At 62.9% G+C, this 115343-nt stretch carries 100 protein-coding genes (2 of these 100 cut by a window edge); 32 read left to right on the forward strand and 68 right to left on the reverse strand.

The genetic code is table 11. The features are described from left to right. The 3 genes from U5A58_RS16295 to U5A58_RS16305 all read left to right on the forward strand — a co-directional run. A protein-coding gene (locus U5A58_RS16295; RefSeq protein ID WP_321962202.1) for a BON domain-containing protein crosses the window boundary here: on the forward strand, positions 1–172 show its 3' portion. Its footprint begins 209 nt before the window's first position; 172 of the gene's 381 nt are visible here — the last part of the coding sequence; its start codon lies beyond the left edge, outside the window; its stop codon occupies positions 170–172. A gap of 146 nt (positions 173–318) precedes the next feature. Further along, positions 319–735, forward strand: coding sequence for a hypothetical protein (locus U5A58_RS16300; protein ID WP_321962203.1), 417 nt, complete (start codon positions 319–321; stop codon positions 733–735). A gap of 171 nt (positions 736–906) precedes the next feature. Continuing rightward, entirely contained in the window at positions 907–2031 is a 1125-nt protein-coding gene (locus tag U5A58_RS16305) for a porin (protein ID WP_321962204.1), read from the forward strand. A gap of 396 nt (positions 2032–2427) precedes the next feature. Here U5A58_RS16305 and U5A58_RS16310 read toward each other — a convergent pair whose 3' ends face one another. Then, positions 2428–2823, reverse strand: a complete 396-nt coding sequence (locus tag U5A58_RS16310; protein WP_321962205.1) for a BON domain-containing protein — start codon at positions 2821–2823, stop codon at positions 2428–2430. A gap of 213 nt (positions 2824–3036) precedes the next feature. On the opposite strand from U5A58_RS16310, the gene U5A58_RS16315 reads away from it, so the two are divergent. Then, positions 3037–3552: an Rrf2 family transcriptional regulator gene (locus U5A58_RS16315; protein WP_321962206.1), complete on the forward strand. Its 516-nt coding sequence runs from the start codon at positions 3037–3039 to the stop codon at positions 3550–3552. A 99-nt stretch (positions 3553–3651) separates the two neighbouring features. On the opposite strand, the gene U5A58_RS16320 is transcribed toward U5A58_RS16315, so the two are convergent. Together U5A58_RS16320 and U5A58_RS16325 are read right to left on the reverse strand one after the other, a co-directional pair. Beyond that, complete coding sequence (locus U5A58_RS16320) at positions 3652–4857, reverse strand: NAD(P)/FAD-dependent oxidoreductase (protein WP_321962207.1); 1206 nt, start codon at positions 4855–4857, stop codon at positions 3652–3654. 190 nt (positions 4858–5047) lie between these two features. Further along, on the reverse strand, positions 5048–6175 hold the full coding sequence (locus U5A58_RS16325; RefSeq protein ID WP_321962208.1) for an NAD(P)/FAD-dependent oxidoreductase: 1128 nt from the start codon (positions 6173–6175) through the stop codon (positions 5048–5050). A gap of 66 nt (positions 6176–6241) precedes the next feature. Here U5A58_RS16325 and U5A58_RS16330 point away from each other — a divergent pair, with 66 nt between their 5' ends. Next, positions 6242–6922 (forward strand): TetR/AcrR family transcriptional regulator, encoded by a 681-nt coding sequence (locus tag U5A58_RS16330; RefSeq protein WP_321962209.1) that lies wholly within the window; start codon positions 6242–6244, stop codon positions 6920–6922. A gap of 3 nt (positions 6923–6925) precedes the next feature. Here the strand turns inward: U5A58_RS16330 and U5A58_RS16335 are convergent, their stop codons facing one another. The 10 genes from U5A58_RS16335 to rbsK all read right to left on the reverse strand — a co-directional run bounded on the left by U5A58_RS16335 (position 6926) and on the right by rbsK (position 20872). Next, positions 6926–8158, reverse strand: coding sequence for a TIGR03118 family protein (locus U5A58_RS16335; protein ID WP_321962210.1), 1233 nt, complete (start codon positions 8156–8158; stop codon positions 6926–6928). Between the two features lie 147 nt (positions 8159–8305). Continuing rightward, positions 8306–9622, reverse strand: a complete 1317-nt coding sequence (locus U5A58_RS16340; protein WP_321962211.1) for a tetratricopeptide repeat protein — start codon at positions 9620–9622, stop codon at positions 8306–8308. A 200-nt stretch (positions 9623–9822) separates the two neighbouring features. Continuing rightward, positions 9823–12552, reverse strand: a complete 2730-nt coding sequence (locus tag U5A58_RS16345) for an MGH1-like glycoside hydrolase domain-containing protein (protein WP_321962212.1) — start codon at positions 12550–12552, stop codon at positions 9823–9825. Between the two features lie 134 nt (positions 12553–12686). Next, on the reverse strand, positions 12687–14648 hold the full coding sequence (locus tag U5A58_RS16350; protein WP_321962213.1) for an amylo-alpha-1,6-glucosidase: 1962 nt from the start codon (positions 14646–14648) through the stop codon (positions 12687–12689). A gap of 69 nt (positions 14649–14717) precedes the next feature. Continuing rightward, positions 14718–15749 (reverse strand): substrate-binding domain-containing protein, encoded by a 1032-nt coding sequence (locus tag U5A58_RS16355; protein ID WP_321962214.1) that lies wholly within the window; start codon positions 15747–15749, stop codon positions 14718–14720. A gap of 195 nt (positions 15750–15944) precedes the next feature. Continuing rightward, entirely contained in the window at positions 15945–16916 is a 972-nt protein-coding gene (gene rbsB / locus U5A58_RS16360) for a ribose ABC transporter substrate-binding protein RbsB (RefSeq protein WP_321962215.1), read from the reverse strand. Positions 16917–17022: 106 nt separating this feature from the next. Then, positions 17023–17982 carry an ABC transporter permease subunit gene (locus U5A58_RS16365; protein ID WP_321962216.1) on the reverse strand — a complete coding sequence of 320 codons (960 nt, stop codon included), beginning with the start codon at positions 17980–17982 and terminating at the stop codon, positions 17023–17025. Positions 17983–18025: 43 nt separating this feature from the next. Further along, positions 18026–19534, reverse strand: coding sequence for a sugar ABC transporter ATP-binding protein (locus U5A58_RS16370; RefSeq protein ID WP_321962217.1), 1509 nt, complete (start codon positions 19532–19534; stop codon positions 18026–18028). A 10-nt stretch (positions 19535–19544) separates the two neighbouring features. Continuing rightward, complete coding sequence (rbsD, locus tag U5A58_RS16375; RefSeq protein WP_321962218.1) at positions 19545–19943, reverse strand: D-ribose pyranase; 399 nt, start codon at positions 19941–19943, stop codon at positions 19545–19547. Between the two features lie 8 nt (positions 19944–19951). After that, the gene (gene rbsK, locus U5A58_RS16380; protein WP_321962219.1) at positions 19952–20872 is read right to left on the reverse strand and encodes a ribokinase; all 921 of its coding nucleotides are present in this window, start codon (positions 20870–20872) and stop codon (positions 19952–19954) included. A gap of 311 nt (positions 20873–21183) precedes the next feature. On the opposite strand from rbsK, the gene U5A58_RS16385 reads away from it, so the two are divergent. After that, positions 21184–21672, forward strand: coding sequence for a cache domain-containing protein (locus U5A58_RS16385; RefSeq protein ID WP_321962220.1), 489 nt, complete (start codon positions 21184–21186; stop codon positions 21670–21672). A gap of 61 nt (positions 21673–21733) precedes the next feature. On the opposite strand, the gene U5A58_RS16390 is transcribed toward U5A58_RS16385, so the two are convergent. From U5A58_RS16390 to U5A58_RS16400, 3 genes are all read right to left on the reverse strand, one after another. Beyond that, positions 21734–22426 carry an MgtC/SapB family protein gene (locus U5A58_RS16390; RefSeq protein ID WP_321911251.1) on the reverse strand — a complete coding sequence of 231 codons (693 nt, stop codon included), beginning with the start codon at positions 22424–22426 and terminating at the stop codon, positions 21734–21736. Between the two features lie 297 nt (positions 22427–22723). Next, positions 22724–23173, reverse strand: a complete 450-nt coding sequence (locus U5A58_RS16395; protein WP_321962221.1) for a hypothetical protein — start codon at positions 23171–23173, stop codon at positions 22724–22726. 243 nt (positions 23174–23416) lie between these two features. Then, complete coding sequence (locus tag U5A58_RS16400; protein WP_321962222.1) at positions 23417–24886, reverse strand: sigma-54 interaction domain-containing protein; 1470 nt, start codon at positions 24884–24886, stop codon at positions 23417–23419. Positions 24887–25261: 375 nt separating this feature from the next. Between U5A58_RS16400 and U5A58_RS16405 the strand changes: the two genes are divergently transcribed. Together U5A58_RS16405 and U5A58_RS16410 are read left to right on the forward strand one after the other, a co-directional pair. Beyond that, positions 25262–26662 carry a GntP family permease gene (locus tag U5A58_RS16405; protein ID WP_321911255.1) on the forward strand — a complete coding sequence of 467 codons (1401 nt, stop codon included), beginning with the start codon at positions 25262–25264 and terminating at the stop codon, positions 26660–26662. 24 nt (positions 26663–26686) lie between these two features. Beyond that, on the forward strand, positions 26687–27478 hold the full coding sequence (locus U5A58_RS16410; RefSeq protein WP_321962223.1) for a 3-hydroxybutyrate dehydrogenase: 792 nt from the start codon (positions 26687–26689) through the stop codon (positions 27476–27478). A 21-nt stretch (positions 27479–27499) separates the two neighbouring features. On the opposite strand, the gene U5A58_RS16415 is transcribed toward U5A58_RS16410, so the two are convergent. From U5A58_RS16415 to U5A58_RS16455, 9 genes are all read right to left on the reverse strand, one after another. Beyond that, positions 27500–28279: a hypothetical protein gene (locus U5A58_RS16415; protein ID WP_321962224.1), complete on the reverse strand. Its 780-nt coding sequence runs from the start codon at positions 28277–28279 to the stop codon at positions 27500–27502. A gap of 196 nt (positions 28280–28475) precedes the next feature. Next, positions 28476–31436, reverse strand: coding sequence for an EAL domain-containing protein (locus tag U5A58_RS16420; protein ID WP_321962225.1), 2961 nt, complete (start codon positions 31434–31436; stop codon positions 28476–28478). After that, complete coding sequence (locus U5A58_RS16425) at positions 31433–32677, reverse strand: ABC transporter substrate-binding protein (protein WP_321962363.1); 1245 nt, start codon at positions 32675–32677, stop codon at positions 31433–31435. The genes U5A58_RS16420 and U5A58_RS16425 overlap by 4 nt, the downstream gene beginning before the upstream one ends. A gap of 365 nt (positions 32678–33042) precedes the next feature. Then, complete coding sequence (locus U5A58_RS16430; protein ID WP_321962226.1) at positions 33043–34278, reverse strand: MFS transporter; 1236 nt, start codon at positions 34276–34278, stop codon at positions 33043–33045. A 331-nt stretch (positions 34279–34609) separates the two neighbouring features. Further along, the gene (mhpT, locus tag U5A58_RS16435; RefSeq protein WP_321962227.1) at positions 34610–35839 is read right to left on the reverse strand and encodes a 3-(3-hydroxy-phenyl)propionate transporter MhpT; all 1230 of its coding nucleotides are present in this window, start codon (positions 35837–35839) and stop codon (positions 34610–34612) included. 87 nt (positions 35840–35926) lie between these two features. Then, positions 35927–37714, reverse strand: coding sequence for an acyl-CoA dehydrogenase family protein (locus U5A58_RS16440; RefSeq protein WP_321962228.1), 1788 nt, complete (start codon positions 37712–37714; stop codon positions 35927–35929). A gap of 12 nt (positions 37715–37726) precedes the next feature. After that, entirely contained in the window at positions 37727–39640 is a 1914-nt protein-coding gene (locus U5A58_RS16445; RefSeq protein ID WP_321962229.1) for a feruloyl-CoA synthase, read from the reverse strand. 82 nt (positions 39641–39722) lie between these two features. After that, positions 39723–41174, reverse strand: a complete 1452-nt coding sequence (locus U5A58_RS16450) for an aldehyde dehydrogenase (RefSeq protein ID WP_321962230.1) — start codon at positions 41172–41174, stop codon at positions 39723–39725. A gap of 36 nt (positions 41175–41210) precedes the next feature. After that, positions 41211–42038, reverse strand: a complete 828-nt coding sequence (locus U5A58_RS16455) for a p-hydroxycinnamoyl CoA hydratase/lyase (protein WP_321962231.1) — start codon at positions 42036–42038, stop codon at positions 41211–41213. Positions 42039–42149: 111 nt separating this feature from the next. Here U5A58_RS16455 and U5A58_RS16460 point away from each other — a divergent pair, with 111 nt between their 5' ends. Together U5A58_RS16460 and U5A58_RS16465 are read left to right on the forward strand one after the other, a co-directional pair. Then, positions 42150–42647 carry a MarR family transcriptional regulator gene (locus U5A58_RS16460; RefSeq protein ID WP_321962232.1) on the forward strand — a complete coding sequence of 166 codons (498 nt, stop codon included), beginning with the start codon at positions 42150–42152 and terminating at the stop codon, positions 42645–42647. Positions 42648–42686: 39 nt separating this feature from the next. After that, positions 42687–43571 (forward strand): amidohydrolase family protein, encoded by an 885-nt coding sequence (locus tag U5A58_RS16465; protein ID WP_321962233.1) that lies wholly within the window; start codon positions 42687–42689, stop codon positions 43569–43571. A 24-nt stretch (positions 43572–43595) separates the two neighbouring features. Here U5A58_RS16465 and U5A58_RS16470 read toward each other — a convergent pair whose 3' ends face one another. The 9 genes from U5A58_RS16470 to U5A58_RS16510 form a co-directional block, all read right to left on the reverse strand. Continuing rightward, positions 43596–44744 carry a GGDEF domain-containing protein gene (locus U5A58_RS16470; RefSeq protein WP_321962234.1) on the reverse strand — a complete coding sequence of 383 codons (1149 nt, stop codon included), beginning with the start codon at positions 44742–44744 and terminating at the stop codon, positions 43596–43598. Positions 44745–45258: 514 nt separating this feature from the next. Next, the gene (locus U5A58_RS16475) at positions 45259–45885 is read right to left on the reverse strand and encodes a hypothetical protein (protein ID WP_321962235.1); all 627 of its coding nucleotides are present in this window, start codon (positions 45883–45885) and stop codon (positions 45259–45261) included. A 165-nt stretch (positions 45886–46050) separates the two neighbouring features. Continuing rightward, on the reverse strand, positions 46051–46935 hold the full coding sequence (locus U5A58_RS16480) for an SMP-30/gluconolactonase/LRE family protein (RefSeq protein ID WP_321962236.1): 885 nt from the start codon (positions 46933–46935) through the stop codon (positions 46051–46053). Beyond that, positions 46932–47699, reverse strand: coding sequence for an SDR family oxidoreductase (locus tag U5A58_RS16485; protein ID WP_321962237.1), 768 nt, complete (start codon positions 47697–47699; stop codon positions 46932–46934). The genes U5A58_RS16480 and U5A58_RS16485 overlap by 4 nt, the downstream gene beginning before the upstream one ends. 88 nt (positions 47700–47787) lie before the next feature. Further along, a complete protein-coding gene (locus tag U5A58_RS16490) occupies positions 47788–50196 on the reverse strand; it encodes a glycoside hydrolase family 3 N-terminal domain-containing protein (RefSeq protein WP_321962238.1) in 2409 nt (802 codons plus the stop codon). Between the two features lie 107 nt (positions 50197–50303). After that, on the reverse strand, positions 50304–51434 hold the full coding sequence (locus U5A58_RS16495; protein ID WP_321911271.1) for a sn-glycerol-3-phosphate ABC transporter ATP-binding protein UgpC: 1131 nt from the start codon (positions 51432–51434) through the stop codon (positions 50304–50306). 34 nt (positions 51435–51468) lie between these two features. Further along, on the reverse strand, positions 51469–52299 hold the full coding sequence (locus tag U5A58_RS16500) for a carbohydrate ABC transporter permease (protein WP_321962239.1): 831 nt from the start codon (positions 52297–52299) through the stop codon (positions 51469–51471). A gap of 3 nt (positions 52300–52302) precedes the next feature. After that, complete coding sequence (locus U5A58_RS16505) at positions 52303–53220, reverse strand: sugar ABC transporter permease (protein ID WP_321911275.1); 918 nt, start codon at positions 53218–53220, stop codon at positions 52303–52305. Positions 53221–53309: 89 nt separating this feature from the next. After that, a complete protein-coding gene (locus U5A58_RS16510; protein WP_321911276.1) occupies positions 53310–54605 on the reverse strand; it encodes an extracellular solute-binding protein in 1296 nt (431 codons plus the stop codon). A 313-nt stretch (positions 54606–54918) separates the two neighbouring features. Between U5A58_RS16510 and U5A58_RS16515 the strand changes: the two genes are divergently transcribed. Beyond that, entirely contained in the window at positions 54919–55968 is a 1050-nt protein-coding gene (locus U5A58_RS16515) for a LacI family DNA-binding transcriptional regulator (RefSeq protein ID WP_321911278.1), read from the forward strand. Here U5A58_RS16515 and U5A58_RS16520 read toward each other — a convergent pair. The 10 genes from U5A58_RS16520 to U5A58_RS16565 form a co-directional block, all read right to left on the reverse strand. After that, positions 55947–56336 carry a type II toxin-antitoxin system VapC family toxin gene (locus tag U5A58_RS16520; RefSeq protein WP_042267575.1) on the reverse strand — a complete coding sequence of 130 codons (390 nt, stop codon included), beginning with the start codon at positions 56334–56336 and terminating at the stop codon, positions 55947–55949. The two genes, U5A58_RS16515 and U5A58_RS16520, sit on opposite strands and share 22 nt — an antisense overlap. Then, complete coding sequence (locus U5A58_RS16525) at positions 56336–56566, reverse strand: type II toxin-antitoxin system Phd/YefM family antitoxin (protein ID WP_069262207.1); 231 nt, start codon at positions 56564–56566, stop codon at positions 56336–56338. Before U5A58_RS16525 ends, U5A58_RS16520 begins: the two co-directional genes overlap by 1 nt. Positions 56567–57258: 692 nt before the next feature. After that, on the reverse strand, positions 57259–57489 hold the full coding sequence (locus tag U5A58_RS16530) for a hypothetical protein (RefSeq protein WP_321962240.1): 231 nt from the start codon (positions 57487–57489) through the stop codon (positions 57259–57261). 35 nt (positions 57490–57524) lie between these two features. Continuing rightward, positions 57525–58655 (reverse strand): sn-glycerol-3-phosphate ABC transporter ATP-binding protein UgpC, encoded by a 1131-nt coding sequence (locus U5A58_RS16535; protein WP_321962241.1) that lies wholly within the window; start codon positions 58653–58655, stop codon positions 57525–57527. A gap of 98 nt (positions 58656–58753) precedes the next feature. After that, positions 58754–60091 carry a GH1 family beta-glucosidase gene (locus tag U5A58_RS16540; protein ID WP_321962242.1) on the reverse strand — a complete coding sequence of 446 codons (1338 nt, stop codon included), beginning with the start codon at positions 60089–60091 and terminating at the stop codon, positions 58754–58756. Between the two features lie 67 nt (positions 60092–60158). Further along, on the reverse strand, positions 60159–60989 hold the full coding sequence (locus U5A58_RS16545; RefSeq protein WP_158762185.1) for a carbohydrate ABC transporter permease: 831 nt from the start codon (positions 60987–60989) through the stop codon (positions 60159–60161). Further along, a complete protein-coding gene (locus tag U5A58_RS16550; RefSeq protein WP_321936025.1) occupies positions 60986–62011 on the reverse strand; it encodes a sugar ABC transporter permease in 1026 nt (341 codons plus the stop codon). The genes U5A58_RS16545 and U5A58_RS16550 overlap by 4 nt, the downstream gene beginning before the upstream one ends. 104 nt (positions 62012–62115) lie before the next feature. Continuing rightward, complete coding sequence (locus U5A58_RS16555; RefSeq protein WP_321962243.1) at positions 62116–63363, reverse strand: ABC transporter substrate-binding protein; 1248 nt, start codon at positions 63361–63363, stop codon at positions 62116–62118. A gap of 186 nt (positions 63364–63549) precedes the next feature. Next, entirely contained in the window at positions 63550–64641 is a 1092-nt protein-coding gene (locus tag U5A58_RS16560; protein ID WP_321945663.1) for a LacI family DNA-binding transcriptional regulator, read from the reverse strand. Positions 64642–64856: 215 nt separating this feature from the next. After that, on the reverse strand, positions 64857–66008 hold the full coding sequence (locus U5A58_RS16565; protein ID WP_321911294.1) for a porin: 1152 nt from the start codon (positions 66006–66008) through the stop codon (positions 64857–64859). An 825-nt stretch (positions 66009–66833) separates the two neighbouring features. On the opposite strand from U5A58_RS16565, the gene U5A58_RS16570 reads away from it, so the two are divergent. Next, entirely contained in the window at positions 66834–67127 is a 294-nt protein-coding gene (locus tag U5A58_RS16570) for a BON domain-containing protein (RefSeq protein WP_321911295.1), read from the forward strand. 67 nt (positions 67128–67194) lie between these two features. On the opposite strand, the gene U5A58_RS16575 is transcribed toward U5A58_RS16570, so the two are convergent. The 9 genes from U5A58_RS16575 to U5A58_RS16615 all read right to left on the reverse strand — a co-directional run bounded on the left by U5A58_RS16575 (position 67195) and on the right by U5A58_RS16615 (position 76508). Then, on the reverse strand, positions 67195–68469 hold the full coding sequence (locus U5A58_RS16575; protein ID WP_321962244.1) for an ABC transporter permease: 1275 nt from the start codon (positions 68467–68469) through the stop codon (positions 67195–67197). A gap of 35 nt (positions 68470–68504) precedes the next feature. Further along, entirely contained in the window at positions 68505–70031 is a 1527-nt protein-coding gene (locus U5A58_RS16580) for a sugar ABC transporter ATP-binding protein (protein ID WP_321962245.1), read from the reverse strand. Next, positions 70032–71006: a substrate-binding domain-containing protein gene (locus U5A58_RS16585; protein ID WP_321962246.1), complete on the reverse strand. Its 975-nt coding sequence runs from the start codon at positions 71004–71006 to the stop codon at positions 70032–70034. It lies immediately after the preceding gene. 71 nt (positions 71007–71077) lie between these two features. After that, the gene (locus U5A58_RS16590) at positions 71078–72145 is read right to left on the reverse strand and encodes a LacI family DNA-binding transcriptional regulator (protein ID WP_321962247.1); all 1068 of its coding nucleotides are present in this window, start codon (positions 72143–72145) and stop codon (positions 71078–71080) included. Between the two features lie 127 nt (positions 72146–72272). Further along, the gene (locus U5A58_RS16595) at positions 72273–72506 is read right to left on the reverse strand and encodes a hypothetical protein (protein WP_321911304.1); all 234 of its coding nucleotides are present in this window, start codon (positions 72504–72506) and stop codon (positions 72273–72275) included. A 261-nt stretch (positions 72507–72767) separates the two neighbouring features. Further along, entirely contained in the window at positions 72768–73337 is a 570-nt protein-coding gene (locus tag U5A58_RS16600) for a hypothetical protein (RefSeq protein ID WP_321962248.1), read from the reverse strand. A 213-nt stretch (positions 73338–73550) separates the two neighbouring features. Next, positions 73551–74210, reverse strand: a complete 660-nt coding sequence (locus tag U5A58_RS16605) for a hypothetical protein (RefSeq protein ID WP_321962249.1) — start codon at positions 74208–74210, stop codon at positions 73551–73553. Further along, positions 74207–74566: a 2-oxoglutarate dehydrogenase gene (locus U5A58_RS16610; protein WP_415774238.1), complete on the reverse strand. Its 360-nt coding sequence runs from the start codon at positions 74564–74566 to the stop codon at positions 74207–74209. The genes U5A58_RS16605 and U5A58_RS16610 overlap by 4 nt, the downstream gene beginning before the upstream one ends. Positions 74567–74690: 124 nt before the next feature. After that, positions 74691–76508 (reverse strand): S10 family serine carboxypeptidase-like protein, encoded by a 1818-nt coding sequence (locus U5A58_RS16615; protein ID WP_415774234.1) that lies wholly within the window; start codon positions 76506–76508, stop codon positions 74691–74693. 858 nt (positions 76509–77366) lie between these two features. Here U5A58_RS16615 and U5A58_RS16620 point away from each other — a divergent pair. The 3 genes from U5A58_RS16620 to U5A58_RS16630 all read left to right on the forward strand — a co-directional run bounded on the left by U5A58_RS16620 (position 77367) and on the right by U5A58_RS16630 (position 82103). Next, a complete protein-coding gene (locus U5A58_RS16620) occupies positions 77367–78575 on the forward strand; it encodes a zinc ribbon domain-containing protein (protein WP_321962251.1) in 1209 nt (402 codons plus the stop codon). Between the two features lie 60 nt (positions 78576–78635). After that, positions 78636–79730, forward strand: a complete 1095-nt coding sequence (locus U5A58_RS16625) for a TAXI family TRAP transporter solute-binding subunit (RefSeq protein WP_321962252.1) — start codon at positions 78636–78638, stop codon at positions 79728–79730. Positions 79731–79976: 246 nt separating this feature from the next. Continuing rightward, positions 79977–82103 carry a D-(-)-3-hydroxybutyrate oligomer hydrolase gene (locus U5A58_RS16630; protein ID WP_321962253.1) on the forward strand — a complete coding sequence of 709 codons (2127 nt, stop codon included), beginning with the start codon at positions 79977–79979 and terminating at the stop codon, positions 82101–82103. Positions 82104–82133: 30 nt separating this feature from the next. Here the strand turns inward: U5A58_RS16630 and U5A58_RS16635 are convergent, their stop codons facing one another. After that, positions 82134–83012 carry a LysR family transcriptional regulator gene (locus tag U5A58_RS16635; protein WP_321962254.1) on the reverse strand — a complete coding sequence of 293 codons (879 nt, stop codon included), beginning with the start codon at positions 83010–83012 and terminating at the stop codon, positions 82134–82136. A 158-nt stretch (positions 83013–83170) separates the two neighbouring features. On the opposite strand from U5A58_RS16635, the gene U5A58_RS16640 reads away from it, so the two are divergent. After that, on the forward strand, positions 83171–84661 hold the full coding sequence (locus tag U5A58_RS16640; RefSeq protein ID WP_321962255.1) for an MFS transporter: 1491 nt from the start codon (positions 83171–83173) through the stop codon (positions 84659–84661). A 21-nt stretch (positions 84662–84682) separates the two neighbouring features. On the opposite strand, the gene U5A58_RS16645 is transcribed toward U5A58_RS16640, so the two are convergent. The 4 genes from U5A58_RS16645 to U5A58_RS16660 form a co-directional block, all read right to left on the reverse strand. After that, a complete protein-coding gene (locus U5A58_RS16645; RefSeq protein WP_321962256.1) occupies positions 84683–86923 on the reverse strand; it encodes a TonB-dependent siderophore receptor in 2241 nt (746 codons plus the stop codon). Positions 86924–87191: 268 nt separating this feature from the next. Continuing rightward, positions 87192–87551, reverse strand: coding sequence for a BON domain-containing protein (locus tag U5A58_RS16650; protein WP_321962257.1), 360 nt, complete (start codon positions 87549–87551; stop codon positions 87192–87194). 4 nt (positions 87552–87555) lie between these two features. After that, on the reverse strand, positions 87556–88764 hold the full coding sequence (locus U5A58_RS16655) for a porin (protein WP_321962258.1): 1209 nt from the start codon (positions 88762–88764) through the stop codon (positions 87556–87558). A gap of 168 nt (positions 88765–88932) precedes the next feature. Next, positions 88933–90036, reverse strand: a complete 1104-nt coding sequence (locus U5A58_RS16660) for a M14 family metallopeptidase (protein WP_321962259.1) — start codon at positions 90034–90036, stop codon at positions 88933–88935. A gap of 123 nt (positions 90037–90159) precedes the next feature. Here U5A58_RS16660 and U5A58_RS16665 point away from each other — a divergent pair, with 123 nt between their 5' ends. Next, positions 90160–91056, forward strand: a complete 897-nt coding sequence (locus U5A58_RS16665) for a LysR substrate-binding domain-containing protein (protein WP_321962260.1) — start codon at positions 90160–90162, stop codon at positions 91054–91056. Between the two features lie 42 nt (positions 91057–91098). Here U5A58_RS16665 and U5A58_RS16670 read toward each other — a convergent pair whose 3' ends face one another. Both U5A58_RS16670 and U5A58_RS16675 read right to left on the reverse strand, forming a co-directional pair. Next, positions 91099–91320, reverse strand: coding sequence for a hypothetical protein (locus U5A58_RS16670; RefSeq protein ID WP_321962261.1), 222 nt, complete (start codon positions 91318–91320; stop codon positions 91099–91101). 264 nt (positions 91321–91584) lie between these two features. Then, positions 91585–92859: an NRAMP family divalent metal transporter gene (locus tag U5A58_RS16675; protein WP_321962262.1), complete on the reverse strand. Its 1275-nt coding sequence runs from the start codon at positions 92857–92859 to the stop codon at positions 91585–91587. 100 nt (positions 92860–92959) lie between these two features. On the opposite strand from U5A58_RS16675, the gene U5A58_RS16680 reads away from it, so the two are divergent. Then, a complete protein-coding gene (locus U5A58_RS16680) occupies positions 92960–94858 on the forward strand; it encodes a potassium transporter Kup (RefSeq protein ID WP_321962263.1) in 1899 nt (632 codons plus the stop codon). Between the two features lie 146 nt (positions 94859–95004). Here the strand turns inward: U5A58_RS16680 and U5A58_RS16685 are convergent, their stop codons facing one another. After that, on the reverse strand, positions 95005–96798 hold the full coding sequence (locus U5A58_RS16685; protein WP_321911821.1) for a radical SAM protein: 1794 nt from the start codon (positions 96796–96798) through the stop codon (positions 95005–95007). Between the two features lie 657 nt (positions 96799–97455). Between U5A58_RS16685 and U5A58_RS16690 the strand changes: the two genes are divergently transcribed. After that, entirely contained in the window at positions 97456–98829 is a 1374-nt protein-coding gene (locus U5A58_RS16690; protein WP_321962264.1) for an LLM class flavin-dependent oxidoreductase, read from the forward strand. A gap of 83 nt (positions 98830–98912) precedes the next feature. On the opposite strand, the gene U5A58_RS16695 is transcribed toward U5A58_RS16690, so the two are convergent. Continuing rightward, positions 98913–99926, reverse strand: coding sequence for an alpha/beta fold hydrolase (locus U5A58_RS16695; RefSeq protein WP_321962265.1), 1014 nt, complete (start codon positions 99924–99926; stop codon positions 98913–98915). 95 nt (positions 99927–100021) lie between these two features. On the opposite strand from U5A58_RS16695, the gene U5A58_RS16700 reads away from it, so the two are divergent. Both U5A58_RS16700 and U5A58_RS16705 read left to right on the forward strand, forming a co-directional pair. Continuing rightward, a complete protein-coding gene (locus U5A58_RS16700) occupies positions 100022–100942 on the forward strand; it encodes a LysR substrate-binding domain-containing protein (protein ID WP_321962266.1) in 921 nt (306 codons plus the stop codon). A gap of 112 nt (positions 100943–101054) precedes the next feature. Beyond that, entirely contained in the window at positions 101055–102284 is a 1230-nt protein-coding gene (locus U5A58_RS16705; protein WP_321962267.1) for an MFS transporter, read from the forward strand. Positions 102285–102439: 155 nt separating this feature from the next. On the opposite strand, the gene U5A58_RS16710 is transcribed toward U5A58_RS16705, so the two are convergent. Continuing rightward, positions 102440–102970 (reverse strand): isochorismatase family protein, encoded by a 531-nt coding sequence (locus tag U5A58_RS16710; protein ID WP_321962268.1) that lies wholly within the window; start codon positions 102968–102970, stop codon positions 102440–102442. Positions 102971–103091: 121 nt separating this feature from the next. On the opposite strand from U5A58_RS16710, the gene U5A58_RS16715 reads away from it, so the two are divergent. Beyond that, complete coding sequence (locus tag U5A58_RS16715) at positions 103092–103358, forward strand: hypothetical protein (protein ID WP_321911831.1); 267 nt, start codon at positions 103092–103094, stop codon at positions 103356–103358. Positions 103359–103596: 238 nt separating this feature from the next. On the opposite strand, the gene U5A58_RS16720 is transcribed toward U5A58_RS16715, so the two are convergent. Both U5A58_RS16720 and U5A58_RS16725 read right to left on the reverse strand, forming a co-directional pair. Continuing rightward, the gene (locus U5A58_RS16720) at positions 103597–104220 is read right to left on the reverse strand and encodes an ABC transporter ATP-binding protein (protein WP_321962269.1); all 624 of its coding nucleotides are present in this window, start codon (positions 104218–104220) and stop codon (positions 103597–103599) included. A 7-nt stretch (positions 104221–104227) separates the two neighbouring features. Beyond that, complete coding sequence (locus tag U5A58_RS16725; RefSeq protein ID WP_415774235.1) at positions 104228–104593, reverse strand: hypothetical protein; 366 nt, start codon at positions 104591–104593, stop codon at positions 104228–104230. A gap of 321 nt (positions 104594–104914) precedes the next feature. Here U5A58_RS16725 and U5A58_RS16730 point away from each other — a divergent pair, with 321 nt between their 5' ends. The 6 genes from U5A58_RS16730 to U5A58_RS16750 all read left to right on the forward strand — a co-directional run bounded on the left by U5A58_RS16730 (position 104915) and on the right by U5A58_RS16750 (position 110189). Continuing rightward, positions 104915–105724 (forward strand): AraC family transcriptional regulator, encoded by an 810-nt coding sequence (locus U5A58_RS16730; RefSeq protein ID WP_321962270.1) that lies wholly within the window; start codon positions 104915–104917, stop codon positions 105722–105724. Between the two features lie 126 nt (positions 105725–105850). Then, a complete protein-coding gene (locus tag U5A58_RS16735; RefSeq protein WP_321962271.1) occupies positions 105851–106777 on the forward strand; it encodes a pyridoxal-phosphate dependent enzyme in 927 nt (308 codons plus the stop codon). Between the two features lie 185 nt (positions 106778–106962). After that, on the forward strand, positions 106963–107679 hold the full coding sequence (locus U5A58_RS16740) for a pentapeptide repeat-containing protein (protein WP_321962272.1): 717 nt from the start codon (positions 106963–106965) through the stop codon (positions 107677–107679). 515 nt (positions 107680–108194) lie between these two features. Further along, positions 108195–108692 carry a hypothetical protein gene (locus U5A58_RS16745; RefSeq protein ID WP_321962273.1) on the forward strand — a complete coding sequence of 166 codons (498 nt, stop codon included), beginning with the start codon at positions 108195–108197 and terminating at the stop codon, positions 108690–108692. Between the two features lie 147 nt (positions 108693–108839). Further along, positions 108840–109241, forward strand: coding sequence for a DUF1488 family protein (locus U5A58_RS40855; protein ID WP_415774236.1), 402 nt, complete (start codon positions 108840–108842; stop codon positions 109239–109241). 252 nt (positions 109242–109493) lie between these two features. Continuing rightward, the gene (locus tag U5A58_RS16750) at positions 109494–110189 is read left to right on the forward strand and encodes a phosphatase PAP2 family protein (protein WP_321962274.1); all 696 of its coding nucleotides are present in this window, start codon (positions 109494–109496) and stop codon (positions 110187–110189) included. Between the two features lie 72 nt (positions 110190–110261). Here the strand turns inward: U5A58_RS16750 and U5A58_RS16755 are convergent, their stop codons facing one another. Beyond that, complete coding sequence (locus U5A58_RS16755) at positions 110262–112373, reverse strand: serine/threonine protein kinase (RefSeq protein ID WP_321962275.1); 2112 nt, start codon at positions 112371–112373, stop codon at positions 110262–110264. Positions 112374–112903: 530 nt separating this feature from the next. Between U5A58_RS16755 and U5A58_RS16760 the strand changes: the two genes are divergently transcribed. From U5A58_RS16760 to U5A58_RS16770, 3 genes are all read left to right on the forward strand, one after another. Next, positions 112904–113179 carry a hypothetical protein gene (locus U5A58_RS16760; protein ID WP_233887843.1) on the forward strand — a complete coding sequence of 92 codons (276 nt, stop codon included), beginning with the start codon at positions 112904–112906 and terminating at the stop codon, positions 113177–113179. Between the two features lie 96 nt (positions 113180–113275). Beyond that, positions 113276–113548 carry a hypothetical protein gene (locus tag U5A58_RS16765; protein ID WP_321934781.1) on the forward strand — a complete coding sequence of 91 codons (273 nt, stop codon included), beginning with the start codon at positions 113276–113278 and terminating at the stop codon, positions 113546–113548. Between the two features lie 131 nt (positions 113549–113679). Then, complete coding sequence (locus tag U5A58_RS16770) at positions 113680–113895, forward strand: hypothetical protein (RefSeq protein WP_321962276.1); 216 nt, start codon at positions 113680–113682, stop codon at positions 113893–113895. Positions 113896–113897: 2 nt separating this feature from the next. Here the strand turns inward: U5A58_RS16770 and U5A58_RS16775 are convergent, their stop codons facing one another. Together U5A58_RS16775 and U5A58_RS16780 are read right to left on the reverse strand one after the other, a co-directional pair. Continuing rightward, on the reverse strand, positions 113898–114140 hold the full coding sequence (locus U5A58_RS16775; protein WP_321962277.1) for a hypothetical protein: 243 nt from the start codon (positions 114138–114140) through the stop codon (positions 113898–113900). Positions 114141–114198: 58 nt separating this feature from the next. Then, complete coding sequence (locus U5A58_RS16780; RefSeq protein WP_321962278.1) at positions 114199–114663, reverse strand: lecithin retinol acyltransferase family protein; 465 nt, start codon at positions 114661–114663, stop codon at positions 114199–114201. A gap of 477 nt (positions 114664–115140) precedes the next feature. On the opposite strand from U5A58_RS16780, the gene U5A58_RS16785 reads away from it, so the two are divergent. Continuing rightward, a protein-coding gene (locus U5A58_RS16785) for a hypothetical protein (RefSeq protein WP_321962279.1) crosses the window boundary here: on the forward strand, positions 115141–115343 show its 5' portion. Its footprint extends 91 nt past the window's final position; the window shows 203 of its 294 coding nt (coding positions 1–203); its start codon is at positions 115141–115143; the stop codon falls past the right edge of the window.

Below are 115343 nucleotides of genomic sequence, written 5' to 3' on the forward strand. Positions count from 1 at the left end.
GATCAGCGCCGGCGATATCAGCATCGTTGCAAGAGGCGGCGCGGTGACGCTGAGCGGCACAGTCGTGGACGCTTCGCAGGTCAATGAGGTTGCGCAGATCGCGAAGGGTGTTGCGGGGGTGACCTCCGTGACCAACAAGCTGACTGTGCAAAAACCGTTTGGCGGTGCGTAAAACGCTCGCACAACGGGGGAAGTATGCGAGAGGGTTCGCAAATAGCCGGAGGCGCCTGCTGCACAGGAACAGTGTTTTGGCCGACGCCATGCATTGGCGGCATGCACCAACCGCTGCGTACGCATGCACACCGTGAAGGATGGAACATGAATTTGCAGGTACTGCATGGCGTTGCCGTTGCCGCATGGCTTGTTGTTCTAGCGGCGCAAGCAGCTATCACGGCGCGAGCGCGAGCACCCCATTCGCGCCCCATCGTCGCCGCCATGCGTGGAAGGAACGGTCTCTTTGTGGAGGCGCCGCTGATCGCGACCACCACGGTCACTGGGGTGCTGCTGTTGATGCGCATGTGGCCGGCTCCAACGCTCGTTCTCGTCAAGGCTGCGTTGGGACTCGCCGCCGTTGCTGCCAACACGTTCCGCGTTTTTCTGGTCGCGACGCGCGATTGCGTAGACCACGACATGAAGCGTATTCAGCCGACACGCCGGATCACGTTAGCTCGAACGGCGATCCCGATTGGTGCCGTCGCCTGGATTATTGGGTACCTCTATTTGCACGGACAGTAGGCGCGGCAACTCTGCTTTTTATTGTTTTTTATTTTTTTAGTATGCCGAACCAATAAGAACGTAGCTAGAAAACATTCAACGCGCGCAGTCGGCATTGAAGCGAAGCATCCAACGTGTTCAGCACGTACAGCAGTCGCAAGACTGTTTTAAAGCAAAAAAACCGGAGACGCAATGAAAGTGAAATGGATAGCCGCGGCCGCTTTAGCGGCAACAGGTGGTGCGGCACACGCACAATCGTCAGTGACGCTGTACGGTGTCGTCGATGCCGGGATGTTGTATCAAAGCACTTCGGCGGCCACGTTGAGCCCGACGGCGACCAACCTCGGCAAGGTCTTTCGCTACAAGGATGGCGGCATCTATGCAAGCTACTGGGGACTCAAGGGATCCGAGGACATCGGCGGCGGGTATCGCGTCAATTTCAGATTGCAAGGTGAGTTCGACAGCGGCACTGGCAAGTTCAACCTGGGCGATACGCCGGGCGTGGCCGCACTGTTCAATCAGATCGCGACCGTAGGTGTATCGGGACCGTTCGGCACAGTGAACTTCGGTCGCCAGATCGTGCCGATTACCTATGCAATGGCCGAGACCGACGTACGGGGAGCTCAGTATTTCGGCAGCATTCTGACTGCATGGCTCGGCATGAACCAGGCTGCGGGCTGGCAGGGCATCAGCACCAACGGGCCAATCGGCGCGTTGTACGACAGCAATGCGATTGTCTACGAATCGCCAAAGTTCGCCGGCCTGTCCGCCGCGCTCGAGTATGCACCCGGAGGTGTACCGGGCAGTTTCCAGGGGAACACGCGGGAGTCCGCCGTATTGAAATACTCGAACTATGGCCTTCGCTTTGCGGTTGGCTACTACCTCGGCCACGATACGAATCCCGGCCCGACAACGGTGCCTACCGGACTCGCCAATAACCGCCTTTTCTACGTGGGAGCGCTATATACGTTCCACGCATTCTCGGTTTCCGCATCATATTCGAACGGCAGGAATCCAGCGCAGTCTGAGCAGGTCAATCTCGATCTGTATTCGGGCGGCCTCGGCTACCAGTTCTCACCTGCCTTCAAGGTTACCGGTGGCGTGTACTACCTGAAAGACCGCAACAACTCGGCCAACAAGTCGACCGCAGTGGCAGCCGGCGCGGAGTACAGCCTGTCGAAAGCTACGCTCGTCTACGGCCAGGTGGGGCACGTGAACAACCGGGGAACAATGACCCAGCCACTTACCTATGGCCAACCCGTGGCGCCTGGCCTGGCCACGACAGCGGTCATGCTGGGTATCCGTCACGTTTTCTAGCAGCTGCCTCATCGTCATGTTCGACGAATGGGTACCGAATTCGTCCGTCAGGCAAGGGAATCGGCCTCGCCTGACAACTTAACCAGGCGGGAAATCTCCACTTCCGACCGGGACCCGGTCTGGTTCAGGGTCACCGGAGCCACACCTTCAGAAGGAATCATCGCCCTATGCCTCATCCCATTTCCGCTTTGGGCGCGGGTCACACCATGGTCAGCCTGGGCCATTTCTCCTCGCATTCTTTCGCTCTGCTTACTCAAAACCGTCCTGAAGTACAAATTGCGCCATCACATCCCCGCGCAATCAATCGCCGAGGGCGCTTCACGGCAGTTTGTTAACTAACGTACCGATCAAAGAGCGTGATTTCCAGGTACAGTTGCCAGGAAGCACTGCGAGACGCTACTCGCTGGCCGCCCCCCCTTTCTGCGCCTTCAATTGGTTCCTCACGGCCGTTACGCCCAGTACCGGTCTTGCCGCATTGGCGGCTCGGGAGATTTGCCAGGTCTCCGGCACCGAGCCCGTGAGCGTGACGACGCCACGGCTAACCCGAATGTGAATGTCCGAATCGTCGAGATCCGGCACGCGCCTGAGGGCGCGGCGAACGTCACGCACGATCGAAGTATCGGGCCGGGTACCGGGTGTCGATGCCGAGACTCTTTGCACGGCCACACCTGGCGGGTCGTTCATGCCGGTTTGCGCGTTCGCACTGCCAGCACTGGCAGCGCAGCTTGCGATGGCAACGAACGCTATCGCGCCGAGGGTGCCCAATGGGCCGTTCGCACCGTTTCTGTTCATGCTGCCTCCTTCGGGTCGTGTCTACCGAGGAAAAGCGCCACTTGCACGCATATGTTCGCACAGGATTTTGCGCGTCGCGTCCACGGTGGCCTGGCACCGCCACAATGCCCGCGCACAACAACCGCGGATGAAGTAACGGACGACGCAGGAGATGACTTCGGCGCCACACTACGCTACCCTAACAACTCCGATACACAAAGTCGTCGTATAACCATGTCACATATCAGCACGGGCGTCGAATACGGACTGCATTGCCTGCTTTATCTTGCCGGCACTTCTGCCGGCGTGCGCGAGGCGAGCGTGCGCGACCTCGCGGAAATGCAGGGGGTGCCGGTCGACTACGCCGCCAAGCTCTTCACGCGCCTTGCCAAGGCCGGTATCGTCGAGTCGACCGAAGGCATACGCGGCGGCTTCAGGCTCGCGAAACCCGCACGAAACATTTCGGTGCTGGACGTGGTCGACGCCATCGACGGCGAGAAGGCGCTCTTCGACTGCCGCGAGGTGCGCGGCCAATGTGCGGTGTTCAACGACGAGCCGCCCGCGTGGGCCACGCGCGGCACCTGCTCGATACACGCCGTGATGCAGGGCGCCGAGCGCGCCATGCGCGCGGAACTCAAGCAACACTCGCTTGCCGATCTCGCCACCCGCGCGTATGCCAAGGCGCCTGCCAGCTATCACCATCACGTGGTGGACTGGTTCACGGAACGCGCCGCCAATCGTCGCGGATAGCCAGCGCCGCTTTGCGAACCCTTCTGGCGTGCAAGAAAAAACGCGGAAGCCTTCACCGAGGCTTCCGCGTTTGACCCAATCCGTCGCTTTCCTAACGGATCACGCAACCACGATGCGAAGCGGATCTGCGGCGGCGAGCGCCTGCTCACGGTCCGCACGCGGCGGATAGATCCACTCGGAGTTGATCTGGTGCTTGAGCTTCTTCGCCTCGGTGCCCTGCAACTTCACTTCGCGCTCCCACCCTTCCGTATAGACCGCGCCCCACGGGCCCAGATCCAGACACGTCACGTACTTCGGCTGACTATACGGAATTTGCTCGAGGCCGAGCAGATCGGCGGCGACGTTATGGCCTGCCGAGCGCCCCAGATTCATCGCGTGCTGACACGACATCATCGTGTGATTGCCTTCGTCGTCGGTGGCCGCGCGAGCGACGTCGCCCGTCGCGTAGACACCGGGCACGCCCTCCACCGCGAGGTTGCGATCGACGTGAAGACGCCCCACGGCGTCGAGCTGGCCCGGAATCTGTGCGGTCAACGCGCTTGCGCGCAGGCCGGCCGTCCAGATCACCGTGTTCGATTCGATGCGCTCGCCGTCCGTTGTCGTGACGCCGCCGGCATCCACTGAAGCGACGCCCGCGCCGAGCTTCCAGGTCACGCCGAGCGAGCCCAATGCCTCTTCGATAACGGGGCGCGGGCCTGCGCCCAGGTCCGGACCGATCTCATTGTTACGCTCGACGATGACCACCTTCACGTTTGCGTGCTCGCCCAGCGCCGCGCGAAGGCGTGCCGGCATTTCCGCTGCGGTCTCGATACCGGTGAATCCACCGCCCGCCACCACTACCGTATTGCGCGCAAGCGTTTCCGGCTGGCTGGACAGACTGCCGATGTGCGCTTCCAGTTCGACCGCTTCGTCGGTCTGGTCCACGCTGAAGCTGTGTTCGGCGAGGCCCGGAATCGACGGGCGAAACAGCCGGCTGCCGGTCGCCAGCACGAGGCGGTCGTAGCCGAGCGTAGTGTGCTGGCCGTCCGCGCCGGTCAGATCCACTGCGCGACGCTCCACGTGAATGCGCTCGACCGTGCCCTGGATGAACTTGACGCCAGTCGCTTCGAAGATCTCCGTGAGCGGCGCCCTGAAATTCGCAGGACCTTCTTCGTACAGACGCGGACGGACATGCAGATGCGGATCGGGTGCGACCAGCGTGATTTCCACGTCCGTGCGCCCTGCTTCATCGAGCAGCCGCGCCGCGCTGAGTGCGCTCCACATGCCGGCGAAGCCGGCCCCAATAACAAGAATACGCTTCGACATTTTTGCTTCTCCAATGCAGGGATACGTGAATTCGGGCGTGGCTCTCGCCGCAATCTCCGGTCGTGTGACCCGCGTCGCGCCTGCGCAACGCATAACTCGGATTCTATGAGTCGGAGTTTAAAGACGCAAGTGCCCTATTTGGGACACACTGTTGACGAATCAGGCAACGAAGCCGCGAAGCGGCATGCGACTACGGTTGATGGGACTTGAAGAAGTCGACCAGACTCCGCGGCGAATCGCCGCCGAGGCAAGCATCGAGCACCGCTTTTGCCGCCGCCGCTTCGCACGCACTGCGAGGGAAAAGCGCTGTCTCGTACGCAAGGAGCGCGGCTTCCACGTCGCCGGGATGCGCGGCAATGGCCTTTGCGAGTTCTGCACCGTCGAGCATGGCCAGGTTGGCCCCTTCGCCAGATGGGATCATCAGGTGCGCCGCATCGCCAAGTAATGTCGCGCCGGGCGTGCGCGGCCATTTGTGCGCCACGGGGAGCGCATGGATCGGGCGAAACACGGGGGCCGTTTCGCCATCGGTGATGAGTGCAGTCAGCGGCGGCGCCCAGCCATCGAACGCATTCGCAACCGTGGCCAGAACGGCTGCCCGGTCGGACCGGTCAATGCTGTCGATCCAGTCTTGAGACTGGTTCAGCTGTACGTACGTGTGCAGCACGCCGCCCGGCTCGCGGTGTGCGACGATGCCTTTGCCCGGCGCGAGCGCAAACATGGAACCTTCGCCAACCGCTTCGGCACTCGCCTTGTGATGCGTGTCGCAGTTGAACAGATACGTCTCGATGAATGCCGTGCCGACATAGGCCGGTTTCGCGTCCGATAAAAGCGGGCGGACTTTCGACCACGCGCCATCAGCCCCCACCAGGAGATCGGTTGTCACTGTCGAGCCGTTAGCAAAGGTCAGAACGTGTCGGCTGCCGTCGAAAGGAAACACTGTGTTGACTTTCTGTCCCCACCGCACTGTGCCGGCAGGCAGCGATTCGAGCAGAATCCGCCGCAGCTCTCCACGCGGGACTTCGGGTCGCCCGCCTGTTCCGTCGTCCGGCTGCTCATAAAGGACCCGGCCACGCTTGTCGAGAACCCGCGTCGCCTGCCCGCCGGGATGGATGATTTCGAGGAACCGGTCGAAGAGTCCGGCTGCCTTCAGCGCGAGCTGCCCGTTGTTCTCGTGAATGTCGAGCATGCCGCCCTGCGCTCGCGCATTCGCCGAGGCTTCCGCCTCAAAGATCGTCGAAGCAATACCGTGAACGTGGAGGACCCGAGCGAGCATGAGCCCGCCGAGTCCCGCGCCGATGATTGCAATCGATGTCTTCATCCTGCTCCTCTGGAACAATGTTCCAGAGTAATATGGAACATTGTTCCAGAGACGTCAAGAGGAAGCATGGTCAAGAAGGCGCGGAGCGTTCAGCGGCGTGAGGACTCGCTCTCACGCGAGCGGATCATCGAGGTGTCGATCGAGCTTCTGGATAGCAGCGGCGAAAGCGGCCTGACGTTTCGCGCGCTGGCCGAGCGGCTCGCCACCGGTCCCGGCGCGATTTACTGGCATGTCGAAAACAAGAGCGATCTTCTGAACGCCGCCTGCGACGCCATCGTGGCTCTCACAATGGACGCGCCATTGCCGGGCGCCACGCCACGAGAGGCAATTCGCGCCCTCGCGCTGGGTCTGTTCGACGCGATCGACGGCCACCCGTGGGTGGGTTCGGTGCTCGCGCGAAACCCGGCGCAATCGGCAATGGTTCGGATTCTTGAACGTTTGGGCCAGCAGATTCGCGCACTCGACGTGCCTGACGACGCGCAGTGGGCAACGGCGTCCGCATTGCTGAGCTATATCCTCGGCGTGAGCGGCCAGAACGCGGCGAATGCGCAGATCGCTCGCGCGCAAGATGCCGATCGAACCCACTTTCTGGACGAGGTCGCCTCGGTGTGGTCGCAGCTCGATCCCGAAGACTATCCGTTCACCCGCAGCGTGGCCAGACAGTTGCGCGAGCACGACGACCGCGCCGACTTTCTCGCTGGAATCGACCTCATCCTGCTTGGCATCGAGTCAGCGCACGGACGTTGAGCGCTACATGCCCATGCTGGTCCCTGCGCCCGTGCTCGTGCCGGTGCCCGTGCTCGTGCCGGTGCCCGTGCTCGTGCCGGTGCCCGTGCTCGTGCCGGTGCCCGTAGCCGTGCCTGTGCTCGGCGCTGCGTTCAGATCGATCCTTCCATACACACCATCGGCCTCGTCATTCGGCCCCGCCGCGAAAAACAGCGTATTGGAGGGCTGATTGCTCAGGTCGTTGCCGAACGCAATGCCCCACAGACCCGGCTCGACAATCGCGCTGCCGTTCGACGCAACGAGCGGCCCCATCGACTGGCCGCTCGCTGCATTGAACGCGTTGATCGTGCCATCGCCGAAATTGCCGATCAGTATCGCGCCACTCATCGTGCCGAAGTTCGAAGGCGCTTGCGCGATGCCCCATGGCGCATTCAACGCGCCGCCCGACGCGAAGCGTTGCTTCAGGTTGCCGGACGTGTCGTACACGTCGACCATGCCGAGCCCCGCGCCGGCGACATCGTCGTGTTTGGCCGCGTCCTGCTTCGCGTAGGTGACGAACAGATTCGAGCCAATCGCCCGAATGCCGAACGGCGCGAAGCCGGCCGGGATGAGCGGGTCCGTGAAGGCGCCGGGCGTCGTGACCTTGCTGAACGAGGTATTGAACACATCGATCTTGTTGTTGTGGAAGTCGGTCGCGTAGAGGAAGTTTGCGTTGTTCATCGTCGCGAGCGCGAGCCCCTTGTACACGGCGCCGCCCGTGCCATCGTCATACATGACGAACGCATTGGTGGGCCCGACCGCTGGCGCCCACGCGGTGATCGTGCCGCCTTCGCCCGCAAAGATGAACGCAGCGACACCAGACTTGCCGTTTTCCGTGACCGTGAAGCTCTGCGTGCCGTTGAAGACGATGCCCGTGGGCGAAGCCGAACCGTTGTTGCCGGCGGGAATCGCGACCACCAGCGATTGCGGCACCCCGTTGCCGTCATACAGCGTCGCGACATTGGTGCCGTTGTCCGCAACCCAGACAAAACCGTTCGGATTGAAGGCGACCCCCCAAGGGTTCTTCAAATTCGCGTCCGTGTGCGCGGCCGCCACTGCGCCATCCGAAACAAGGGCCGTCACTGCGAACGACGACTGGACCGGCGTGCTCGTACTGTTCGAGTTGCCGCTGGAACTGGAACCGCCGCCACACGACACGAGTGTCGCGATGGCCGCGCCGCAAGCTACGACGCCGAATACGGCGAGTAGAGGCTTCATGACCGCACTCCTATTTCAGTCCACGGGACTAACGGACAAAGAACGAGGAGGACGCGGCGTTTATTCCGGCAAAGAAAAAGGGATGATGTCGCGTGCGATCGCAATGACTGAACTAGCTAGCGAAAAGCGGGCGGCGGGCAACGCACGCTACGCGTGAGCGCCCGACACCAGCACATTCGCCGATGCCGGCGGCTTGTGCGGCGTGCCCAGCAGCGCCAGTTGCTTCTCGTGCGGCGAGAGCGCGCCACTGTCACGCTTGTCGGCCTCGGCATACTTCTGAGCCGCGTGAGACAGGTCACCTTCGTTTTCGAGCGCTTGCCCCCAAAGTTCATACGAGGGCGCGAGGTCCGGCCGCAGTTCGACCGCGCGGGACAGCCTGGCGATCGCCGCCTCGTTTTGTCCCGTGTCGACGAGCGCTTCACCCCAGTCATGGAGGATGTTCACATCGTCCTCGTGCATGGTGTTTGCGCGGCGGAATGCGCTGAGGGCTTCGTCATACCGGTGCGCGTGCAACAACACGTCGCCGAGCAAGCGCTGGTTCTCCGCCGTACTGAATTTTTCGCGGGCACCCAGCCGAAGCTCCCTGATCGCCGCGTCGATTCGCTTCTCCTGCTCGAGTGCAATGCCGAGGTTGGCCCGCAAGACGGCCGAGTGCGGGTACAGCAAGAGTGCGTCGCGTGTCAGTTGTTCCGCCTCCTCGGCGCGGTTTTGCCTGAGCAGCAGCCACCCTTTTCCCGCGAGTGCCCACAAGCGTTCCCGCGAGCCTGGCCTGCCGAGGACATCGTCATAGATCGCGTCGATCTCGCCATAGTCGCATTGGTCCAGCGAACACCGCGTCTTTTGCACCTTGGTGAAGAGATGGCTGGCGAGCGTATTCGGCTCGACGAGCCGCATGACCCTGGCCGCGATGTCCTGCATCGACTTGTCGAAGTCACTGGCGCTGAACGCGACGTCGTCGTGCATGGCGTTGAACGGGCCGTTTTCGATCTGAATATGGGCGACATAGGCATCCGCGCCGTCACCCGTATGCGTAATGCCGATATGGACGATCACGTCCGGCTTGTCGCGGAAAAACGTCGATTTCAGAAAACCGACAATCGAGGCATAGGACATGTCCTCGCCGGGAATCTTGATATCCGGACTGTCGCTATCGGCCAGCGAAGCGTCGTGCGGGACCGCGTCGCTTTCGCTGCTGATCCCACGCATTGCGGCAAGAATTCGTTGTGCCAGGAATTCCGGGGCATAGCCGGTATTGACGAATGCCGTTGGTGCTTCCACCGGCGGCACCAGGACGTGCTGTGTGCGCGCGCCGGAAATGACGAGCAAGCAAAATGGAGCGACCAGGATCAGGATGAACCAGGGGAGCACGAAAGGCCATAGCGCTCTTGGCGCGCGGGCGATCCACCCGATCAGAGACCACACCTGCGACAGGCCGCCTGGCCCGCGATCCACAACGCTCGACATGATGCACCTCGACCCGGCCGCAGTTGGTGGAGTCCAACTACCGGTCGGCGTTCATGCATCGAATGTGCCAGCACGCTCAAACGCTTCTCTGCAAGGCGTTTGCGCCATGTTTGCGAATGTTTGGCGTGCCGGTTGTCATCTCGCGACCAACGTCTACAGACGGCGAGTGCCGGGTAGAAGCGAACACATGCGAACGGAGATCACTTCACCGCCTCCATATCTTCGACCTCGCCCGCGACCGGCACGTTGCCCGACGGACTCATCATGCGCGGCTGCAACATCAGCGCGACGAGACCTGTCCAGCCGGTCTGGTGCGATGCGCCAACGCCGCGCCCGTTGTCGCCGTGGAAGTACTCGTGAAACAGCACGAGATCGCGGCAGCGCGGATCGGTCTGCAGCAGCGGGTACGCGCCCATCACCGGGCGCTCGTTGTTGCGGTCGAGCAGAAAGAGCGTCGTGACGCGGCGCGCGAGTTCGTCGGCGATCTGTGCAAGCGAAAGCTTCTTGCCCGAGCCGGTTGGATACTCGACGCGAAAATCGTCGCCATAGTAGCGGTGGAACTCGTACAGCGACTCGATCAGCAGATAGTTGACGGGCATCCACACCGGACCGCGCCAGTTCGAATTACCGCCGAACACGCGCGAGTCCGATTCGGCAGGCAAATATTTGACGCGGAAATCGCAGCCGTTGTGGCGGTAAACGAAAGGTTCCTCGAGATGGCTGCGAGAAAGCGCACGCACGCCATGGGCCGAGAGAAATTCGGCTTCGTCGAGCATACGCCGCAGCAGCGCCTTCATGCGGTGCCCGCGCAATAGCGAGAGCAGCAAGGAATTGCCCTTGCCCGGTTCGTTCCAGCGCGACACGAGGCTCGCAAGGTCGGGCCGGTGCTGGAGGAACCAGACCAGCCGGTCGCGCAGCCCTGGCAAGCCGCCGTGCACCCGCTCCTCCAGCACGCGCACGGCGAAGAACGGAATCAGTCCGACGATCGAGCGCATGCGCAGCGGCACGTTGGTGCCGTCCGGCAGCCTCAGCTTGTCGTAGAAGAACTCGTCGACGCTGTCCCACAAGCCCGTGTCGCAGCCGTCGTCGCAACTCACCGCGCCCGCGATATACAAAAAGTGCTCGAAGAATTTCACGCCGATATCGACGAACACGTGGTTCGCAAACGCGAGTTCGAGCGCGATGCGCATGAGGTCGAGCGCGTAAGCCGCCATCCACGCCGTGCCGTCCGCCTGATCGAGGTGGCCGCCCGTCGGCAGCGGCGACGACCGGTCGAAAATGCCAACGTTGTCGAGTCCGAGGAAGCCGCCCTGGAAGATGTTGTGGCCGTCCGCGTCCTTGCGGTTCACCCACCACGAAAAGTTCAGCAGCAGCTTGTGAAAGATGAGTTCGAGAAACTCCCGATCTGCCTTGCCGGTGATCGAACGATCGATCTCGTACACGCGCCACGCCGCCCACGCGTGTACGGGCGGGTTGGCGTCGCCGAACGCCCATTCGTATGCGGGTAATTGCCCGTTCGGATGCTGATAGCGGTCCTTCACGAGCAGCAGCATCTGCTTCTTTGCGAACATCGGATCGACCAGCGCGAACGCGACCGCCTGAAACGCGAGGTCCCACGATGCATACCACGGGTACTCCCACTTGTCGGGCATCGAGAGGATGTCCGCATTGCACAGATGCCGCCAGTCCGCATTGCGCCCGCGCAGGCGGCTTGCGGGCGGCGGCGGCTGCAGCGGGTCGCCTTCCATCCAGCGGTTCACGTCGTACTGGTAGTACTGCTTCGACCACAGCATGCCCGCCAGCGCCTGGCGCTGCACGAGCCTCGCGTCGGCGCTCTCGATGTCGCGCTGCAGCGCGCCGTAGAACGCGTCCGCTTCGGCGATGCGTTGCGCGAAGAGATGTTCGATGTCTAGCGCCACCTCTTCTTTCGCCTCGGACACGGGGCGCCAGCGCAACGTGACGACGGCACGGCCGTGCGCCGCAATCTCGAAATGCACGCGCGCAGCCGCTTTCGTGCCGGCGTCGCGCCGGATCGCGCCATTGTTGCCGTGCACGACATAGTCGTCGAAGCCGTCCTTGAACGGACCGGTGCCGTCCATGCCAAATAGCCGCTTGACGTTGGTCTCGTTCTCGCAAAACAGCCACTCCACGCGCGCGCCCTCTTGCGCGGCGGCCGTCACGATGAGCGGCTCGTGCGCGCCGCAGCGCGCGACAACATGCTCACCGTCCGGCGACGACACGAGCGTGAGTGAAGGCTTGTCTCCCGCAGCCTTCCACGACCACGTGTTGCGCGCCCAGATCTGCGGCAGCACGTCGATCGATGCGTGCTGGCCGCCGCGGTTCTCGACGCTCACGCGCATCACGATGTCTTCCGGCGTGTGCTTTGCATATTCGATCTGCACATCGAAATAGCACTCGTCGTCGAACGCACCCGTATCGAGGATTTCATACTCGGGCAATCCGGCGCCGCGCCGCGCATTTTCGTCGATCAGGTCCTGGTAGGGAAACGCCGCTTGCGGGTACTTGTAGAGCATGCGCATATACGAATGCGTCGGCGTGCCGTCGAGGTAGAAGTACAACTCCTTCACGTCCTCGCCGTGATTGCCCTCCTCGTTCGTGAGGCCGAACAGACGCTCCTTCAAGATCGGATCGTGGCCGTTCCACAGCGCGATCGAGCAGCACCAGTTCAGCCGCTCGTCGGCGAACCCGGCCAGGCCGTCCTCGCCCCAGCGATAGGCGCGCATGCGCGCGTGATCGTGCGGGAAGTAGTCCCACGCGGTGCCGTGCTCGCTGTAGTCCTCGCGCACCGTACCCCATTGGCGCTCACTGAGGTACGGCCCCCAGCGTTGCCAGCGAGCGTAATCGGCCGAGTACAGGCGTTGGCCTTCGACCGTGTGGATGAGGCCGGCGGCGCGCTGCAGCATGGGCATCTCCTTGAATTGGGGCCGCGAAGCTGGGGCCGCCAAGGTGGGGCTTGGGACAACGGGTGGCACTCAGGCGCCACGAGTCTCCCATGCTAGCGCGGTTTGCCCGCCCGGCGCGCGGAGCGGGCAATGTGTGCGGGCTAATCGGCGTCGCCGAGCCGCTTGAGAACGCGCAGCAGTTCGCCGAGCGACCATGCCTGGAACGGTGTGCCGCCGGGCCGGTGCGGCGCGTCGCCATCTGCGACTTCGGAAATATGGTCGAGCCCGGCGTGGTCGAGATGCGCGAGCAGCGGTGCGATGAAACGCTCGCGCGCGAACGCGCGTTGCGCCGCCGTATCGCCATTCACGCGCAACCAGGCGTCAACGAAAGGACCGAGCAACCAGGGCCAGACAGTGCCCTGATGATAGGCGCCGTCGCGCTCCAGCACGCCGCCACCGTATTGCCCGCGATACGCGCGGTCCGACGGCGCAAGCGTACGCAGCCCCATGGGCGTGAGCAAATGCGCTTGAACCTGCGCGACGACCGCGCGCGCCGCATCGCCTTCCAGCAGTGCGAACGGCAGACCGCCCGCCGCAAAGATCTGGTTCGGCCGAATCGAGCTGTCGGTCGTTCCCTCCACGTGATCGACGTCGACCACGTCGAACAGCGCGCCCGTAGACGGATCGACAAAGCGCGCGGCAAACGCGGCACTGGCGCGCGCATCGAGTTCGCGCCAGCGCGTGTCCCATGCCCCAGCGATGCGCAGCGCGTTGATCCACAGCGCCTGGATTTCGACCGGCTTGCCGATGCGCGGCGTGACCACCCAGTCGCCCGCCTTCGCATCCATCCAGGTGAGTTGCACGCCCGCCACGCCCGCTCGCAGCAGACCATCACGCGGGTCGGCTGCGATCTGGAAGCGCGTACCGCGCGCGTAGCCTTCGAGAATCGCGTTCACGGCGCCTTGCAGCACACGCCGCGCTTCGGGCGGCACGTTCTGCGCGGCGAAATAGTCGTGCACCGCCACGACGAACCACAGCGATGCATCGACTGAGTTGTACTCGGGCACGCCACCCGCGTCGGGAAAGCGGTTCGGCAGCATGCCTTCGGACACCGTCGCCGCCCATTCGAGCAGGATTGCGCCCGCCTCCTCAAAGCGCCCGTTCGCGAGCAGCAGACCGCGCATGGCAATGAACGTGTCGCGGCCCCAGTCGGTGAACCACGGATAGCCCGCGACGATCGTGCGGCCGTCACCGCGCGAAACGACATAGGCGCTGGCCGAACGCTGCAGACGCGAGCCGAGCGACGCCCGGCGCACTTCCTCGAAACCGGCGAGCAGTTGTGCGCGGCTTGCCGCGCTTTCGTTGTCTTCCTGTTGGGTATCGTCCGTGCTGGACAATGGTTGCGCGCGCAACAACATAACGGCGTCGCCTTTGGCGAGATCGAAGGCGAACACGCCTGGCGTCGCGAGATCCTCCATGTAGTCGAGACCACGCTCCCGTTCACGCGTGTAGCAGAAGTTGCGATACCAATCCGGCGCATGGGTATAGCGGCCGTTCGAGTGGGCGACAATGGCAGGCAAATCGCCATACGGTTGCCAGCGCACGTGCTCGCCGTCAATCCGGGCATCGAAATTGAATGCGGCATTCTCGTGGTGCAGCGCGTGGTAATCGCGGCCCGAGATCAGCGGGCGGACTTTCAGCACCTGGTCGCCTCTTCCGGACGGTGCTTCGAGCCGCCAGCGCAGCACCGTCTCGCGGCTCGCTTTCGCAACGAACACCTCGGTTGTGAGCACACCGCCGCTGTCCAGCCGGTAGCGCCACGTGGGCCACGGGGAAGTGTCGAAGCTTGCGATGCTTTTCGACGTATCCGGAGAAAGCAGATCCGGCGCGTAGCGCTGCATGGTCAGCGCCGTTTTGCGCTCCCCGTCCTCGAGCCAGGCTTCGACACCGTTCACGAGCACCACGCGGTCCGTGGGCGGGTGCCTCGCCGTGAGCAGCAGCGCATGATAGCGGCGCGTGCGCGCGGTCCCCACGGTGCCGGAGGCGAATCCGCCAGCGCCGTCTGCTTCGAGCCATTCGTCGTCGAAGCGGTCCGCATCGATGGGGCTGTCAAGACGCGTCATGAGGTGTCCTGCTCTCGTGGATCACCTGCGCAACGATACTCCCGTCGGCTTGCCCCTGCAGGAAAACGTCTACGTGCGAGCACGCTGCCCGCGCCGCTGCCGATAGTGAATCTGCGCGGGCACCTGAATGGACTCGGGCGCGCCATCGCCCTCGAGCAGCGAAAAGACGCAGCGCAGGCTATGTTCAGCGAGTTGGCCGCTGTCCTGCACGATAGCGTCGATGCGAAGCGGCAGACAGTCGAGCAGTTGATGATCGTCGAAGGTCATCACGCGGCCCGGCGCCTGTGCGAGCTGGTGCGCTTCGTTCACGAACTCCAGCAAGCCTTCGAGCAGCGTAATGGAGCCGGCGAAAAGCGCCTCGGGATAGCGCCCATGCGCCTCGAACCAGGCTTTCATCAGCGCATAGCCCGACTCCCGCTGATAGTCGCGTTGAAACACCCAGTCGTCCTGCTCCATCACGCCATGCCGCTCGAGCGCGAGCCGATAGCCCGCCAGGCGGTCGCGGCTCGGCGAGAGTTCCGGCTGGCCGCCGAAAAACACCACTTCACGCGCGCCTTGCTCGATCGTCTCACCGACCAGGGCGGCCACGGTTTCGGCGGCGTCGGTGATCACATAGGGAATGGCGCTTGTCGCCACGCGGCGATCGGCAAACACGATCGGCAGACGTTTGACCCATTTGTCGTAGCGCGGCGCGTCGGCCGTGCACGGCACGACCACCACGCCGTCCACCTGCTGCGCAACCAGATGCGCAATGCCCTCGGTTTCGCGCACCGGATCTTCGTCGCTCGTCACGATCACGAGTTGATACCGGTATCGCTCGCGGCATTGCCACTCCATGGCTTGCGCGAGCGCGGCGTGCGCCGAGTTGGTCAGGTCGGGAATCACGAGGCCGATCGTGTTGCTGCGCCGCGAGCGCAGCGCGCGTGCCGATTGCGACGGCGTGAAATGATGGTCCCGCGCCACCTGCAGCACGCGCTCGACCGTCGCCGCCGAAATGCGGTAGCGCTCGGCATTGCCGTTGAGCACCATGCTGGCCGTGGTGCGCGAGACCTCCGCGAGGCGGGCAATGTCGTCGATAGTCAGACGCTCGAACTGGGACACGCGGCGTTCCTGCTGGGTGTGGGTTGGGGATCGCGTGAACGCGAGAGCGAAGAGCCGGCGCTGCGGCCGTGAGGAAGGGGAACCCCAAACGAAGCGCCCCGTGTGGCACGGGGCGCCCGGTGCTTCCGAGGCGCGCGCAGACGCGAAACTCTTCGCGTCAGATGGTACTACGCTCGCGCGCGCCTGAAAATGCGCTTACTGCTTGTACAGATTCAACGGCACGGGGATGAACTTGTCGACCGGCTTGCCGTCGACGAGCTGCTTCGCGGTCTGCACGCCATACTGGCCGATCAGCTCGGGCTGCTGCTGCACGGTGGCGGCCATCTGGCCGGCCTTGACCGCGGCGATCGCGTCGTCGGTGGCGTCGAAGCCGACCACGGCCACGTCCTTCAAGCCCGCCGCCTGCAGCGCCTTCACCGCGCCCAGCGCCATTTCGTCGTTCTGCGCGAACACGCCCTGAATGTCCTTGTTGCTCTGAATGATGTTTTCCATCACCGAAAGGCCCTTGGCGCGATCGAAGTCGGCGGGCTGCTTCGTGGCGATCTTCACGCCGCCCTTCGCCGCGATTTCATCGTCGAAACCGGCGCCGCGTTCGTTGGCCGCCGACGAACCCGGAATGCCTTGCAGCTCGACGATGTTGCCCTTGCCGCCCAGCTTCCCGGCGAGGAAGTCGGCGGCCATCTTGCCGCCCGCCTTGTTGTCGGACGCAATATGCGAGCTGACTTCGGCGCCGTTCACGCTGCGGTCGAGCGAGATCACTTTGATGCCCTTGCTCGTCGCTTCCTTCACGACGTTGGCCACCGCCGAAGAATCGGTCGGGTTGATGAGGATGACGTTGACCTTCTTCTCGATCAGGTCTTCCACACTCGCCTGCTGCTTCGCGGGGTCGTTCTGCGCGTCGACGGTGATGAGCGTCACGCCATCCTTCTTCGCTTCGTCTTCGGCGCCCTTCTTGAGCGAGACGAAGAACGGATTATTGAGCGTCGAGATCGACAGGCCGACCGTGACCGCGCCGCCCGAAGCGGGTGCCGCCGCCGATGCGCCGCTTGCGCCCGCATCGGTGCTGCCCGGGCCTTCCTTCGAGCAGGCCGCGAGGCCCAGCGCGAGCGAACCGGCGACGAGCGCCGAAAGAAGCTTCGAGATCGACGGCGAGTTGTGCTTATGCATAGTCTTCCTCCTCGTTATATGTGGAGTGTGTGGAGTTAAAAATTAAGGATAGCTACTGATAAGACGTTGCCGCGTCGCGCAACCATTGCGCGACGCGGCCATTCAGTTACGACGACTTCTTGTTGCCGCGATCGATCAGCACGGCGAGCAGGATCACGATGCCCTTGATGACCTGCTGATAAAACGACGACACGTCGAGCAGGTTCAGGCCGTTGTTGAGCACGCCGATCAGGAGCGCGCCCACGAGCGTGCCGAAGATCCAGCCGCGGCCGCCCGTGAGGCTCGTGCCGCCCAGCACGACCGCCGCAATCGCGTCGAGCTCGTAGCCCGTGCCCGCGGTCGGCTGCGCGGAGTTCAGGCGCGAGGTCAACACCACGCCCGCGAGCGCCGACATGACACCCGCGATCGTGTAAACCCACAACTGGATACGATCGACCTTCACGCCGGAAAGCTTGGCCGATTCGGCATTGCCGCCGGTTGCATAGATATGGCGGCCGAACACGGTCTTGCGCAGCAGCACCCAGAACACGCCGAACATCACGAGCATGAGCACGACGGGAATCGGCACGAGGCGCGCGACATAGCCGCCGCCGAGCAGCGAGAAGAAGTCGCTGTTGAAGCTGCTGATCGGGCTGCCGTTCGAGACAACGAGCGCGAGGCCGCGCAGCACCGTCATCGAACCGAGCGTGGCGATGAACGGCGCGACCCGGCCCTTGCTGATGACGAGACCGTTCGCAAAGCCCATCACGCCGCCCGCCACGAGACCGGCGAGCGTCGCGACGATAGCGGGCGTGCCGGAACTGAGCAGCGTGGCGATGATCACGGAGGAAAGCGCGAGCACCGAGCCCGCCGAAAGATCGATGCCGCCAAGCAGGATCACGAGCGTCATGCCGAACGCGATCAGCGCGTTGATCGACGCCTGGCGCATCACGTTGAGCAGATTGTCGACCGTGAGGAAATCGCGGCTCACGATCGAGAGCGCCACGGCAATGATCAGCAGTGCTACGAAGGGTCCGAGCTTTTGCAGCGTCGCCCGGCTGCCGGGGGTGAGGGTCACTTGCGACATGTCATGTCTCTCGAGATTGCAATGAATGGGTAAGCGCCAGCGCTCAAGCGGCGACGGCGTGCGCCGCGCCCACCTGGCCGCCGGCCGCGGCCGTCATGATCAGTTCCTGGTTAGCCGTGGCCGCTTCGAAGATGCCGTTCTGGCGCCCCTGGTGCATGACGAGAATGCGGTCGCTCATGGCCAGCACTTCGGGCAGTTCGGACGACACCATGACAATGGCAACGCCCTGCTGCGCGAGCTGATTGATGATCGTGTAGATCTCGGCCTTGCCGCCCACGTCCACGCCGCGCGTGGGCTCGTCGAGCAGCAGCACTTTCGGCGGCTGCGCGAGCCACTTCGCGAACACGACCTTCTGCTGGTTGCCGCCCGAAAGCGCCTTGACGTCGAGTTCCGCGTCGCGCGTACGCACGCGCAACTGCTTGATGAGGCCGTCGACGGCGCTGCGTTCCGCGCGCTCGTTCACGAAGCCTAGCGTGGCGTACTGGTCCAGATGCACGAGCGTCGCGTTTTCCCGCACCGACATGCCGAGCACGAGCCCCTGACGCTTGCGGTCTTCCGTGACGAAACCGATACCCGCCGCGATCGCGCTGGACGCGTCGCGCACGTCGAGCGCCTTGCCGTCCAGCGTCACCGTGCCGGCGGTTTTTCGGTTCGCGCCGAACAGCGTGCGCAGAATCTCGCTGCGGCCCGCGCCCATGAGACCGGCGATACCGAGCACCTCGCCCGCGCGCACCTCGAACGTAATGCCTTCGATATGCCCTTCGTCGGCAAGACCGGCCACGCGCAAGCGCACCTCGCCCGGCACATGGCTGCGTTTCGGGAAACGCTCGCCGATCTCGCGGCCCACCATGAGCCGCACGATCTCGTCGAAATCCGTCTCACGAATCGGGCGCTCGCCGACGAAATGCCCGTCACGCAGCACGCTGATCTTGTCGCACACGCGGAAGATCTCCTCCATGCGGTGCGAGACGTATACGATCGCCACGCCGCTCGCCTTCAGCGACTGCATGATCTCGAACAGCGTTTCGATCTCGCGGTTCGTGAGCGCGGCGGTGGGCTCGTCCATCACGAGCACTTGTGCGTTCAGCGAAAGCGCCTTGGCAATCTCCACGAGTTGCTGCTGGCCGATGGAGAGGCGCCCCGCCTCCGTCTGCGGGTCGATACGCTGCGCGCCGACCTTGTCGAGCCACTTGCGCGCCTCTTTGCGCATCGTCGCGGTATCGACCATGCCGAAGCGGCTCGGCTCGCGGCCCAGGAACAGATTCTCCATCACCGTCAGTTGCGGGATGAGGTTCAATTCCTGGTGAATGATGGCAATGCCCGCGCGTTCGGCCTCGACCGTGCTGCGGATTTGCACCGCGCGTCCATCGACGAGGATCTCGCCCGCGTCAGCCTGGTGCACGCCGCTCAGGATCTTCATGAGCGTCGATTTGCCTGCGCCGTTCTCGCCCATCAGCGCGTGGATCTCGCCTGCCTCGATGCGGAAATCGACACCTTCGAGCACCCGAACCGGACCGAACGCCTTGCCGATCCCCTGCATCATCACTTGCATCCTGGACCTCTCAAAAGATCACGCCCGAATGCAGGATCACATTCGCATAGGGGCTGCACTCGCCGGTGCGGATCACCGCTTTCGCCTCGCGGCAGCGGCGCTTGAACTCTTCGTGCGGCACGTTTTCCACGGCGATACGCGCGGCCGCCATGTCGCGGCTGCGCGCCACCACGGCCGCGTTGTGCGTTTGCGCCTCGCTCGCGAACACGGCGCGCTCGGCCTTGAAGTCGGCGAGCACGCTGTCGAGCACGGCGAAGAAGTCGGGCACGCCAGGCGCGAGCGAGACGTCGATGCATTCCACGCCGTCGGGAACCGGCAGCCCGCAGTCGGCGATCACGAGGCTGTCCGTGTGACCCATGCGGGCCAGCACGCGTGCGATGTCACGATTCAGATGTCCGTGTTTTTTCACTGCGAATCTCAGGCTTGCGTGTTCAGGAAGGCTTCGAGCTCGGCGAGCGTGGGCATGCCGCCTTGCGCACCGGCGCGCGTCACGGAAAGCGCGCCCGCAGCGTTCGCGCGCCGCACGGCCTCGCCCATGCCGAGATGCCAGAACGCCGCCAGCGCGCCGTTGAAGGTGTCGCCCGCGCCAGTCGTATCGACAGCATCGACCGCGAAGCCCGGCTGATGCACGAGCGCGCCATTGGCGTCGGGGTTGGCGTCGGGGTTGGCGTCGGGGTTGGCGTAATACGCGCCATCTTTCCCGTGCGTCATGGCAATGCGCACGGGCGAGCGCGCGATGACCTCGGCCCACGCGCCTTCCGGCGTTTGCAGCGCGGTCGCGAGTTCATGCTCGTTTGGCGTGAGCAGCGTGGTCAACTCGAGCAGTTCGCTGCTCAGTTCGACTGCGGGTGCGGGATTGAGAAAGAAGGGCTTGCCGTGTTCGCGGGCGCACCGCGCGGCGTGCAGCACCGTTGCGTACGGCACTTCGAGTTGCGCGAGCACGACGTCGGCCTGTGCGATCGCCGCGCTTGCGCGGTCGATGTCTTCGGGCGAAAGCTCGTGGTTCGCGCCGGGCACGACGATGATCGCGTTGTCGCCGCCCGATAGCGTGATCGACGCAATGCCGGTCGCTTCGCGACCCGTGCTCACGTGGGCGATATCGACGCCTTCGCGCGCGAGCGTCGCTTTCATTTCGCCGCCGAAGGCGTCTGCGCCCACACAGCCGATCATCGTGACCTCGGCGCCCAGGCGCGCCGCCGCAACCGCCTGATTCGCGCCCTTGCCGCCCGGATGCGTCGAAAAATGCGTGCCGAACAGCGTTTCGCCGAGCCGGGGAAACGTGTCGGTCGTGACGACCATGTCCATGTTGATGCTGCCCACCACCACTACGCGCGCCATTGCACTCCCTTTCGACGGCTTCCCGCATCCGCGGTTTTTTGCCGTGCTAAAACGTAATCAGCTTGGGAGCGCAGTTATACCAGAGTCCTCCCGCGGGTGAAATAGACCCAGGGTATAACCGGATGCGCGGAAGACTATGTCCCTGATTATTAAGGGTCCAATGCCATAGGGAAAAGGATTCTCGGCGAGTGACCGCTGCCTGGACTAGTCTTTTGCATGCAGGTGGGTGCTTCTCGCCCACAGACACGCGCCGAGGCGGCACAGACCCAGCATTTCAGGGCGAGGAGAAAATGATGGTTAGAGATCGTGCGATGACCGGCAATGCCCGCTTCGCCAGCATCCTGCTACTGGCAGGATTGCTCTGCTCCACGTTACCTGCATATGCTCAGTCAGTTCCTCCGCCGTCCGAAGCAGCGAAACAAACTGAAGCGTTGGTCGACAAAGCCGCCGCGTTGATAGACCAAAAAGGCAAAGCCGCGTTTTCCGGGTTTAGAGTGAAAGGCAGTGAGTGGTTCCATGAGGATACCTATCTATTTGTCTACGATCTGAACGCGAATGTCTTGCTGAACCCCGCCTTCCCATCCCGTGAGGGGACGAACGTCCACGGCCAGAAAGACGCTAACGGCAAGCTGTTTCATGACGCCATGATCCGGACGGCTGAAACGACAGGGTCGGGCTGGGTCGACTACATGTTTCTACGGCCGGGGCAGACTCAGCCATCGCATAAGTGGACCTATGTGAAGGCAGTCAAGATTGACGGAGTGCCCGGTCTGGTGGGTTCGGGTTTCTATTCGGAGTAGGTTCTGGCGCGCCTGTGACCGACCGATGACCTGGGAGCGCGCCTCCAATGCGCGACTTTTATCATTGCGGCCCGTCGCTTACCGACCAGCTAACCGCCGAGACATAGGGCGCAAGCGCCAGCTCGCCGACCAGCACCTCCAGTTGGCTATCCTGTTGCCGGGACGCGAATACGACGGCGTTGACCTCGACCTGCCCGCCGGTCTTGAGTGCGTGGCTTTCCAGGCTCTGCAGCGAGAGTCCGTTGGCATCCAGACGCTGCAGCAACGTGGCCCGAATCAGGGCTTCCTGTTGCGACTGTGTGACCGCTTCGATGATGTAGTAGCGCTCGCTGCTGGGTTCAACAGGAGCATGACGGTAGATCAGGCGTGCGAGCGGTGGCAGCGCCAGGTTGCAGAGAATGATCAGCAAAGTGGCAATGAGAGCAGTGGCGAGAAATCCACTGCCGGCGATCACGCCCACTGCGCCCGTGCCCCAGACTGTCGCTGCCGTGCTTAATCCGCGCACGCTCAGACCGTCGCGTATGATGACGCCCCCTCCCAGGAAGCCGATGCCGGTCACGACCGGCGCGGCCATCCGCACCACTTGATCCTCGACGCCAAGGAGGAAAGGTAGCGTCGTGAACGTCGCTGCGCCCAGCGCCACAAGTGCGTGGGTGGCAATGCCTGTGAAACGTTGCCGCCACTGCCGCTCCAGGCCAATCAGCGCACCGAGGGCCAAGGCCGCAAGCAGATCAAGGGTGATTTCAACGTGCATGCCATTGCGCTCCATCTGACCTGAGCATTCACCTCGAAGGGCCGTATGCTCCATGAGAGACAGCGGTGTCATTGCGTGCAGGCCGTGTAGATGCCTCAAGGCGCACCGTCCACATGTCCCATCAATTCCACGGGTAGCGTAACACCTGATGAACGCAAGGCTGCGCTCGATGTCCGAGGGGATGCTCGCGTGCGCGCGCTGGTGCCATGTCGGCAAGTGCGGCGATTCGTTGCGGACTCTCTGTTCGCCGTTAATGGTCCTGCGTGCTCACGTCAGGAAGAAACTAGATGCCGTGACTCACTGTACCTTGTCTGGCTGTGCCCGAAGCTTGTCTTTAATGGCAGTCAGGCAGTTCGTGAACTGGGTGCGCAGCCCCACTGAATTGCTGCTCGGTTCGGCTAGGCCGTCGGTTGTCACGACCCATCCGTCGGGCGTGCGAGAAACATCGAGTTCGAAGTACTCTGCCGATCCGCCATCCAGGACCACCGACTCGCGATAAGCGCCCCGTGGCGAATGAATGACCGCTTCGCAGCCCTGCTGGAGCCGGGCTGGACCATGCGAGGACAAACCGTTTGAGCCGTCGCGAACGGGGACTGCGCCGTACATGCGAAACGCCTCGAACTGCGTTGGCATTGCGGCCGTGACGAACTGGACGTCTGAGTCGGAAATGGCATTTCCGCATCCCGCGAGGACGCCGATTAAAGCGGCGAGCGTGACGCGAGCGCAATTGCCCCAAGAAGTGGACACAGAAGCGCCGCCTACCCGTAGTGTGTGCGCAAACGTTAGCGTTCTCATCTCCAACGGGTCCGCCTCGATGTAAGAATCAAGTATTACGGCGTGCGCATTGCATAAATTGATCGGGGTAAACCCTGATGATAACGGGCCAAAGAAAGTTATTCAGGACACTTGATTATCTGGCACGCGAACCGGAAGGCCCCGCGCAGCACGCGTTGCGCAGCTTGATTTCCACGTAAGTTTCGACGAACAGCATCAAACTTCGATACCGAGCGCAACGATACGCCGATACAGCGTGGCGCGCGCCATACCGATTTGTGCGGCGGCTTTCGTCACTTGACCGCCTGCCGCACGCAACGCATCGGTCAGAAAGCGGCGCTCGAAATCGCGCATCGCGTCGTCGTACTGCTGGCACGCCTGCGCACTGGTGTGGTCGGGCCGATCGCGCAAATCCGCCGCCGCGTCGCGCGCCTCGTTCCCGTCGCGCTGCCCGCGCCCGTCGCCGATGAAGCGCGCGAGCGAGCGCGCATCGATACGCTCGCTCTCCGATAACAGCACCGCGCGCTCGAGCGTATTGCGCAATTCACGCACGTTGCCCGGCCAGCCATACGCACACAGCACCGCCAGCGCATCGCTGTCGAGTTCGAGATGACCCGCTCCGCTTTCCACCGCCAGCTTGTCGAGAATCGAGTAGGCCATTGCCTCGATGTCCGCCAGGCGCTCGCGCAGCGGCGGCACCCGAATCATCAGCACGTTGAGCCGGTAATAGAGGTCCGCGCGAAAGCGGCCCTGCGCCACGAGCGCGGGCAAATCCGCCGACGTCGCCGCAATGATGCGCACGTCGGTGCGCACGATGCGATTCGACCCGAGCGGTTCGAACTCCTGCTCCTGCAAAACCCGCAGCAATTTCCCCTGCAGCGCGAGCGGCATGTCGCCGATCTCGTCGAGAAAGAGCGTGCCGCCCTGGGCCAGTTCGAACTTGCCGATACGCCCCTTGCGCTCCGCCCCCGTGTACGCGCCCGCCTCCGCGCCGAAGAACTCCAGTTCCAGCAGCGTGTCGGGAATCGCCGCGACGTTCACCGTCACAAGCGGCGCGTCCGCGCGTCCGGACGCGCCGTGTATGGCGTGCGCAAGCAGTTCCTTGCCCGTGCCCGTTTCGCCGAGCAGGAGCACCGGTGAGGCGAGACGCGCGGCCCGGCGTGCCTGACGCTTCACTTCGAGGCTTGCGGCGCTGGTGCCGATCAGGCTTGAAAAGCTGTACTTCGCGCGACGCACCTGCGCAAGCGACTGGCGCGTGCTGATCAGTTCGGCGCGCAGCCGCGCGTACTGACTGAAAAGCGGCGACAGTCCCTTGAGTTCGTTGAACAGCACGAAGCCGACTGCGCCGATCGTTTCGCCGTTGTCGTCCTTGATCGGCAAACGCGTAACGACGATCGGATCTTTATCGGTTTCGAGAATGTCGAGCAGAATGGGCTCGCCCCCCTTCACGACGTCGCGCATCATGCTGTTCGGGATGACGCTTTCGCAATCGAGACCGATCACCGCCGCCGGATCGTCAAAGCCGAAGCGCGCCGCGTAGTGCCGGTTGATCCACACCACGCGCGCGTTGCGATCGACGATCACGGTGCCTTCGCTGAACTTGTCGAGCGATTGAAAGAGCGATTGCATCGCCAGTTTGCGCACGTGGTCGTAGTCGGCCAGCAGCGCGGTCGTTTCGATTTCCATTCGGTTCTTTTCTTCGGTCCTGGCCGCTGGTGGTCGCTGGTGGCCGCTGGTGGTCCCTTGCGGCCTGTGGATTCTCATTTTCGGGACGCATTATCTCAGAACTGAGATTCTCGCGCGCACTCCGACAATCCGGCGTTCTATGCGAGGGAGTGCGGGCGGCGGCGCGCTTGGCCGCCAAAGCCGTCTCAGTTTCGAGACACGTTGCCGTTGCAACCTTCGCCCCGCACATCCCGCACGTGCTCTGCCCTCAGGCGCCCCACTACGCGCACGGCTCCCCGGCCGCTGGCACATATCGTGCTAAATAGCGCGGTCGCGCCGGCTTCGGCGCGCGCAAACAACAAACAGACCTGCACGAATAAACGAACTGGAGACAAGATGTCCTTTGTGATTGTGATCGCCGCTTTGGCGTTCCTGATGCTGGTCGCCTACCGCGGCTACAGCGTCATTCTCTTTGCGCCCATCGCCGCGCTAGGCGCCGTCCTGCTGATCGATCCCGCCGCCGTCGCACCGGTTTTCTCGGGCATCTTCATGGAAAAGCTGGTCGGCTTCGTCAAGCTCTACTTCCCTGTGTTCCTGCTCGGCGCGGTCTTTGGTAAGGTCATCGAACTATCCGGCTTCTCCGAAGCCATCGTGGCCGCCGCGATCCGCTACATTGGCCGTTCGCGCGCCAATGCGGTAATCGTCGCGGTCTGCGCGCTGCTCACGTATGGCGGCGTCTCGCTCTTCGTCGTGGTGTTCGCCGTGTATCCGTTCGCGGCCGAACTCTATCGCCAGAGCAACATTCCCAAGCGCCTGATGCCCGGCGCCATCGCGCTCGGCGCATTCACGTTCACGATGGATTCACTGCCCGGTACGCCGCAGATCCAGAACATCATTCCCACCACGTTCTTCAAGACGACCGCGTGGGCCGCACCGTGGCTCGGCGTGATCGGCTCGGTCTTTATCATCGTGGTCGGTCTCACCTACCTCGAATGGCGCCGCCGCAGCGCCATGGCGAAGGGCGAAGGCTATGGCACGTCGCTCGTGAACGAACCGGAACGCGTCGAAACGGGCAATCTGCCGCATCCGGCGCTGGCCATTGCGCCGCTCGTGCTCGTTGGCGTCGCCAACTTCCTGCTGACGAAGTGGATTCCGCAGTGGTACGGCGACAGCTTCACCGTCGCGCCCGACGTGCTGCCCGGCATTCACGCACCCGTTACGGTGCCCGTTAAAAGCGTCGTGGCCATCTGGGCCGTTCAGGGTGCACTGCTGCTCGGCATTCTGCTCGTTATCGTCACGGCGTTTGGCCGCGTGAAGGAACGCTTCGCGAGCGGCACGAAAACCGCTGTGGGCGGCGCGCTGCTTGCCACGCTGAACACGGCGTCGGAGTACGGCTTCGGCGGCGTGATCTCGGCGTTGCCCGGTTTTATCGTGATCGGCAATGCGCTCAAAGCCATTCCGAATCCGCTCGTGAATGCGGCCGTGTCGGTTTCCGCGCTCGCGGGTATCACAGGCTCCGCCTCGGGCGGCATGAGCATTGCGCTCGCCGCCATGTCGGACACCTTCATCAAGACCGCTCAGGCCATGCATATTCCGATGGAAGTGCTCCACCGCGTGGTGGCCATGGCGAGCGGCGGCATGGATACGCTGCCGCACAACGGCGCGGTCATCACGCTGCTCGCGGTCACGGGCCTCACGCACCGCGAGTCGTATCGCGACATTTTCGCGGTGACCATCATCAAGACGCTCGCGGTCTTCTTCGTCATTGCCGTGTTCTATCTGACCGGCATCGTCTAACCGGCACTCATTCGAGGCTTCCTCATGCACCTCCCCGACACGCTCTCCCTCGCCGGAAAAACGGCCGTCGTCACCGGATCGACCAGCGGCATCGGTCTCGGCATTGCAACGGCGCTGGCCCGCGCTGGCGCCAATATCGTCCTGAACGGTTTCGGCGACCCCGCGCCGGCACTGGCGCAGATCGAAGCAACCGGCGTGCGCGCCGCGCATCACAACGCGGACATGAGCCGCCCTGCCGAAATCGAAGCCCTCGTGGCTTTTGCGGCGAGCACGTTCGGCGGCCTCGATATTCTTGTCAACAACGCGGGCATTCAGTACGTCGAAACGATCGAGAACTTCCCGGTTGAGCGCTGGGATCAGATCATCGCGATCAATTTGAGCGCGACATTTCACGCGACGCGTGCGGCGCTTCCCATCATGCGCGCGGCGGGTTGGGGACGCGTGATCAATATCGCTTCGGTTCACGGGCTGGTGGGCTCGGTCGGCAAGTCGGCCTACGTCGCGGCCAAGCACGGCGTGATCGGGCTCACCAAGGTGGCCGCACTGGAGACGGCGCGCAGCGGCGTGACCGTCAATGCAATCTGTCCGGGCTGGGTGCTCACGCCGCTCGTGCAGAAGCAGATCGACGATCTGGCCCACCGCGAGGCAATTTCCCTCGAAGACGCCACGCTGAAACTGCTCGGCGAAAAGCAACCGTCCGGCAGCTTTGCGACGGTCGAGCAGATTGGCGGCGTAGCGGCGTTTCTGTGCTCGGAGGCGGCGAACGAGATGCGCGGCGCCGAACTCAAGGTGGACGGCGGCTGGCTCGCGCAGTAAAAGTGGCAGTGGCGCGCGAGATCAATCGCGCGCCATGCGCCGCAGCCTCATGGCATGCAGCCGGTGGCTGAGCCCTTTGAATACACTGCTTTCGTGCGGGTCGCCGAAGTGAAACAGCACCGTGCACCGAATGCTGGAAGGCGCGCAGGCCTGATTCGCGTGCAACGAGCGCAAGCCCCAGATGAAGTAAAGATTACCCGGCTGCAACGTCACGACTTTCGCCGAAAGCCATTTCTGAACCTGCGGCAAGCGCCAGATCTTTCCAAGCAGCTTTTCCACGATTGCCTTCTCAACGATATTGACGATCGCAGAACGCCGCGCATTGCGTAGATTCGGGAACATCACGAGGTGGCCTGCCCGCTCGCCGGGGTCATTGGGAATCAGAACCGGCAACAAGATCGACACGGCATACGAGTCGTAGTGGAAATTGTTCGAGTGGCGGATTCCCTGCTCTCCCGAAAGCACTCGCATGACCGGGAGAATCGCGTCACTGGGCGGAGGTGTCCCCATCTTGCGCACATACAGCTGGCGCAATAACGCCTGCAGCCCCGCGTCTTCGAAAAGCGGGGCAAGACAGGTGCCGCTTATCCATTGCGCCCCGCTAAAGCCGAAGTATCGGGCGCCATTCTGCTCGACCAGCTCGGCTACGCCATTGCGAAGCTTTGCAAGCGTTGCGGGTGGCACGATGTCGTAGAGCACACCCACGCCGCCGTCGTCCATCGCCTTGGCAAGCGCTTGCGCACTCTGCACGTCTACCCGCGCAATTTCATCAAGCTGCCGTTCATCGTTCAGCGCGTTCATTGTGGTCCCTTGCGCAGCCTGATCGGTGAATACAGGCACACGTCAATGCAGACCGTAGACTGAGCGAAAAAACATTCGTGTTCCGTACGTCTTCGTACAGAACACCTGAACGCGTCGATTTATATGCCGGCTGGTTATTTCGGGTCGCCTTCTTTTTATCCCGACATGCCAGAAACGACGCTACCGCATACATTCGTTAGCTATCGCTTCGCGCCTGTTCGCCAGCCGCCCCTTCTGCGACCACCGGCCAGACCAGCTGTTCGAACTGCTCGGGCGCAACAGGCCTGGAATACAAATAGCCTTGCGCGAAATCGCAGCCCATGGTCTTGAGAAAATCCCGTTGCTCGACCGTTTCCACGCCTTCGGCGATGACCTGAATGCCCAGTTTGTGTGCAAGCACCACCATCGCCTCGCATAGCACCTGGTTGTTTTCGTCCACGCTCAGGTTCTGGACAAACGAGCGATCGATTTTCAGGTAATCGATATCGAAGCGCTTGAGATAGGCAAGCGAGGAATAGCCGGTGCCGAAGTCGTCGATCGAAAGGCCAATGCCCGCAAGACGGAAATCCAGCAGCCGCTCGTCGATATTCGACTCAGCCTGCAGCAACAGACCCTCGGTAATTTCCACCACCACGCTTTGTCCCGGCACGCCCTCACGATTGAGATACTCATGCCACCGCGCGCCAACCATGCTGTCCTGGCGGACCTGCACCGGCGACATGTTGACGCTGATCTGGAACGACGGATCATAGTGCTCGCGCCAGAGCCGCGCCTGTTGCACGGCTTGTCTGAACACCCAGTCGCCGATCGGAATGATGAGGCCGGTATCTTCCGCGAGCGGAATGAATTCCAGCGGGCTGATCATGCCCCGCTCGGGATGCAGCCAGCGAATCAGCGCCTCCGCTTTGCGCACCTGTCCCGTTGCCAGGTCGACAACCGGCTGATAAAGCAGCCGAAGCTGATCGCGAGGAAGCGCGGCACGCAGGTCGCTCGTCAGGCGCAAGCGCGTTTGCGCCTCCAGTTGCATGTCGGGCGTGAAGTAACTGAAGCGATTGCGTCCGGCATTCTTTGCCGCATACATGGCCTGGTCGGCGTTCTTGAACAGCGCGTCGAGTTCGACGGTGTCGTCGGGGAAGACGGTCACGCCAATGCTCGCCGAAATGTAGACCTCGTCCGCGCCGAGCTTGAATGGCTCGGTCAGTTTGCGATTGATGCTGCGCACGGTCTGCTCGACCGCCTCCAAGTCTTCCAGATCGGGCAGGATCACCGTGAACTCATCGCCGCCCAGTCGCGCGACGGTGTCCAGATTGCGCACGCACGCGCTAATGCGGCGCCCGGCCTCGATCAGCAGCACGTCGCCGCGGTCGTGGCCCAGCGAGTCGTTCACTTCCTTGAAGCGATCGAGGTCGATCAGCATCAGGGCCACGCGCCTTCCCGAACGGCTCGCGAGCGCCGCCTCCTCGGTCAGACGGTCGTGAAAGAGCTGCCGGTTTGGAAGCCCCGTCAGTGCATCGAAATTGGCCTGTTTCCAGATGGTGGCCTCGAACGCCATCCGGTCGGAGAGGTCGCGCCCCACCGCGAGCACGGAACTGACATGCCCGGAACGGTCGATCTCAGGCGTGATGCGAATATGGGTACATTGCTCCTGCCCGTCCTTGCCCGCCCACCTCAGTTCGAACTGCGCGCTTTTTCCCGTTGCGATGACGTCGGCAATCTTCCGTTCGTAGACCAGCGCATTCGCGCCGCCGGGAAGCTCCGAAGGCCGCTTGCCGAGCACGCTGGCGAGATCGCATCCCGCCGAGGTGCAAAAGGCCGGATTGGCAAACGTGCGGCGCAGCTCGCGGTCATATCGCGTGATCGTGTCGGGCGAGTTATCGATCAGCGTGCGCGCCTCGCGTTCGCGGGCGACGAGTTCCGCCGTTCGGTCGACGACCGTCTGCTCGAGCGTCGCATTGATTTCGTTGATCTTCTGAATCTTCTGCCTGATTGCCGCGCGCATGCGCTCAAAGCGCTGCGCCAGCCGGGCCAGTTCGTCCGGCCCTCCGGCCGAACCCGCCGCCTGCGCGCCTTCGTCCTCGACGGCGCCGGCATCCTCGCCCGTGTCGTGCATCCGGCGCACCAGGTCCTGCAACGGCGCCGAAATACTGATTGAAATAAACCAGGCAAGAAAAATGGAAAGCAGAAACCCAGAAATACCGACCACCACGATCTGGTTGCGTACGGCCTGCGCCTCCGCAGTGAGACTCTGTTCGGCAATCGTGCTGACCACGAACCAGCTCGTGCCGGGAATTCGGGCGTAAGCGGCAAGATAATGGCCGCCGTGTTGCGCGGCGAAATTGACGAACCGGCTCGATTCGCCCGATAGGCGATGGCGGACGATATCCGCGATCAGGCCGGGCTCGGGCGTGGCGCCCGGATTGGGCGACGCCGCATGATTCGGGACTACGATGATTTTGTTGTCGCTCGCGTCGAATACGTAGATCTCAGTCCCGCTGCCTGCCGCAACGTCGTTGAAGATCGTCGAGAAGTATTCGGGGCGAACGACCAGAACCAGACTACCGATCTTCGTGTTGTCGCTCTTGTTGTAGATGGCGCGCACCATCCCCAGGTTTTGCTGCCCCACCCCATCGTCGTAGCTGCCCCAGTAGGTGCGTTCCTGCGACTCTTGCGCGAGGCCGACGAGCGCCGTCACTCCCGTAGTCAACTGCGCAAAAGCCTGGGTATCCAGAATTTGGTCTTTCTGGTCGAGCAAATACTTTTGATTGATGAAATCGACCGACCCGTAGTGCTCCAGCAGCAAACGCGTCATGTCCTCGCGCGCCTCGCTCTGCTCTCTGGCGCCGCCGCTTGCCGCTCTCGCCAGTGCGCCCTGAACGCGATCCGAAAGCACGAGAAGATTGCTCTCTGATTCGATCTGCTGCATGCGCAGCTCGACATTTCTGGAAACCTGCCGCACCACCTCTTTCGAAAAGATCTCCGCGTTTTCCTTGATCGCCGCAACCGACTTCACATAGGAAATGCAGCCCGAAATGATAATGGGCAACAGCGCCAACAGAATGAAAGCGGCAATCAGCCGATAGCGAATCTCGACGCGTCGAAGCAAATCCTGGCAGAGGTAATCGAAAGCGCGTCGCAGCGACGCGGAGATCGAATTCATTTGTAGTGCATCTTCGCTTCAGTCTTGACCGAGAGGTCCAGGCGCTGCGCAGCCTGCCTGGGCGTGATTTTCCTGAGCAGCACATCCTGCATCAATTTATGCACCAGCTCAATCGTGTTGGAAGGAAGCGACGAATAATAGGGGCTCGCCGTGACCGGATAGCGGCTGACCGCATTCGTGTACTCGACGATCTCCACGTCGCTGACCACGGTGCCCATGCCTTGCTGAAACGGCGAAACGTTGTGGCGTTTCCTCTGTAGAATCGGAAATCCCTTGCCGGCGATGAATTCCAGAAAACGCATGGCCGCGGCCTTGTTGGGCGTTTCGCAAACGGCAAAACCCGTTTCGCTGCCGAACACCGGCACAACGCGTTCACCGCGCGCGTTCCATGGCGGCACGAACACGCCCACCGAGAAATCGTTTCCATTGAGCATGAGGCCGGCGGCCCAGCTGCCCTGAAACGCCATCGCCACCTTGCCTTCCTTGAACAGGCGAATGCCCTCGTCGTAGCCCGTCGTCATGAACGACGGCTGCGCGTAACCGCGCTCGGGAATCAGGGCGATCCTCGCGAAGATATCGGCCACCTGCGGCGTGTCGAGGTTCAGCGTGCCGTCCGCCATCTTCTCTTTCCAATGCGGCTCGTGCGCGACCACATTGTTGGCGAAGCCAGATGCGAATGGCCCGTTGCCGAGCATGTTCGGAAAGCCGCCGCTCCACATCACCGGAATCATTCCCGCCTGCTTGAGCTTGGCGCATACCGCCAGGAACTCATCGAAATTCGCCGGCAGCGTATCGATACCGGCCCTGGCGAACATGGCACGGTTGTAATAGATCATCGTCGTCGCCACACCGCCCGAAATGCCGAATCCTTTGCCGTCGCGGCTGGTCCAGTCGGACTTGAGCGGATCGAGCATGTGCTTCCATGCGGCGCTCTCGCGGACATCGGCGAGCACGCCCTGGTCGGCCAGCTCGGCCGCATAGGCGTTCGGATTGATGCTGACGAGGTCCGGCAGCGTGCCGGCCGCCACGCGTGGCTTGATGTTCTCCTCGACCGAATTGCCGACCATGAACTGCACGTTCACGTGCACGTCCGGATTGAGTTTGTCGAACTCGGCGGCGATCTGGAGCATTTCCTGCGGCCAGTCCGGCGCCCAGATCAATGCGGTGATGGTGGCCCGTGCCGGCGCGGCCTTGCTGCTCTGGGCGCTGTTCTGCTGATCGCAACCCAGGAGCAAGAGCATGCCGATCAAACCGGACAGCAGCCAGGCAAACTTGAATCCGTGCACGTAACGCTCGCTTTCAGTTCGGGAGTCGCAAACCAGGCACACAAACCCTTGACGCAGGGGAACCAGATTGCATATCGGCCAAAACCGGGCATCACTTGAGGAAACCTGTACTCGAGCGCGGCACGCGCTGACCGGCGAGCTGTGACGGACGAACGTTCACGCCCGTTCGCAAACGTTGGCGCAGCGCGCTGCGCCAACGTAGTCCAATAGCATTGAGTATTTTTGCGCAGACACAGAACGGGCGTGCGCGTTTGGCGCGCCATGGCACATCATGGCGCGGCGAGCGCAATGGCTCGCCGCCTTCGCTCACGCGACTTGTTTCAGTCGAGGGACGGGCTGCATTCGCAGTCGAGCGCCGCGACGCGCGCAGGCCGCTCCATTGCCGCAAGCCGCTGCAACGTCACGAGGCCGAACACAGCGAGTGCGCAACCGAGCACCAGATCGGCGCGAATGCCGGCACGGTCCACGATCGCGCCGCCCACCGACGAGCCAAGCGCAATCGCCACCTGGATCACGCTCACGAACATGGCCGACCCCGCTTCGGCCTGATCGGCCGTGCCACGCTGAATCCACACGGAAAAGCACAGCGGAATCGCGCCGAACGCCACGCCCCACATCAGCATCGCCGCGATTTCGCCAACGCGTACGTGGTCGAGCAGAATCATCGCCGAGAGCGCGCACAACAACAGCGCCGTCATCGTCGCCACGGCGAATTTCAAACGCGTGGCGACAAAAGCCGAAGTCAACGCGTTCGAGAAAAAGCCGATCACGCCGAAGGCGAGCAGCAGCAGCGTGATCGCGCTCATCGTAAAGTCTTGCTGAAGCAGCGGCGCAATGAACGTGTACGTCGAAAAATGCGCGCCGAACACGAGCGCGACCATCAGCATGCTCAGGCGCACATGCGGGCGGCGCAGCAGCGTGACGAAGTCGGCAAGACGCAATGCGGCAGCGGAAGGCAGCGACGGCACCAGCAATGCCTGAGCGATCAGCGCGAGCGCGACAAGACCGCCTGTCACGAAAAACGACATGCGCCACGAGGCAAGCCCGGCGATAAAGGTGCCGAGCGGCACGCCGATCACCGTTGCGCAGGTCACGCCAGTGAGGATGATGGCCGTTGCGCGCGCGGCGTCGCTCGTGTGCACGAGGCGCCCCGCTGCGGCCGTCGCAAGCGTCCAGAAGCCGCCGAGCGCCGCGCCGAGCATCGCGCGGCCCACCAGCATGAGCGCGAAATTCGTCGAAAGTGCGCAGACGATATCGGACGCGAGCAGCATGGCCGTGAGCAACAGAAAGACGTGGCGCCGATCCATGCGCCCCGCAAACATCATGAGGCCCGGCGCAAAAATCGCGGCCATCACGCCCGGCGTGGTCACCATGAGGCCAGCGGTGCCCGGCGTCACGCCAAGCTCGCGGGCGATTTCGGTGAGCAAACCAACCGGCAGGAACTCGGACGTCACGAACGCGAATGCGCTGATCGCCACGGCAAAGACGGACAACCACTGGCGCAGTGTCGTCTCTTGAAGCGGCGCGGGCGCAAGATTGGGAGAACGGTCGTTCATGTTTCGATGACTGTTTTGAGTGGGGCGAATAATAAAAGCCATTGTTCGGCAATTTCACACCAAAAAATGGGGAAAATCGCCGTTTAAATGGCCAATCGGGAATGGCGTTTAAATTAACATCAAAAAAAGAAACGCGTGCGGCCCGGCAATTGGCGGGGTCGGCAAAAGGGTTATGAACGGAATGTGACGCGGCCTGCCGCCCACAGGCTTGCGGGGCGGAGATGATGTCATTTCAGTCCCGGAAAAATAAACGATATTTTTCCGGGGAAAAGTTAGGCGTCGATTAGATGCTGATGCGTGCCGCCAGATAGCGGGCTGAAGACGCCGCGCGTCAACTCGCGCGCGAGCGCCGCACTGCGAGCAGCGCCGCGAGCGCCGCCACCACCGTGACCGGCACGCTCGCGCCAATCACCGTCGTGGCGCTCGCACCGCCCGCCAGCAGTTGCCCGGCCGCGAGCGGACCGACGATCGAACCCACGCGGCCCACTGCCACGGCCGCGCCCACGCCGGTGCCGCGCATGACGGTGGCGTAACTCGCGGCGGAAAGCGCATAGAGCATCGACTGCGCGCCCACCACGCCCATGCCCGCGAGCAGCACCGAAGCGCAGATCCAGAACAGGTTGCCCGCGCCCGCGAGCATGAAGAGCGATATTGCAATGCCCGCATAGACAGCCGCAACAACACGTCCAGGCTTCACGCGATCCATCAGCATGCCGATGCCGAGCACGCCGATTACGCTGCCTACGTTGAAGAAGATCTGCGTGACGCCGGCCTGGCTGCGCGTGAGGCCGCGGCTCACGATCAGGGAAGGCAGCCAGTTGAGCAGGAAGTACAGCACGATGAGCGTGCAGAAAAAGCTGATCCAGATCTGCGCGGTCACCGCGGCGCGGCCCTCGCCGAACAACACGCGCCACGTGGGCGGCGGGCCATCCTGCGCGGACTGCGCGCGGCTCGCAGCCGCTTCATAGGCGGCGGACTCCGGCAGGCAAGCGAGAATCAGCGGCGCAACCACGAGCGGCCCCACGCCGCCCGCATAGAAGATATGCCGCCATTGCGCATCGCCCGCACTGAGCACGCCGATCAGCGCCGCCAGCGCGCCGCCGAGCGGCATGCCGCAATACATGATGCTGACGGCCGTATTGCGCAGTCGCGGCGGCACGGCTTCGGCCGAAAGCGCGATCAGGTTCGGCATGGCGCCGCCAAGGCCGATGCCGGTCAAGACGCGCGCCACCAGCAGCGTGGTGAAACTCCCCACCTGGGCGGTGAAGATGGAGAACACGCCGAACGCCACCATCGAAAGCAGCAGCACGCGCTTGCGCCCGATGCGATCGGCGAGGCGTCCGCCGATCATCGCGCCGGGCAGGAGCCCGAGCATGCCCGCGCTGAACGCGAGCCCCATCTGGCTCACCGAAAGACCGAACTCGCGCGCCATACGCGGCGCGGCCACCCCTGTCGATTGCAGATCGACGCCCTCCAGCACCGCCACGATCAGACACAAACCCAGCACCCATGCGGTGCCCGCCGCCGTGCGCGCGCTCACCTGCGTAGTCGATGACGACACGTTGCCTCCTCGTTTTGTAACGGAATGTCGCGGCCTTTCACCGCGTCGGCACTAGTTAGCTACCCTAATCTAAGTGCTGAAAAATGATCAGACGTGCGGCAGCGGGGCGCGACAGCCCGCTTCGATGAGCTGCGACCGGTGATCGAATGCCGCGAGCGGATACGCGAAGAAGTAACGCGCCGTGGTGCACTTTTCCGCGTAAAACGGATCGCCCGCGGGTGCGTTCAGCGCAATACGCAGCGTTCGCGCCCAGGCAAACGCGAGCAGCAGCCAGCCGAGGAGCGCAAGATAATCGTCGGCTACGCGGTAGGGCAACTCGCGATCGTCTGCACTGCCCTGCCCGATTTCGCCTGTGATGCGTTGCACGTCAGCGACCAGCGCATCGAGCCGTGTACCCGCGCCACTGAGCGCCCGATCGTCGGATGCCGTACAGCGCGCGGCTTCCGCCGCGATATGCGCCAACAAGCCGCGCAACGCCTCGCCGCCGTCGCCCAGCACCTTGCGCACAAGCAGATCGACTGCCTGAATTTCGTTCGTGCCTTCGTAGAGCATGGCGACGCGACTGTCGCGCACGGTCTGCTCCACGCCGTACTCGTGAATGTAGCCGTAGCCGCCGAATACCTGCAGTGCGCTCGACGCCGCCGCAAAGCCATTGGCAGTAAAGAACGCCTTGGCAACGGGCGTGAGCAGCGAGGCGAGCTGCCCGGCCGCCTGGCGCTCATGCGCGTCGGGGTGGCGCGCGGCCACGTCTAGCCAGTAACCGATCCAGTAGCCGATGGCACGCTCGCCTTCCACGGTTGCGCGCAGATCGAGCAGAATGCGCCGCATGGCCGGATGAAACGCAATCGGTGCGGGCTTTCCCGGCTCCCCCTCATAATGCGCTGGCGCGCTTACGGCGCGCATCTGCGCGCGCTCTTGCGCATAGGCGTGGGCGCGCTGCCACGCAAGCTGCGCATGCCCTACGCCCTGCATCGCCACCTGCAGGCGCGCCGCGTTCATCATCACGAACATCGAAGCGAGGCCGCGGTGCGGCTCGCCGACCAGCCAGCCCAGCGCCTGCTCGAAACGCATCGAGCAGGTCGGGCTCGCCTTCAGGCCCATCTTCTTTTCGATGCCTTCGCAATGCACGCCGTTGCGCACGCGCGCGCCGTCCTCACCCACGGTCCATTTCGGCACCACGAAGAGCGAGAGGCCCTTCGTGCCCGGCGGCGCATCGGGCAAACGCGCGAGCACGAGGTGCACGATGTTCCCGGTTAGATCGTGATCGCCACCCGTGATGAAGATCTTGCTGCCGTCGATACGCCACGCTTCGTGCGCCGCATCGGGCGTCGCTCGCGCGCGCAGCAGCGCGAGATCGCTGCCCGCCTGCGGCTCGGTCAGGCACATCGTGGTGAGCCACTCGCCGCTTGCGATCCTGGGCAGCCAGTCGCGCTTGAGCGTATCGGAGCCGTGCGCCAGAAGGCACGCGGTCGCACCGTGCGTGAGGCCGGGCGACATCAGCCACGCATGGTTGGCCGCCGCGAGCATTTCCTGGAGTGCGACTTCGAGCAGTTGCGGCAAGCCCTGACCGCCCGCTTCGGCGTCGAGCGCGAGCGTGGGCCAGCCTGCCGTCACGAAGTCCGCATATGCCTCGCGAAAGCCCGCTGGCGTCGAGACCTCGCCGCCCTCGAAGCGGCAGCCTTCGAGGTCGCCAGCCGGGTTTAACGGCGCGATGCGTTCCGTTACGAAACGCGCGGCTTCTTCGAGCACCTGCTGCGCCATCGAACTGTCGAGGTCTTCCCAGGCGGGCACGCTACGCCACCATCCGGGCGCGTCGATCCATTCGTCGATCACGAAGCGCATGTCGCGCAGCGGAACCTGATAGTCGAGACTCATCGTGACCGTTCCTCAAACCTGCTGCAAATGACGCGCGAAGATCACGCGCGCGCTGGCAGCGTGCTCGCCACGCGCGGCATAGAGCGCGTTCACGAGCGCCGCGCGCTGGCTCAACACCACGCGCTGATTGATCGACCCCTTGTCGGTGATCTCGCCAAGATCGAGCGAAGGCGGCGCGTCCATCACGTGAAGCCGTGTGATGAGCGTCGCGCTGCCCGTTGCCTCGCGGTTCAGCCGCTCCATCAGGTCGGCAAAGAAGTCCCGCACGGCGGCCGAGTCCAGAACGTCGCGCACGGCCGCGCCGGCGTCGAGCCCCGCCAACCGGCGGCAATCGTCCAGGCGCGGGAAGATCAGCACGCCAATGTCGTCGCGGTCCATGCCCGCGATCACCGCGTCCTGCACATACGGCGCGCCACCCGAAACGATGCGCGCGCGCATCGGCCCCACGCTCACGAACGTGCCTGAGCTGAGCTTGAAGTCTTCGGCAATGCGCCCGTCGAACAGCAGGCCCAGTTCGGGCCGCGCGGCATCGACGAACCGCACGGCGTCGCCGGTGCGGTAGTAGCCCTCTTCGTCGAACACGCCGTGACGATCCGTCTCGTTCGCGCGCCAGTAGCCGCTCATCACGTTCGGTCCGCGAAAGCGTGCTTCGAGCTTGCCGTCCACCGGCACGAGACGCGTCTCGCAGCCCGGAGCAGGCAGGCCGATATAGCCCGCGCCCATCACCGGCCCGGTCGTGAAGAGGCACGACGGCGCGGTCTCGGTCATGCCAAGCCCCGCCATGATGCGGATGCGCTCGCCGCAATGGGCCTGCGTCACGCGTTCGAGCCGGTCCCACGCCGCCTGCGAGAGCCCCGCGCCCGCGAAGAAGTACATCTTCACGCGCGAGAAAAACGTCTCGCGCAGGCGCACGTCGGTTTCGAGCGCCACGGTCAGTTCTTCCCAACCCTTGGGCACATTGAAGTAGAGCGTCGGCGCGATTTCGCGCAGGTTGCGCAGCGTCTCTTCGAAGCGGCCCGCAACCGGTTTGCCGTCGTCGATATAGAGCGTGCCGCCGTTGTAGAGCGCAATGCCCACATTGTGGCTGCCGCCAAAGGTGTGATTCCAGGGCAGCCAGTCCACCAGCACAGGCGGCTCCATGCCGAACTGCGGAAAGGTTTGCAGCAGCATCTGCTGATTGCTGCACAGCATGCGGTGCGTGGTGGGCACGGCCTTGGGCAGACGCGTCGAGCCCGAAGTGAAGAGGAACTTCGCGATCGTGTCGCCATTCACGCGCGCTTGCGCGGCTTCAATGCTGCCCGGCTGCGTCTCGAGTAACGCCGCAAACGGCGTCTCGCGGCGCGCGCCGCCAGCCGGTGTCACCACCACGCGCTCGATAGCGTCAGGCACTGCGGCATCCAGCGCTGCCGCGAAAGCGGGGCCATCAGCGGCAAATACGAGGCCTGGGTTGAGCAACCCCAGCGTGTGCCGCAGCTTGCTGTAGTCGCTCGACACGAGCGAATACGCGGGCGATATGGGCGCATAGGGCACGCCGGCCCACAGCGCACCGAACGCCATTTGCAAATGTTCGAGATCGTTGCCCGAAAGCAGCGCGACCGGGCGCTGCGCGGACAAACCCCGCGCGATCAAGGCCTGCCCGATCGCGCGTGCGCGTTCGAGCATCTGCGCGTAGCTGATGCCCTGCCACTGCCCGTCGGCGCCGCGGCGCGCCACGAGCCAGCGGTCCGGATGCGCGCGCGCACCACTCACGAGGCGGTCGGTCACGCGCTCGGGGAACTCGCCTAGCGACTCGGTCGAGCGCAAATACCAGCACTCGCCACGCCGCTCGATCTGCGGCGCGGCCGAGCCGATCGCAACGGCGCGGTAGCCGGCGAAGTCCGGCTGCACGCGCGCGCGCGCATGCGTTTGGGTCGGCTCTGAATCCAAAGCCTGTCTCCTTTGCCTGGCCGGTGCCGGGCGGCGCCGTATGTCGACGCAGCCGGCCCGGTAGTTCATGTTGTGAGCGCGTTCAGATCGGATAGTGGCGCGGGCCGGTCTGCACGGTGATCCAGCGCAGGTCCGTGAATTCGGCGATCGAAGCCTTGCTGCCGAAGCGCCCATAGCCGCTCGCCTTCACGCCGCCGAACGGCATTTGCGCTTCGTCGTGCACCGTTGGCCCGTTGATATGGCAGATGCCCGATTCGACACGCTTCGCCACACTCATCGCGCGCGCGATATCGCGGCTGAACACGGCCGCCGAAAGACCGTATTCGCTGTCGTTTGCCACCTGCAGCGCTTCGTCGTCGCCATCCACGCGCTGCACCGTCACCACGGGGCCGAACGATTCGTCGGCATAGAGCTTCATCTCGCGCGTGACGTTTTCGACGATCACAGGCTGCATGATCGCGCCGTTCACTTCGCAACCGAGCGGCAGTTTCGCGCCCTTTTCGCGTGCGTCTTCCACGAGCGCGCGGATACGCCGCGCCGACGCTTCGCTCTCCAAAGTACCCAGCACCGAGCCCGGCTGCGTGGGGTCGCCAGCCTTCAGCGTGCGCGCCTTCTCAACGAGTTTTTCCATGAACGCATCGGCAATCTTGCGATCGACGATCACGCGCTCCGTCGACATGCAGATTTGCCCCTGGTTGAAGAACGCGCCGAATGCGATGCCTTCCACTGCCGCGTCGAGGTCGGCGTCGTCGAGCACGAGCACCGGGGCCTTGCCGCCCAGTTCGAGCAGTGCCGGTTTCAGATGCCGTGCGCAATGCTCGACGACGACGCGGCCCACGCGCGTCGAGCCCGTGAAGTTCACGCGCTTGACGGCGGGGTTGGCGATCAGACGCTCGACGATGGCCGGCGCATCTTCCGGTGCATGCGTGAGCACGTTCACAACGCCCTCGCCGAGACCTACCTCGTTGAGCACGGCGCCGATCAGCGCATGCACGCCGGGACACCCTTCCGAAGCCTTCAGCACCACCGTATTGCCGCACGCGAGGGGCATGGCGAGCGCGCGCGTGGCGAGAATCACCGGCGCGTTCCAGGGCGCCATGCCGAGCACGACGCCGCACGGCTGGCGCACGGCCATCGCGAGACTGCCGGGCACGTCGGAGGGGATCACTGCGCCGTCGATCTGCGTGGTCATGGCAGCCGCTTCGCGCAGCATGTTGGCCGCGAGCATCACGTTGAAGCCGTACCAGTTCGCCATCGCCCCCGTTTCCGCCGCGCCAATGGCGATGAAATCCGTTGTGCGCGCATCCATTTTGTCCGCGGCGGCTAGCAGGCGCTTGCGGCGCTCCGTGGGCGTGAGCGCGGCCCACGCGGGAAACGCGCGCGCGGCGGCGGCCACCGCCGCGTCGGCATCTTCCAGCGTGGCGGCTGCCGCGCGCGTGGCCACCGCGCCCGTTGCCGGATTGATGCGCTCGAAGGTCTTGCCACTCGATGCGGCGCGCGCCGCGCCGCCGATCAAGAGTCCGGTTTCATGCATGCTGTTGTCTCCTCTATCCTTGTGCGTTGCGAACGATTAGCGCTTGTATGCCTGCAGGCCCGGCTTGATGCTCTTCTCGTCGAGGAACTGCTTGAGACCCTGCTCACGGCCGCCTTCCTTGTCGCGATGGTTGGCCTGGTCGAGCTTCGCGTAGAGGTAGTCCTCGTTCTGCTCCCAGGTCAGTTCGCGCGAACGCTTGAAACCATGCTTCGCGTTGCGCAGCACGACCGGGTTCTTGTCGAGCAGCTTTGCGGCGAGCGCGATCGTTTCTTCGCGCAGTTGCGCGAGCGGCACGCTCTTGTTGACGAGACCCATTTTCGCGGCCTGCTGGCCCGTGAACGTATCGCCCGTCATGATGTAGTAAAGCGCCTCGCGGTGCCCCACCGTATCGGCCATTGCCTTGCTCACGAGGTTGCCCGGCGGAATGCCCCAGTTGATTTCCGAAAGGCCGAACGTCGCTTCGTCGGCGGCAATCGCGAGATCGCACGCCACGAGCGGCGAAAAGCCGCCACCAAAGCACCAGCCGTTCACCATCGCGATGGTCGGCTTCGAATACATGCGCAGCAGTTGCCATTGCCAGCGGCTCGCGTCGCGGCGAATGCGTTCCTGCAGCACGTCGGGGCCCGCATCGACTTCGCGGAAATATTCCTTCAGGTCCATGCCGGCCGTCCACGCCGAGCCTTCGCCGGTCAGCACGAGCACCTGCGCTTCGCCGTCGAGCTCGAGCGTTTCGAGCACGTCGATCATCTCCTTGTTCAGCGTCGGGCTCATGGCATTGCGCTTTTCCGGCCGGTTGAACGTGACCCAGGCGATGCCGCCCTCGACCGCGACCTTGACCGTTTTCCAGCGACCTTCGTAACCCATTCTCTATCTCCGTAGACACTGCCGCACTCGCGGCTTGAAATCAATTTACTATCAGGCTACCTGATATGTAAAGTAGAATATGATCTCGTCGGTACAAACCCGTAAAACGCGATGAACCCAAAAACTTCCCCCACCGTGCCGCGCGCCCGAACCGCGCAGCAGAGTGCCGAAGGCAGCCCGCACGCCGTGCCGCGCATGCGCCTGAGCTACCTGATCGGCCAGCTCGACCGCGTCGTCTCGCGCCGTTTGACGGAAGCGCTCGCGCGCCACGGTCTCACGCTGCCGCAATACACCGCGCTTTCCGTGCTGCGCGCGCGCGGGCGCTCCTCCAATGCGCAACTCGCCGAGCGCTCGTTCATCACGCCGCAGGCCGCCAACGAAGTCGTCAAGACGATGGAGGCAAACGGCTGGGTCATGCGCGAAGCCGACCCGATGAACCGACGCGTGGTGCTGCTCTCGCTCACCGAGGCAGGCAACGCGCTGCTGGGCGAATGCGACGCCGCCGCCGATCACGTGGAAGGCGCAATGCTCGACGATATGGACAACGAAACAGCTGAGAAGCTACACGCGCTGCTGCATGCCTGCGTGCGCAATCTGCGCGCCGCCTGAGGCGAGCATGCGGAGAATGACAAAAAGGAGGAGACACCCTTGAACATCGACCCGCTCGTTGCCATCGACACGCACGTTCACGCCGAAGTGTCGTGTTGCCAGCCGCCCGACCTCTTCGCGAAGGAATTCGACGAGGCCGCCGACAAATATTTCGGCACCGTGCTCAAGCAGGGCCGCCGCCCGACGATTCCGGAAACGATCGAGCACTATCGCGAACGCAAGATCGGCTTCGTGATGTTCACGGTGGATTGCGAAGCGAATATCGGGCGCCGCCGCATCGACAACGAAGAAATCGCCGACTTCGCGCAGCAAAACGCCGACATCATGATCGCGTTCGCCAGCATCGACCCGCACAAGGGCAAGTTCGGCGCACGCGAGGCGCGGCGGCTGATCGAGGAGCACGGCGTGCGCGGCTTCAAGTTTCACCCCACCATGCAGGGCTTTTTCGCCAACGACCGGCTGGCGTATCCGCTCTACGAGGTGATTGCCGAATTTGGCCTGCCCGCCGTGTTCCATAGCGGCCACTCGGGCATGGGCTCGGGCATGCGCGGCGGCGGCGGATTGCGCCTGAAGTATTCGGAGCCGATCTATCTCGACGATGTGGCCGCCGACTTCCCCGACATGAAGATCGTGATCGCGCACCCGTCGTGGCCGTGGCAGGAGCAGGCGCTTTCCATCGCGCTGCACAAGCCCAACGTCTATATCGACCTGTCGGGCTGGTCGCCGAAGTACTTCTCGCCGGAGCTGGTGAAGTACGCGAATACGCTGTTGCGCGAGCGGGTGCTGTTCGCTTCGGACTTTCCCTTGATCCGCCCCGACCGTTGGCTCGCCGATTTCGATACGCTCGACATCAAGCCGGAAGTGCGGCCCTTGATCCTCAAGGAGAATGCGGTGCGGCTGCTGGATCTCGCGGCAAAGCCCTGAAGAAAGCCGCGTGTGCCGCGAGCGTCATGCGGGTCTTTCAACCACCGGAACCGGTTCGCCCGGCGCCTTTTCGCGCTTGACGGCGTACATCGCGAGATCGGCGCGGCGCAGAACCAGATCGACGTCCAGCTCGTTCGCCGCGACCGTCGTGAAGCCGACGCTCGCCCCAACGCTCACCAGGAGCCCAGGCGCCAGTTCGAAGGGCCGCTCGATCGCTGCGGTCACGCGGCTCGCCCTTTCGCGCGGCGCCCGGTCCGCCTGAGGATCGACGATCACGAATTCGTCGCCGCCCATACGGGCCACCCATGCGCCCGCGCTGGCCAGCATGCGCAGGCGGCTCGCGACCTGCACGAGCAGCATGTCGCCGGCCTTGTGGCCATGCGCGTCGTTGACCAGCTTGAAGCCGTCGAGATCGACGAAGAACACCGTCATGCCCGCCTTGAGGGGCGTCGCGCTCGCCGGCCCCGCCGCGCTGAAGAGGCCGTCGCGGTTCAGCAGCCCCGTGAGGGCATCGTGGCGCGCGCGATGGCTGTTTTCCCGTTCGGCCTTCATCGTCGAGATGAGCATGGCGTTCAGGTGCCGCGCGGCGGCGCTCATGGCGAACAGATAGAAGGGAATTTGCAGGAGCGAGAGCAGGAGCACCGGCTCGCCGCCCAGCAACGCGCCGATGCAGCACGGGCCGAGCGAAAGGCAGATCATGACCGCCACGAGCCGCGGCGCCGCGAAATTGCGGAAGCAGATCCCGCCCACCATGGCGGCGGCGGAAAGGAAGGCGAGCGTGGCGGATACCCAGTCCCGGCTCATGGCGCTGACGAGCGCGCCGTAGCCCACGGTCGCGCCCCACAACGGCGCGAGGAGAATATAGATGTCGGTGGGCGTGCTCTTGCCCTCCCTCGCGCGGCGGCGCGAAAGGGTAAGAATGGCGAGCCGCACCATACAGACGACGATTTCGGCGATGAGCCAGAACTTGAACGGAAGCGTTCCATGGCGGCGCGCCAGGAGCCACGCCACGGCCACGGTATTGGACACGCCGCCGAAGAAGATCGGCAGGGTTCCGAACAAGGTGCCGACAAGGGCGACACGGATTTCGTGCGGCGTGTCCTGTCCGGGCTCGGTCAACCAACGGGCCAGCTTGCCACGCGGCAAAGAGTAGATTTCGTTGCGGGAGCTCACATGCGTCACCGTCGGTCGTACCGCGCGCCAGACGTTTTCGCCCCTCGCGCCCTGTCAAGTCCGCGTCGTACGGCCGTGCGAAAGCAACGGGCGCCGCCGCCCAAGTGCGATAACGGCAGGCTGTAAGGAAAACTTTAGGAATGCGGTGGGTGAGGGGCTTTGGTTGAGCTAGCAACCAATGGGGGAAATTGACGTGCACATCATACGATTTACATCAGACCAGGCACGATGCGTTGAAGCAACGCGCTGCCAGAATTTTAGGGTCGGACTAGACCGTTCGCAAGGGCGCCCGGTCCAGCACATAGCGCGCAAAAAGACGCCGCCACCATGGCAAGACCCAATCCCCGGCTTCCTCCGGTAATCAGCACCGTTTGACTCTGCATCGTCTCCATCGCGCCCTCCTGTTCTCGCCGAAGCCGGTGCACACTGCGACCGGCATGCTAAAGACGGATGGGCGAACGAAAACGGATCGGCCCACTCGAAAAAAAGTTATCGACTGCGCGCAACGATGCCGCTAACGGGCGACGGTGACGGTCATCTCGGATTCGTACGTGATCTTCACGTGGCTATGATGCTTGAGGGTCTGCATCACCTCGACGAGATCGGGGCGGCTCACCCGAATGGAGCGCGCAGTGCCCGACTTGTCCACGATGGTCAGGAGGTTGAGCTTGCGGTCGACGGCTGTGACTTGCGCCACGCCGCTGAAGACGCGGAGCACCTGGAAGTTTTCGTTGTCGGCGCCGGAGGAGTGCTGCGTAATTTTTGCCGTGTGGGTCAGGCGCGTGATCGCCACGCCGTTGGCGGGCGTCAAACCGGTGACATACGGCTCCAGATAGTGGGTTGTAAGCTTGTCGCCGACCTTGACGACATCGAGCACGTCCGGATGCTCTTTCACACTGAAGCTCAGGTCGTCGCGCCCAGGCACGGTCACGACGATCAGTGCATTCTTCCGATCGATCAGACTGATCGTGCCGCTTTCCGTGTCGACCGATGCCCCGGCTGGCATGGCTTCAGAAGCGGCCGAGGCGTCTGTATCGGCGGCCAGGCAGATGGGTGCCGAGGCGGCATAAACGCCAATGGCCGCGACGCAGAGCGCAAGGCTGCGCGCGAACGACATGCACGTATTCGATCGATAGAGCATGGTAGTCCCCTTGAAACGATCAGGTGCCACGCTTGTTGCGCCGGTCCGGGACCATGGCGTGTGCTCTCGGAGCCTAACACTGCAGCACGCCCCGGGCATCGGACTTTAGTCTTATAGGGTCGATGCGATCGATACGGTCAATACCGTCAATCCGGTCGATACGGCCTAGCGCGCGAAGGCCGCCGCGCAGCGTGCCTGAGCCTGCCCCGGCACCGGCGAGCGAAACGAGAACAAGCCGCCTGCCTGCGGTTGCTTTTCGCGCTCGGCGGCCGTGAGCCCCTTCCACGCAGTCGTGGCGTACACGGTGCGCAGATCGTCCCCGCCGAACGCGAGCTTCGTGATGTTCGCGCAAGGAAACGCCACCTGCTCGACCCGTTCGCCTTCGGGAGAATAGCGGTCGATGCGCCAGCCGCCGAATAGCGCGACCCACACGTAGCCCTCGGCGTCCACGGCCATGCCGTCCGGGTGGCCGTCGCCGGAAATCGCGGTGAATACACGCTTGCGCGACAGCGTGCCGTCAACGGCCACATCGAACGCATAGACGACGCGGCGCATCGTGTCGTTGTGATAGAGCGTGCGGCCGTCCGGACTCATGGCCGGGCCATTGGTGATCACATAGCCGCTGTCCTGTGCGCTCATCGTGCCGCCTTCGTCCACGCGGTACAGCGTGCCGGTCGGCGATTCTTCGGCGTCGTCCATCGAGCCGAACCACAAACGTCCTTGCGCGTCGGCGAAACCGTCGTTCAGACGATTGCCCGGCAAATGCGGCTCGACGTCCACCAGCTTGTCGAATTCCCCGCTCACCGCATCGAAGCGATACAGGCCGTCGGGCATGCCGCACACGAAAACCCGGTCCCCGAGCGGCGCGAGAAAGCCGACCTGGTCGGGCGCGTACCACGTCGTGCGCACCCCGGTCGTGACCACGAGGCGATGAATCTGGCGGCCCTTGATATCGACGAAATAGATCGCGTCTTCCGCGGCCTGCCACAGCGGCCCTTCGGCAAGCTCCGCGCCGATGGGCCATACGCACACAGGAACCGGCATCGTCATTCTCCGTACCATCCACAGTCGACAAAGTAATCGCGGCCCGAGCAGCGCGAGGCGTCGTCGGAAGCGAGGAACAACGCCATGCGCGCGACATGCTCGGGCTCGATGCGCAGGGGCAGACACTGCCCCGCCACCACCTTCGCCTCGCTCTCCGGCGTTTGCCACAGGTTCATCTGGCGCGGCGTTTTCACGGCGCCCGGGATGATGCAGTTCACGCGAATGCCCGCGCTGCCCAGATCGCGCGCAAGACCGCGCGTGAGACCCTCGATGCCGGCCTTCGCGGTCAGGTAAATCGGCAGGTTCGGCAATGCCACATGCCACGACACTGACCCGAAGTTCAGGATCACGCCGCGCCCCGCCGCGCGCATGCCCCGCGCGGCGGCCTGCGCGCAGAAGAACTGGTGGCGCAGGTTCACGGCGATACGCTCGTCCCAGTACTGCCCCGTGAGTTCGCCGATATCGTGGCGGTCGTCGTTTCCCGCATTGTTCACGAGCACGTCGATCGGGCCCGCTGCTTCGACAATCGAAGCGAACACGCTTTCGATCGCGTCGACGCTGCGCAGATCACAACGCTTGAACAGCGGCGGATGCTTCGCATGACGAAGCGTTTCCTGCAGGGCCAGCGAATCCTGTTCGGCCACGTCGAGGAAGAACACGCGAGCGCCCTGCTGCGCAAACGCCTCGACAACCGCAGCGCCAATACCGCTGCCGCCGCCGGTGATAACGACGGTTTTTTCCGCCAGGCTCGGATAGATTGCGTACGACATCAGATATTCCAGTTTTGACTTGTAGAACCCCAAACAGGGCGGCGAGCCATAAATAGCTCGCCACCCTGACCTGCTGCGTGTCCTGCCCTTACGATACGACTTCGACTGCGCTCAACATGCGCCAGTCGCGCGGGAGTGTTCGCGCCGCGTTGCCCGCAACCGTGACCGTGCCGCGCAGATGAATGTCGCGGCTCGAACTGCCCACCATCAAATCGAAAGCGCCCGGCTCGACAATACGCTCGCCGCGTGCGTCGGTGAAATTGAGCATGTCGACGGGCAGCGTCACGCGTACGCGCGCCGAGGCGCCCGCCGCGAGCGGCACGCGCGCAAACGCCTTCAGCTCGCGCACCGGCCGGGCCACCGACGCGTGCTGATCGCGCACGTAGATCTGCACGATCTCCGTGCCTTCGCGCTCGCCGATGTTTTCAACCGTGAAGCTCAGTTCGACCGTGCCGTCTTCAAGCGCGACTTCGCTCTGCGCCACCGCGAGATCGCTGTAGCGGAACGGCGCGTAACCCAGGCCGAAACCGAACGGATAACGGCTTCCGAAGTGGTAGGCGATCGGCGTGCCCGCGCTCTTGAGGCGATGGTTGTACACATACGGCACGGCGCCTGCGCTCTTCGGCACCGAGAGCGGCATGCGGCCGCTGAAATTGGCGCGGCCCACCAGCAGATCGGCCAGCGCCTCGGCACCGCGCTCGCCGGGTGCGAACGCCATGATCTGCGCGGCGATGCGATCTTCGAGACCACCGAGGTTGTACGGACGGCCACCCGTCATCACGACGACGGTTGGCGTGCCGCTCTCGACCACGGCCGTGAGCAATTGCAGCTGCACGCCCGGCAGTTCGAGGCTGTCCGTGTCGGACCCTTCGCCCACCGTGCCGGACTGGAACAACCCCGCCAGATCGCCGACGAATACGATGGCCACGCCCGCCGCGCGCGCGGCTTCGACGGCGCCTGCAATGCCATCGGTCTCCTGGCTGATCAATTCGTCGCGGTTGGCGCTGCCGCTCAGGTCGAGCGACACATCGCCCGGGAAAACCGGCGCGCCCGCGCGGCGCTCCTTGATGATGTCGCAGCCCTTGGCATGCAGCACGCGCGCCTCGCCGAGCAGCGCGCGCAATGCGCCGAGCGGCGTGGCAATCGAAGCAACCGACTGCTCGCCCGAGTTGATGAGGTGCACCGGGAAGCTATAGCCCGCGAGCAGCGCGAGCGGGTCGTCGGCAGTCGGGCCGATCACGGCGATTTTCTGGGCGCCATCGGCATGCAACGGCAGCACGCCGCCTTCGTTGCGCAACAGGACCGCCGATTCGAGCGCGACCTGGTAGGCCGTATCGCCCGCCGCCGCGCCCTTCACATCCACGCGCTCGGGGTCCACGTACGGGTTCTCGAACAGGCCAAGCTGGAATTTCGTGCGCAGCACGCGCGAAACCGCGGTGTCGATCGTCGCTTCCGTGATCTCGCCGCGCTCGAGCGCTTCCTTCAAATGGACAGCGCACTCGTGCCCAGGCAGTTCGACGTCGAGCCCTGAATTGAACGCGAGCGCCGCCGCCGATGCGCTGTCGTGCGCCACGGCATGGTGGCTGTAGAGCAGATCCACAGCAGCGTAGTCGGCAACGACGAGGCCTTCGAAGCCCCACTTTTCGCGCAGCGTATCGTGCAGCAGCGTGCGGTCGCCATGACAGGGCACGCCGTCGATATCGTGGTACGCCGGCATGATCGAGCCCGCGTGCGCCAGCTTGACCGCCATTTCGAACGGCAGCAGGAACACATCGTTCAGCTCGCGCGGGCCGACGTGCACGGGCGCGTGATTGCGCGCGCCTTCGCTCGCCGAGTGACCGACGAAGTGCTTGAGCGTGGCGAGCACATCGCGCCGCTCGCCTTGCAGACCGTTCACGTAGTGACACGCGAGCACGCCGACCAGATACGGATCTTCGCCGAGCGTTTCCTCGGTGCGGCCCCAGCGCGGATCGCGCGAGACGTCCAGCACGGGCGCGAGCCCCTGGTGGCAGCCGATCGAGCGCGCCTGCTCGCCGATAATGAGCCCCACTTCGCCCACGAGGCTCGGGTTCCACGTCGCCGCGTAGTTCAGCGGCGAGGGAAACAACGTAGCGTCCTTGATCATCAGGCCCACGAGGCATTCCTCGTGCGACATGACGGGAATGCCCAGGCGCGTGTCTTCGACCATCTTGCGCTGCAGCTCGTTGAGCGCGCGCACGCCTTCTTTCGGATCGACCGTGTGCGTGCCGAGCGGGCGCGTGATCTGGCCAAGACCATGCGCCAGAATCTGGTCCACAGTGAGGCTATTCGCGCTTTGCGCGAAATCGATCGAGCGCGCCTTGTGGTCGCCGTCGGCGGACAGCTTCAGCCACGCGGCGTGAAGCTGGGCGATTTTTTCGTCGAGCGTCATGCGCGCGAGCAGATCGGCCACGCGTTGCTCGGTCGGCGCATCGGCGCGGCGATAAACCGCAACCTCAGTGGTGTGTTCAAGCGACATCGATTGACTCCCTTGTATTGCACCAGACGGCTTTTTTCCTCACCGTCTGCTTAGTTGTGCTTTTGAAATTGGCGTTGCGCAGCCGCGCGGCAAAAGCCGCGCTCCGCTCAGATCAGACGTCGCAGCGCCATGTCGTGATCGTCGAAAACGTGGCAAGCCTCGGGGGGCAGCGCCAGGTTGACCGCTTCATCGTGCGTCAACGGGCTGTCACCGGGCACCTTGGCGATCAGCGTCACCGCAGCCGGGCCCGTTTGCGTCGCGTGGATATAGCTGTGCTCGCCCATGTGCTCAACCAGCTTCACACGGCTCGCCAATGTTTGTTCATTGCGCGGATCAACAGCCACGCGCAAGTGTTCCGGGCGCACGCCGAGCGTCACCTTCATGCCGGCGCGCGCCCGCGAGCCGTCCACGCGCGCACGAACGCGCTCGCCGCTTTCCAGGTCGATGACCACGCCGCCATCGTCGCCGCCCACCACGGTGCCGGCGAAGAAGTTCATCTTCGGCGAGCCGATGAAGCCCGCGACAAAGCGGCTCTTCGGATGGTGATACAGATCGAGCGGCGCGCCCACCTGTGCAACGCTGCCGTTGCGCTCCATATGCGTACCCGCCTGCATGAGCACGATACGATCGGCCAGCGCCATCGCTTCGACCTGGTCGTGCGTCACGTACACGGCGCTCGCTTCGCTGAACTCGCGGTGCAGACGCGCGATTTCGGTACGCGTTTGCACGCGCAGCGCGGCGTCGAGGTTCGACAGCGGTTCGTCGAACAGGAACACGCCCGGCTCGCGCACAATGGCACGCCCGATCGCCACGCGCTGGCGCTGGCCGCCGGATAGCGCTGCCGGGCGGCGTTCGAGATAGGTATCGAGTTGCAGCGCCGCTGCGGCGCTGCGCACCTTCTTGTCGATCACGGCCTTGTCGATTTTCGCCTGACGCAGACCGAATGCCATGTTCTCGTACACGCTCATATGGGGATAGAGCGCGTAGTTCTGGAATACCATCGCGACCTTGCGCTTCGCGGGTTCGACCTCGTTCATCCGTTGACCGTCGATACGCAACTCGCCGTCGGTGATCGATTCGAGCCCGGCGATCATGCGCAGCAGCGTGGACTTGCCGCAGCCCGACGGGCCGAGGAACACGCAGAACTCGTTCTTGCCGACCTCGAGGTTGGCGTCGCGAATCACCGCGTTGCCGCTCGCGTAGGCCTTCTGTACGTTATTGAGGGAAATGCTTGCCATATCGTTTTATGCGAAGTTCGGTGTGCGATGCAAATCAGCCCTTGAGCGAGCCGGCCATCATCCCCTTGATCACGCGCTCCTGACCGAATGCGTAGGCAACGATCAGCGGCAACGACGTGAGCACGAGAACAGACAGCATCGAGGGAATGTTCGAAGCGTATTGCCCCATGAAGTCCCAGATTGCGAGCGGCAGCGTGCGGTGCTCGGCCGTCGACGTGAGCATGTACGCGAAGATGAACTCGTTCCAGAGACCAATGCCGTTGAAGATCGCCACAGTGGCGAGCCCCGGCCCCGAAAGCGGGAAGAAAATACGCCAGAAAATGCGGAACGGGCTGCAGCCGTCGAGTTGCGCGGCCTCTTCCAGCTCGCGCGGTATCTGGCGCATGAACTCGGTCAGGATGAAGATCGACACCGGCAGACTGAGGGCCACATACGGACCGAGCAGCGCGAACGGCGTGTCGTAGAGACCGAGGTTACGCGTGAGCAGATAGATCGGCACGAGCGTGGCATGCAGCGGCACGATCATGCCCGCGACCACGAGACCGAAGAGCATCTTGTTCAGCTTGAAGCGCATGCGCGCGAACACATAGGCGGCCATTGCGCTGATGATGACGATCAGCGCCACCGAAACGCCCACCGTGAACACGCTGTTGCGGAAATACGTGAAGAACGGCCCCTGCAGCACTGCCGCGTAGTTGCCGAAATACACGTGACCCGGCGGCGCCCACACGTTCGTCGAAAAGGTCTCTTCCTGGCTCTTGAAGCTCGACACGACCATGAAGATGAACGGGATCGTCGTGACACCCAGCCAGATCAGCGCGAGCAGTGGAATTCCCACGCGCGGGAAGCGGAATTTCTTGTTCATGGTTCAGACCTCGGTTGCGTAACGACGGGTGAAGTACATCGACACCGCCGCCACCGCGATAACGATCAGGAACATCGCCGAGCCGATGGTGCTGCCGTAGCCGAGCTGGAACGAACTGAACACCGTGCGATACATGTAAGTGGCCATCACCTCGGACGAGCCTTCGGGGCCGCCGCCGGTCATGACGAAGACGAGATCGAAGTAACGCAGCGAGCCGAGCACGGAGAGAATCACCGCCGTGCGCACCGTGCCTTGCAGGTGCGGCAGCTTGATGCGCCAGAAAATGGTCCACTCGGAAGCGCCGTCGAGCAGCGCGGCTTCGTTGACTTCGGCCGGCATCGACGAGAGGCCGGCCAAGAACAGGATCATGTAGAACGGCGCGTTCTGCCAGATGATCACGGCGATCGTCGCACCCAGCGAGAAATGCGGGTCGCCCAGCCAGTCTTTCGCGAGACCATCCAGACCGAAGGCCTGCAGCGCGACGTTCAGCGGACCGAAATTCGGATCGTAGATCTGCTTGAACAGCACGCCGATCGCCACGCTCGACATGAGCAGCGGCAGGAAATAGAGCACCTTGAGCACGCGCGAGCCACGGCCGGCTTTTTCCAGCAGCACGGCGAGCGCGAGCGCCACAGGAAGCTGGATCACGATCGAGGCGGCCGCGAGAATCACGTTGTTCTTGAGCGATTGCCAGAACACCGTGTCGTGGGCAAGCCGCACCCAGTTCGCGAGCCCGGTATAGCGGGCGGTATTGCCAAGGCCATTCCAGTCGAGCAGCGACAGCCGCAGGCTGGAAACGAGCGGATAAAGCAGGAACACAGCCAGCAGCAGCAGCGACGGCGCGAGAAACACGACCGTGACGAGCGTTTGCGACGACAGCTTCAGCCGGCGTTCAGGTGTAGCGGAAAGTGCGATATTCACGAGCTTGTCTGCCAGCCGGCGCCTCGCGGAGCCAGCCGGACTTTTCTTGAGTGTTAGGGCCTGTTCACATTGATAACCGGCCCTAAAGATCAGCCGCCCTTCTTCGAAGCGGCTTCCATTTGCTGCGCAGCCGCCTCAGGCGTGACCGACAGACCGAACAGCGCCTGCGTCGTGTCCTTGTGCAGCTCGCCCAGCGCAGGCGGCAGTGCCTGGTCGTACCAGAGCTGCACGCTCGGCGCGGCGGCCAGCAGCTGCTGCAAACGCTGCGTGAACGGATCGTCGATCTTGACGTTGTTGACCGGCGGGAGCTTGTGGTCATCCGAGGCGCGTGCCTGCATTGCCTGGTCGTCGGTCAGCGCCTGGATCAGCTTGAAGGCGGCGTCCGGCGTCTTGCACTCGGCCGAGATGCTCAGGAAGCCGTCGCCCACCGTGCCGATCAGGTCGCGCGGATCGCCCTTGCCGCCCGGCACGCTCGGGAACGGGAAGAAGTCGAGATCCTTCGAGAACGCCGGATTCTCGTTCGCGATCGTCGAAGCTTCCCAGGCGCCCATCAGTTCCATCGCAGCCTTGCCCGTATACAGCAGACGGCGCGAAGCACCCGAGTCATAGTCGAGACCGTTGATGCCCGGCGCGAACGCGCCGGCCTTCACGAGCTCCTGAATACGCTTGCCGGCTTCGACGAACGCCGGATCTTCGAAGCCCTTGCCCTTGCCCGCAATCGCGTCGCTCACGACTTGCGGACCGCCGATACGGTCGACGAGGTACATGTAGTACATCGAGCCGGTCCACTTGTTCTTGTTCGCAAGCGAGAACGCGGCCACGTTGTGCTGCTTCAGCACATCGACGACGTGCATCAGCTCATCCCACGTCTTCGGCGGCGTGATGCCGTACTTCTTGAACACTTCCTTGTTGTAGAAGATCACGGCGGCCGCCGCGTTTTCGGCTGCCACACCGTAGGTCTTGCCGCCGAACGTCGTGACGTTCCACGACGACTGCATGAAGCGGCTGCGGAACGCCGGGTCCTTGTTCAGGTACGGCGTGAGATCGACGATCTGGCCGGACTTCACATACTCCTGCAGGCCGCCGCCACCCCAGTTCTCGAACACGCACGGCGGCTGGTTCGCGCCGAATGCGACCTTCAGCTTCGTCTTGTAGGCCTCGTTCAGGACGTGCGAATTTTCGACCTTGTAGCCCGGGTCCGACTTTTCGAAGCGGTCCGACGCGTCACGAATGATCTTGCTCGACGACGCATTGGTCTGCTGATCCCATACCGTGATGGTTTTGGAATCCGCCGCAACGGCGTTCGAAACGACTGCAGACAACGAGAACAGCAGTGCCGTGGCGCCGGCTACCGCCCGCGCCTTGGAGAAACCTGGGTACGCCATGTTTGTGTCCCCTCTTATGGAATTTTGAGAGCTACCTGTGTTACCTGAGGATTTAACGTTAGCCTTAACGTTAGTGGATGTTAAGCCGAGACCTGAACTACGGCTATGCGGGATTTTCCTGGTGAGCCCCCGCCCTGAGCTTGCGCCCCGCGCAAGGTTTGCGTACACGTGGACATTTGAAAAACTGCGCATCTGATAGAATAGCCAGCACATAAACGGTATCGCTAACGTGACCAGCGCCTAACCCGCGGAGTAACCAGCGAGTCACGAGCGAGTCTTCGCAGACATGACCTCTCGTAAGCCCACACCACGCATGGCAAGGCAAACTCCCACGCTTGAGCACGTCGCCAAGCTCGCCGGGGTGTCGCAGATGACCGCGTCGCGCGCGCTCAACGGACGCCCGGGCGTGTCGCGCGAAACGCGCGACGAAGTGCTGAGAATCGCTTCCGATATCGGCTATGTCGTGAACCGTACCGCGCAGAAACTCTCCGGCGGGCGCAACGGCATCATCGGCATCATCACACCCACGCTCGACACGCAGTTCTCGAGCGAACTGGTGCTCGGCGCGGGCCGCGCGGCACGCGGCGCGGGCATGGAAATGCTCGTGTACACCGTGTTCGACGAAGACCGCCATACGCATCACGACCTGCTTGGGTTGATTCAACAATTCTCGGACGGCATTCTCGCCATCCTGCCGCGCGAGTCGCTCTGTCTCGAAGCGCTCGCCACGGCCAAAGTGCCAGTGGTGGTGGTCGATCAGCGCGGCACGCTCACGGGCTTTCCTTCGGTATCCGTCGACAACTACGGCGGCGCCTGTCTCGCGGTCGAACATCTCGCGGAACTCGGTCACAAGCGCATTGCCTTCCTCGCCGGCGACGAAACCATCGAAGGGGTGCGCGACCGTCAACGCGGCTATCGCGACACGCTCGCCAAGCTCGGCTTGCCGCGCGAAGACGCGCTGGTTGCCGCAGGCGATCTCTCGCAAATGATGGCGTTCGACGTCACCTTCGACCTGCTCAATCTTTCCGATCCGCCCACCGCGATCTTCACGGCCAACGACCAGAGCGCGTTCGGCGTGATCGCCGCGGTCAGGGAAGCGGGCCTGCGCGTGCCCGACGACATTTCCGTGATCGGCTTCGACGACATTCCCATGTCCGAGCAGTTTCATCCCGCACTCACTACGATTCGCCAGCCGTTCCAGCAAATGGCGCGCTCGGCGGTCAATACGCTGCTCGCGCAGATCGCCGGCATCGACGCCGCTTCGCAGCGCATCACGCTGCCCGCGGAGCTGGTGGTGCGCGACTCGACCGGCCCGGCCAGGACGCGGCACCGCCGCTCGCGTCACCAGATCGTTTCGACGTAAGTCGACGCACGCACCTTCGCATCGGAGGTCACGAGCGCGCCGCCATGCGTGCGCGCGGTCGCGACGATCAGCCTCTGATGCGAAGTCAGCGCGGGCGGCAGCGTCGCCGCGCGGAACGCAATTTCGGAATCGACCGGAATCAGGCGCACGCCATCCAGCTTCAGAAACGTGGAGAGCCAACTCCGGGCGTCCATCGTGAGCCCAAGGCTGCCGGCCTTCACGAACTCCGCAATTTCGAGCGCGCTGATTGCCGAGATGAGAATCTCGCCGCCAGCGAGTTCACGGTCGATCGCATCGTGCGCGGCCTGGCTCAACGCTTTCTGCCTGCCGAGCCAGCACACGAGCGCAAGCGTGTCGAGCGTGATCATTACTCTTCCTGCTCGGCGGGAACCGGTGCAAGCGCATGCTTGAGGTTGAAATGCGTGATCGACGCACGCAGCAGTTCGAGCGGATTCTCCGTCTTGCTGCGATAGGGCCGGATTTCAATGGTAGGTTGTCCCCGGTCCGTCACGACGACGGTTTCGCCCAGCGTTTCGACCTGGCGGAACAGCTCGCAGGCCCGGGACTTGAAAATGGCTTTCGATACTCGCTTTTCCATGACGTTCTCCACCCATCAAAATTCAATCGGATTGTTATTGCATCGGGTTGTTGCGTGCGCAATCGACTACCTGCGCTTCGTTCCCCAATGGCTCTTTATCGGCCTTGCACTTCAGTTGACTGCCTGAACTACGCCCTGGCGCCGGCGCACCCCGCACGCACGAACTGCGGGTTTTTACCGGTAACATCTTTTGCACGAATACACCCCGGCGGCCCTTGCGCTTTCATATAATCGATATGTCTGTGAGTACCCGTCAGGCAGCCCGAGTTGTGATCGAGCGACCCGCGAGGCAAGACAACACGGTGTGTTGCTTGCCGGCGGCCAGGTGCGAATGGCGGTGTACGCCTCGCCTGGCCGTACGGACGCTGCCGCAGGGAAGCGGAGCGTTGGGGGAGAGGATTGCCCTTGTTGCAGACCGTCGATTAAGCAGAAACATAATAACGTTACCCTTAACGTTAATTGATGTTAAATCCACCGTTCTGGCACCGCCATGCGTGGTTTACCTGGGCTCGGTGAAATACGGCAGCGTGCGCGTAAACCCCGCCAGATCCCGGCCCAGCAAGGGACGAGCGCCTGGCGAGTTCGCCAAAGCGTACTGCAAAAAAGTACCGTTCCGGCTAACGTTAAACGGGCGGTAATAAAAGTCGTAACGCCCATTCGCGACACTCGTAATCATCCCTGTCCCGATATCGTCATGTTGGCTGGTCCGGAGAATCCGGCCGCGGCGGCTTCGACGAAGGCTCCGCATCGAAATGGACGATGAACGCATGCAGCGGTTCGCGCCTTTTCTCGGGGCGCGCCGGCGCGTCCGGGCGCTCGCGCTCCCGGTCCGTCGCCTCGGGCGCATCAGCAGGCGGCGCAACTGGCCCGGCCGGCGCTCTCGCAACCGACTCGAAATCGCCCTTCGACCCTTTGTTCGCCATCGCACTCGTCTCCATCGCGTTCGCCATCGCGCACATCAAACGACGGCTTGAACGTTCTCTCCCACTTCGGGGCGCTCGAACGCCACCGCCGCGCCGCTCGCGTCGAACAGCGTGACCGCGGACGACGCCACCTTGATGCCCACGCGTGCGCCCGGCTCGTACTGCGCGTCCTTCTTGTCGAGCTTGAGCGCAATGGCGTGCGCCATGCCGTCCAGACGCGCGTGCAGGATCGACACGTCGCCCAGATGCTCGACCAGTTCCACGCGAGCGGCGATGCCTTCGTCCGCGAGGCCGATGCTCAGGTGTTCGGCACGCACGCCCAAGGTCAATTCGCCATTGAGCGCACGGTCCGGCCGACCCGACAGCGCGATGCGATGGCTCGCGCCCGCGAGCGCCAGGACGGTTTGCACGCCGTTTTGCGACACCACCGTCGCGTTCAGCATGTTCATTTGCGGCGAGCCGATAAAGCCGCCGACGAAGCGGTTCGCGGGCCGGTCATACAGATCGAGCGGCGCGCCCGTCTGTTCGATGTTGCCCTTGTTGAACACCACGATCTGCTCGCCGAGCGTCATCGCCTCGACCTGATCGTGCGTCACGTAAATCATCGTCGTGCCCAGCTCACGGTGCAGCTTCGCCAGTTCGATGCGCATCTGCACGCGCAGCGCCGCATCGAGATTCGACAGCGGTTCGTCGAACAGAAACACGCGCGGCTTGCGCACGATCGCGCGGCCAATTGCAACGCGCTGCCGCTGGCCGCCCGAGAGCGCCTTGGGCTTGCGTTCAAGCAGGTGCGTGATCTGCAGGATTTCCGCGGCACGGCCCACGACTTCGCGCACTTCGCGCTTCGATTTGCCCGAGAGCTTGAGCGAAAAGCCCATGTTCTCCGCCACCGTCATATGCGGATAGAGCGCATAGCTCTGAAACACCATCGACACGCCGCGGTCCACCGGCTGCAGATCGTTCACGCGCACGCCGTCGATCAGAATGTCGCCGCCGCTCACTTCCTCGAGCCCGGCGATCATGCGCAGCATGGTCGACTTCCCGCAACCCGAAGGTCCGACGAATACCGTGAACTGCCCGTCCGGAATATGCAGATCGATGCCCTGAATGATCTGCGGACCTTCACCGTACGTCTTCACGACGTTGCGCAATACGAGTTCGCCCATTGTTACGTCCTCCTTAGTGCTCTTGCCTTGCCGTCCCGCGCGATTTCGGCGTCTCGTCCTCTGTCGCGCGGGTTACGGTGCTGTTCTCTGGGCCCGCGTTAGCGGGCTGCCTCGGCGGCCGCATGCTCCGCGATGGCCTCGCTATACCAGTGCGCGCTGTCCTTCAGCGTGCGCTTCTGGGTCTCGTAGTCGACATACACCATGCCGAATCGCTTGTCGTAGCCGCACGCCCATTCGAAGTTGTCCAGCATGCTCCATGCGAAATAGCCGGCTACGTCCACGCCTTGTTGCGCGGCATCGGACAGCGCAGCCAGGTGCAGATCGAGGAAACGGATGCGGTCGGTGTCCTGAACACGTCCGTTTTCGAGCACGTCTTTCGCCGCGCAGCCGTTCTCAGTGATGAAAATCGGCGGCAGCTTGTACTCGGCATTGAGCTTCGTGAGGAGCTCGGTCAGGCCTTCCGGATAGACTTCCCAGTCCATGTCCGTGAAACCGTGGACGCCCGGCGGACGCTTGTCGCCCGAAGCGCTCGCGAAAATACGCGTGTAATAGTTGATGCCGAGGAAGTCGAGCGGCGCGCCGATGATGTCGAAGTCGCCTTCGCGAATGACTTCCTGCGGGCCGTTTGCGCCATACCAGCTCAACGCTTCGGCCGGATATTCGCCCTTGAAGATCGGGTCCATGTACCAGCGCACGAACTTCGCGTATTCGAGCGAGGCGGCGGCGATATCTTCAGGCGCGTCGGTCGCGCCGTGTGCCGGCGACTGGTTGAGCACGATGCCAAGCGGCGCCTTCACGCCGTCGGCACGCATGGCCTGAACCGCGAGGCCGTGCGAGAGCAGCAGATGATGCGCCACGTGAGCGGCTTTCTTCAGGTCGGCGTTGCCCGGTGCGAAGTAGCCCGTTGCATTGCCGAGCCATGCGGTACACCACGGCTCGTTGTGCGTGGCGATTGAAGCAACCCGGTCGCCCAGCACGCTGCCGATCTTGCGTGCGTAGTCGGCAAAACGATACGCCGTGTCGCGGCTTTCCCAGCCGTTCTGCGCCGTCTGCAGCGCTTGCGGCAAGTCCCAATGATAGAGCGTGGCGAACGGTTGAATTCCGCGCTCGAGCAAACCGTCGACCAGACGCTCGTAGAACGCGAGGCCCTTGTCGTTGTACGCGCCCCGGCCGTCCGGCTGCACGCGCGGCCATGCGATCGAAAAACGGTAAGCATTGACGCCCATTTGCGCCATCAGATCGAGGTCTTCTTCGAAACGATGGTAGTGATCGCAGGCCACGTCGCCGCTTTCGCCTTTCACGACCTTGCCGGGCACGCGGCAGAACGTGTCCCAGATCGACTCGCCACGGCCGTCTTCACGCGCTGCGCCTTCGATCTGATACGAGCTGGTGGCCACGCCCCAAACGAAGTCTTCCTTGAATCGAAACGTCGACATAACGATAGGTATCCTGATTAGTCGTGTTCGCTTTTCGGCGAACGTGCTTGAAATGAAAGTGTGAAACTCAGGCTTTGACCGCGCCGGTCGTCAAACCGTCGATCAAACGCCGCGAGGTGAAGGCGAACAGCACGAGCAACGGCACCACCGCCACCGCGGACCCCGCCATGACCGCGCCCCAGTCCGAGTTGGTCGGGCTTTGCAGAATGCGCAGCGCGAGGGGCAGCGTGTACATCGAAGGCGAACGCAGCACAACCAGTGCCGAGAGAAAGTTATTCCAGGCCTGAATGAAGCTGATGAGCCCGAGCGTGCCCAGTGCCGGCCCGAGCAGCGGCAGCACGATGCTCCAGTAAATGCGGAACTCGCCGCAGCCGTCGATGCGCGCCGCCTCGATCAGGTCGGACGGAATCGCCGACGCGATGTACTGGCGCATGAGGAACACGCCGAGCGCGGCGGCAGCGCCTGGCACATACAGCGCGCGCGGCTGATTGATCCAGCCGAGCAGGTTCATCGTCATGAAGGTCGGAATCATGCTGAGAAACGGCGGCACCAGCATGGCCGTGAGCGCAACGGCAAAGAGCGTCTTCTTGAAGCGGAACTCGTACATCGCGAACGCGTAACCGGCCATCGACGTGACGAGCAGCGTCAGCACGGTCTGAATCGTGGCCGTGTAGAAGCTCCAGCCCAGATTGCGCCAGAACGGAATGTGCCGCATGAGCGAGGCCATGTTGTCGAGAAACGCGTTGCCGAACCAGAGCGGCGGCGGCATCGAGAAAATCTCGGAACTCGTGTGCGTGGCGAAGACGAACATGAACCAGAACGGCGAGAACATCAGCACCGCGCCCGCCAGCACGACGGCATAACCCGTATAACGTGCCTTGTTGTTGGACAGTTTCATCGCTGTGCCTCCTCTTTCATGCCGCTGCGGTGGAAAATGCGCGTGTTGAGCCACATCAGCGCGGAGATCGTGATAAAGAGCAGCCACGCAATCGAACTGGCCGTGCCGAAGTCGCCGTCGTGGAATGCCGTGCGATACATGTAGACCGCCGTGGTCAGGCCAGACTGGCTCGTCCCCATGCCGTCGTTCGGGAGCAGGATGAACGGCTCTTCGAACAGTTGCAGCCCGCCGATGATCGAAAGCGTGACCGCGAAGAAAATCATCGGCTTCAGAAGCGGGATCGTGATGCGCGTGAACTGTTGCCAGCCGTTTGCACCGTCAATGCGCGCCGCTTCGTAAATGTCCTTCGGAATGGTCTGCAGTGCAGACAGATACAGCACCGTATTCCAGCCCACATAGCGCCAGAACACGACAACGGAGACCGCCGGTTTCACATTGGCCGGGTTGTACAGCCACTCGATCGGTTTCGAAGGCACGATCCAGTGCAGCCCCGGAATCTTGCCGATTTCGGCAATGGCGAGGTTGATCATGCCGAAGTCGGTCGAATACAGCGACGAGAAAATCAGCGCGATCGCCACGCTCGACGTGATGAAGGGCAGAAAGTACAGCCCAACCACGAAATTGCGCCAGCGGCGGAACGCGGTTTGCAGAAAGAACGCCAGCGGCAGCGCAATGAGGTGCTGCGGCGCACCGGACATGACCGCCATCGAGGCCGTGTTGTAGAGCGATTTCCAGTACCACGGGTCAGTCAGCGTGAACGTGAAGTTCGACAGGCCCACCCACTTCATGCTCGCCAGTCCCGCCGTCGCGTCCCAGCTCTGGAACGAGAGATACAGCGAAAACAGCAGCGGAAAGGCCAGGAACACCGCAAACAGCACAAAAAACGGCGCGAGAAACAGGTACGGCGCAATCTTGACCGGATTGAGCCGCAGCTTTCCGCGAGCGTGGGTGAGCGGCGCGAGCGTGTCGCGCGCGAGCCCTTCGCGGGAAACCTGTTCAGTTGTGGGCAGAGGAGAGTTCATCAATAGTTCCGTCCATTCGGGCGTGGCCGGCCCAGGTGGGCGGCCACGCTGTTGCAGCGGGCTTCAGAGCGCGGCGTAGCGCCGCGCCATTTCATCAAAACCGCTTAACGGCGGACACGATGCGTGATATCAGCCTGCGCTTCCTGCAGTGCCTGGTGGATGTCCTCGTTGCTGTCGACCACCTTGTCGAGCGCCGAGTGGACCGCCTCTTCGGCAACCTGGTCATACTTGCTGCGCTGGATCGCCGGGATATGCGCGGCGGCATCACGCCAGATCAGGCGAGCTTTTTCGTCGCCGAGGAACGCCACGGGCTGCGCGAAGAAGTCGTCGTGCTGGGCGGAAAGCAGCGCCGGGAACGCGTCGATCGAGCGGAACGAAGCGAGCTGCTCGTCCGTGCGCGTCGTCAGGAACTTGATGAATTCCCACGACAGTTGCTTTTGCGTGGCCTTCACCGGGATCGACCAGAACGTGCCGCCAAATGATGCATAAGCGCCGCCAGGCAGATTCGTTGCGCGCCAGAGGCCCTTCGTGTCCGGTGCGATCCACGACGAGAGGTGGCCGCCAAGCCACGCGCCCATCATTTGCGTTGCCACCGTGCCGCGCTTGAAGCTTTCGGCCCATTCGTTCGACCACGGCGTGATCTTCGCGTCGAGGCCGAGATCACGCGCCTTCTTCGCAAGCTCGAACGCCTTCACGAAGCGCGGCGACGTCACGACCGGATTGCCGGCCTTGTCGAAGTACACGCCGTCGCCTTCCTTCAGGTCGGCGCGAATATAGATGTCTTCGATATCGCGCGACGACGCCATCAGGTACGCGCCCGTCGCCTTCTTGATCTTCTGGCCGGCCGCGAGATACGAGTCCCACGACTTCGTCAGGTCGGCTTCGGTCACACCCGCCTTGTCGAGAATGTCCTTGCGGTAGAACAGCGTGCCCGGGCCGATATCGCCCGGCATGCCGACAATCTGGCCGTCCTGCGTGGTGGCCTGCGCGAACGTGTAGTTGATGAACTGGTTCTTGTACTGACCCGCGCTATAAGGCGGCTTGGCCAGATCTTCGAGACCGCCACCCGCAGCGAACCGGCCGATGAAGCCGACTTCCACGGCCATCACGTCGGGCAGGTCCGAGCTGGTCGCAAGCGCGGTGGTCATGGCGTTGTGGTGGTCGCCGATCGCGAGCGACGACACCTTGATGTCGACGTCCGGATGCAGTTTCTTCCACGCGGGAATCGCGTCCTTGATTTCCTGGTCGAGCTTCGGAAACACCGCGACAGTCAGCGTGGTGTTGGCATGCGCGGCCACGGTAGCGAGGCTCAGCAAAACGGCGGCGGCAGTGCCTGAAAAACGGAAATTCATTACATGTCTCCTGATGAAACGTTTGTGAGTGACGTTCAAATGCTCCCCTGCTGCTACGAACTACTTCCCCTGTTGTATTGATTCGTCATGCTTAACGACATGCTTGCCGCGCTCTGATGTCTGAAAGCGCTTTCACGGCAAAACTAAAAAAACGGCCCACCAAGGACACACACGTGGGCACGACCTTCACGCACGTGCATCTCCCCCGCTCAACGAAGGTCCGATCCGACGCGTCGTTTCGCGCGTGACCAGCGTGAGCGGAATCGGGCTCAGTGCCACCGGCTGCTTGCGGATCATCTGCACGATGCCTTGCGCCGCGAGCCGGCCGATTTCATAGGTCGGCTGCCTGACCGTCGTCAAAGGCGGGGTCATATACGAAGAGGTCGGCAGATCGTCGAAGCCGACCAGCGATACATCCTCGGGCACGCGCACGCCGCGGCGAAACATCGTCAGACGCGCGCCGTACGCAGTCTGGTCGTTCGCACAGAACACCGCACTCAGCGAAGGCCGGCGCGTCAGCAGCCGCTCCATCGCCGCGACACCGCCGGTTTCGAGGTAATCGCCCTGCTCGACCAGATCGGCGTCGAAGCCGATGCCCGCTTCTTCCAGCGCGCTGCGGTAGCCGTCGAGACGCTCGATCGCGTCCTCGTGATTGCTCGGGCCGGCAATGAATGCGATTTCGCGGTGGCCCTGCTCGATCAAATGGCGCGTCGCGTCGCGCGCGCCCTGCAGGTTGTCGATCGGCAGGCCTGCCAGCGCCAGGCCGTTTTGCACCGAGCGCCCCAGCACGAGCATGGGTGCGTAGCGCGAATATTCGGTGAGCGTTGGCTCGTCGAGTTGTGCGTGCAGCAGAATGATGCCGTCCACGCGGCGCGCGATGAATTCTTCGAGGCGCGCCTTTTCGTCGACGACATTCCAGCGGCTGCTCACGAAAATCGGCGTGAAGCCCGGCTCGGCAAGCGCCTCTTCAATCCCGCGCAGCCACTCGGCGTAAAACGGACTCGACACGGCCTGCGTCAATACGCCAATGGTTTCGGTCCGGCCGCTCGCAAGACTGCGCGCCAGCACGTTTGGCCGATAGTTGAACCGCGCGATGGCCTCTTCCACGGCTCGCTGCTTTTCGGGAAGCACGCGTGCGGTGCCGTTCAGGATGCGCGACACCGTGCTGGGAGACACGCCGGCTGCGCGCGCAATTTCTTCCAGCGTCACGTTCGGGCCCGAAGTTGGACCACCAGGGACACTGGGCGCGCCGGGTGTTTCGTTGGTGCCGTCGGTCATGAGCTCCGCCTGAACATTTCCATGAAAGCGCTTTCAAATACTGAAAAAGCGATTCCCGATACGAATTCGAATTGACTAAGTGAAACAACAAACCACAGAAAAAGCAGCCGGTGCGACCAGGGTGGAGGAGAGATCGCACCGGCCTCTCTAGAGAGAGAATTAAGCAATACCTGACACAAAGAGATCACAACAACTACAGGTCAAACAAACTCAAATCAGAACATGTGCATGATGCCCGCGAACACACCGGTCTGGCTGTGGCCATAGTTCGGGTTGTCGTTCGACGACGTGCCCGTCGCCGCGTCGAAGTTGTTGTTGCCGTACGGACCGTTGCCGAGGTTGATGTTCGACGTCGAGCTGTTGTGCACGTAGCCAGCTTCCGCGTACAGGAACGTGCGCTTCGACAGGTTGTACGTCGTGCCGAGCGTGAACAGCGTGGCGTTGCCGTTGCCGTTGTTCGCGTTCGCGTGGAACACGGCAGCCGTGATCGCCGAAGCGTCGTTCACCTGCCAGCCAGCGCCGATCCACTCGTGATTCACCGCCGTCGGTGCGCTCACGCCAGCCGGCTGCGTGCCGGTCACGCCCATGCTTGCGTCGGTGGCGTCCGGTGCGCTCAAGTGCTGGTAGCCTGCATACAGCTTGACAGGACCGAGCACGTACGTGCCACCAACGAGAATCGAGCGCGAAGCCGAATACACGTTGTTGAACGAGCCGTTTGCACCGCGGACTTCGTCATAGATCACGCGGAAGTCGCCGCTGCCCCACGTGTAGATACCTTCAACCGCGTTCGTACGGCCCTGGCCGGTCGGCACACCTTGCGCGTTGACAGGCGCCGAGTTCCAGCTCGTGTTGTTGGTCAGCGAATACTGGCCCTTGAACACGAGGCCGCCGAACAGCGTAGGCGAGTCATATTCCGCGCCGTTGCTCGTGCTCGCCCAGTTACGGCCGCGCACCAGCGTCGAGATGGCGTAACGCTGCATCAGCTGCGGGTCAGCGCCCCAGCTGTCCTGCGAGAGTTCACCGGCGCCGAGGTTACCGATCTTGAACAGACCGAAGCGGTCGTTGGTCAAGCCCACCGTGGCATGACGGCCGAACAGGTTGCCCGCCGAAGCGCCCGTCATCGTATTGAGCTGGCCTTCCAGCTGGAAGACCGTCTTCGTGCCGCCGCCGAGATCTTCCGAACCGAGCAGGCCGAACCAGGAGCAACCCCAGTCGCCGCTCTGCGCCGAGAACTTGTTACCGCCCGGCAGGCCGGTCTCATACTGCACGCCGTTGTCGATACGACCATACAGGGTGACGCTGCTCTGCGCGTGCGCCATCGTCGTTGCAGCTGCCATCACCGACAAAGCAATAAGCTTCTTTTTCATTAGGTATCCTATATATATTTTGGCGTCTCCAAACCGCGCAGGTCGCGTGCGCTCTACACGTTACCTACCAGGCTGCCTCACTGAAATGTCCCGAATCACATTTCGAGGCGATTATAGGGACGCCCCTGCTCCGTGTATCGAACCGGCAGGTTAGGGAAAACGCTGTTACCGATAACAGTTGCACGCCGCCAGGTCCCGGAGTAGGCCCCTGCTTTATGACCATTCTGTTATGGTCACAAGCCTCCCAAATCCGTTTGTGGTCGTGAGGGAAAATATGCGCGGCGTGGGAAATGTTCCGAACACCCGTGCTACAGCGGCCAAATTGCGCTTGACAGCGCTTTCAAACGCCGCGCTTCGATGTTGTGAAGTTGCAACGACGAAACGAAAATTCTTGCCCGTTGCATCTTCAGCTTTCCGGTTGGGGGTTGACAGCGCTGTCACCAGCACGCGTGGGCGATAGCGACTATGATCAAGGTATACCCTGCCGGGCAATGAGTTGAGATTTGCCGGTAAGCACGCTCAGCGCGGGACGATGCATGAATCCCGCGGGCTTTCCGGTTTCACATGATCGCGCCACGCAACACCCCGCGCCTCGACTCCCGCTGTTCCCCGCCACGTCGCGCGCGCGACGTCCCGTCCGAACGCAATGCACCAGCACGCACCAGCGTCACTTTCGCCGGGCAAAGCCCTCGACGCGCCGTTGCGGCTTCCACCGTGCTGCGCGAGGCGGCTTGCCCTCTGACTTCCGCGGCCCTGCGTTGAAGCGGGCCGGAAGGCTTGCTGCCGGAATTGACCGGCACTTCTGCCACACTGCAAGGAGGTATCGTGAAAGCCATCATCACTTCCACGCTCGCATTACTGATTTCCAGCGCCATCGTGCCGGCCGTTCAGGCTCAAACCGATTCCGGAGCAAGCAACCCGCAACTCGCACACGACGTCCGGGTCAGTCTCGCGCGCAACGGCGTGAGCAATTCTCATGTATTTGTTTTTGCCAGGGGCAATACGGTCACGCTGCTCGGATTCGTGCCGGAACACGAACAGGTCGCGCTGGCCGAACGCACTGCGGCGGCCGTGCCCGGTGTGCAATCGGTGGACAGTTGGCTTGCTCGCGGACGCTGAAGCCGGTGAGAGTGAATGGAACGCCGCGCGCGGACGCGACCCGTATCGTCCGCGCACGGCGTTTTATTTATTGATCGTGCCGCGTAACACCGCGTTTGATCCGCTTTAACCAGCCGCCGCGCCCACAGTCGGTCTGCTGCAGAAACACGGCAATCACGATGATCAGGCCTTTGAGGACCAGCTGGGTATTGCTGTCGATATCGTTGAGCAACAGAATATTGCCAAGAAAGCCGAATATGAGCACGCCGGCCACCGTGCCCGATATGCGTCCAACGCCGCCGGAAAGACTCGTCCCGCCAATCACCACGGCCGCAATCGCATCGAGTTCCCAGCCGGTCCCGGCATCGGCCTTCCCCTGGCGGTACTGCGCCGCATAGAGCACGCCAACCAGCGCCGAGAGCAGGCCGGAAATGGCGTAGGCCATCATCTTGTAGCGCTTGACATCGAGCCCTGAAACCACGGCGCATTTTTCGTTTCCGCCGATTGCGTACAGATATTTTCCGAACACGGTGCGATTCATCACGAAACCGAAAACCAACGCGATCACGAGAAAGAAAAGCGCGGGTACCGGAATCAGATTAAACAGCAGCGCTCGCAGGTTCTCGATATCCGCCGTGGCATTCGTTCCGCTGTAAATCGAATAAACGGCAGTGTCCTGTCCGGCGATCAGCCGCGCGGCCCCAAGTACGCCGACCATGGCCGCCAGCGTGACGATGAACGGCTGCATGCGCCCGCGCGTGATGATCCATCCGTTGATGCTGCCCACCGTGAAGCCCGCAAGCGGCACGATCCAGAGCACGCCTGCAAGCGGCATGCGGTGCGCCGCGTGCAACGCGATATACAGGCACGCCAGCGCCGCGCACAGCAGCGCAACGCCGCCGCGCACCGCGCGTGCGGCTCCGGTATGCGCGCCTGCTACGCGTTGCCGCCTGCGCCATGCACCCAGCACGATCCATACGATCGAAAACACGGCAATGGCGTTGAGCACGAGCGACGCGTAAGTCGCGCGGCTCCAACCTTCCGTGGTAAGGAGCATCGCGGTCAGCACGCTGCCGAGGCCCATGATCGCCCCGACGGAAAGGTCGATGCCCGCAGTGATGATCACGAGCGTCATGCCGATCGACATCACGCCGACGTTCGCGACCTCGCGAAACACATCGGAGATATTTGCGCTGGAAAGAAAGATGTTGCTGCCATCGGTCGAGTGAGGCGAGGTGAATGCGCCCACCACGAGCAGCAAAATCAGCCCCAGGTAGTACTTCAGGTGCGTCATGAGTGTGCTCAGTTGACGCCTGCGCGTTGGCGCATCCGGCTCGGCGACATGGTCCTGCACGTGCTGCATGGTCAGCCTCCAGTCAGGAGCAATTCAGGCGCAATTCAGGGCGAAGCGAGATCGATCAGCAGGTCGCCGGAAAAATCGCTGCGCGGCACGATCTGTTTGGCACGCCCTTCGCACAGCACGAGAATGCGGTCGCACAGCAAGGTCAATTCGTCGATCTCCGAACTCGCGATTAGCACCGTCACGCCCGAGCGCGCCGCGTCGAGTATCTGCCGGTAAATCTCCGCTTTGGCGGCGACGTCCACGCCGCGCGTCGGCTCGTCGAGCAGCAGGATGCGCGGCTTCGTCATCAGCCATTTGCCGATGATGAGCTTTTGCTGATTGCCGCCCGAAAGGCTATTGGCGCTCTGCGCAAGGCTGCGATGCTTGACCCGCGAGGCGCGCGCCTGTTCGGCGGCCCAGTTGCACAACCTGCGCCGCCTGTAGAACGGAAAGCCGGGCACACGCGGCAACGACGGCAGCACGAAATTTGCTTCGAGCGACTGGTCGAGCACGAGTCCATCCTTCTTGCGGTCTTCGGTCACGAACGCAAGACCCGATTGTGCAGCTTCGTCTGGAGACCTGAATGACTGGCGCCGCCCCGCGATGGCAATGGCGCCCTCCTGCCGGTAGGCCGAGATCCCGTAGATGGCTTCGAGCACTTCGGTCTTGCCCGCGCCGAGCAAACCCGAGAGGCCGAACACTTCGCCCTCGCGCACCGAAAACGAAACATCGCGCACCATCGCGCGCGCGGGCCCCCACAGCGAAAGATCGCGCACCTCCACACTCGTGGCGCGAGCGCGCGGCGCCTCGTCCGCGCCGCGCTCGGGCGGCGCGAAGTCCTTGCCGATCATCATCGAGACGAGCGCCGTCGAGGACTCCACCTGCGCGACCGGCAGCGTCGAGATGCGCCGGCCGTCGCGCAGCACGGTCACGCGGTCGGCCACGGCGAAGACTTCGCCCAGCCGGTGGCTGATCAGCACGATGCCCATACCGCGCTCGCGCAGTTGCCGCGTGAGTGTGAGGAGCGCGTGTGTCTCCGCGTCGGAGAGCGCCGAGGTCGGCTCGTCCATGATCAGCACCCGCGCTTCGGCCAGAAGCGACTTGGCGATTTCCACCAGTTGCTTCTCGCCCACCCGCAGCGCGCCGACCAGCGTGTCGGGGCTCGCGCGAAAGCCCAGTTGACCCAGTACGTCGCGCGCAGCCGTGCGCATGGCGCGCCGGTCCGGAAAGCCCCAGCGCGTGCGCGGTTCCTTGCCAAGAAAAATATTGTCGACAGCCGAAAGCGTATCGACGAGATTCAGCTCCTGATGAATGATCGCGATTCCGGCATCGATCGCGTCGTTCACGCTCGCAAGGCGTGTGGGCACGCCTTGCACGCGTATGGTTCCGCTGTCCGGCGTATAGAGCCCGCCCAGCATCTTCATGAGGCTCGACTTGCCCGCGCCGTTCTCGCCGACGAGCGCATGCACCTCGCCCGCCACGACATCGAAGTCGACGCTCGACAACACAGCGCTGCCGTTGAACGATATCGAAAGGCCTATCGCTTCGATCAGCGCAGCGTTGGCAGTGGCAGTGGCATTCATTCAGGAGTGGCTAGCAATATACGCCTTCGCGTTGTCGGCAAAAATGCCCTGCGTCGGCAAGGTGACCTTCTTCGGGATCTTTTCGCCACCAAGCAGCTTGAGCGCCTGGCGTATACCTTCGGCGCCGGGCGTGGGGTACATGAACGTGCCGGCAAGCAGCCCTTGCGCCACCCAGGTGGCGCCCTCCTGCGGCAAGCCGTCGATGCCCACGAACTTGATGCTCTTGTCGCGCCCGGCATCCTTGGCCGCAAGATAGGCACCGTAGGCCATGGGGTCGTTGTGCCCGTAGACAACATCGATCTTCGGATTTACGCGCAACACCGTCTTCATGTACTCGTAGGCCTTGTCCTGCTTCCAGTCGCAGTCCACGCGCTCGCCCACGAGCTTGATGCCGGGCTCTTTGCCGGTCACGCTCACCGCGCCGTCGTGGCGATCGTGCGCGGGTTGCGCGCCGAAGCCGCCCCACACTTCCACGAGATTGCCCTGTGCGTGTCCCGGCCCGCCCATCAGCTTGACGATGAATGCGCCGGCTTCGCGGCCGATCTGCACGTTGTCGCCGCCAATGAACTGCGTAAAGGATTCGCCGTTCACCTCGCGATCGAGCACAAACACGGGAATGCCTGCTTTATAGGCTTTTTCCACCACGCCGGTCAGCCCCGCCGACTCCTTGGGCGAAATGAAGATCGCATCCATCTTCTGGGCGATGAAATTCTCCATGTCGGCATTCTGCTTGTCGGTGCGATCGCCTGCATCCGCAATGATCAAATCGACCTGTGGATGCTTCGCGGCCTCGGCTTTCATGTCCTTGTTGAACTGCACACGCCAGGGCTCGACCGTGGTCACCTGCGAGAAGCCGAAGCGATACTTCTTCTGCTGCCCGAACGCGGGAGCGCTGAGCGTCCCGAGAAGACCCGCTGCACCGGCAAGCGGTACGGCGACCAGACCCGCAATCAGAATGCGTCGTTGACTGTCCATTGCCCTGTCTCCTTTGTTGTCTGAACCGGGCGGCGCGTACGGCCTGCCTCGGGTGCTACGAAAATAAAACGTTATAGCGGCGGCGCGGCGGACACGCTCGCCGCTTCGCCCCATTCGTCATACCGCATCGGGCCCGTGCTCTCGCGCACGCGCAGGTCGGCGCGCATGCGCAAGTGCACGATCTCCGGGTTCTCGCCCTGCAGCTGTTTGTGCAGGAGGTGCCAGATGCCGCGGGCGATCGCCTCGGCGGGTTGGCGAATGGAACTGATGCCAGGACGCAGCACCGACATCCACGGCGCGTCGTCGAAAGAAAGCAGCGAGATGTCGTCGGGCACGCGCAACCCCGCGTCGCGTATCGCCCGCAGCGCGCCGAGCGTCGCGACGTTGGCGCCAGTGAAAAGCGCTGTGGGACGCGCGCGCGCGGCGATCACGCCGAGCGTCGTCGCATGGCTTTCGGTATCGCTCATGCCGCACACCACGACGTTGGCGTATTGTGCAAGCCCGGCGCGCTGCATCGCGTCCTGATAGCCCTGGGCGCGCTCGCGGCTGTTCACGAGGTCGAGCGCATTGACGATGAACGTAATGCGGCGGTGACCGAGCGCGATGAGATGCCCTGTGCCGTCCATGGCCGCGCGATGGCTGTCGGTCGTAACGGTATTGGCGGGAAAGCTGTTGTCCACGCGATCGGCCATCACGAGCGGCACGTCGCATTCGCGCAGTTCGCTGATCGCGTGCTCGTAACCGTGGCACGGAATGATGATCATGCCCGCCACCTGGCGCGACAGAACGAAGCGAATGCGCTCCGCCTCGCGTTCCGGGTCCTCCTGGGCGTGCGCGAGGATCAACCGGTAACCGGATTCGAGTGCGTGATCTTCGAGTGCGCAGACCAGCTCGATGAAGAACGAATTGGTCAGGTCGGGCACGACAAACCCAATAGACGTAGAGCGGCAACTGCGCAATTCGGCGGCCAGGCTGTTGCGGCGGTAGCCGAGCTTGCGGGCCGCTTCCCAGACCTGCCGCTGCCGCGCTTCGCTCACATTCGCGGCCCCGGCAAGCACCTTCGATGCCGTGCCCAGCGAGACACCCGCCGCGGTCGCAACGTCCTTGAGTGTACTGGCACTTTTCTTGCGGTCGTCCATGCTGGTCTGTCCGCCCGAAGTGGTCCGCCTGTTGCTATCCGTCTGAACTGAAACGTTTCATAGAGTAGGAAATGGATTTTCAGGCTTCAAGGGAGGGTTTACCGGGGCGCGGAAGAAAGAGCAAAAACTAGCGGTAGTTCACGAAGTTGATGATGTCGTTGAGGAACCACGGAAGAATCAGTTGCGTGTCGGGGTCGCTTACGCCCACGGTGAGCCTCGGCGGCTTCGAGCCGGGCGCGCCGGGCTTCGCGGAATCGGGCGTGTGCAGCATGTAGGTGTCCGTGTCGGCAGCGGGCGGCGGCGATGAAGCACAACCGGCAAGCAGGAACGCGATGAACGCTGCGCAGCACAAACGCTTCATGATCGGCAATCTCCTGCCACGTGACACTGAGAAGCCCAAGCGTACCATCGGCCCCACCGCGGCCGTGCGCAGATGTGCATGCGCCGGAAATGCAGAGCTAATTCGGCGCGAACACTTTGGCGCTTATTCAGCACGCAATTCCACGTCTGAAATTCGCCATCTATACAGGATTGGGAAAACCGAATAATCGCGATTTTGGAAGGCACACGTTGCACAACGCCAATACGTGCAACGTGGCCTTTTCGAAAACGTGTGATGCACTTAGCGGAATCCGTAAACGAGAACTTTCTTCCCCTCGAATTGTTCTTGCACGCCTTGATCGCAATTCGGCGGACACGTCGTGCCGTCGGCGGCGGGACCGGACGACGGCGAGTACGCTTTATTGACAACGGATTCGATGAGCGTGCCGTCGGCGGAAATCACGATTTGCAGGTCGGTTTCCACGCCTGCCGGTACCGGGCCGCCACTGCCATAAACCACTTTCATCGTGCCTGTGCAATCGGAATTCACCGTGTAGGTGCCGCTCTGGTACGGATTGAACGTAGTCTGCCCGCCTTTGGGCAGCCCATTGATCATGCCGAAGTCGGTGCGCGTGAATTTACCTGAACCGTCGAACGTCACGATGGCGACGTCATCGAGCGTCGACGGTGAGGCAAATGGGTGCAGCTTGTCATTGCCGTCCAGCAAGCCGAGAATTTCGCCGTGACCGTGAAATCCATAAGGTCCACTTAGCGTTGCGCGCGAGCATAGGCCTCCGGCCTGTGCGACGCTGCTGAGCGAGAGAAGTGCGAAGGCTGCTACCGGCATGATTCGTGAATGCTTGATCTTCATGGTCATCTCCTTGTCACCGTGTCAGGCGCCGGGCTCCATAACGCGCAGCGGGCCAACCCACTCGTTAGCAAAGGCCCCGGCAAGTGCCGGTGCGCGCTGCGCTTCCTAAGCCTATGGAACCGTGCACGCTCGCGCCTCCATCATTTGATGGAGAGATCGAGCCAGAGGGAGATTTCGTGCGCGGACAAATGCCAGGAGAACGGTGCAAAGGTATTAGGGCTTCACCGCGTATTGCACCAGTTCGATCTCGTTCGTCGCGGGCGCGCCCCTGCCGGCCAAACGGCCTTGAAACGCTTCACGCACCACGCGCTTGACGCTCGGGGCATACCAGAGCGTTTCCTCCATCGGGCCGCCGCCCGGACCATACTGCGGCTGCCAGACACCGCTCATCGTGATCTTCACTGCGGAGAAAGTGCCCGCCTTCGTCTTGACCGTCTCCACACCGTCCACTTCACATTGGGCCCGGCGCTGCACCCTCATGCCTGAAGGGGCAGTGGCCGTGCAGTCCGCCTCGTAGCGCTCGCCGACCCGCAGCGGAAAATGCAGGACGATCCCGCAAGCACGCGTGTCGGCGCCATTGGGAACGACGTTGGCTTCGGAGGTGAGTTCCAGACGTCCCCCGCCGGGGCCGATCAGCAGCGATGCGCTGCCGTCCGCGTGGACGGACGTCACGGTTTGCGTAAAGGTTCGACTCTTGCCGGACAATGCGTCGGACCGCTCGAAGGTCCAGTTGTCCCCCACTTTGTAGTGGGGCGCATCTTGCGGCAGCGCAACGGCAGCGGTGTCGAGCGCGAAACTGGACGGGGCGAGCGGCCCCGCCGCCAGCACGCACACGACGCCGATCGCCGCGGCGCGACGCGCATATGACCTCATTGGCCCTGCTTCTGCAGATATTGCTGCACGTCGCTCATCGACACACGGCCCGTATGCGCCGTATCGATCTGATCGAAATGCTGCGCGATATACCCGAGCCCACTGCTTTGCGCCTGAGCTTTCGTGATCGATGCACCGTTGCTCAACGCGGAATTCGCGCCCAGTCGCGCCGCCACGCGCTGTTGCGCCTGCTGCTGCAATTGCGTACCCGTGGAGGGCGTGAGCGGCACTGGCCGGTTCGACGGGAAAAATGGGCCATCCACACCGTGGCCGCCCTTCGGGAGTTCAACGGGCGCCACGGCCTGCGTTGCGGCCTGAGCGTTGGCCAGTGTGACCGCGCCAACCGCGCACGCCATGAGCGGCGTAATGCACCACAGCTTGTTGAATATAGACATGATCGCTCGCCTTCAATGAGTAAGGAGCGGGGCCCGCAATCGAATCACGAATATCGATGCGCGACGCAAGCCCCGGCCTGTAACGTTATTGACCCGCTGCCGCGACTGCCGTTGAAGTCGGCGTGCCCGCCGGACTCTCGTCGGGCCACGGCTGCGGAAGCGTCCAGAGCGAAAGCGCCAATGGTATGGGTTGACCACCATAGTAGCTCACGAGGTCGGCCTTCATTTTCGGGCGCGCAACGTCGTCCAGATAAATCATATGACCGCCCTGGAAGAAGTTCACCTGCAGATTCGGGTTCAAACCGGCCACCGTTTGCAGGCGCGCGAGCTGCTTCTCCGTGTTGAAGAACGGCGTGGCGAGATCGTGATAGCCGTTCTCCGCCAGCACCTTGAGTTTCGGATTGAGCTGGATTGCGCCGAGCAGGTCGGGCAGCGTATCGGGCAGTGGCTGGCCGTCGTGCGAGAAGTCCCAGACCTCGATGATATTGTCGTTCAGCGGCATATATGTCGCACGCGGCGCCTTGTAGCCGAGATAATCCGGCATCTGCGTGGCCAGCGCCGTCGTGAACGGCTGCGAGATGAGGATGTCCGATGGGTCGCCGTCGCTCTGCAGGCGCGGGTCCGAATTGGGCAACGACACGCGCCCGTCGTAACGCCCGATCGTGGTGCCCGGGATCAGTTCGTTACTGAAGGGATTCACGTTGAAGTAGCCGTTAAGCGCCTGCAAGGTGAGACTCGAAGGCCAGCGCCACGAATCCAGCGTTTTCTCGGGTGGAAAGACCGGCTTGCCTAGCGCGTCGGGAATGCCGAGTTGACTCAGCACCCACGATTGCGCGTATTTCCGGAAATGTTGGTACTGGCCTGTGGCGAAGATCTCCGACTGCAGCGCAAAGAGCCCTTGATCGATCATCGGCGGCGAAACCAGATTGAAGTAGGCGGCCACCTCGGCATAGCCCGGGTAATAGCCCGCGAGCGTATCGGTGTCGAGCTGCAAGCCTGCGGTTGATTCCGTGATCGCCGTCGCCTCGATCGCATCGGCAAAGTAGTTGAGGATAGACGACTGCAGCACGATGCCGGTCAGTTGCACACCCGCCGCTTCGAGCGCGAGCGCAAGCATGTCGGTGCGCGGCGTGCCATACGATTCGCCGTACAGATAAATCGGCGAGCTGCCGCGATTGTTCACGGCCAGATAGCGCTTGATGAAATCGCGCATCACGTCCACGTCTGAATCGCAGCCCCAGAACTTCTGGTTCGTGTTCGGCAGGATGGCCTCAGAAAGCCCCGTGCCCGGCGGGTCGATGAACACCATGTCCGTGGTGTCGATCAGGCTCTCTGCATTGTTGACGAGCGGAAAGTTCGGCCAGTTGGTGAGCAGCGGATCGGGAGTGGCGACACGCGTTGGCGCAAACGAGCCGAGACGCAGCCAGATCGACGACGAACCCGGGCCGCCGTTATAGATGAACGTGACCGGCCGCGGCGAACCGTTCGTGCTCGGCGCGGTATAGGCGACATACGACATCGTCGCTTCCGGATTGCCGCTTGAATCGGAAGCGGTCAAATGGCCGGTTGTCGTCGTGTAGTTGATGGTCGTTTTGCCGGAGGTCCACTGGTAATGCATGATCGCGGCCTTTTCTGCGACCTGCGACGCGGCAAGACCATCGGTGGCGTTCGGCGAATAGGCAATCGGGTCCGTGTAAGGCTGGTTTGATGAGTTTGGCGTTTGCGCAGCGGCCTTCGCGCTTGCCGCAACCTGGTTCATCGCAGTTGCCGCAGACGAAGACGGACTGCCGTCGCCACCGCCGCAACCCGCAAGCATCAGCACGCCAATCGCGATTGCGGCTGTATGGCGCAACGGGTTCCGACTACGGCTACAACCCACGCTGGATGTACTCTCCGGATGCATTGTTATACCCCTTCGAATGATGACGTCACACTACGCGGGGGCCGCACTCGCCGGAAATGAGGCCTTGAAAAAGGCATCGAAATTCAAATGCAATTGCCGGCATACGGCGGCTGACATTTCACTTTCCATTCCTGACAAAGTCGATTCATTTCAGGCGTTATCTATTTATTCTGGATAACTAAATAATCCATAGCGCATCGAGCGAAAGCATTGAGTTTCGCTGACGTGATTTCGCTGGAAATATTTGGTAATGGAGGGTGGCAGAGGAAAAATAGGAGTCGCCACAGCACTTTGTCAAGGGATAGTTTTGGAACCTATGCGTGCTGATTCGTTGCGCACGCAGCAATTCCATCAAGCAGGAAACGGCCACCTGCAGACGTGTCGGCACTGCGAGATTTCATTGCAACGCGACCTTGAGCAAGCGTCGAATGGCAGGCTCGACAATGCCCACGAGGGGGTATCGAAATGATTGCAATCCGTGGGTTGAGATCGAAGGCGAGCGTGTCCCCAATTGGGGACATACTTCCCGATCGATGCGGGATGCTAAAGAAGCACGTTCGGTCGTTTAGCTATTTTGATAAATAAAAGCCGCTGGTACGCGAAACACGCATAGACGGTAAAAAATTCCGCAACTCAATCTTCACCAGAATAAAGTCAAGACGCATATGTGCGCCAGGTAACAACGGAGATTGACGCGCTGTGGGAAATCAACCATATTTTCCTCACGCGGCTGTGCTCGGTCCGGCCACGCCGCTTTCCTGTGCATGCAGATCGTGAGTTCCGCGGGGCGTCGTGCTTCGCTTCAACGACGATTCTGAGCATGCCGAAATGGCATCGCCATAACGGTGGGACGACATCATGTCCGCTCAGATTGGTCGCGACCATAACTTCCCCTCGGCGTGCAAGCGCTGCGGCGGGCTGCTGTACGAGAACTTCGAATTCTGCCCTTACTGCGGCACGGATCTCCCGCTCGACAAAGTTTCACTCGGCACCCATCCGAAAGCCACGCTGACACCGCTCGGAGCGACGGCGGCGACGCCCCCTGCCCCCGCGGCCGCGAAAATGGCGCCGGCGGGCATGCCCGCGACCGATGTGCCATCGCTGAACCCAGACTACCCGCACGCCGCGCAGAGCGGCATGCAGCATGCCGCGCAGCACGCCATACAACTTGCACACAGCGTGCGGTTTTCACAGATGAGGCAGTGGATCTTTCCCAGGGGCCTGTTCGTCGTCGCATTGATTCTTGTGTTCGCGTACGGCACGTATTTGCTGCTCGGTACGAGCCACCAGCGGGAGAGCACGGCCAGCGAAGAGACGCTGCATTCTTCGGGCGGCTCGGTTTCGACCAATGCGCCTCGGCAACAGTCGGACGAAACGCCCGCTGCTGCGGGAACGGGGACCCACGCCGCGCCTCAATCGCCCCCGCCGGATGCACACGCCGCGACGCAATTCGCGGATGTGGCCGACGGCCTGCGCGTCGCGCGTAACAGCCTTGCGCAGAACAACCTGTTCGACGCGAGGGCCGCGGCCAACGCCGTGCTCGCACGCGACACGGACAACGAGGAGGCGCACGCGCTACAGAGCGAGATCTCGGCGCGCGAGCAACGGCGCGACAGCGCGTTGCAAAACGCCGACCGCTGCGCCGCGCAGGGTGCCTGGGCCTGCGTGCAACAACAGGCTTCAGAGGCGCTGGCGATCGACTCGAGCAGTCAGGCCGCGCAAGCGCTGATGCAGCGCGCCATCGTATCGACCGCCTGGAAACCGCTGAACTCATCCAATGGCGCCGCGCAAGCGAACACGGCGGCACCCATGCCGCACGCCGCGAACACCGTGCGGCTGCCGTCGTCGCAGGATTGGAACACGAGCGCTTCGCCGCCGCCACTGCCCGCTGCAACGAACGCAACGAATGCAACAACCGCGACCAATGCGACAAGCACGACGACAAACACGACGAACGCGGCGACAGCCTCCAGTCCCGCCAGCAACGACAACAGCGTCGAAGCACGGGAGCGCGCAATCGTGCAAAACGGCTGGACGCGCACCGCGCCGCCAGGTGCTTCGCATTGAGAAGGAATACAGAACATATCGAAGTCAGCCGTACATCTCAAACAGGGCGGGAGAGAGACCATGTTGAAAACGACTCTAGCGGGAGTGGCGACGCTGATCGCCCTGCTTTTCTCGGCGCTCGCCGTCGCCGCAGACGCGAACTACAAGATCGTGACCGGCCCCGAGCGCGGCACGTACATTCAGATCGGCCAGGATCTGTCGAAATGGGTGGCGCCGCCGGCCGGCATCGACCTCGAGGTGATTCCATCGAAAGGCTCGGCGGAAAACGTGCAGCGCATGCGTTTCGAGCCCGGTGTGAAGCTCGCACTCGTGCAGTCCGACGTCTATCAGGCCTACGTCGATATGGCCAACTCCGGCAACGAAGAGGCCGGCACACTGATACGGCCGCTGCGCCTCATCATGCCGCTCTATGACGAGGAGATTTACTTCGTCGTGCGTAACGACTCGCCGATGAAGAACATCAACGAGATCAAGGACAAGGTGATGAGCGTGGGCCTGATCGGCAGCGGCACCGCGCAGTCGGCAACGACGCTCTACCGCCTCATGTTCGGCCAGCCCATTCCCGAACAGAACGCGCAGCACCTGAGCAATGAAGACGCGCTTGCGGCGCTCATCGTCAAGAAGATCGATGTGGCGATCATCGTCGCCGGGCAACCCGCCAAGCTCTTTACCGACATGAACCCCGAACTGCTGCAGCAGATCCGCTTCCTGCGCGTCGATCCCAACGCCCCGGAAACGGCGCGCGCGAAGCAAACCTACTATCCGGCAACCATTCACGTGTCGAGCTACCCGAACTGGCTGAAGGAGGACGTGCCGACCTGGACAGTCAAGGCCTTTCTCGTCACCTACGACTACAACCTGCGCGATACGGTCGGCAACCTGAAGCGCTTTGCCGATTCGCTCTGCACGAACTTCGACAACCTGCAGGAGCACGGCCATCCGAAGTGGAAGCAGGTGAAGCTCGAACTGCCCAGCCTCGGCAAAGGCTGGCAATACTATCAGCCCGTCGAGCGGCGCCTGAAGGCGTGCTTCGCGCATCGCGCCGCAATGCAGACCTCAAAAGGCCCGGCCACGGCACAAGGCGGCACACCCGCGCCAAGAGCCGACGGGCGGCCATGCTCGGATCAGGAGCGCTTGCTCCTGCTTTGCAAGTAAGCCCGCGAGTCAGCCGCCAGGCCATCCGGCTCGGGAACGCGATCCCCAAAGCGCGTAATCGGCGCGCCAGTCCGGCCTTCCAACGCCAGTACGGCGTGGAGGCCGGTCCCCTTGTGCGCGCATGCAATCTCTCCTGGTATCTGCTTTCAGGATGTCCTAATGTCGATGGGTGCCGCGATGCCGGCACGTCGAAACGGCCGTCCCGATGCAGTGCGTCCTACCCTAACAACAAACAAGGAACCACCCATGAGAGATACCCCGTTCGCAATCCGGCGTAAAGCGGCGCGGCTCAGTGCCGCGATCGCCTTGGCAGGCGCGGCGCTTGTGCCGGGCGCACACGCTAGCGGAAACAACACCGGTCACACAGCATTCAACAGACTGCCGCCGTTCGTCGTGGCGAGCAGTCTGCAAACCACCACCTACGACGGCGTCAGCGACGATCTGCTCACCGCCGGCCTCGGCAAAAGCGGGCTTGCCGGCGCGCAACCGGCCATCGCGAATCCCGCGGCTCCGACGGCAGCGGAATTGCGCAGGCTCGCGATCTGGGCGAACTATCGCGCGCTCGTCGACATCAGTGCGAACGGCGGCTATGGCCGCTTCTGGGGGCCCAACGTCGATCTCTACGGCAACGACACGCTGGGCGAAGGCAAGATCGCCGGCACCGAATACCTCGCGTTTGCCGACGACGGCAGCGGCCGCCAGAACGTCAGCCTGCTCGTGCAGGTGCCAACCAGTTTCGATCCGGCGAACCCATGCATCGTGACAGCCACGTCGTCGGGTTCGCGCGGCGTGTACGGCGCGATCTCGGCGGCCGGCGAGTGGGGACTCAAGCGCGGCTGCGCGGTGGCCTATACCGACAAAGGCACGGGCAACGGCGCGGAGGAACTGATGAGCGGCCTCGTTACGCTGATCGATGGCCGCACGGCCGACGCCGCAGCGGCGGGACGCACGAGCATTTTCACCGCGAACGTGGCTGCGGGAGCGCTCGCCGCATACAACCAGAAGTTTCCGAACCGCTATGCGTTCAAGCATGCGCATTCCCAATTGAATCCCGAAGCGGACTGGGGCAAGGACACCCTCGAGGCCGTCCAGTTCGCATACTGGGTGCTCAACCAGCAGTTCGCGCCGCGCGTCGACGCATCGAATCACGGCGTGCGCTACGCACCCGGCGACATCACGACGATCGCGGCTTCCGTGAGCAACGGCGGCGGCGCGTCGCTCGCGGCAGCCGAAGAGGACACGGGCAAGTGGATCACGGCGGTCGTCGTCGGGGAACCGCAGATCAACGTGCGCATGCCCGGCGACGCGCAAGTCAGGGAAGGCGGTCAGCGTATTGCCGCAGCCGGCAAACCGCTCGCCGACTACATGACGCTCGCAAACCTGCTGCAACCGTGCGCCGCACTCGCCGACGCCGCCGCTGGCGCGCCTTATCTCACGGCGCTGCCCGTGGCGACCACCACCGCGATTCGCGAGGCGCGCTGCACGTCGCTCGCGGCGGCAGGCTACATACACGGCGGCGATACGCAGGCGCAGGCAAACGATGCGCTCGCCCGCCTGCACGAAGCCGGCTACGAAGCGGACTCCGATCTGCTGCACGCGCCGATGTGGGATTCGCAGGCCGTGCCGGCCGTCGCGGTGACCTACGCCGATGCCTACACGCGCTCGAGCGTGCTGGACAACCTGTGCGGCTTCAACTTCGGCACGACGAACGCCGCGACGGGCGCGGCCGGCGTTGCACCGGCCGTCTCGCCCTTGCTCACGATCTTCGGCGTGGGTAACGGCGTGCCGCCGACCAATGGCGTCAATCTCGTCTACAACGTCACGCCGCCGGGCGGCGCCGACCATCGGCTCGCCACGCCGGACGCGAGCTTCGCGGGCGCGGCCTGCGTGCGTGCGTTGTGGACGAAGGGCGATCCGCGCATGCGCCAAAGCGTTCAGGCGATCAGCGTCAATGCGAACCTGCACGGCAAGCCTGCGATCATCGTGCAAGGCCGCAGCGACGCGCTCGTGCCGATCAACCATGCTTCGCGCGCGTATCTCGCGGCAAACAGCGAACGAGAAGGCTCGCGCAGCCACTTGTCGCTCTACGAAGTGATGAACGGGCAGCACTTCGATGCCTTCCTCGCCGTGCCGGGCTTCGATACGCACTTCGTGCCGGTCCACTACTACAACATCGCCGCGCTCAATCTGATGTGGAGTCACCTGAAGAACGGCACGCCGCTGCCGCCGTCGCAGGTCATCCGCACGATTGCGCGCGGCGGCACTCCGGGCGCCGCACCGCCGCTGGGACTCGCTAACCTGCCGGCCATCGTGGAGAACCCGGGCAGCAATGCGATTCGCGCGAACGATGGCGTCGTGAACGTGCCGCATTGAGGCACGAGGAAGGTTGGCGCGGCGCTCGCATCACACCAGCAGTTGCCGCGCCAGCACTTCCCTCGCCTGGGTCACCGTGTCCCCTTCGCCGGGATGAGGCGGCATGAGCGAGAACACGGCGTCGGGCAAAGTGGGCAACCGGTGCTTCGGGCCGAGACGCACGAGGCCCTCGCCGATCGCGGACGCGCACAGGCACCCTACACCGAGGCCGGCTGCGAGCATGGACTGCAGCCCCGCCACGCCCGACGCGCTGTGGACGAGCACGTACGGCAGGTCGTTTTCTTCGAGAGAGCGCACCGCGACCTGGTGCATCATGCAGTCGCCCGGCAGCAGCACGAGCGGCAGCGCTTGCGGCAACTGCTCGGCGAGCATGGGCGACGCGACCCAGTGCAGCGGCTCGCGCATCAACTCCCAGCGCGTGTCCGCGTCGTCGGCGGCGGGCCGGAACGGGCCGCTCGACAGGTGCATGACCACGCCGAGATCGATCTGCCGCTTTGCGTAGGCAACCTCGATGTCGGCGCTCTTCATCGCGCTCACGTGCAAGCTCAGTTGCGGATAGCAGTCGCGCAGCCGCACGAGCAAACCCGCCACCTCGTTGGTGCGGAAGTACTCGGTAATCGCAACGCGCAGCTCGCCCTTGATCGCCTGGCCGCGCACCTCGTCGAACGCGGCTTCGTTGAGCGCCACGAGGCGCCGCGCGTGCTCGAGCAGCCGCGTGCCCGCGGGCGTAAGCTCGACGCCGCGCTTGCTGCGCACGAACAGCGGCACGCCCGCGCGCACCTCGAGCTTGCGCACCTGCTCGCTGATCGTCGATTGCGAGAGATGCAGCAGCGGCACCGCCGCCGAAAGGCTGCCCGCGTTCGCCACCGCCGCGAACGTCTTCAACTGGTCGAATTCGAAACCGCGCATGACATTCCACATCCATCGAATAGCTCGATGGATGGTACCACTTATTCCCGCTTTTCCGTTTCTTCGAGTGTCGTCAGAATGTCGATTAGATAGCCAGGCGGCGCGCCCATAGCGCAGCAGCCTGAGCGCAATCCAGCCCTTTATTGCTGAGCACACTCATGTCTGACAATACGTACGCGGCCTGCGCCGTGGCGCCCCGCGCGGCGGCCGAAGCCGGCCACAGCCATCACGGCTGGGCGCTGGTCGTTTTGCTGGTGGGCGCGATCCTGCCGCCGCTCGACTACTTCATCGTCAACCTGGCGCTGCCCGCGATCCGCGACGGACTCGGGGCGAACGCGTCCGAACTCCAGCTGGTCGTCTCGGCCTACGCGTGCGCGAACGCCGTCATGCTGATCACCGGCGGGCGGCTCGGCGACCTGTACGGCCGCAAGCGCATCTTCATGATCGGCATGGCGGGCTTCGTCGTCGCCTCCACGTTCTGCGGCCTCGCCACCAGCGGCGCGGCGCTCGTGGCCAGCCGCATCCTGCAAGGCCTGTTTGCGGCGACCCTCGCGCCGCAGGTGCTCGCCACCATCCGCAGCGTCTTCACGCCACAGGAGCAGGTGCGCGTGATGAGCCTCTATGCATTCGTGTTCGGCGTGGCGGCGGTGATCGGCCAGCTTGGCGGCGGCGCGCTCATCAGCCTGCACCCGTTCGGTCTGGGCTGGCGCGCGATCTTTCTCGTCAACCTGCCTATCGGCGTGTTCGCGCTCCTCGGCAGCTGGCGCTTCATTCCGGAAAGCCGGCCGCCGCGCGGCAAGCGCATCGACGTGCCGGGCACCGTGCTGCTTTCGCTGTTTCTGCTGATGCTCGTTTATCCGCTCACGCGCGGGCGCGAGTCCGGCTGGCCGTTGTGGATGCTCGCCTGCCTCATCGGTTCGCTGCCCATGCTGGGCCTGCTGCTGCGCGTCGAGTGGCGCAGCCTCGCGGGCGGCCGGGATCCCCTGCTCGACGTGCGGCTCTTCCGCAATCCGGTCATTGCGCTCGGCCTCGTGCTGGGGTTCCTCTTCTATACGATGAGCGCGTTTTTCCTGACCTATGGCATCTATCTGCAAGGCGGCCTGCACTGGACGCCGCTCGCATCGGGACTCGCGATCCTGCCGTTCGGCCTCGGGTTTCTTTCGAGCCCGTTGCTGATGCCGCGCCTCGTGCACCGGTTCGGCGGATATCGCGTGCTGACGCTCGGCTTCGTGCTGCTTGCGCTTGGGCTCGCCATAGCGGCGGCGCTCGCGGGCGCGGCGGCGCCCGGCATGGGGTTCTATCTGGGACTGGCGGCCATTGGCATTGGCCAGGGGCTCGTTCTGCCCTCGGTCGTACGCATCGTGCTTGCCGAAGTGGCGCCCGAGCACGCGGGCATTGCCTCGGGCATGGTCACGGCAACGCTGCAGATTGGCGCCGCCGTTGGCGCGGCCACGCTAGGCGGCCTGTTCTTCTCGAAGCTCGGCGCGGCGCCCGGCATGCTCGACTACGCGCATGCGTTCAGGACGACGATGTTTTCGCTCGTCGCAATTCTGCTGCCTTGCGCGCTGCTTTCTACCGCGCTTGGACCGTTGCATCGGCGCATGCATGTCACGCATGTCACCGAGGCAAGCGGTCCGGTCACACGGTAATGTGCTCCGGAGTCCTCTCGATCAGAAGTCGATCTGCGCGGAGAGCAGCACGGTGCGCGGCGCGGACGTCGTGAGGTAGGAGCCCTGCTGGATCCAGTAGCGGCTGCCGAACAGGTTCTCCAGGTTCGCCCGGAACACCACGCTCTTTTGGGCGATTCGCGTGCTGTATCGAGCGCCGATGTCGTAGCGCGTCCACGACGGCAGGCGCAGTGTGTTGGCGGCGTCGTAGTACTGCGCGCCCGTGTGGATGATGCGGCCGTTGACGCTCAAGCCCTGCACCCACGGCAAGTCATAATCCGCACCAAGGTTGAACGCGAAGTTCGGCACGCCCACCGGCTCGTTGCCGTCGGTCGCTCCGCCAGCGGTGTTGCGCAACTTCGCGTCGTAGAACGTCGCGCTCGCCATCAACCGCAGATGGCGAAACGCCTCGCCGTACGCGGCCAGTTCGAGGCCGCGCACGCGCGTTGTGCCATCGTAGCCATAGACGTTCGTCACCGGGTTCGTCACGCCATTGGGCTGCGAAAGCTGGAACACCGAGACCGTGGTCATCACGCGGCCCCAGTCGGCTTTTACGCCTGCCTCGTACTGGTTCGACTTGTACGGCGCGAACGCCTGGCCCGCGTTCGCGGTGCCGATCGGCGCCGTGCTGCCGTTCGTGAGGCCCGACGTGAAGTTGCCGTACACGGAAATGTTCGACCACGGCTTGAAGACGATGCCCGCGAGCGGCGAAATCGCCTGCTTCACATACGTATCCGTGCGCTCGCCCGTCGTCGTGTCGTAGTCATCCACGCCGATGACCTGACGCCGGAAGCCGCCCGTCAGCAGCAGGCGGTCGTTCCAGAACGACATCGTGTCGATCAGCTGCTGGCTGTCGAGGCGCGTGTGGTTCGAGCGCTGGGCGTCGCCGCGCGCGGTCGTCATGGCCGGAAGCGGCGTGGGATTGTAGAGATTCGAGGCCACCGACGAATCGGAGAGCGCATAGAAATAGCCTTGCTCCTCGTTTAACGACGTTGCGCCCGCAACCAGTGTGTGCTTCACGCCGAACGTGTCGAAGTGCAGACGCACGCCCGCATCGACGGTGCGCGTGCGGTTGTACGCGTCGTAGTACCCGTTCATCACATTGAAGTCGCCCGCGGCGGTCATGCCGCTCGCCCACGGGAAATTCTGCTGCGACGTGCCGTAATGCTCGCCCGCCGCGCCATACACGGTCAGGTATTGGTTGACGTCGTACTCGAGCCGCGTGGTGACCGCCGAATCACGCAGCCTGAGCTTCGAGCCGGGATAAAAGTTGGTCCACGACGAAGGCGCCGCCGGCACCGCCGTGGCCGTGCCAAGGCCGATCTGCGGGCGGAATTCGTCAGTATTCTCGGAGATGTTGTACGCATCGAGCGACCAGCGCAGCTTCTCGCCGCGGTAGTCGAGCGCGACGGCGCCATTGCCCTGGCTCTGGTTGCCGTGCGCGATGCCCGTCTGCCCGTCCTTGTACTGGCCGTTCACGCGGATGCCCCACTGGCCATCGCTGCCGAAGCGGCGGCCCACGTCCGCCTGCACGCCGAACTGCCCCTTCGACTGGTACAGCGCCGTGAGGCGCGTGAGCGGCTCGTCGTCGGCGCGCGTGGTGACGATATTGATCGCGCCGCCAATGCTTCCCGAAGGCCCCATGCCGTACATGAGCGAGCCCGGACCCTGAAGCACTTCGACGCGCTCCATGAGGTTGACCGGCATGCGGCTCGCCGAGACCATGCCGTAAAGCCCATTGAGCGCCACGTCCGTTGCCTGAACGTCGAAGCCGCGAATCTGGAACACGTCGCCAAAGCCGCCGCTGCTCTGCTCGGCGCGCACCGAGGCGTTGTTCACCACGACGTCGGCGAGCGTGCGCGCCTGCGTGTCCAGCATCATCTGCTCGGTGTAGTTCGTGGTGCTGAACGGCTGATCCATCACGTTCGCCGTACCGAGCACGCCGATGCTGCCGCCCCGCGCCACCTGCCCGCCCGCGTAAGCGGCCGGCAGCTCGCCCGGCATGGCCGTGGCCTTGACGGACACCGCAGGCAGAACGCTGCCTAGCTGCTTCGTGTCGGCTGCCTTCGTGTCGGTCGTCGTATTGGCGGCCTGGCTGGCGTCGGCTGGGGTGGCCGGCGCACTCTGTGCGCACGCAACCGATGGCGCGATGGCGGTGGCCAGCAATCCCATCAGCAGTCGTTCGACCGTCCAGGAGATGGCGGTGCGCCGGAATGGCCTTGGTGTGTTTTCCCGTTCAAGCATATGGCTGTCGTTGTTGTTCGAAGAGGTGCTGCCTGCGGCGGCATTGATAATGATATTGCGAATCATTATCAATTGTAATGTAAACCTTTGCTTAAACAAAACGAAATCGCGGATTTTTCTGGGGACGTTGCGTGGACAACGGCTAACGGGGTTGCCAGCCGCTTTTCAGGACGTGGGCCACAAAGCATCAAGGCCGCTTCCCTGCGGAAGCGGCCTTGATGTACGGGGAGAACGGGAACGCCGGCGACGAGGCCGCTACTCCGCCGTCCTAATGGGCGACGGCCTTTACGGTCAGCGCGTTGTTCACCGACAACACACCGGCCTCGCCTTGTGCGGCCTGCGCGGCGGCGTCCACCTGGCCCTGCTCGGGCACCGAGCCAAGCAACGTCACCACGCCGTTGCGCGCGCGGACGGTCAGGTTGGTCACGTCCACAGCCTTGTCCTTGCCGAGCGCCTTGCGCACAGCCTTTTCAAGCATGTGGTCCGCCTTGCGGGCGGCTTTGGCCGATGATGCGGCGGCCACTGGAACCGAGGAATCGGCGGGCTGGGCCTGCGCATTGAACGCGGCCAACGCCGTCATCGTGACGACAATGATGGCGAATTTTTTAAATGCCATGGTTGCGTTCATCCGATCAGAAGGTCGTTCGAATGCCGACGTTCGCGCCGACCGTCGTGCCTGGCGGCAGGCCGAGGCCTTCGGCGGCCAATCCGAGACCTTGCAGGCCCCCCACTCCGCTGCCGCCGCTCTCCACCGTCAGCCCCGAACCGAGGCAAACACCGTTGTGCGCGCAAGTGTTGTTCACGAGGCCGACCTGCGCATACAGCGACGTGCGCTTCGAGAGGAAGAATTGCGAACCGATCGCGCCCATCACCGAATGACCGCCGGCGTTCACGCGGTCCTGCTGGTAGTACACGCCGGCGTTCAGATCGAGATACGGCAGCGGGAAATAATCGAAGCCGCCGCTATAGATGTTCACACTGGTATTGGTCGAATACATCAGCGACGGATTCACCGAAACCGGCACGTTATTCGCCTTGAAGTTGGCGAACGCAGCCTTGGCAATCAGCCCGCCGAATTTGTAGCTCATCCCCGCGGTATAGGCGCGGACGTTGATGGGATAGAGTTCGCCAACGCTCGCGAGCGCACTGTCGGCCGCGTTGTTGGTGCTGATGTACGCCGCCGCGGCGAGGAATGTGCCGTTCGTGTAGCGCGCGCTGACCGACCATGCGCGGCCGGTCTGGAAGGAACCGGCAACGCCGCCGAGCGCGAACAGGCCGGCTGCCTGGAACCCGCCGATGTCGGGCGACGTATACGACACCGCATTCGGCATGAAGACCGCGGCGATCAGACTGTTGTCGCTGACGGGGGTGAGAATGCTGCCGAATTCACCGGCGCCGCGCGGATCGAGCGCGTAAATGATGTTGAAGAATGGCGAGATCTGCAGGCCGGCCTTGACCGTACCGAAACCGCCCGACAATCCGACCTCGGCGATACGATTGAACAACCCGTTGTTGCCGCCCGGGTTATCGAAGCCCCCATTGGCAAGATTGATACCGCTTTCGAGCTTGAATTCCGCCTTGAGGCCGCCGCCCAGATCTTCCTTGCCGGCCAAACCCCACAATGAAGGCGAATAGCCCGCGTTCGTGAGCTGGAACACGTGGCCCGTGCCCGTGCTGCTGCCGTTGAATTCCGGTGTCGAATGACTTAGATACATCACGCCGACATCGGCGATACCGTACAGCGTCACGCTCCCGTCCGCGTTCGCCGCGCTCGCCTCACAGAGCGCCGCGGCGGCCGCACATGTCTTGAGCAGCCATTTCCGTTGTTTCGCCATCTTCATGAGTCTCCTGTCTTTAGAGATGGTTTTTAAAATAGTTATGCGTTGTCTTGCTGACGATTCTTCCGTTCAATTCATTTCGGATTACAAAGTATTTGGCATTCAAGTCGCGATGAAACCTCGGCGCTTTCCATCCCCGCTACGGCGCCTGAATGAAAGCGTGCTTCGTCTCTAGCCGGTCACGTCCGAATTGCTTTCGCAAAGCCCGGCAACGGCCTGCGAGGCAACCACGCGCATCTGCCCGAAAGTCAGCCCCTTCCATTCGTCGTTGTCGCAGTAGAACGCGTCCTTCAGGCTTTGCCGGATTTGCGCGGCGGTGGCGGCCCCGCAGTCCGGATGACGATGCAGCCAGTGATCGGCGCGCAGCGCCTGCAATACGTGCAGGGGTTCGTAAGTGCCGAATTCGAGACCCAGGGTCGTCTTTTCGACGCCCGGGAATTCGTCGCACGAAAACGTGATGATCGGGCCTTGCACATCGGCCGAAATGGAACCGGGTTCATGGATCGGCTTCACGTCGTTGCCCCACCAGCGGCGCGCTCTTTCCAGTTCGGCGCGATCCGTGCTCATGAAGATCTTTTCGCCGTGGCCATACGGGCCCAGCCCCGTGTGAAGATCGATCCATGCGAGGCGACGATAGCCGCTCGCGTGCGCGCGCAGGATCGAGTGGACGGCCCGCGTGCTCCAGCTCGTTTGCGCTCCGCCGTAGAACATCCCGTCTGGTACCGCGTACTGTCCCTTCGACACCGTTTCGCGCAACGCCGCTTCGCCGTTCGTCTGGATGTAGGCCCCGAGAGCGGCCTGATTGGCCGCGTCAGGCGGCCAAACCTCAGGCAGCAGCAAGGGATCGAGCGTGACGTACCCGGGATTCGAACCGGCCAGCGCTGCATGGTCCGCGCTATTGCGATTCAGATCGACGTTGTCTTCGTTCACCCGGCGCAGATGCGCGAAACCATACGGGTTGACGCCGTGAATCATCAACAGCGCGACGCCGCGCCGTTTCGCTTCGGCAAGGAAGGCCGCGTCGTCGAGCAGTCCGACCTGACAACCCGATCCGCAGAAACCTTCAACCCCATGCGTGCCCGACGTGATGATGAGCAGCGCACGAGCGCCGGCCGGCGCGTGAATCGCGAGGTCGATCGACAGGCTCCCTCCATCGGGGCAGACAGCCGTGGGGTGCGCGACCTGCCCCAGTTCGAACCCGCCAGCACGCGCCGCTTGCGTGAATCGCTCGCGTGCCTGCGCATAGGACGCGGAGAAGTATTTTTTTATTACCATGCAGTGACCCCGATGAGATGCACGCGAGGCGTGCGTTCGGCCACAATGATCATGACTAACGCACCGGTGCACAAGGCAATAAAAAAACGGCCTTGATAACGCTTTTTTATCCCCTGGAGCAGAATGAAACTTCGTCAATTGCGGGTATTCCTCAGTGTCGCCGAGCAAGGCAGCTTGCATGGCGCCGCGCGCGCACTGCGTTTGACGCAACCCGCCGTCACAGTGACGATCCGCGAACTGGAAAGAACGCTGGGCGTGCCGCTTGTCGTGCGTTCGGTCAACGGCATTGCGCTCACCGAATACGGCGTCGTGTTTCAGCGCCGCGCACGTATGCTGGTCAACGACGTGCGGCACATTCATGAAGAACTGTCGACCATGCTCAATGGCGCGGGCGGAGAGGTCGCCGTGTCGGTGTCATCGGCCGTGGCGTGTGCGTTGCTGCCCCAGGCGTTTGGGCAGTTTCGCGCGCAAAATCCCGATACCTCAGTGACCGTACGCGAACTGGCGCTGCCCACCGCGCTCAACGCACTGCGCGACGGAGACACCGATTTCGCGGTCATCACGGCGGTTGCAGACACGCAATGGCCCGATTTCGTCGAGCAGCGAAAGATCATGTCCATGCCGTTGCTGGTCGTGGCGCGCCAGAGCCATCCACTCGCGCATGCCCGCTCGATGTCGATGCTGCACGCAGCGGAATGGCTCGTGCCTTGCGAGCCCGGCGATCAGATCGACAAGGGGTTCAGCGCCTATTTCCACTCGCTGGGTCTGTCCGCGCCGAGCAGGATCATGCGCTGCCAGGCATTGGCGCCGTCCGTCGCCTTGATCGCGAAGACCGATGTGATTTGCGTGGCCACGCTGCCGACGTTCGAACTCGAAATGAAGCGCCGCAGGATCCGCGAAGTGAAGATCCACGAGCAGTTTCCCGACATGGACGTCTACGTCGTGCAAAGGCGGGAGCGGCCGCTCACCACGGCGGCCGCGCGCTTTCTCGCCTGCGTCGAGGAAGCCGCCATGCAGTGAAGCGCCTGCCATTACATCGGATACCTAACGATATCTCGTGAATCACCGAACCTGGTCGCCGATGGGAGGAAACACATTCCAGTAGCCGTCGTCGTGCTGAAAGAAGAACAGCGCGTGAAATCCCGTTGTCTGGCGCGTCTCCACGCACACATAGCGCGCCCTGCCTGAAGGGGTATGGCCAAACGCGGTGACGTGCACCGGCGTGGTAGGTGCGAGCCATTTTTCGACCTGATAACGCAGTGACTGCGTCTTCGTGCGTCTCATCTGGTCCTCCCAGACATCGGTTGGTTTTGCGGCCTTCTCGCCGGATTCGGCGACAACACCCTGCGCAAACCGGACGCTCCTGGTGCATGGCGCAATGCTTACCGCGCCGCATCAAGAGCTTGAGAAAGCACTTTAACTATAGCCAGAAAAGTCTTTCGCAAACTCGATTTCAGCAAGATAGCAACAAAACAACGGAAACCCGGAAGCATACACAGGGCCGCATCAGGCAGCGTTGGCTGATGCACCGCACCAAACTGTGGCTCGTTAACGAATTTGTAAGCCTGGTATTGCTGGTGAAAGACGCAGCCCCTGCGCCGCGCCCCACGCACCCGCGGCACACACAACCGCCCCCACGAAAACAACGAGCCACAAATAAACTCCGCGAGGCCGATAGCGTTGCGGCAACACGGTGACGCTGAGTGCGACGAGCAACCCGAGGACGAGCGGCAACATCAACGTATTGATCACCTGCGCCGCGACGTTCAGGGAAACGAGATCGGGCGCGAGCCAGACCGCCCACGCACTGCCGGCAACGGCCAGCGCATACGCGCCATAAAACCAGGGCGCACGGTCGGGACGGTCCTCCAGCGACGCCCTGTACCCGAACACATCGCCAAGCCCCCATGCCAGCGCGAGAGAACTCACGATGGCCGCCACCAGCGCCGCGCCGAGCACGCCCACGCCAAACAGCAGGCGGCCTGCAAACGGCCCCGTAACGGCAACGAGCGCATTGCTGATTTCGCCGATACTGTCGAGCGAGCGCGGCTCACCATGCGCCGACAACGTTGCGGCCGCAGCGACGAGCACCGCTGCCGTGAGCCATTGCGTGAGGACGGCGCCGACTGCCGTCTCGACCCGCGCCGACGTGAAGTCCTTTTCCGAGAGGCTGTCCGCGACCGCCGCCTGCTGATAGAACACCATCCATGGATTGAACGTCGCGCCGATGAGCGCCGCGGCCAGATAACCGGCTTGCCGGCCACCCGCTGCCAGGTGAGTCATCTGCGGGACCATGACCTGGAGCTGGTGGCGCGCACTCCATGCGACGGCGAAAAACGTGAGATCGAATGCGCCGATGGCAATGGCGATCCGGTCTACGCGCTTGTGCGAGCCCGTGAGCACAATGCCTGTCAACAGGATCACGGCGAGCGGCAGCGTAACGGAACGCGATACGCCATACATCTCCCCCACGCCAGCGACGCCAGTAAACTCCGTAACGAGCGACCCCAGCACGGCGACGACCAGACCCGCTGCGGCCAGCGACGCCCAAACCGGGCCGAAGCGCGAGCGGATGAGTTCGCCGTATCCGCGCCCGGTGAATATGCCGAGACGTACGGTCAGTTCCTGAACCATGTAGAGCAGCGGGACGAGCGCGAGCAGCACGGGCAAGAGCCGCAGCCCCGTTTGCGCGCCCGCCTGTGCGGCCGTCACGACGTTACCGGCGTCGCAGTCGGCCAGCATCACGAGAAGCCCAGGGCCCCATAGGGCGAGCCGGCGCAGTCCTCGTGAAACGGTTTCCTTGAGCGTCGGGAGACGGGTCATGCGTTCTGAAAGGATGCGCCTGTAGTATCTGTCGAGCGATTGTAGCGTGCGAGTCAGGACGCGCTGTCCCGAGGGACGTTGAATTTCATTTTCCTTACCTATGGCCTTTATATCCGCGCGTTCCGCGAGTCACACGACAGACGTTCCGCCCGCCCTCATCCTCGGCGCCATAGGCGTGGTGTTCGGCGACATCGGCACCAGCCCGCTCTACACATTGCGCGAATGCCTGAAAGCCGCCGGCGGAATAAGCCAGGCCAACGTATTCGGCATCGTGTCGCTGATCCTCTGGTCGATCATCATCGTCGTGACGCTCAAGTACGTGAGCTTCGTGATGCGTGCGGACAATGACGGCGAAGGCGGCATTCTGGCGCTTACGGCGTTAGCCGCTCGCGTGGCGCCCGTGCGGTTGCGCACCGTGCTCCTGACACTCGGCGTTTTCGGCGCCGCGATGTTTTACGGCGACTCGATGATCACACCGGCGATTTCGGTCATCTCGGCAGTGGAAGGCGTCGAACTCGTGGACCCTCATTTGGCCACGTGGATCGTGCCCATTGCACTCGTTATCCTGACCGGCCTGTTCAAGCTTCAAAAGCACGGCACAGCCACGGTCGGAAAAGTTTTCGGACCGGTCATGATCGTATGGTTCTTGACCCTTGCCGTACTCGGTGTTTTTCATATCGCACACAACCCCGGCATCTTGCGCGGCGCATTGCCGTCTTATGCATTGAGCTTCGTTGCGCACGCACCCGGTACGGCGTTCGTCGTGCTCGGCTCCGTGTTCCTCGCCTTGACGGGGGGCGAAGCGCTCTATGCGGACATGGGGCACTTCGGCAAGACACCCATCCGGCTCGCGTGGCTGCTGCTCGTGCTGCCAAGCCTCATTCTCAACTACTTCGGCCAGGCCGCGCTCGTGCTCGCGACGCCTTCCGCGCTCACGCAGCCGTTCTTTTCCCTCGCGCCGGGCTGGGCACTGCTTCCGCTGGTGCTGCTGGCTACGGCGGCGACGATCATCGCGTCGCAGGCCGTCATTTCCGGCGCGTTTTCCATGACGAAGCAGGCCGTCCAGCTGGGCCTGCTGCCACGCATTCCGGTCATACATACGTCGACGCACGAAGTGGGTCAGGTCTACGTCCCGTTCATCAACATATCGCTCTATGCGGCGGTCGTATTCCTCGTGGTGTTCTTCCGGTCATCGGACAATCTCGCGGCCGCTTATGGCATTGCCGTTGCCTCGACGATGCTGCTGACAACGCTGCTCATGTACTTCATTACCCACTGCTTGTGGAACTGGAAGCCGGCCGCAACGGTGGCTGTGATCGGGCCGCTGGCCATTGTGGATGCGGTATTCGTTGCGAGCAACGCGGGCAAGGTCCTCGATGGCGGATGGTTTCCGCTGCTGGCAGGCGGCGTGCTGTTCACCGTCATGACGACATGGCATCGCGGGCGGGAGTTGGTCGTCGAGCGTGTGAAAAGCGACAACCTGCCCTTACCGGCATTCATCCAGTCGCTGTGCGCGGGATCGCACCCGCCTCCCCGCGTGAACGGAACGGCTGTGTTTCCCGGCGGAGTGCCCGGCATGACGCCGAGCGCGTTCATGCACAATCTCAAGCATAACGGCGTGATGCACGACACCAATATCTTTCTGGCTGGCACGACCGAGAATGTTCCGCATGTGCCTGAAAGCGAGAAAGTCTCAGTGAGCGATCTTGGGCACGGATGCTACGCCGTCGCGGCGCGCCATGGCTTCATGGAAATGCCCAACGTCCCCGCACTCCTTCTGCTCGTGCAAAAACAGATACCTGCATGGCAGTATGAACCCGCAGCCACATCGTTCTTCCTCGCCCGCGACACGATCCTCGCAACCGCACAGAGCAAAGGCATGTCGTTATGGCGCGAAAAGCTGTTCGCGTTCATGGCGCGCAACGCGGCGCAAGCGGCCGAGTATTACAGCCTGCCCGCGAACCGGGTGGTCGAGATGGGCGGACAGATCAACCTATAAGGCGCGTGATCGGGCGTATCGCTGGAGAAAGACAACGCATGACGAATGACGCTTGTCGGTGGCAATCCGGCGCGCGTCATTCGTTCGATTGCGTAATAGCCGCGCGCCGCTCTGTTCGAGCCGCGCTGTTGACGTCACTGTTGACGTCACGCAGCAGACGGGCCCGATGACCGGATGGCAATACGCCGGTGGTGGACGGCCAGCGCCGCCTCGCCGCCGCTCGTGGCGTGAAAGAGTCCAAGCTGCTCGAACTCCTCTTCTTGCAGCGGCGTGATGGCGATATCCGTGTAGGCGTAGCGATCCGGTGCCTTCATGACCTTCCTGAGGGTAGCCTCTGTCCTGAGGTAGAAGCGCAGATACCTTGTGAGCTTGACAGCGGTCTCACTCCAGTAGCGCGGATAGAAGCGCAACGGCGATTCGACCGGCAGCCCCCAACGGCGGTCACGGCGGTGTTTCATGCGCAGAGCGCCCCCTTCGAGCGGATGCACACCCTCGTGTTCGATCATCAGTCTGAACCAGGCGATGGTGCGCATGATCGTCTTCGGCCGGCCGTTCGGGATCTGCGCTGCCCGCTTGACGATCGTGCGGATGTGCTCGTACGAATAGAACGCACTCCACGCGCACCGATACGCTTCCTCCCATTCGGCGTCCGACATTTTCGGGTGGTGCGTGACCCGGTGGTTGGTGTCGTATTTGTTGATGTCCGGGTCCATCCACTCGCCGTTCCTGACCATCGTTTGATGATCTTCGGAGCCCGGAAGCGGAGTCAGCATGAAGAATTCGAGAATGTCGATTGGCAATTCACGCTTGATGATTTCGATGTCACGCAGGATCGATTCTTTCGTGTCCGCCGGGAAGCCGATGATATAGCCGGCGTAAGTAATCGCGCCGTGGACGCGCCACTGCTGCAGCATGGCGCGGTATTCGGTGATCTTGTTCTGCCGCTTCTTCGCCGCGATCAGATTCTCGGGATTGATATTCTCCAGCCCGATGAACACGCGACGCACACCCGCGCGCGTTGCTTTCTCGATGAATCCTGGAATCTTGTGACAGAGCGTGTCGACCTGGATCGTGAAGCCGCAGTGAATGCCTTCCTTTTCCCGAAGTTCGATGACGCGGTCGAGAAGGATTTCCCAGTCGTGATTACGGGCGAAATTATCATCCGTGACGAAGAACCGGTCGATGCCCTGCTTCGCGTTCTCGCGGATGATCTTCTCGAGATCGTCAGGGGTGCGAAATCGACTCTTGTGGCCCTGCACGTTGATGATCGTACAAAACGAGCACTGATACGGGCAACCACGACCGAGGTCCACCGAGGTATAGGTCCCCGCCGTGCGTTCGATATGCTTGCGCGGCAAGAAGGGCTGGGGAGCGCCTTCGAGCGACGGTAAATCGTTCATGAAATTATACAAAGGCTTCATTGCATCATTCCACGCGTCGAGAAGGACCTCGTCGAAACGCCGCTCCTCGGCCTCTCCAGCGAAGAGCGCCACGCCCATTGCTTGCGCTTGCGTAAGCTCAGCGGGCATGTCGGGCAGCATGGAGATGCAGCCAGAAACGTGGAAACCACCGATCGCAACCGGCAAGCCTGCATCACGGAACTGGCGGGCCAGGTCGAGTGCTCGCGGGTACTGGTTCGACTGGACACCGACCAGACCAATCAACGATCTCCCGCCTTTTGCCTTCAGGTCACGAATGATGCGCGCCGGCCACACCCGCTGGTTGGTTTCGTCGCATGTCTCGATGTCGAAATGGACGCCAGGGCCCAGCAGCGCTCGCTTTCGCGCGTCATCAGCAAGCGCATACATACACGCGAGTGTATTGGAAGGCATGACCGAGCGGAGCCACTGGATCGGGTAGCCGTCGTCGTCGTAATGGGTCGGCTTGATGAGGACAAGGGTGAATCGGCAGCTGTCAGAAGTCGAGTAGATCGCGTCCATGGTCTGCTCTGTAGCCCTGTCTGGAAGTCCCAAAACCGTGAAGGTCGTCCGTCTTCAGAAAATCTGAGTCGGATCGCAAACTGGCAAACAGCACAACAACCCGCATCCTACCTGTCCGGCCGCCCTTTGTGTTTACAATTCCGCAGACGCGGGATTACGAGGATTGCGATCCTGTTGGGGCCGACAAGAACGACGACACGGCCGGCTACGCCATCAGCCCGCGCATGCACAAATGCATCGAGCATGTCTTCGGCTGGAGCACGACGCCGCCCGACATCCATTCGACACGAACCAAACCGACGCGGCGACTCTCTGGAAAGAGCGTGCCGCGCATCGCCTCGCCGCGCGAACACACTCGCGCAACTATGAATAGCTCAATTGCTTGTTTGTGGTGAGAGAACCGATCGGCAAGAATGATCCTGCCAAATTTTGGTCAGGATCACGATATGTCGAACGCGCCCAGCCTTCAACCCGATTGCGCCACGCTTGTCGAAGCATACGACCGGCCTGGCGTTCGCCAGTTTCATACGGTCTGCAACGGCTCGACGCGGTTTGCGGCACGGGCCGCCTGACCGAATCCGCGGCAGAGCGCGTGGGCGCATTGAACCCTTGCAGCCCATTCCGTTGCGAATGCCAACCACGATTCGAGGAGCACACATGAGCGCAGCACCGCGACGCCCTGGGCAATTGAGCCTCGGCGCCTTCCTGATGGAAACGGGCCACCATATCGCCGCGTGGCGCCATCCCGACGCACACGCAGCCGGCGGCCTCGATTTCGCGCACTACGCCGAACTGGCGCAAACGGCCGAGCGCGCCAAATTCGATGCGATCTTTTTCGCCGATAGCGTGAGCGTGCGCGACACCCATGTACCCTCGCTCTCGCGCACCGCGCGCGCCGATCATTTCGAGCCGATCACGCTGCTTTCCGCGCTATCGGTCGTGACGAAACACATCGGGCTCATCGCCACGGTGTCGACTTCGTTCAACGAGCCCTACAACGTGGCCCGCAAATTCGCCTCGCTCGACTATCTGAGCGGCGGACGCTCGGGCTGGAATCTCGTGACTTCGAGCACCGAAACCGAAGCGCACAACTTCAGCCTCGACAAGCATTTCGATCACGCCGTGCGCTACGAGCGCGCGAAAGAGTTCTACGACGTGGTATCCGGACTTTGGGATAGCTGGGAAGACGACGCCTTTATCCGCGACAAGGCGAGCGGCATCTACTTCGACCCGCAGAAGCTGCACACGCTCGACTATCGCGGCAAGCATTTCAAGGTGCGCGGACCGCTGAACGTCGCGCGTTCGCCGCAAGGCTGGCCGGTTGTGGTGCAAGCGGGCGCTTCCGAAGCCGGCAGGGAACTCGCGGCGCAGACCGCCGAAGTGATCTTCGTTGCGCATCAAACGCTAGATGAGGCGAAGCAGTTTTATCGCGACGTGAAGGGGCGGCTCGCGCGTTATGGCCGCCGCCCCGAACATCTCAAGATCATGCCGGGCATTTTCCCCGTGATCGGCCGCACGCAGGAAGAAGCGCAGGAGAAGTTCGATGCGTTGCAGGCGCTCATCCATCCGAGCGTGGGACTTCAACTGCTCTCGAACATGTCGGGCGGTCTCGACCTCTCGCAGTATCCCGTGGATGGCCCCGTGCCCGACCTGCCGGAGACCAACGGCGGCAAGAGCCGTCAACGCTTGCTGCTCGACCTCGCGCGGCGCGACAACCTCACCATCCGCGATCTTTATCTGCGCATTGCGGGGGCGCGCGGGCATCAACAGGTGATCGGCACGCCGCAAAGCATTGCCGATCAGCTTCAGCAATGGTACGAGGAGGAAGGCGCCGACGGCTTCAATATCATGTCGCCGTGGCTGCCGGGCGGCCTGAATGAATTCACGCAGTACGTGGTGCCCGAATTGCAGCGGCGCGGACTCTTTCGCACCGAATATACGGGGCGCACGTTACGCGAGCATCTTGGCTTGCCGCGTCCCGCTAACCGCTTCGCCACGCAACAGGAAGACGCGTTGCGCGTGGCTTCCTGATTGTGTTCATCGAAGCGCAACGCCTTGGCGTTGCGCTGCGTTCAGCGTTCTGCTGAGACGCACTTTAGATCCTTGGCGCAAGCCTATTTGCGCGTGCCAATCGGCGTACCAATCGGCGTGGCGCCAGGCATGGCATGGCTCGGACTCATGCGCTTTGTCGCCGGGCTAGCCGCAATGACTTTGCCATCGGTCAGCCAATGCAGCGCGACGGGCCACAGGCTGCGTTCGAATCGCGAGTGAAAAAATGCGAAGTGCCCGATGCTGCGCTCGCCAACCGAGGCGGGCGTGATGCGTAGATGAGTCGAGTCACTATGCGTGAAGTATCGCAGCGTGCGTTCGATCGCCCGGACCGTGCCGAACGGGTCATCCGGGAAACTGACGGCAAGAATGGGCGCACGCAGACCGCCGAATCGGGCGACCATTTCGGCGCGCTCTTGCGCCGTGCGCGCGAGCGATCCCTTGCGAAACGTATCTTCAAAGCGTGCGCGACCCCGGCTCCAGATGTTCACGACGCCGCGCGGCGTGTCCTCCATCCATCCGAACCACGATGCGGGGAAATAGCCCTTCAGGCAGGTCAAAACGGGCATGACGACGTGCCATTTCCAGAGCATTAGCGGCATGCTGCGCGGCGCGTAGTCGCGCCAATACGCGTATTGCGTGCCGACGGTGAACACACGGCGAACCAGGTGATTCGAGGGCGCAAGCCCGATCAGGAAGCCGCCGATGCTATGGCCCACGACATCGACTGGCTGCCCGGGGAACGCGCTGTGCACGTAACGCAGCACCGCTTCGCAATCGCGCTCGCCCCACTCCAGCCAGCTTGCATCGAGCGTTGCGAGCGCCACGGGCTGTGAAGCGCCGATGCCGCGGTAGTCGTAGACCAGCACGTCGAATCCCTGCTGGTGCAGCCACGCACCAAAGCGGAAATAGTAATGGCAGCGCACCGACGTGGCCGAATTGACGATGACGACGGGACGCGACTCGTCGGCGCTCAGCCGCGCGTGGCGTCGCCACACATAAGCGCGGAGCACAAAACCGTCGGCGGCCGTGATGGCGACAGCGAGGGGGCGTGTCTCGCCCGGATCGGCTGAATACATGAACGTGCTCCATGAAGTAAGCGGAGCATCGATTTCACTTGACCTTGCGCGCCGGCTCAATCAATCTTTCAGCAGCTTTCGCATGAGGAATACGCATGTCAGTGCCGCTCGTGAAACTCCCTCCCCTCGACCTCATTCGCGGTTTCGTGGCGGTCGGCCGGCGCATGAGCATCACGCTCGCCGCCGACGACCTGTGCGTGACGCAATCCGCCGTGAGCCGCCAGATCGCTGCGCTCGAAGCAGCGCTGGGCGTGCGCCTCTTCAACCGTGGCTACCGTTCGATCTCGCTCACGCCGGAAGGCGAGCGTCTGCTGCGCGTTTCGGACAGCGCGGTGCAGCAGATGCAGCAGATCGTCGGCGCGCTCGCCGCCCCGCAAACACGCCAGCCGGTGACGATCACCGCCAGCATCGGGATTGCCGGCCTTTGGCTGCTGCCGCGTATCGGCGAGTTGCAACGTCTGCTTCCCGAGATCGATCTACGCATCGCGACGTCCGAGAAGGTGCTCGATCTGCGCGCCGAAGGCATCGATCTCGCGTTGCGCTATGCACCCGCGCGCATCGCGCCCGAGGCGTCGAGTCGCGCGGTGCATCTGTACGACGAATACGTACTGCCGGTCGCGCATCCGTCGTTGAACGTCAAGAAGCTCGACGCGGCCACGCTCGCGCGCCACGTGCTGCTCGAGTTCGAAGGGGCGCGCCGCCCGATGCTGCGCTGGACGGATCACCTCGCCGCGTGCGGCCTCGACAGCGCACCGCTACGCGGCGTGCTGCGTTTCAACCAGTACGATCAGGTCATTCAGGCCGCCATTGCCGCCCGAGGCATCGCGCTCGGGCGGCTCGCGCTCGTTCAGCCGCTACTTGCCGACGGCAGGCTCGCCGCCATCGGCAATGCGCGCGCAGTGGGCCCGACCGGCTACGCCTACTGGCTGCATCAGGCCGACGAAACCCCGCGCGACGACGTGCGCGCCGTCATCGACTGGATCGTCGAACAGGCTCGCCAAAGCCAGATCGCATGAGTACGCCGCATGCGAAGCGTGCGAAAAACTTGCTTGAGCCGGCTCGCCTTCCCGCGCTCTACTAGGCGCAACGCTGCGCAACAGCGAAGCGCCCAGTGCGAGGAGGCGAACGATGACCGGAATGAACGATGCATGGCGCCGCCGCTGGCTGCTCGTGATTGCAGGCGGCGTGGTGATGGGCGCGGCGCTAGGCGTGCGCAACGTGCAAGGGCTTTTTCTGATGCCCGTCACGTTAGATCGCGGCTGGTCGCGTGAGACGTTCGGCCTCGCGCTCGCGCTGCAAAACTTGCTGTGGGGCATTGCGCAGCCGCTCACCGGCATGATCTCCGACCGCTTCGGCTCCGCGCGTGTGATTTTCGCGGGCGCCCTGCTCTACGCGCTCGGCCTTGCGATGATGGCGCTGAGCGCAACGCCGGGTGTCTACATGTTCGGCGTGGGCGTGGTGCTCGGCGTTGCCTTGTCCGGAACGGCGTTCGGCGCGGTCTACGGCGCGCTTTCGCGGCTTTTCGCAGCCGATCAGCGCAGCTGGGCGCTGAGCGTAGCGGGTATGTTCGGCGGCCTTGGCCAGTTCTGCGTCGTGCCGCTCACACAAGGGATGATCGGCAGATTCGGCTGGGTCACGGCCATTCTCGTCCTTGCCGCCGTGATGCTCGCAAGCGCACCGCTCGCAGCATGGCTGCGCGATCGGCCGATAGCGTGCAGCGGCGCTGCTGATTCGCACGACACGCTGCGCCGCGCGATGAGAGAGGCGTTTGCGCATCGCGGATTCTGGCTGCTCAATCTGGGCTTCTTGTCGTGTGGCTTCCAGCTCGCGTTCATCGGCGCGCACCTCCCCGCTTATTTGCTGGACAAAGGCATGAGCGCACGCGAAGCGAGCCTCGCGCTCGCACTGATCGCGCTCGCCAACACGGCGGGCACGTTTCTATGCGGCTACGCAGGCGGCTTCTTGCGCCGCAAATATCTACTCTCGGGAATCTACTTCGCGCGCGCGGCTGTGATGGTGCTGTTCCTCGCCTTGCCACTCTCGCCTCTCACACTTTATGTGTTTGCGTTCGCGATGGGATTCATGTGGCTTGGCACCGTACCCCTGACGAGCGGGATCGTTTCGCAGATGTTCGGCGTGCGCTACATCTCGACGCTCTTCGGCTTCGTGTTTCTCGGGCATCAGATCGGCAGTTTCTTCGGCGTCTGGCTCGGCGGCGTGGTATTCGACGCGACACACAGCTACGACCTGCTTTGGCAAGGCTCGATTGCGCTCGGCATCCTGGCCGGCGTCATGCATTTGCCGATCGACGATGAGCGGGTCGTGCCGCGCGTCATGATCGCGGGTCAACCTTCGTGAGCGGCAGGTTGGTCATGCGCGTCATGGAGGTCATGCTGGCCGTTCCATTCGTAGCGCTAATTATCTGGTCACTGGTCGAATATCTGTCACCGGCGACGATGCTTGCCTTGCTTACTGGCGCCGCGTTTTGCCGATGACGGGCGGCGGCCCGCGCATTACTTGATCATCTGAAGTATGTCGCGGAATCGCGGGTGCTGGCTCGAGCGCAACCACTCGAACGCGACCATCTCGACCGTCGCCACGTCCGCGCCCGCTTTATTCAGCCGCACAATTGCCGCCTCTTTATCGACGATTTTGCGCGACCCCATTGCATCGATAGCGAGCGTGACCGATAGCCCGCCTTGCAGCAGACCAATCGCCGTTTGCAGCACACAGACATGCGCTTCGCATCCCGCAACGATGATTCGGGTTCGTCCTTTTGGTAATGCGTTTATCAATCCATCGGCAGTAGCGTCAAAATGGTGCTTTGCAACAGTCATCGTGCACAGGTTCTTTATTTCCTTCGCATTCTCGCCGAGTGAGTCTGAATTTTGCTCTGTCCCGATAACGGGAACATCCAGCTCGCGGGCTATGCGACCGAGGCGAACGGCTTGAGCGACAACGGATGCGCTTTCGTGAATCGCTGGCATCAGTCTCGTTTGCAAGTCGATCAGAACTACGATCGATTCGGAATGGCTATGCAGCATTGCAAATCCTTCTGGAAAATTGCGCTCCGCACAATGGCAGCTGTCAGGGATATTACTAAGTATGCGACAAATGGTCGCCGTGCGACTCTATATCCCAATGCCATTCCCTATGGAGCCAGGCATGCAAGCAGAGACGCTAAAGAAAGCAAGAGCCGCCACTTTTCTCACCCGGTCGGCGCTGTGTCTGATGCTGTTGCCAGTTGCCAGTCTTGTCTGGGCGCTCCAGGCGTATCCGCCACAAGAAGCCTGTTGGCTTTGCTTCTCGCTGGCAATCTATATCTGGCCTTTCGCCGGAGTCCTCTTTGTGATTTCAGCAGGATTCCATGTTGGCACTCACGGTCGCCGACTCGAAAAGGACGCCGGATTCCGCGAGGCGCATGGGCACTAACTAGCCCGCGCGCCGTGCTGCCAGACGATTCGCAGTCGATGCTCGAATAGAAGCCTGCTGGCAACGGTGGGCTTTCGAGTTGCGGCTGCGCTTTTTTCCGGGACGGCGCGAACTCGCCATATTTCGGAATCCGGATCAATTTCGGACCGCCGGGTGGCGAGGCCAGCGACCTGATTGCGTTGACTCAGAGCGCTTCGACGTTCTGACACTCGCGATCGCGCGCCGAGTGCGTTCGCGCTCACACAGCCATACCCAGGTCGGCAAAACTGGTGACGGTTGCCTCGCACGCTCGCGCAAGCCGCAAATCGTGGCTCGAAAAGAAGACCGCGCTCGTCCTGGCCTGATCCTTGAATAGATCGATGAGAACCGCGCGCGCGGCGGCGTCGAGCCCGTTGCCCGGTTCGTCCGCGATAACGACAGCGGGTTCGCCCAGTGTCGTCGCTGTCAGGAAGAACTTCTTGCGCGTGCCGAGCGACATCTGCTCGAAGCGCTTCTCCAGGTGCGGCGTGAGGCCAAAGCGGTCCGCGAGATCGAGCGTGCGCGCGTCGACGGCTGTCTTCTTTGTCGACGCCACGAGTTCCAGAAACGCCCGGCCGGTTTGAAACGGATACGCCATGCAGTCGTCGGGCACGTACGCCAGGGCGGATTTCGCCTCGAGCGGCGCGCTACGCAGCGAATGGCCGCCCAGCCAGACCTCCCCTTCGTCGGCGTCGATCACGCCGGCAAGGATGCCGAGCAACGTGGACTTGCCGCTGCCGTTTTCATCGCATAGCGCCACGCATCCCGCGTTGGAAACGTGATGCAGCCCCTGGAAGATAACGCGCTCGCCAAAGCGTTTGCCGAGGTTTTCGAATCGAAGCATGGTGGAATCAATCAAATAAGCGAATGCCAGACGGCAGCGCCAGCGCGGCGCCGAGCACGGGCAGAAGCAGCGGCGTACTTGCGACGAGCACGACGGCGATGTCGACGGCGCGGCGGTGGAAATTGGGTGTGGGCAACGAAGCGAAGAAAGTGGCGAACGTGCCGCCTGTGATGGCGGCACGTTGCGCAAGCACCCACAACATACCCGCCGCTTCGAGCATGTGCACCCAGACGAACCGCCATTCCATGCCATGCGAGGGCGCGAGAGCCGCGAGTACCGGGGCGCCCAGAATCTGGCTCTGGGCAAACACGGGCATTGCCGGCAGCAACAACAGGACTGAGAGCGACAGCGCCTGCCAATGTCTGCGCAACATGCGCGATGTCGCGAGGGCATACCACCGCAGTCGGCAAGACAACATCATGTTTCCAACTTCCCTTTTTCGACTTCCCTTAATTCTCTTGATTCCGTTAATTCCATTAGGGCAGTCGCGAAACCGTGAACTGGACAGACCCGTTATCGTGCCACGTCGGCTGCGATGCAACAACCGCGCCAACGCTTAACTTTCATTTTTATTTCATTGCCAGAATGCCCTTGGCGCTGACATATACTCGTCGTGCCGCACCAGCAAGCGCCTCGACGCATCGAGTCTGGTGCGCCCCTTCAATCTGGCGCAATAGTGATTTTGTGATCTGCAATGAGCGATGGTGTGGAGTACAAGCGGCTCGCCGGCCTTCCGGGACTCGTTCTCGGCGCCGGGCGTTTCAAGGCGTTCCGTTTCGACCGGCACTATCACCTTGACTATCACGTCGGGCTCGTAACCGAAGGGATTCAGCGCCAATGCGTGAACGCAGGCGCGGTCTTGCTCGGGCCAGGTCGCATTTCCTTGATGCCGCCTGGCGAGATCGATGATGGCGCCGGGGAATGCGGCAACGCTTATACGCTGAAGACATTCAGACTGTCCCGAGACCTGCTGCAAGGTGTCGCGACCGAGCTGACGGACTCGGCTCGCGAGCCCGAGCTGAAAAGCATGATGATCGAGGATCCGACGCTGACCGCGCAATTACTGCAGCTTCACGATGCGATGCAGTTGTCGCCCGACGCTTCGTCGCTGTCTTTACAGTCGGAATGGCTTTCACTGCTGTATTGCCTGTTCAACCGGTCCGGCGCGATCAGGCCGACGGCCGTTAAAGGGACGCTCTCTCCAATGCATTGGCAGCGGCTCAATGACTATTGCCTGTCCCATCTGGCCGAGAAGATCACCCTCGACGAATTGGCCGCCTTGTGTGGTCTGGGGCGTTTTCATTTTTTGCGTCGATTCAAGCAGACCGTAGGTATGACGCCTCACGCGTGGCTGCTTCGTTTGCGCCTGGAACAGGCTTGCGCCTTGTTGGCAGCGGGCAAACGAACCATTGCCGAAGTCGCCCACGGCGTCGGGTTTTACGACCAAAGCCATTTCAACAGGGCGTTCCGGCAAGCCTTTGGCGTGGCCCCGTCCGCTTACTGAGTCGACGCGCGAGCGCTCACTCCGCGCGTCAATTTTTTACAAGCCAGTCTCGCCCTGCCTCTTTAGCATCAGCAGAAGTCCGTTCGGCATCCGGTGTTCCGAACGCAAACCTGGAAGCCCGCCACAATGAATCTGCATTTCGAGACCCCTTTGATGGAATCGCGCGCCTTGAGCGTCCCCGGTGAACAATCCGTGTGGCTCAAGCTCGACGCGTTGCAACCGTGTGGATCATTCAAGATCCGGGGCATCGGCCACGCGTGCGCCGTACATCGAAGCCGTGGCGCGCAGCGTTTCGTTTCGTCCTCCGGGGGCAATGCGGGTCTTGCCGTTGCTTATGCGGGTCGACGCCTGGGCATTCCTGTTGCCGTAGTGGTACCGCAAACGACAACGGAGCGCGCGAAGGAACTGCTCCGCCTGGAGGGCGCCGAGGTAGTGGTGCACGGCAGTTCCTGGCAAGAGGCGAACCAGTTCGCACAGACTCTGCTCGGAGCAACCGACGCGTTCCTGCATCCCTTCGACGATCCGCTGTTATGGCACGGCCATGCCTCGATGATCGATGAGGTTGCCCACGCCCGCTTCAAGCCGGACGCCGTGTTGCTTTCCGTGGGCGGCGGCGGGCTGCTTTCCGGTGTCGTAGAGGGCCTGCAGCGCAATCATTGGCACGATGTGCCCGTGTTGGCTGTCGAAACCGAAGGCGCCGCTTCGTTCCATGCCGCGCTCGAAGCCGGACATACTGTGGAGCTACCGTGTATCTCGAGCATTGCCACGTCGCTCGGCGCCAAGCGGGTGTGCGAACAGGCGTTACATTGCGCACGCGTGCACCCTGTACACAGCCTCGTCGTGTCGGACTTCAGCGCACTCGCTGCGTGCGAGCGCTTTCTTGCGGATCATCGCATTCTGGTCGAGCCGGCTTGCGGCGCGGCACTCTCCGTCGCTTACGACAGGCATCCGGTGTTGGCCAGTTACAAGAAGATTCTGGTTGTCGTATGCGGCGGCGCGACGGCCACCATCGATCAGATTCGCGCATGGGCAAGCAACGCAGAGCGCCGATGACCTTGTGCATGTAACGGCGGAAACGATAAAATCCTGTCCGCCGAAAATAGAGTCGCAGGTTGGTATCTCCTGCGCCCAGTGATTGGGTTCTAGATATGCCGCGGCGTCAACCTTACTTTCATCAAGTTGAGGGGACGCGCTGTGGAGAAGACGCTGCGCCCCCTCCAGACGAGGAGTCTGCCCAGATGCGCAGCAACACCAATGAGCCGTCAAACGTAGAAGGAGCACTGTTCCGCGGATTGACCTTCGACCGCGAAGCGCTGACCCGCCTGCTTCGAGAATGTGGCGACGGTCCGACGTTCGAGCACTGCAATTTCAGCGGCGAAGATCTTTCCAGTCTTGATCTACGAGCCGCCCGCTTCTCTCAGTGCAACTTCGAGCAAGCCATCATGGAGCACTGCGAACTCACAAGAACCCGCTGGCTGGCGTGCAAATGCGCTGCCGCAAGGTTTCGCTACGCGAATGTGAGTGACGCGCGCTTTTGCCGGAGCGATCTCAACAATACCGACTGGACAGGCTCAAAACTCGCGTCGGCGGCGTTCACCGAGGTCAAGCTCACAGGCGCCCGCTTTGTCGACGCCCGTACACTGGGGCTTAGCTTTCACGATTCCCTGCTCGTTGGCGCAGATCTGCGCGGGCTCTCGTTTCGCAAGCAAACTCTCGAGGCGTTGAATTTCTCCGACGCGGATCTGTCCGACTGCGACTTTCGTGACGCTGTCTTCGAAGGCGGCAGTTTGAGCAACGCGCAATTGCGAAACAGCCAATTCGACGGCGCAGATCTACGATCTGTAGACCTAAGTGGTTTGCGTCTCTCCGACGTGCTGCAGCATCTTAAAGGCACGATCCTCTCCGTCGATCAAGCCGTCATGCTGATCGGTGACTGCGGAGTACGGGTGATGTAAGGCAGCGAAGGCCGGCACCCGGCGGCCGTTTTTCACCAGTGCCAGTGCAACGCCTGGCAGGCATCCCCATTGCGCCGAAAGGAAGCGTGCCAGCCAGTGCGCAACTCGCGATATCACCATTCGCATTTTGATTTCGATTCAAGAAAAGTGATGCGCCGCACACTATTTCTACACAGATTTCTCGTAGATATGTCAACGCACATTTCGTCATTTCATCTGCGTTTTGTGCTTCACGATTAGTTCATATGGTTGATTTGTAATCGAACTGTAACGCAATAATTTCTTACCATTCACGCCAATGTAGAGGCGCGCCGCGAGCCTATAGTTGGATGTAACTTCGTTTGCGGCCCGAGACCCAAGCGTGGCGCCATACATCAAATGAATAACGCCCCCGCGTTTGCACAGCCGCGTGCAGATTTCCCACGCGCTCGAGAGGGTACAGCGCTTGCATCACAAACGAAGCGCTTTGTCGTGAACGCTGATTGCCAGACATTTGCATGAGCGGGGGCTCTTTTATGTCGAACCGACACGAGACGTCTCCTGCCGAGACGGGCGAGGTCCTGGTACTGGTGGGCGCCGCTTTCGCCGTGCTTGGCGGCTGGCTCGTCGCAATGGGTTCCACGCCCTACTACGTCGTCACCGGACTCGCACTGATCGGCTCGGGCACACTGATGGTCCGAAGCCGGTCGGCGGGGCTCTGGAGCCTCTTCTTTACGCTTGTCGCCGCACTCGTGTGGTCTATCATCGAAGTCGGGTGCGACGGCTGGAAGCCCATGCCGCGTCTGCTGTTGCTTGCATTGCTCGGCATCTGGTTCTACCTCAACATCGTCGTTGGCCATTCGGCAGTCGCGAGACCCGTGCGCGTTGTGGCCAGCGTCGCCGCGATTGTCTACGCGCTCACGATCGCGGGCATGTTCTCGCCCAAAGTCCCCATTTCGGTGGCGCAGCATCTTCGCTACGGACCGCTGTCCCCTCCCCACAGCAGCGGCGCGTCATCCGATCAGAACAACTAGCGCGGCACCATCACTCGATGCAAACGATTTGAGAATTGATTTCGATTCAACCTGCGCACGCATGATGCAAATTCACCGGCTTCGTCAGAAGAGTGCGGAACACCGGTTGCTTGAACGCAGGCTCGGAATTCAGTGAGGTAAGCCATCGTGCTCATACAATTTCCAGATGAAGATGCCTTCTACTACGCGAGCGGCACGATCCGGTATCGCGCCCTCGTCGACGGCGCAATAGTCACGTGTGAAATATCGCCGGAGGCGCTTGAAGAATATTTTCGTGCGCGCTCGGGTCGCGCCGGCCTGCTGGCTGCCTTCGCGACACATAGAAAGGAGATCGAATCAATCACAAGACAAATTCTTCCGCATCGTCTGTCTGCGGGACGCTGCCAGTTGTTCCTGCGTGACTGCCTCCAAAAGCCGGGAATGACCGAAGTAGACATCGGCCGCAACAGGGGTATCGTAGAAACTGTCCGACACGACGATACGCCAGGCGCACGCGAGCGCATGCCCGCGGTCAGGTACGTTCGCGAAGCGGGAGGTGCGCCAAGGTAAGAGCGCACTTCACAACGAAAGGTCAGTGACCGCGAAAGCCGCTGAATCCTTGACGCACTGCAGTGCGATCGAAGGTGCGCAACACGGACGGTCGAAGCTGCATCGCAGCAACTCACTGCTACGCACTGCCTTCACCGCGTGCTGGCCAGAAAAATACAACGAAGAACGCCTTGCGTATGTGGCGCGGAGGCGGTTGAGGATTCTGTTCGAGACCGCCTTTCTCACGAATTCATCTGCGGGATGGCCACAATAATGAACAGCTTCGATACCGTCATTCTGGGAGCCCTCACCCAACTCCAGTTTTCTCCCCAGGTCAATCATGCAATCGTCGTGATTGCCGACCTCTATACCTTCAAGGGTTACCTGCTAATTCCGCTGCTGTGGTGGATCTGGGTCCAGCCGAACGAGCGGCGCGGCTGGCGCCGTGAGATCGTGCTCGCCACGTTGGCGAGCGGCCTGATCGCACTCGCGGCGGGACGCCTGCTGGCGCGCTGCCTGCCGTTCAGGGAGCGGCCGCTATTCACGCCGGAGCTCCATCTGCATTTCGCCTCGTCGCCGGTGCAGTTCGCCGGGCTGATGAACTGGAGTTCCTTTCCGAGCGATCACGCCATGCTCTGGATGGCGGTAGCCACGGGCATCTTCATCGTGTGGCGGGGCATTGGCGTGCTGGCGTTTTTGGCTGTCGCGGTATTCGTGTGCTTTCCGCGCGCGTATCTGGGTTATCACTACCCGACCGATCTGATCGCCGGCGCCCTGATCGGCATCGTCATTACCTGGATCATGACGCGCAGAGCCGTGCGCAGGCGCACGGTCAAACCCGCGATGCGATACATCATGCGTTATCCCGGTCCTGCTGTGGCGCTCGGATTTATGCTGTGTTTCGAGCTGGTCACGCAGTTCGACGATCTTCTGCGGCTTGCCCATTCGGTACTTCATACCGCGAGCTGACGGATTCAGACTTTGTTCGGACTGCAATATTATTAATACAAGTCGGACGAGGGAAGATCGCACACTTGCACATCAATCATTGCGCGCGTGCGTTGTGATCTGCACAAAGTCGGCAACGATATGCCCCGCGCCATAACGCGCTTCCATCTTCTTGAGCTGCTGCTCAACCGCCGCAAGGTAGGCCGAGCGTGACTCGGAAGCAGGACGCAGCCCGTCGAACAACGGCGCTGGCGTGATCAGCAAAACGATCATCTCCGTGCCGAATGGCTTGTCCACGAGCCAGTACCCCGACCCACCGACCTTGGCCGAGAACCCGGGCGGCGCCTGGTTGTCGCGCTCGACATTGCTGGGAACCAGATGCACGACACTGCCGTCGAGCGCGAAATAATCCACGTTGACGTATGAGTCGTAATGCGGCGTGGTGATATCGACGATGAGCGGCATGCCCTGCGTAAGGTGCGCGTCGAGCGGCTGGGTATGGATCGACGCCCCGCCGCCGGCCAGATGATTGGCGCGCCAATACGGCGCGAATGCGCTCACGACTTCGCAGTTGTGGTTCTCCACCGCGGTCACATCGAGTTTCGCAGCCTGCCCTCCTGGCGTTTGCGCGAGCGCGTCATGCAGGTGCGCCATGCTCTCGCCGGCATTGGCAAAGCCACGCACCTGGATCGCTTGCCCGGGCAGCGACGCAGCAAGCGCGGAGCACGGAATGTGTGCAAGCGTCGCGTTCAACGCGGCGACCGAAGCGGTGTCGGCCACCGGGGCGCTCGACACGGGGGCAGCCGCAACCGCGCTCACGGCAGGCGCGCTAGCGGCCACAGCCGCAGGCGCAACAGGAAGCACCGGCGAGGCGGCCGCTTGCGCAACCGGCTTCGTTGCGCTATCGGGAGCGCTGGTCGCGTTGGTGGAGATAGCGGCAACGGAGGGTTTGGCGCCCGTTTGCCCGTGGCCGGAAAACACGTGGTACCCCGCCCACAACCCCGCAGCAACGACGATGGCCCCCACGCCAACGGCGCCCGCACGGGCGGCGGAGAACGCCGTCGCATGCGTGAGCACGCCCATGCCCTCGAGAAACTGATTGACGCTCGCGGTGCGTGACGCGCGGTCAAACGAAAGCGCTGCGCCCAGCGTGCGCCATTGACCGCGATCGAGCGCCGGCGGCCGCTCCGCGCGCATCTTCTCGCTGCGTGCCTGGGTAGCCGATTTCCGGTTGAACGGATGCTTGCCCGTCAACAGTTCATAGGTCACACAGGCGAGCGCATAGATATCGTCGCGCGGGTCGGGCTCGCGATGCTCGAACATTTCCGGGCTCGCATAGGCGGGAGTGATGCCGCCAAGCGTCGCGGGATCGAACACGGTAACGTCGGGATCTTCTTCGGGACGCTGGAATACGCGCGCAATGCCGAAGTCGATCACTTTGACATCGCCGCCATCGGTGAGGAAAACGTTGGCGGGCTTGAAGTCGCAATGCACGAAGCCGCGCTCATGCGCATAAGCGAGCGCCTGCCCCATGCCGGCAATGATCGGCCGCGCCTTATCGAACGACATGCCCGCGAAACCCGGCGCGCGCAACAACTTGCTGAGCGGCTTGCCGGACAGATATTCCATCGTGAGGTACACGAGCGGCCCGTCACGGTCGAAGTCGTACACCGTGACGATATTGCGGTGCGCGAGCGTCTGCGCCTTGCGGGCCTCGCGCTGCAGTGCGATCAGCGAAGTCGGCTGGCCGCGAAACTGCACGTTCAGCACCTTGATCGCGATATAAGGTTTGCGGTCCGAAGCTTCGAGCTTGCGTAAATCGAGTGCCTTGTAGACGGTTCCCATGCCGCCCACGCCCAGGCATTCCTCGAGCACGAAGCGCCCGTTGAGCGTGTCGCCAATGCCCTTCACGTGCTCCGAGTCGTCGCCCGTCGTGGCAGAACGCGCAGCGGCAAGGGCTTCGTGGATGCGCGTGGAGTCGTCCACCGGCCCGGTGTTTTCCTGGCGATGTTCGATGCGGCGCAGGACCTCGGCATACACGGCGTCGGGCAGCGGATGGACGGTCTGCGTCGCGTCCACCGCTTCGCGCAGACGAGCACAATTGGCCGCGTCGACCGCGAGCACGTGGTCGATCTCGGCGAAGAACGCGTCGCGTGAAAGCGCCCCGCTCTGGAATGTCTGGATCAGCTGCGCAAGGCTCATCATTCGTATGCCTTCAACTCAGCTTCAGGATGGCCGAGGCGCTTTTCGTCACCGATTCGCGGCGCACGATTGCGCCGCATCCGGCTGCATGCCCCGATCTCGTTCGAGCCCGCTGCAACGTGGTCTCGTCATCCTTAAAGCATACAGAGTCGCCGCCAATTCTGCGCTCACTGTGATCTCAGAAGGCGCGCGCCCGTCACCCTACAACAAGGTCTGATGAAAGATTAGTCTGCTGCCGCACGCAGTGCAATCGGTGCCTGAACCAGGCCTTGGGCACACGCGTGTTGCTCCGAATCCAACGGCCTCGCCGCGCGCTGTTGGGCGCGCGCCATCAGCGTTTTCGCGCGTGAGCGCCGCGGCAGGCCCCGCATACGCGCGGCAGCCGGGCGCCGAGCCCCGCCACACAAGGGGTTGAGCAGCAAATGCGTTGGCGGCGACGTCGCTGGCACAGCCTGTGCATTAAGAGGAGCGAGCCCGCAAGATACTGCAGCTCAATCGCCAACTACCCTGTTTAGCCCTTCTGGAGAACTATCATGAGCAAGCTGATGATCGCCGACCTGAGCGTCGCGCAAGAACTCGACCGCAGCGAAATGAGCGCCGTGCGCGGCGGTGGCGGCCTGAGCCTCTGGCCCGGTTACTACCCGTCGATGCCGACGTTCAAGTATGACTCGACCAACTTCACCGCTGAACAGGTCATCGGTCAGACGAACAGCATCGTGAACAACGTGGGCAACGACGTCGCCTTCGCGTCGAACATCCACGCGACTGTCAACCCGGTGCAGAACGCGCACAACACGATCAACTTCTGATCGTCCTGGCAGCGGCGCGACCCCACCCTGCTGCACTTCGTGTGTCGCGCCCGCCTGGATGCATCCGCCCCACTCATCGTCAACTGGAGGCTCATCATGACTTCTCTCGTTATCCGCGAGCTGGCACCCGGCACGGAACTCGACCGCCGCGCCATGACAGCCGTACGCGGCGGCGGCAACAGCGCGTTCGGCAGCTATGGCCCGATCGCCAATATCAACGTGTCGCCCAACATCGTGCAGAACATCTCGCAGGTTCAGGTGGTCGACGTTGCTGCGCTCAACAACATCGGTTACATCGGTGCGGGTTTCGGGCCGCTGAATCTGAAGGTCAATCCCGCGCAATACGCGAGCACCGGCGTGCTGTTTTGACCGTTGCCGCGAAGCGAAAATGCAGACGGCGCCGCGAGGCGCCGCCTGCTTGTTTACGTGCGTGCGCCGCGCACCACGGCCTATACTCAAACGAAACCCATCAAACCCAATCCGATCTCGTGGAGCGGACCATGAGCACTATCGTCATCAAGGACCTTCCGGAAAGCGTGGAACTGGACAGGCAGGCAATGGCCGCGATCATGGGCGGCGCGCGCGCCGCCTCGCAGCGCACGCTACTCGTGCCACGACCGTTCATCGGCGTGCGTGTGGAGATCGAGGGCTCACCCGCGCAGCGTGCGCAGACAATCGTCGCCACGGCGCGGCCGCGCCCCACATTGCTGCGTTGAAATCACGCAGGGTGCGCGGACATGGCCGGACGCGTGCTGGCAGGCGGAAATACGCACCACGTGCCATCGTCGTGACGGAAGAAGAAGATTGCAATCGTGCGCGCAGGGTGCGCCGCTTCTACGCAGACATAGCGTAGCCGTTGCTCCTGTGTGCGGCTAAAGCGCACTACGCGGGCCGGCACACGCGCACTGGGTGCGAGCCACTTGTCGACGAGGGTGCGCAGCGAGGTGTCGGCGGAATTCATGATGGTCTCCGAAGCAAGTGACGAGGCGCGGCGTTTCGGCGTCGGCGGGAAATGGTGTTCACGCCGCCTGCGCGGCGTACGTGCCGTGGGCTTGCAGGCGGCGTGCGTGAACCAGTGCGCGAACCACGCGCAAGCCGGCAAGCGGATGGGCAATGCAGGTGCGGACCTGTTCGCTGCGGCCCTTGCCGTCCACGCACCAGGTGCAGAAGTGTTCGCAGTTGTTGCTGAGCAGGCGGTAGCGGTCTTCGCCCAAACGCGAGCGCGCACGCGCCACGGCTTCACGGCCCACGAAGGCCGCGCACGGATGCGCGACGATGGCGACTTCGCAGCCCGCCGCGAAACGCTCGAGCGAGACCTCTTCGATCGGACCGCGACGCAGCGATACGCACAATCCGGCGTAGTGGACAACGCGCCCAGCGCCGACGTAGATGCCGTGGTGCGTGTAGCCCGCGCGGCGCGACACGAGATGCGCGCCGAGCGGCGGTTCCTCGGTGTGCGACGTCGTTTGAAGTTCGGGGCTCATGGCTGCATCCGTCTGGCTGGTTGCTGGCTTTCCGCGCTGTTCAACGGTCTGCCGGTTGCCAACTATCCTGCATCAGGCATGCCAGGCGAGCGATCACGGTTCTATCAGGCCTGGCGGGAAGGCGTGCGTGACGAGTGCCCCGGTGTGTCGGCAACACACCAACTTGAGCGCATCGATTGTGTCGGCGCCGAACCATCAGCTTGCCGCCCGATTGGCTCACGAGGAGCGATTGCTTATGTGTCGGTGTCCTGATGACAACGGACAACCTGCGTGTTGGCACACGCACGACCATTGCCCCGCAAACCGACAAGGCAACGGCGCGCGCAATACGCGCCGCGCGAGCGCAACGTCATATGGGACAAGCTTCAGCGGACCTGGGCGCGCGAGCGCCGCGTTTCGCCAAAAAATGGCATGCTGCTTGCGAGGTATGGCCGGAACGCCGCGTGCCTGCGGCCATCATCTTGACGGAGACTTGTCATGACCTCGCTCGCCATCACCGACCTTCACCTGCAATGCGATCTCGACCGCAAGGCCATGTCGTTCATCCGGGGTGCAGGCGCACCGTGGGTGTTCGGCTGGATCCAGCCCTACGAGCCCGCGCAGCCCTCCCCGCTCGGATCGATCATCAATCTGTACCAGACCAACAATACGTTCTACGCGAATCAGGTCATCAATCAGTA

Origin of the sequence: Paraburkholderia sp. J7, from assembly GCF_905220155.1 — a bacterium.
Lineage (GTDB): Bacteria > Pseudomonadota > Gammaproteobacteria > Burkholderiales > Burkholderiaceae > Paraburkholderia.

Bases quoted from the DNA above. Each gene is read 5' to 3' on its own strand.
- U5A58_RS16300 (WP_321962203.1), top strand. From the start codon at position 319: ATGAATTTGCAGGTACTGCATGGCGTTGCCGTTGCCGCATGGCTTGTT.
- U5A58_RS16305 (WP_321962204.1), top strand. From the start codon at position 907: ATGAAAGTGAAATGGATAGCCGCGGCCGCTTTAGCGGCAACAGGTGGT.
- U5A58_RS16310 (WP_321962205.1), bottom strand. From the start codon at position 2,823: ATGAACAGAAACGGTGCGAACGGCCCATTGGGCACCCTCGGCGCGATA.
- U5A58_RS16315 (WP_321962206.1), top strand. From the start codon at position 3,037: ATGTCACATATCAGCACGGGCGTCGAATACGGACTGCATTGCCTGCTT.
- U5A58_RS16320 (WP_321962207.1), bottom strand. From the start codon at position 4,857: ATGTCGAAGCGTATTCTTGTTATTGGGGCCGGCTTCGCCGGCATGTGG.
- U5A58_RS16325 (WP_321962208.1), bottom strand. From the start codon at position 6,175: ATGAAGACATCGATTGCAATCATCGGCGCGGGACTCGGCGGGCTCATG.
- U5A58_RS16330 (WP_321962209.1), top strand. From the start codon at position 6,242: ATGGTCAAGAAGGCGCGGAGCGTTCAGCGGCGTGAGGACTCGCTCTCA.
- U5A58_RS16335 (WP_321962210.1), bottom strand. From the start codon at position 8,158: ATGAAGCCTCTACTCGCCGTATTCGGCGTCGTAGCTTGCGGCGCGGCC.
- U5A58_RS16340 (WP_321962211.1), bottom strand. From the start codon at position 9,622: ATGTCGAGCGTTGTGGATCGCGGGCCAGGCGGCCTGTCGCAGGTGTGG.
- U5A58_RS16345 (WP_321962212.1), bottom strand. From the start codon at position 12,552: ATGCCCATGCTGCAGCGCGCCGCCGGCCTCATCCACACGGTCGAAGGC.
- U5A58_RS16350 (WP_321962213.1), bottom strand. From the start codon at position 14,648: ATGACGCGTCTTGACAGCCCCATCGATGCGGACCGCTTCGACGACGAA.
- rbsB (WP_321962215.1), bottom strand. From the start codon at position 16,916: ATGCATAAGCACAACTCGCCGTCGATCTCGAAGCTTCTTTCGGCGCTC.
- U5A58_RS16365 (WP_321962216.1), bottom strand. From the start codon at position 17,982: ATGTCGCAAGTGACCCTCACCCCCGGCAGCCGGGCGACGCTGCAAAAG.
- U5A58_RS16370 (WP_321962217.1), bottom strand. From the start codon at position 19,534: ATGCAAGTGATGATGCAGGGGATCGGCAAGGCGTTCGGTCCGGTTCGG.
- rbsK (WP_321962219.1), bottom strand. From the start codon at position 20,872: ATGGCGCGCGTAGTGGTGGTGGGCAGCATCAACATGGACATGGTCGTC.
- U5A58_RS16385 (WP_321962220.1), top strand. From the start codon at position 21,184: ATGACCGGCAATGCCCGCTTCGCCAGCATCCTGCTACTGGCAGGATTG.
- U5A58_RS16390 (WP_321911251.1), bottom strand. From the start codon at position 22,426: ATGCACGTTGAAATCACCCTTGATCTGCTTGCGGCCTTGGCCCTCGGT.
- U5A58_RS16400 (WP_321962222.1), bottom strand. From the start codon at position 24,886: ATGGAAATCGAAACGACCGCGCTGCTGGCCGACTACGACCACGTGCGC.
- U5A58_RS16405 (WP_321911255.1), top strand. From the start codon at position 25,262: ATGTCCTTTGTGATTGTGATCGCCGCTTTGGCGTTCCTGATGCTGGTC.
- U5A58_RS16410 (WP_321962223.1), top strand. From the start codon at position 26,687: ATGCACCTCCCCGACACGCTCTCCCTCGCCGGAAAAACGGCCGTCGTC.
- U5A58_RS16415 (WP_321962224.1), bottom strand. From the start codon at position 28,279: ATGAACGCGCTGAACGATGAACGGCAGCTTGATGAAATTGCGCGGGTA.
- U5A58_RS16420 (WP_321962225.1), bottom strand. From the start codon at position 31,436: ATGAATTCGATCTCCGCGTCGCTGCGACGCGCTTTCGATTACCTCTGC.
- U5A58_RS16425 (WP_321962363.1), bottom strand. From the start codon at position 32,677: ATGCTCTTGCTCCTGGGTTGCGATCAGCAGAACAGCGCCCAGAGCAGC.
- U5A58_RS16430 (WP_321962226.1), bottom strand. From the start codon at position 34,278: ATGAACGACCGTTCTCCCAATCTTGCGCCCGCGCCGCTTCAAGAGACG.
- U5A58_RS16440 (WP_321962228.1), bottom strand. From the start codon at position 37,714: ATGAGTCTCGACTATCAGGTTCCGCTGCGCGACATGCGCTTCGTGATC.
- U5A58_RS16450 (WP_321962230.1), bottom strand. From the start codon at position 41,174: ATGCATGAAACCGGACTCTTGATCGGCGGCGCGGCGCGCGCCGCATCG.
- U5A58_RS16455 (WP_321962231.1), bottom strand. From the start codon at position 42,038: ATGGGTTACGAAGGTCGCTGGAAAACGGTCAAGGTCGCGGTCGAGGGC.
- U5A58_RS16460 (WP_321962232.1), top strand. From the start codon at position 42,150: ATGAACCCAAAAACTTCCCCCACCGTGCCGCGCGCCCGAACCGCGCAG.
- U5A58_RS16475 (WP_321962235.1), bottom strand. From the start codon at position 45,885: ATGCTCTATCGATCGAATACGTGCATGTCGTTCGCGCGCAGCCTTGCG.
- U5A58_RS16480 (WP_321962236.1), bottom strand. From the start codon at position 46,935: ATGACGATGCCGGTTCCTGTGTGCGTATGGCCCATCGGCGCGGAGCTT.
- U5A58_RS16485 (WP_321962237.1), bottom strand. From the start codon at position 47,699: ATGTCGTACGCAATCTATCCGAGCCTGGCGGAAAAAACCGTCGTTATC.
- U5A58_RS16490 (WP_321962238.1), bottom strand. From the start codon at position 50,196: ATGTCGCTTGAACACACCACTGAGGTTGCGGTTTATCGCCGCGCCGAT.
- U5A58_RS16495 (WP_321911271.1), bottom strand. From the start codon at position 51,434: ATGGCAAGCATTTCCCTCAATAACGTACAGAAGGCCTACGCGAGCGGC.
- U5A58_RS16500 (WP_321962239.1), bottom strand. From the start codon at position 52,299: ATGAACAAGAAATTCCGCTTCCCGCGCGTGGGAATTCCACTGCTCGCG.
- U5A58_RS16510 (WP_321911276.1), bottom strand. From the start codon at position 54,605: ATGGCGTACCCAGGTTTCTCCAAGGCGCGGGCGGTAGCCGGCGCCACG.
- U5A58_RS16515 (WP_321911278.1), top strand. From the start codon at position 54,919: ATGGCAAGGCAAACTCCCACGCTTGAGCACGTCGCCAAGCTCGCCGGG.
- U5A58_RS16520 (WP_042267575.1), bottom strand. From the start codon at position 56,336: ATGATCACGCTCGACACGCTTGCGCTCGTGTGCTGGCTCGGCAGGCAG.
- U5A58_RS16525 (WP_069262207.1), bottom strand. From the start codon at position 56,566: ATGGAAAAGCGAGTATCGAAAGCCATTTTCAAGTCCCGGGCCTGCGAG.
- U5A58_RS16530 (WP_321962240.1), bottom strand. From the start codon at position 57,489: ATGGCGAACAAAGGGTCGAAGGGCGATTTCGAGTCGGTTGCGAGAGCG.
- U5A58_RS16535 (WP_321962241.1), bottom strand. From the start codon at position 58,655: ATGGGCGAACTCGTATTGCGCAACGTCGTGAAGACGTACGGTGAAGGT.
- U5A58_RS16540 (WP_321962242.1), bottom strand. From the start codon at position 60,091: ATGTCGACGTTTCGATTCAAGGAAGACTTCGTTTGGGGCGTGGCCACC.
- U5A58_RS16545 (WP_158762185.1), bottom strand. From the start codon at position 60,989: ATGAAACTGTCCAACAACAAGGCACGTTATACGGGTTATGCCGTCGTG.
- U5A58_RS16550 (WP_321936025.1), bottom strand. From the start codon at position 62,011: ATGAACTCTCCTCTGCCCACAACTGAACAGGTTTCCCGCGAAGGGCTC.
- U5A58_RS16555 (WP_321962243.1), bottom strand. From the start codon at position 63,363: ATGAATTTCCGTTTTTCAGGCACTGCCGCCGCCGTTTTGCTGAGCCTC.
- U5A58_RS16560 (WP_321945663.1), bottom strand. From the start codon at position 64,641: ATGACCGACGGCACCAACGAAACACCCGGCGCGCCCAGTGTCCCTGGT.
- U5A58_RS16565 (WP_321911294.1), bottom strand. From the start codon at position 66,008: ATGAAAAAGAAGCTTATTGCTTTGTCGGTGATGGCAGCTGCAACGACG.
- U5A58_RS16575 (WP_321962244.1), bottom strand. From the start codon at position 68,469: ATGCAGCACGTGCAGGACCATGTCGCCGAGCCGGATGCGCCAACGCGC.
- U5A58_RS16580 (WP_321962245.1), bottom strand. From the start codon at position 70,031: ATGAATGCCACTGCCACTGCCAACGCTGCGCTGATCGAAGCGATAGGC.
- U5A58_RS16585 (WP_321962246.1), bottom strand. From the start codon at position 71,006: ATGGACAGTCAACGACGCATTCTGATTGCGGGTCTGGTCGCCGTACCG.
- U5A58_RS16590 (WP_321962247.1), bottom strand. From the start codon at position 72,145: ATGGACGACCGCAAGAAAAGTGCCAGTACACTCAAGGACGTTGCGACC.
- U5A58_RS16595 (WP_321911304.1), bottom strand. From the start codon at position 72,506: ATGAAGCGTTTGTGCTGCGCAGCGTTCATCGCGTTCCTGCTTGCCGGT.
- U5A58_RS16600 (WP_321962248.1), bottom strand. From the start codon at position 73,337: ATGAAGATCAAGCATTCACGAATCATGCCGGTAGCAGCCTTCGCACTT.
- U5A58_RS16605 (WP_321962249.1), bottom strand. From the start codon at position 74,210: ATGAGGTCATATGCGCGTCGCGCCGCGGCGATCGGCGTCGTGTGCGTG.
- U5A58_RS16610 (WP_415774238.1), bottom strand. From the start codon at position 74,566: ATGGCGTGCGCGGTTGGCGCGGTCACACTGGCCAACGCTCAGGCCGCA.
- U5A58_RS16615 (WP_415774234.1), bottom strand. From the start codon at position 76,508: ATGCATCCGGAGAGTACATCCAGCGTGGGTTGTAGCCGTAGTCGGAAC.
- U5A58_RS16620 (WP_321962251.1), top strand. From the start codon at position 77,367: ATGTCCGCTCAGATTGGTCGCGACCATAACTTCCCCTCGGCGTGCAAG.
- U5A58_RS16625 (WP_321962252.1), top strand. From the start codon at position 78,636: ATGTTGAAAACGACTCTAGCGGGAGTGGCGACGCTGATCGCCCTGCTT.
- U5A58_RS16630 (WP_321962253.1), top strand. From the start codon at position 79,977: ATGAGAGATACCCCGTTCGCAATCCGGCGTAAAGCGGCGCGGCTCAGT.
- U5A58_RS16635 (WP_321962254.1), bottom strand. From the start codon at position 83,012: ATGCGCGGTTTCGAATTCGACCAGTTGAAGACGTTCGCGGCGGTGGCG.
- U5A58_RS16640 (WP_321962255.1), top strand. From the start codon at position 83,171: ATGTCTGACAATACGTACGCGGCCTGCGCCGTGGCGCCCCGCGCGGCG.
- U5A58_RS16645 (WP_321962256.1), bottom strand. From the start codon at position 86,923: ATGCTTGAACGGGAAAACACACCAAGGCCATTCCGGCGCACCGCCATC.
- U5A58_RS16650 (WP_321962257.1), bottom strand. From the start codon at position 87,551: ATGAACGCAACCATGGCATTTAAAAAATTCGCCATCATTGTCGTCACG.
- U5A58_RS16655 (WP_321962258.1), bottom strand. From the start codon at position 88,764: ATGAAGATGGCGAAACAACGGAAATGGCTGCTCAAGACATGTGCGGCC.
- U5A58_RS16660 (WP_321962259.1), bottom strand. From the start codon at position 90,036: ATGGTAATAAAAAAATACTTCTCCGCGTCCTATGCGCAGGCACGCGAG.
- U5A58_RS16665 (WP_321962260.1), top strand. From the start codon at position 90,160: ATGAAACTTCGTCAATTGCGGGTATTCCTCAGTGTCGCCGAGCAAGGC.
- U5A58_RS16670 (WP_321962261.1), bottom strand. From the start codon at position 91,320: ATGAGACGCACGAAGACGCAGTCACTGCGTTATCAGGTCGAAAAATGG.
- U5A58_RS16675 (WP_321962262.1), bottom strand. From the start codon at position 92,859: ATGACCCGTCTCCCGACGCTCAAGGAAACCGTTTCACGAGGACTGCGC.
- U5A58_RS16680 (WP_321962263.1), top strand. From the start codon at position 92,960: ATGGCCTTTATATCCGCGCGTTCCGCGAGTCACACGACAGACGTTCCG.
- U5A58_RS16685 (WP_321911821.1), bottom strand. From the start codon at position 96,798: ATGGACGCGATCTACTCGACTTCTGACAGCTGCCGATTCACCCTTGTC.
- U5A58_RS16690 (WP_321962264.1), top strand. From the start codon at position 97,456: ATGAGCGCAGCACCGCGACGCCCTGGGCAATTGAGCCTCGGCGCCTTC.
- U5A58_RS16695 (WP_321962265.1), bottom strand. From the start codon at position 99,926: ATGTATTCAGCCGATCCGGGCGAGACACGCCCCCTCGCTGTCGCCATC.
- U5A58_RS16700 (WP_321962266.1), top strand. From the start codon at position 100,022: ATGTCAGTGCCGCTCGTGAAACTCCCTCCCCTCGACCTCATTCGCGGT.
- U5A58_RS16705 (WP_321962267.1), top strand. From the start codon at position 101,055: ATGACCGGAATGAACGATGCATGGCGCCGCCGCTGGCTGCTCGTGATT.
- U5A58_RS16710 (WP_321962268.1), bottom strand. From the start codon at position 102,970: ATGCTGCATAGCCATTCCGAATCGATCGTAGTTCTGATCGACTTGCAA.
- U5A58_RS16715 (WP_321911831.1), top strand. From the start codon at position 103,092: ATGCAAGCAGAGACGCTAAAGAAAGCAAGAGCCGCCACTTTTCTCACC.
- U5A58_RS16720 (WP_321962269.1), bottom strand. From the start codon at position 104,220: ATGCTTCGATTCGAAAACCTCGGCAAACGCTTTGGCGAGCGCGTTATC.
- U5A58_RS16725 (WP_415774235.1), bottom strand. From the start codon at position 104,593: ATGTTGCGCAGACATTGGCAGGCGCTGTCGCTCTCAGTCCTGTTGTTG.
- U5A58_RS16730 (WP_321962270.1), top strand. From the start codon at position 104,915: ATGAGCGATGGTGTGGAGTACAAGCGGCTCGCCGGCCTTCCGGGACTC.
- U5A58_RS16735 (WP_321962271.1), top strand. From the start codon at position 105,851: ATGAATCTGCATTTCGAGACCCCTTTGATGGAATCGCGCGCCTTGAGC.
- U5A58_RS16740 (WP_321962272.1), top strand. From the start codon at position 106,963: ATGCGCAGCAACACCAATGAGCCGTCAAACGTAGAAGGAGCACTGTTC.
- U5A58_RS16745 (WP_321962273.1), top strand. From the start codon at position 108,195: ATGTCGAACCGACACGAGACGTCTCCTGCCGAGACGGGCGAGGTCCTG.
- U5A58_RS16750 (WP_321962274.1), top strand. From the start codon at position 109,494: ATGAACAGCTTCGATACCGTCATTCTGGGAGCCCTCACCCAACTCCAG.
- U5A58_RS16755 (WP_321962275.1), bottom strand. From the start codon at position 112,373: ATGATGAGCCTTGCGCAGCTGATCCAGACATTCCAGAGCGGGGCGCTT.
- U5A58_RS16760 (WP_233887843.1), top strand. From the start codon at position 112,904: ATGAGCAAGCTGATGATCGCCGACCTGAGCGTCGCGCAAGAACTCGAC.
- U5A58_RS16765 (WP_321934781.1), top strand. From the start codon at position 113,276: ATGACTTCTCTCGTTATCCGCGAGCTGGCACCCGGCACGGAACTCGAC.
- U5A58_RS16770 (WP_321962276.1), top strand. From the start codon at position 113,680: ATGAGCACTATCGTCATCAAGGACCTTCCGGAAAGCGTGGAACTGGAC.
- U5A58_RS16775 (WP_321962277.1), bottom strand. From the start codon at position 114,140: ATGAATTCCGCCGACACCTCGCTGCGCACCCTCGTCGACAAGTGGCTC.
- U5A58_RS16780 (WP_321962278.1), bottom strand. From the start codon at position 114,663: ATGAGCCCCGAACTTCAAACGACGTCGCACACCGAGGAACCGCCGCTC.